This window comes from Streptomyces sp. TLI_053 (assembly GCF_900105395.1).
GTDB lineage: Bacteria > Actinomycetota > Actinomycetes > Streptomycetales > Streptomycetaceae > Kitasatospora.
This window is the reverse complement of record NZ_LT629775.1, coordinates 4175002-4290344: the sequence shown is the minus strand read 5'-3', so window position 1 is coordinate 4290344 and position 115343 is coordinate 4175002. Positions and strand designations below refer to the sequence as shown.

Here is a 115343-nt window from a genome sequence, read left to right as displayed (position 1 = left end):
CGCACCTCTCCTACATCGGCGACGCCACCATCGGCGAGGGCACCAACGTCGGCGCGGCCTCGGTCACCGTCAACTACGACGGCGTCAACAAGCACCGCACGGTGATCGGCGCGCACTGCCGGACCGGCTCCGACAACATGTTCATCGCCCCGGTGACCATCGGCGACGGCGCCTACACCGCGGCCGGTTCGGTGATCACGAACGACGTGCCGGCCGGCGGCCTCGGGGTCGGCCGGGCGCAGCAGCGGAACATCCCCGGCTGGGTGGAGCGCAAGCGCCCCGGCACCACGTCGGCGCAGGCCGCGGCGGCCGCCGCGGAGGTCGTGCCGGAGGTCTGAGCGGGCGGGCGGTGGGCCGGCGGACGGTCCCGGGGCGGACGGTTCGGGCGCGGGCGCGTAACCTTGGGGTCATACGTGCGCCATAGGGCTTACCGCCCGTGTCCCGGCGTACCGACCATTCCCCCGACCCCACTCGCCGGCTGGCGGAAGCCTGCCCGCGGTGCGGACGGGACCGGTGTCAGCAACGCGAGGAGACGGTGGCAGTGAGCGGGATCACGACGTCGGGCGAGAAGAAACTGAAGCTCTTCTCCGGCCGTGCCCACCCGGAGCTGGCGAGGGAGGTGGCCGCGTCGCTGGGGACCGAACTGGTTCCGACCAAGGCCCTGGACTTCGCCAACGGTGAGATCTACGTCCGCTTCCTGGAGTCGGCGCGCGGCGCCGACTGCTTCGTGATGCAGAGTCACACGGCTCCGATCAACCAGTGGATCATGGAGCAGTTGATCATGATCGATGCTCTGAAGCGGGCCTCCGCCCGGAGCATCACCGCGATCCTGCCGTTCTACGGGTACGCCCGTCAGGACAAGAAGCACCTGGGCCGCGAGCCCATCTCGGCCCGGCTGGTGGCCGACCTGCTGCGCCAGGCCGGGGCCGACCGGCTGATGGCCGTGGACCTGCACACCGCGCAGATCCAGGGCTTCTTCGAGGGCCCGGTGGACCACCTGTTCGCGCTGCCGCTGCTGGCCGACTACGTGGGCGAGCGGGTCGACCGCTCCAAGCTCACCGTGGTCTCGCCGGACGCCGGCCGGGTGAAGGTGGCCGACCAGTGGTGCGACCGGCTGGACGCCCCGCTGGCGATCATCCACAAGCGCCGGGACATCACCCAGGCCAACACCATCCTGTCGGCCGAGGTCGTCGGTGACGTCCAGGACCGGGTCTGCGTCCTGGTGGACGACATGATCGACACCGCCGGCACCATCTGCGCCGCCGCCGACGCGCTGTTCGAGAACGGCGCCGCGGACGTCCTGGTCGCCGCCACCCACGGGGTGCTCTCCGGCCCGGCCGCGGACCGGCTGAAGAACTCCCGGGTCAGCGAGTTCGTGTTCACCAACACCCTGCCGACCCCGGCCTCGCTGCAGCTGGACAAGATCACCACGCTGTCGATCGCCCCGTCCATCGCGGCCGCGATCCGCGAGGTGTTCGAGGAGGGTTCGGTCACGAGCCTCTTCGAGGGCGTGCACTGATTCCGGGCGCCAGGGCGGCGCCCCCGGTCCCTCCGGGGCCGGGGGCGCCGCCGATTTCGCGAGAGGCCGCGGTAGCGGTTAGACTCGTGAAACTGCTCGGCGAGGGATGCCGTGTGCCCGCTTCGCGGGTGCCCGATCCGTGATCGACGCGCTGCCGGCTCCGGTCACCCGGGCTTCCGGCAGAGTCGTTGCGCCGCCGAGTGACCCCCGTTATGAGGGTGTGGTCCCGGCGGTTTTTCGCGTTGCCTGCACCCCCGCGCCAGCTTTTACGAGGAGTGCCGTCGTGTCCGAGATCCGCCTTGCCGCCGAGTCCCGCAACGAGTTCGGCAAGGGTGCCGCCCGTCGCGCCCGCCGCGCCGGCTTCGTCCCCGGTGTCGTCTACGGTCACGGCCACGCGCCGGTTCACCTGAACCTGCCCAGCCACGACCTGATGATGGCCCTGAAGACCCCGAACGCCCTGCTGGTCGTGCCGATCGACGGCAAGGACGAGTACGTGCTGCCGAAGGCCGTCCAGCGCGAGGCCATCAAGCGCACCATCGAGCACGTCGACCTCCTGCTGGTGAAGCGCGGCGAGAAGGTCACCGTCGAGATCCCGGTCCACACCGAGGGCGAGCTGGCCCCGGGCGGCAACCTGCTGGAGCACGTCCTGCAGGCCCTCCCGATCGAGGCCGAGGCCACCCACCTGCCCGAGGCCGTCACCGTCTCGGTCGAGGGCCTGGAGGCCGGTGCCGCCATCCACGCCAAGGACATCGTCCTGCCGGCCGGCGTCACCCTGGCCGTCGACGCCGACGCCGTCGTGCTGCAGGTCATCGCCGCCCAGGCCGCCCCGGTCGAGGACGAGGCCGCCGAGGCCGAGGCCGGCGCCGAGGCCTGAGCCTCCCGCACAGCCTGACACCGCTGCCCCGGCCGCTCCTCTGGAGCGGCCGGGGCAGCGGCGTGTCCGGGATGATGACGATGGACATGACCACGAGGAGCGGTGGCCCGGTGTGCGGGCGCGGCGAGCGGACGGTCGAGAGGCGCGCGCGGGCGGATGCCCTCGCCGAGCGGAGCGGGACGGGCACATGAGCGACGAGACGTACGAAGGCCCCTGGCTGGTGGTGGGTCTGGGCAACCCCGGGGAGCAGTACGCCCGGAACCGGCACAACATCGGCTTCATGGTGGTCGACCTGCTGGCCGAGCGGATGGGCGCCAGGTTCAAGGCCCACAAGAGCCGGGCCCAGGTCGCCGAGGGACGACTGGCGGGCCGACGGGTGGTGCTGGCCAAGCCGATGTCGTTCATGAACCTCTCGGGCGGCCCGGTCACCGCGCTGCGCGACTTCTACAAGGTGCCGGCCTCCGCGCTGGTCGCCGTCCACGACGAGCTGGACATCGACTACGCGGCCCTGCGGCTGAAGACCGGCGGCGGTGACAACGGCCACAACGGGCTGAAGTCGATCACCAAGTCGCTCGGCCCCGACTACCACCGGGTGCGGTGCGGGATCGGCCGGCCGCCGGGCCGGATGGAGGTCGCCGACTTCGTGCTCAAGGACTTCTCCAGCACCGAGCGCAAGGAGCTGGACTGGTTCGTGGACCGCTCGGCCGACGCGGTGGAGGCCCTGCTCACCGAGGGGCTGGAGCGGGCCCAGTCCACGTACAACTCCTGATCCACCGTCAAGGATGCGTGCGCCGGGGGGCGGGTGGCGGTCCGGCCGCACAACAGTCGTGCAACTTCTGGCCGTCCAAACCTGAACAGGTGTGAGAATCCGGGACGCATCGGATAGCGTGCGGAACAGTACGCGAACGGGGTCTGGGGAGTTCTCGATGCGGAGTTTGCGGCCGGTCCGGCGGTTTCGGCGGATCCGGGTGGTACGGCTGAGGAAGCTCGGACGGCGGGTGGGCAAGGCCGGTGCGCTGGGCACCGCGGGCGCGCTCGGCGCCGCCGGGGTGCTGCTGGGCGGGGCCGGTCCGGCCCACGCCGACCCGGTGTCCGAACCCGGACCGGGTGTGGTGTCCCCGGAGCCGGTCTCGGCGCAGCTCGACCTCGATCTCGATCTCGGCCCCGTGCTCGGCGGCCCGGTCGGCGGTGACGCGGGCCTGCTGGCCGTCGGCGGCGGGCTGGTCGTGGCGGCGGGCGGTGCGGCCCTGTGGATCCGGCGCCACCGTGCGGGAGACGCCGGGGAGTAGCGCACCGGGGCGCGGGGAGCCGGAAGCGGGACACGGTCCGCGGGGGCCGGGAGCCGGGACGACCGGATCCCGGCCCCCGCGGCATTTTCCGCGCGGCGTGTCACCCGTTTCCGCCCCGCCGTGCGTCCTGTTGGCATGAAGCGGGAATCGATGCGGTCGGGGGGCCTTGCCGAGGGCACCCGGCAGGACGCGTTCGACGAGTTCGTCTCGGCGCGGTACCAGGCCCTGCTCCGCGGCGCGTTCCTGATCACCGGGGACGTCCACGACGCCCGGGACCTGCTGCACGACGCCCTGTCCCGGGTGTACGTGCGGCGCGGGGCGATCCGCGACCCGGGCGCGGCCGAGGGCTACGTCCGCCGGACGATGGTCCGCACCCATGTGTCGCGCTGGCGGCGGACCCGACGGGAAGTGCTGACACCCCTGCTGCCGGACGCCCCGGCGGCCGCGGTGGACCCGCGGGACGAGGAACTCGAGTCCGCGTTGCGGTCGCTGCCGCCCCGTCAGCGCGCGGCGGTGGTGCTCCGGTACTACGCCGACCTGTCGGTGGCCCAGGTGGCCGAGGAGCTCGGCTGCTCCCCGGCGACGGCCAAGACGCATCTGGCTCGGGCGATGAGGACGCTCCGGCAGGAGCTGGCACCGGTGAGGGAGATGGTGGGTCATGACGGCCGATGACACGGGCAGGGAACCGGACGCCGGGGAGCGGTCGGGACGGGACGGGTCGGAACGGGACCGGTTCGAGCACGAGCTGGTCGTCCGGCTCGGGGCACGGGCGGGCGGTGTGGGCGGCCCGGACGGCGGCCCGCCGCTGGCCGAGGTGCGGCGGGCCGGACGGCGCCGGGCCCGGCGCCGGCTGGTGGTGCGGTCGGGGACGGCGGCCGCGGTGCTGGCCCTGGGCACCGGGATGGTGGCGCAGTTCGGCGGCCCGGCCGACGGCGCCGGGGCGGTGGGGCCGGTGGGGCTGCGGCCGACCGGCGGCGGTGCGACGGAGCCGGCGACGGGCGTCGTGTCGCCGTTCCCGTCCCGCCCGTCCCGGCTGCCCACCCTGCCGCCGACGTTCGGCTCGTCCTCGTCCTCGTCCTCGTCCTCGGGGCCGGACTACCGGGGGGTGCCGTCGATCTGTCCGGAGGGTCCGGCCTCGCTGCGGCTGCTCCGCTGGGCGGACATGACGACGACGCCCTCGAACTGGTCGCCGCCGCCTCCCCGGTCCACCCCGCCGACCAGGTCGCCGGACCCCTCGTCGAGCACCAGCGGGGGCCAGACCAACCGCCATGTGGTGGACGTGCAGTCCGAGATCAGGACGCTCATGGCGGCGGACTACCCGGACCAGTACTTCGGGACCTGCGTCGACCTCCTGACGAACGAGCTGTGGGTCCTGCGCGTCCCCGGGGGCGACCTCGACCAGAAGGTGCCGGCCGCCGTGCCGCACCTGGGTGTGGCCCTCCACTTCGCGGACGTGCCGGCCTCGCGCCGGCACTACCTGGAACTGACGACCCGGATCAAGGACACCGATCGGGACTACTGGGCGGCCAGGGGGGTGACCGTCCGGGAGGTCAGGATCTCCGAGGACGGCACCGGGGTGTCCGTGCTCACCGACCAGGCGGACGCCGCGCGGGCCGGGATGCTGGACCGGTACGGCGCCGAGGTCATCGAGGTACGGCCGGTCGGCTGACCGCCGGAACGGGACAGGGCCCCGCGGCGCGTGTGCACGCGCCGCGGGGCCCTGCGGTGTCCCGGGGGACCGGTCAGCCGGTGTTGCGCAGACCGGCGGCGATGCCGTTGACGGTCAGCAGCAGCGCGCGGGCGCGCAGCGGGTCCTCCTGGCGGCCGGTGGCGACCTCCTCGCGCTGCCGGCGCAGCAGCGCGACCTGGAGGTAGGAGATCGGGTCGAGGTAGGCGTCGCGGACCGCGAAGGTCTGCTTGAGCACCGGGTTGTGCTCCAGCAGCTCGCTCTCCCCGGTCAGCCGCAGCACCTCGCGCAGGGTGAGGTCGTGCTCGGCCTGGATCTGCTCGAAGACGTGCTGCAGCTCGGCGGGCACCAGCTGCTCGACGTAGTGGCGGGCGATCCGCAGGTCCGTCTTGGCCAGCGTCATCGCGACGTTGGAGAGGAAGTTGCGGAAGAAGTGCCACTGCCCGTACATCTCGTCCAGCACGTCGCCCAGGCCCGCCTCGCGGGCGGCGGCCAGGCCGGCGCCGACGCCGTACCAGCCGGGGACGATCTGGCGGGACTGGGTCCAGCCGAACACCCACGGGATGGCCCGCAGACCGTCCAGGCCGGCGCCCGAGTCGGGGCGGCGGGACGGGCGGGAGCCCAGGTGCAGCGAGGCGAGCTGGTCGACCGGGGTCGCGGCGAAGAAGTACTTCGGCAGGTCCTCCTGCTCGACCAGGGCCCGGTAGGAGGTGTGCGCGGCCTCGGAGACCCGGTCCATCGCGGCGTCCCAGCGGGCCAGCTCCTCGGGGGCCTGGCGCGGGGCGGTGTGCAGCGCGGAGGCGGCCAGTGTGGCGGAGATGGTGAGTTCGAGGTTCTCCCGGGCCAGCGAGGGCAGCAGGTACTTGTCGGAGATGACCTCGCCCTGCTCGGTCACCTTGATCTCGCCCTCCAGGGTGCCCCAGGGCTGGGCCAGGATGGCCTCGTGCGAGGGGCCGCCGCCGCGGCCGACGGTGCCGCCCCGGCCGTGGAAGAGCCGCAGCCGGATGCCGTACCGGTGGGCGACGTCGCGCAGTCGGCGCTGGGCGCGGTGGATCTCCCACTGGGAGGTGGTGATGCCGCCGAACTTGGAGGAGTCCGAGTAGCCGAGCATGACCTCCTGGACGTCGCCGCGCAGCGAGACGAGCAGCCGGTAGGAGGGGTCGGACAGCATCTCGTCGAGGATCCGGTCGGCCTGCTGGAGCTCGTCGGTGGTCTCCAGCAGCGGCACGATGCCGATCTTGGCGATCCCGGCGTGCAGGTCGATCAGGCCGGCCTCGCGGGCCAGCACGGTGGCGGCGAAGACGTCGTCGGCACCCTGGCACATCGAGATGATGTAGGACTCGACGATCTCGTCGCCGAACCGGTCGAAGCCCTCGCGGATGGTGGTGAAGACACCGAGGGTCTTGGCGCCGGCCGGGTCCAGCGGGGCCGGGGTGGGGGCGAGCGGGCGGCGCGAGCGCAGCTCCTTGGCGAGCAGCCGCTGGCGGTACTCGCGCGGCATGTCGGCGTAGCGCCAGGCCTCCTCGCCGAGCCGGTCGAAGAGCTGGCCGAGCGCGTGGTGGTGCGCCTCGGCGTGCTCGCGGACGTCCATGGTGGCGAGCTGCAGGCCGAACGCCTCGACGGTGCGGATGGCGCGGGCGAGCCGGCCGTCGGCGATCAGCCCGCCGCGGTGGGCGCGCAGCGAGTCCTGGATCAGCCGCAGGTCGGCGACGAGCTCGCGGGTGCCGAGGTAGTCGCGGCCCACGACGTGCGGGGTGCCGCCGGCCAGCCGCTCGCGGGTGTTCTCCAGCTTGAGCCGGATGCAGGTGGCCTTGAGCCGGTACGGCTCCTCGGCGTTCATCCGCTTGTAGCGGGGGCTCAGCTCGGGCAGCAGCGCGAGGTCGGCGTTGAGCGAGGCGAGCAGCTCGGGGGAGGCGCCGGCGAGCCGCTCCGAGGTGGAGAGGGTGCTGCGCAGGTCGTCGACGGCGGCGAGGGCGTCCTTGATGCCGTACTCGTGCTGGAGGTTGAGGACGTCCCAGGTGACCTGCGGGGTGACGTTGGGGTTGCCGTCGCGGTCGCCGCCGATCCAGGTGCCGAAGGTCAGCGGGCGGACGCCCTCGGGCAGCTCCAGGCCGACCCGGGCGAGCTCCTCCTGGAGCTCCTCCAGGACCTGCGGGACGGCGTCGCGGTAGAGCTCGTCCAGGTAGTAGACGGCGTTGCGGGCCTCGTCGGTGGGCTCGGGGCGGGCGATGCGCAGCTCGTCGGTCTGCCACAGCAGGTCGATCACCTCGGCGAGGCGGCGGTCGGCCTGGCGGCGGGCGGAGGAGGTGCGGGCCGGGTCGGCGTGGGAGAGGCCGGCGGCGAGTTCCTCTCGGTGGATGCGGTCGAGCAGCTCGCCGATCCGGCGGAGCTTGTTCAGGACGCTGCGGCGGGCGGCCTCGGTCGGGTGCGCGGTGAAGACCGGGCGGACGGCGAGGTGGGCCAGGGTGTCCCGGAGGTGCTTGGGGTCGGCCTCGGCCAGCTGGTCGGCGGTCTGCGCGAGCAGCGAGCCCTCGCGGGCGCGGCGGGTGGCGAACTCGCGGCCGCGGTGCACCTGCTCGGTGACGTTGGCGAGGTGGAAGTAGGTGGAGAAGGCCCGGACCAGCTTGGCAGCGGTGTCCAGGTCGATGTCGGAGAGCAGTTCGGCAGTGGCCTCGCCGTTGGTGCGGCTGAGCAGTCGGACCTGTTCGACCAGGCCGAGCAGCTGGGGGCCTTCCTGGCGGACCAGGGTCTCGCCGAGCAGGTCGCCGAGGCGACGGATGTCCGCGCGCAGCGCGGCGTTGTCGGCGTCGACGGGGGTCGGGCTGTCCGCCGGGCTGGGGACCGGAGCGGTCACGGCTGGCTCCCTCGGGGTGGTGGGGTGTTCGGCAACGGCTCATCGTCACAGGGCCGTCCCGCGTGTGGCGGGTGTGACGCGTGCGGACCGCGCTGTCCGACGCGACCAGCATAGGTGTCGGGAGGTGCGCTGTCCGCGAAGTGGCCGGATGGCGGACAGCCATGCCCCGGGACCGTATGTGGTCTGGACCACTTGCGGTCGGGGTGGGGGCGCCGGGAGGCGGCGGGGGGCGCGTTCCGGGGGCGGTCGGGCGGGGCGTCGGGGTGCCGCCGCGGGGCGTGTCCGGCCGCGACCCGGTGGGGGCGCGGCGGGGGCGCGCCGTAGTCTGTGGGGCATGAGCAAGTCGCCTGGGGAGCGCGCGCGGGGCCGGTCGTCCTTCTTGTGGTGGCCGAGGCGGCGCAGCGCCCTCCTGGACGCGGGACTCGCCGCGGTGGCGGCGCTGGAGTGCACGGCCAGCTCGGTCGTGTACATCGGCGGCCGGATCCACCTCAACCTGGTGGCCGAGATCGGGATCGCGCTGTTCGGGGCGATGGTGGGCGCCAGCCTGGTGGTCCGCCGGCGCTGGCCCGCGGTGCCGGTGGTGGTGGCGCTGATCGTGATGCCCGGGGTGCCCGGCATGGTGCTGCTGCTGGTGGCGCTGTACACACTGGCCGCGACCTGGGAGTGGCCCTCGCGCCGCCGGCGGGTGGTCGCGCTCTCCGCGCTCGCCTACGCCGAGACCGTCGGGGTGATCCTGCTCTCGATGGTCGACCCCGGCGATCCGACGATCGAGCAGCCGCCGTTCTGGGGCCAGCTGGTGCTGGCGCTGCTGGTGGCCGCCGGTGCGACCGTGGCCCCGGTGGTGACCGGCCTGTACGTCGGGGCGCGGCGGCGGCTGATCGAGTCGCTGAAGGACCGCGCGCACGGCCTGGAGACCGAGCTGGACCTGCTGGCCGAGCAGGCCAGGGAGCGCGCCCGCCGGGCCCGGCTGGAGGAGCGCACCCGGATCGCCCGGGAGATGCACGACGTGGTCGCGCACCGGGTCTCGCTGATGGTGGTGCACGCCGGGGCGCTGGAGCGGATCGTGGCCAAGGACCCGGAGCGGGCGGCGCAGAGCGCCAAGCTGATGGGCGAGGTCGGCCGACAGGCGCTGAACGAGCTGCGGGAGATCCTCGGTGTGCTGAGGATGTCCGAGGAGAGCACGGTCGAACCGGACTCGCTGGCCGCGCTGCCGCGGCTGGTGGACCAGTCCAGGGCGGCCGGCATGGCCGTCACCCTGACGGTCAGCGGCAGCCGGCAGGAGTTCACCGGCGAGGCCGAGCAGACCGCCTACCGGGTGGTGCAGGAGGGCCTGACCAACGCGCACAAGCACGCGGGCGGGGCCGAGGTGTCGGTGCTGCTCGCGTACGCGCCGAACGGCGTGCGGGTCAGCGTGGTGAACGCCTGCCCCGGCGGCGAGCGGAGCGCGGCCGCGCTGCCCAGCGGCGGCAACGGCCTGGTCGGCATGCGCGAGCGGGTGGTGGCGCTCGGGGGCACCTTCTCGGCGGGGCCGGAGCGGGACGGCGGCTTCCGGGTGGAGGCGGTCCTGCCGTCCCGGCTGGCGGTCCGCCAGGACCGCCTGGTCTAGGGATCGGGGGCGTCCCCGCCGGGGCCGGTCGGATCAGCCGGCGTCCTCGGCGGTGCGCAGCCGTTCCGGCGCGGTGCCCAGGACCAGCGCGGAGATCGCCCGGTCGACGCTGTCGCCGAGGAACCACTCGCCGGTGTGGTCCAGGCTGAAGACCCGGCCCTCCTCGTCGATCGCCAGCAGCGCCTGCCCGTACGCCTCCTCGCCCAGCGGGGCGACCCGGGTGTCCAGGGCACGGCCCAGGTCGGCCAGGGTGCGGGGCTGGTGCAGGCCGCACAGCGGGTCGACCAGGAACGGGGTGCGGGCCAGCTGCCGGCCGGGGCCGGCCAGGTCGAAGGCGAGGCCGCCGAACTCGGCCCAGGCCTCCACCGCCGCCGGGAACACCGCGTGCGGGACGTCCGTCGGACCGCCGTGGCCGGCCAGGGTGTCGGCCCACTCCTCGGCCTGGCGGATCTGCCAGCGCCCGGGGTGCCAGCCGGCCGCCTTCAGCTCGGCGGCGACGTCGGCCGGGAAGCGCGGGCGGGTCCGCGGCGCGGGCGCGGCGAGGGTGGCCGGCGGCGGGGGCGGGGGCGGGCTGGGCGGATTCAGGACGGGCTCCGGTGGTTCGGGGACGGGGGACGGTCGGCGCGCCGGGCGGCCGGCGCGGGCCGGGCGCGGGGCCGGCGGGTCAGCCGGTGGCGGACGGGCCGACCGCGACGCTCTGGACGGTGAAGTGCTCCAGCAGCGGTGCGCAGGAGCGGCACGGCGGAGCGTGGGTGCCGTGGGCCGGATCGTGCTCCTCGCGGATCCGGACCGTGGTCAGCCGGGCGCCCTTGAGCGCCTTGCGGGCCTCGTGCAGGCTCATCGGCTTGCGGGCCGCGCGCTTGGAGCGCCGGCCGTCCACCGCGGCCAGGTACTGGGAGAGCAGGACCGCCTCGGGGCAGCGCCCGGTGAAGCGCTCGCGCTGCTCCAGCGGCAGCGCGTCGAGGAACTCGCCGACCAGCGGGTGCAGGGCGGGGCCGCGGTCCGACTTGGCGCCGGCCAGGGTGTGCACCTCGCCGCCCTTCAGCGACAGCGCGGCGGCGACGGCGGGCAGCAGGCTGTCGCGGTGGTGGCGCAGTAGTGGCGGCGCGGCCGGTTGCCCCGTGCTCATGGCGTCGTTCTCCTCCTCGTCTTCCCGCCGGCGTTCCCGTACGTTCTCCCGCTCGCCCTCCGCGTGGTGCAGGGGCCGACAGGGGTCAGCCTGTCAAACGACACTGACAACCGCACAACCGGGGTGCGGGGCACGGCCGGTCGGAGCCGGTCCGGGGGGTCTGGCGGTGGACGGTCACGCAACGTTGGCCGGATCCGCACGGCATCGTCACGACTCGTCCCCGGGTTTCCCGAATCCGCCCCCGGGCGACTGTGACGGCCGGTAGCGTTCCGGCAGGCGGGCCGAGGGGACGGGCGGTCCGGTTGGGGTCGCCGATGGATGTGGCAACTCCTTTGCCTGCCATGGTCGTTGTGGTCGGAGGGGCCTGGGGGGCCCGGGCCGTGCGCCCGTGGGCCGGCGCCCGGCTCCACACAGCAAGGGGGGTCTTGCGATGACTGACACGGAAACCGCCAACGAGGCGCCCGGCGAACACGTACCCACACCCGGCGCGCCGCCGCAGCCCGCGCCGGAACGCCGGATCGGGATCGCGGTGGTCGGGGCCGGCTACTGGGGCCCGAACCTGGTCCGCAACGCGCAGCAGACGCCGGCGCTGCGCCTGCACTGGCTCTGCGACCTGGACCCGGCGAAGTCCCGCCGGGTGCTCGGCGAGTACAGCACCGTCCGGTCCACCACCTCCTTCGAGGAGGTGCTGGCCGACGAGCGGGTCGCCGCGGTCGCGGTCGCCACTCCGGCCGCCGCGCACTACCGGCTGGTCAGGGCGGCGCTGGAGGCCGGCAAGCACGTCCTGGTGGAGAAGCCGATCACCACCTCCGCCGCGGAGGCCGCCGAACTGGTGGCGCTCGCGGAGGAGCGCGGGCTGGTGCTGATGTGCGACCACACCTTCTGCTACACCCCGGTGGTGCGCCGGATCCGCGAGCTCGTGCACGGCGGGGAGATCGGCGACGTCCAGTTCTTCGACTCGGTGCGGATCAACCTCGGGCTGGTCCAGCCGGACGTCGACGTGCTCTGGGACCTCGCCCCGCACGACCTGTCGATCCTGGACTTCGTCCTGCCGCCGGGGGTGGAGCCGGTCGGCGTCTCCGCCCAGGGCGCCGACCCGATCGGCGCCGGCCGGGCCTGCGTCGCCTACCTCACGGTCCGGCTGAGCAACGGCGCGCTGGCGCACTGCCACGTCAACTGGCTCTCGCCGACGAAGGTCCGCACCACCATGATCGGCGGCTCGCGGCGCACCCTGGTCTGGGACGACCTCAACCCGCAGGCCCGGCTGGCGGTCCACGACCGGGGCGTGGACCTCACTCCGCCGGACGAACTGACCGACGCGATCCGCCATCAGGCCCTGATCTCCTACCGGGTCGGCTCGATGGTCGCGCCCGCCCTGGTCGAGCAGGAGGCGCTGCGCAACGTGATGGCCGAGTTCGCCGCCGCCATCACCGAGGGCCGGGCCCCGCTCACCGACGGCCGGTCCGGCCTGCGGGTGCTCCAGCTGCTGGAGGCGGCCTCGCTCAGCCTCGAACTCGGCGGCGCCACCGTCCCGGTCGGCGTCGGCCTCGACCCGGAGCTGTCCGGGCCGCACAAGCCGGCCCCCGGCCACGAGCTGCCCGCCGGCCACGAACCGTCCGCCGGGCAGGGCCTGCCCGGCACGTCCGCCATGTCCGAAGCTCAGGAAAGGGCCGCCACGCGGTGAACGCTGTACAGATCGAGGGCTCCCGCTGCCTGGTGACCGGCGGGGCCGGCACCATCGGCTCCACCGTGGTGGACCAGCTGATCGAGGGCGGCGCCCGCGAGGTGGTCGTGCTCGACAACTTCGTCCGGGGCCGGGAGGCCAACCTCGCGTACGCCCGCGAGATCGCCCGCCCCGGGCAGCTGCGGGTGGTGGACGGCGACATCCGCGACCGCGCGCTGCTGCGCGAACTCCTCGACCCGGGTACCGACCTGCTGTTCCACCTGGCCGCGATCCGGATCACCCAGTGCGCCACCGAGCCCCGGCTCGCCCTGGAGATCATGGTGGACGGCACCTTCGACGTGGTCGAGGCCGCCGCCGAGGTCGGCGTCGGCAAGGTGATCGCCTCGTCCACCGCATCGGTCTACGGCCTCGCCGACGTCTTCCCGACGCCCGAGACCCACCATCCGTACAACAACGACACCCTGTACGGGGCGGCCAAGGTCTTCAACGAGGGCCTGCTGCGCTCCTTCCACGCCATGTCCGGCCTGGACTACGTCGCGCTGCGCTACTTCAACGTGTACGGGCCCCGGATGGACGTGCACGGCCGGTACACCGAGGTGTTCATCCGCTGGATGGAGCGGATCGCCGCCGGACAGCCGCCGCTGATCTTCGGCGACGGGACCCAGACGATGGACTTCGTCTACACCGAGGACATCGCCCGGGCCAACCTGCTGGCCGCCGCGGCCCCCGTCACCGACCGGGTCTACAACATCGCCAGCGCCGGCGAGGTCTCGCTGCGGGGCCTCGCCGACGCCCTGCTCACCGCCATGGACCGGACCGACCTGGACGTCGAGCACGGCCCGGCCCGGGGGACCGCCGGCGGCGTGGTGCGGCGGCTCGCGGACATCGGCGCCGCCGAGCGCGACCTCGGCTGGAAGCCCGAACTGGGCCTCGACGAGGGTCTGCGCCGGCTGGTCGCCTGGTGGCGCGAGCAGTAGCCGTTCCGGTCCCGCCCCGGTCGCCGTCGCGCCGCGCGCGTGGCGGCCTCCCGCCCCGTCCGTGCCCGGTCGAGCGTCCGCGCCCGGCCGGGCGCCCCGTCCCCCGATCACGTCCGCGCCACGTTCGGAGCACGCCTGTGTCCAGCATCCCCGTCATGATCCCCTGGCTCGGCGAGGAGGAGGCCGAGGCCGCCGCCGAGGCGGTCCGCTCCGGCTGGGTGGCCCAGGGCCCCCGGGTCGCCGCCTTCGAGCGGGCCTTCGCCGAGCACCTCGGCGTCGAGCACGCCGTCGCGGTCTCCTCCTGCACCACCGCGCTGCACCTGGCGCTGATCGGTGCGGGCGTCGGCCCGGGGGACGAGGTGGTCGTCCCCTCGCTCTCCTTCGTCGCCACCGCCAACGCCGTCACCTACGCGGGCGCGGTACCGGTGTTCGCGGACGTCGACCCGGCCACCGGGAACCTCACCGCCGCCACCGTCGAACCGCTGCTCACCGGGCGGACCAGGGCGGTGGTCGCGGTCGACCAGGGCGGGGTGCCGGTCGACCTGGACGGCATCCGGGCCGCCGTCGGGCCGCACGGCGTCACCGTCGTCGAGGACGCCGCCTGCGGGGCGGGCTCCGTCTACCGGGGCCGTCCCGTCGGCGCGGGCGCCGAACTCGCCGCCTACTCCTTCCACCCGCGCAAGCTGCTCACCACCGGCGAGGGCGGCATGGTCACCTGCCGGGACGGCGAACTCGCGGCCCGGCTGCGGCGGCTGCGCGAGCACGGGATGAGCGTCTCGGCGGCCGACCGGCACGCGGGGGCCGGCGGCGCGAGCGTGCTGGAGACCTACGACGAGATCGGCTTCAACTACCGGATGACCGACATCCAGGCCGCCATCGGCCTGGTGCAGCTGCGCAAGCTGCCCGCCATGGTCGCCCGCCGGCGCGAACTCGCCGCCCGCTACCGGGAGCTGCTCGCCGGCACCGGTGCGCGGCTGGTCGACGACCCGCCGCACGGCACCACCAACTACCAGTCCTGCTGGGTGCTGCCGCCGGACGGCGCCCCCGACCGGGCCGAGCTGCTGCTCCGGCTCGCCGAGGCCGGCGTCTCCGCCCGGCGCGGCATCATGGCCGCCCATCTGGAGGCCCCGTACAAGGGGACGGCCAGGGTCCCGCTGCCCGCCACCGAACTGCTCACCCGGCGTTCGCTGATCCTGCCGCTGCACCACGCGCTGACCGAGGAGCAGCAGGACCGGGTGGTGGCCGCGCTGCGGTCCGCGCTCGGCTGAGCCCGGCGGTCCTGCGCGCCGTCCGTTGCGCCGCTGCTTCCGTCCGCTGTCCGTCCGTCCGCTGTCCGTCCGTTCGCTCTGTCCGTCCGTCCGTTCGCTCTGCTCGACCGCTCCGCCGCTCGACCGCTCCGCTGCTCGCAGGTTTCGCACAGACAGGTTCCGACCGGCCCAGGGAGACCACAGGATGACCACCGACCAGCCCGTTCCGCTCGTCGACCTCGCCGCCGCGCACGCCGAGATCGAGCCGGAGGTCAGGGCCGGCTTCGACCGGGTGCTCGCGAGCGGCGGCTACGTCAAGGGGCCGGAGGTGGCGGGCTTCGAGGAGGAGTACGCGGCCTTCTCCGGTGCCCGGCACTGCGTCGGCGCGGCCAACGGCACCGACGCCCTCGAACTGGCCCTGCGCGCCCTGGACCTGCCGCCCGGCGGTGGCGTGGTGCTGCCCGCCAACACCTTCGTCGCCACCGCGGAGGCGGTCCAGCGGGCCGGTCTGCGCCCGGTCCTGGTCGACGCCGACCCCGACCACCTGCTGATCGACCCGGCCCGGGTCGCCGAGGTGCTGGCGGACGCGGTCGCGCTGCTGCCGGTCCACCTCAACGGCCAGCTCGCCCCGATGGCCGCGCTGCTCGACCTGGCCGGCGACCGCCCGGTGGTGGAGGACGCCGCGCAGTCCCAGGGCGCCCGGCAGGACGGCCGGGCCCGGCACGGCCGGATCTCCGCCACCAGCTTCTACCCCGGCAAGAACCTCGGCGCCTACGGGGACGCGGGGGCCGTGGTGACCGACGACGACGACCTGGCCGCCGCCGTCCGGCTGATCGGGGACCACGGCTCGGCCCGCAAGTACGTCCACGAGCGGTTCGGCTTCAACTCCCGGATGGACGCGCTCCAGGCCGTCGTGCTGCGCGCCAAACTGCGCCGGCTGCCCGCCTGGAACGAGGCCCGCCGGGCCGCCGCCGCCCGCTACGACGGTCTGCTGGCCGGTCTGGACGGCATCGCCCCGCCGCGCACCGCGCCCGGCAACGAGCACGTCTGGCACCTGTACGCGGTCCGGGTCGGCGCGGGCGGCGCGCGCCGGGACGCGCTGCTCGCGGCGCTGAACGCGGCCGGCATCGGGGCCGGCGTGCACTACCCGGTGCCGGTCCACCTGCAGCCGGCCTTCCGGCACCTCGGCCACGGCGAGGGGGCGTTCCCGGTCGCCGAGCGGGCGGCGGGGGAACTGCTGACGCTGCCGCTGTTCCCGCAGATCACCGCGGGGCAGCAGGAGCGGGTGGTGGAAGTACTGGCCAAGGCACTGGCGGCCTGAGCCCGTTCCGTCCCGTTCCGTTCCGCGGCCGCCCCGTTCCGCGGCCGCCCCGTCGGCCCGTCCCGCGTCCGTTCTCCCGCCCGCCTCCCCGTCCCGGCGGTGACCGCCCCGTGCCCTGCCGGTGGCCGTCCCGTGTCCGGTCGGTGCCGGTCCGGGTCCGGTCCCACCGGGCGGGGGGCCGGGCCGCAGGCGTACCCCCTACGCTGGTTCCCAACAAGCGCACCGAGAGTTTGCAGCAGCCAGTGGGGGCTCCCAGATGACGACAGGTCGGCCCGGCGTCGCCGCCGCACCGAACGCGGCGTACGCAGGTCAGGTGGTGCAGTTCCCGGATCCGGTCCGCGCCGAGCGGCACCCCGCCGGGGTCCGGGTGGACGAGCACGGCCACCCGGACTTCGGCCCGTACGCCGCCGCGGCGGCCGAGGTCGCCGACCCGCCGGCCGGTTTCGGCGTCGACGAGCTTCGGCTGACCGACTACGTCTCGGCCAACGCCGCGCTGTTCACCCAGGGCCACCCGCTCTGGGCCGACCTGGACACCGCCGTCGCCACCCCGCCCGGCTGGACCTGGCACCACGTGGTCGGCCGGGCCGCGCCCGGCTGGCGGCGGATGGAGCTCGTCCCGGTCGAGGTCAAGGCGCTGCTGCGGCACCACGGCGGACTGGCCACCTCCTCCGCCGACCACAGCCGGCGCGGTACCCGCCCGCTGCAGGAGAAGCGGGCGGTGCACTTCCCGCTCGCCCTCGACGGCAGCGACCCGATCGGCGTCCCCGAGGACCTCGTGCAGCGGGCCGAGCAGCGCCTGGGCTACCGCCTGCCCGGCGCCTACCGGACCTTCCTCAAGCTCGGCGGCGGCCGCGTCCCGGCCGGGGTGGCTCTCGACCCGGACCTCGGGCTGCTGGTCGACCAGCCGTTCCTGACGCTCACCGAGGAGTACGGCACCGAGGACGTCGTCTACGCCAACAAGTGCCTGCGGGACCACTTCACCAAGGACTACCTGGGCATCGCCTACGCCCAGGGCGGCATCCTGGCGCTGAAGGTGCGCGGCGACCGGATCGGTTCGGTCTGGCTCTGCCTCTACGACGACGCCCGCGACACCGGCGCCCCGGAGTCCCCCGAGGACCGGGTCGAGCGGCTGCTGCTGCCGTGCGGGGACGACTTCGACGACTTCCTGCTGCGACTGGCCGGGAGCCCGCCGGAGCTGGAGACGGTCGCCGAGCTGATGGTGAACGGCGGGTTCGCCCGGGCCGTTCCGGTGGGCTGACGTGGCGTTCGCGGTGGAACGCAGGACGGGCCGGGAGACGGACCGGCCGGTCGTCGACGGTGTGGAACGAGCGGGGACGATGGGGACAGGGGTGAACCGGGCGTGGTGACGTACGCGCAGGCGCAGGAGCTCGCCGAGGAGTGGATCAACGGCGGGGTGTCCCGGGAGCGGCAGCGCGAGGTGCGGGTCCGGGAGTTCGACCTGGGCTTCGTCTGCTGGGCCGTGCAGTCCGCCGAGGGCGGTACCGGGGCCGAGGGGGAGGCCCGGCTGGTGATCGCCCGGGACTCCGGCGCGAGCACCCTCTGGCCCGCGCTGCCCGTCAACGAGGTGGTCCGGCAGTACGAGGAGACGTACGGGCGGCCGGTCGCGGCCAACCCGGCCGGGGCGGCCCGGCCCGCGCCGGGGCCGGTGGAGGCGACGTCCTTCCTGCTGAGCCCGCCGCAGTGGCTGCAGGAGGCCGGGGAGGCGGCGCTCGCCGCCGAGGCGGAGCGGCTGGGCGCACCCGCGGCGGCCGGGACGCCGGCGTCGGGGGTGCCGGTGGCCGGTGCCGAACCGGCCGCTCCGGCCGGGCCCGCCGTCCTGCCGCCGCCCCCGCCCGCCCCGCCGCTCGATCCGGCACCCGCCGTGCCGCCGACCCCGGGGGTCCGGTTCGGGCGTGCCGACACGCCCGGGCCCGCGGTGCTGACCACGCCGCCGGTCTCCGAGCGCCCCGCCGGGGACGCGCCGACCATGCTCGCCCCGCCGCCCGGTCACGACGAGCCGGCCGGTCCGCCCGCGCACGGCCCGGGCGTCGAGGCGGCGACCGTCCTGCTGCCCGACGGGCTGCGCACCAACGGTGCCGGGCTGTCCGGTGAGCCGCGGGCCGGTTCGGAGGCGGCCACCGTGCTGCTGCCCGAGGGCGCCCGGCCGGGTCTCGCGGGTCTGCCGGGTGCGCCCGGTGGTCCGGGGACGCCGGTGCCGGGGACTCCGGTGCCGCCGTCGCTGCCGCCGATGGTGGAGCCCGCGCCGACGCTGCTGGCGCCGCCGGACGGTCTGCCGGGTCTCGCCGGTCTGCCGGGTGCGCCCGGCGGTCCCGGCACGCCCGCCCCGGGCACGCCCGTCCCGCCGCCCGCCGGCCCGGGGGTCGAGCACGCCGCCACCATGCTGGCCTCGCCCGACGGTCTGCCCGGACTGGCGGGCCTGCCGGGTGCGCCCGGGGCCCCGGTCCCGCCGCCGGTCGGTCCGTCCGCCGAGCCCGCGCCGCCGGGCGCGCTCGGCCGCGCACCGGGCTCCGCCCCGCCGCCGCCCCCGCCCGCCGCACTGCGCGGTGGTGCGGCCGGCCCCGGTGCGGGTCCGGCGCCCGCCGCGCTCGGCCGCAACCCCGGCTCGGCCCCGCCGCCACCCCCGCCGGCCGAGTTGCGCGGTGGCTCCGGCCCGGCGGTCTCCGCCGGTTCCGGCGGCCGCGGTGCCTCCAGCGCTCCGCCGCCCCCGCCGCCGGCCGGTCTGCGTCCCGCGGACGCCCCGGGCGCACCTCCCGCCGCCCCCGCCGCGTCCGGCGGGGTGGCGTACGAGCGCACCCAGCTGGCGGGCGCGATCGACCCGGGCACCCCGCCGTCCGGCGGCCCCGCCGTCCCGCCGCCGCCCGGTGCCGGCGCGCCCGCGGCCGGCTACGGCTACCCGGCCGGGCCCGCTCCCGCCGCACCGGCGCCGGCCCCGGTCGCCGCTCCCGTCCCGCCCGCTCCCGTCCCGCCCGTGCCCGGGCCGCCGCCGGGCGCCCCGGTGCCCCCCGGCGTGCCGGCCGTCGGCCCCGGCTACTTCGCCGCGCTCAGCTACCGGGGCCCGGACGGGTCGGAGCAGAAGCTGCTGCACCGCAGCGAGCCCGGCACCCCGCACCCGGAGTGGAAGATCCTCCAGGACCTGCGGCGGCTGAACGTGCCGCCGGAGCAGGTGCTGGAGCTCTACACCGAGCTGGAGTCCTGCGACCTGCCCGGCGGCTACTGCCACCGGATGATCGCCGCCTCCTGGCCGAACGTGCGGCTCACCCACACCGCCGACTACGGCCGGGAGCACCACTCCCGGCAGGCCGGCATGGCCCAGCTGCTGGACCACCTGGACGAGCTGCACCAGCTGGCCTCCGGTCCCCAGCGGGTCCGGCCGCTCCGGGTGCCGCTGCCCGCCCCGGGCACCGTTCCGGCGCCGCAGCCGGTTCCGCCGCAGCAGCTCGGCCAGGAGCTCGGCCAGGCCTTCGGGGCCAACGTGTTCCGCTTCGAGCAGCGCGCGGTGGCCCGGCAGGGCGTTCCCGAGCCGGTGGCGCAGACACTGATGTGGGCGGGTCTGCCGCGCGAGTTCGGACCGTTCTTCTGGGCACAGGCCCAGGAGGGCCGGCCGATCCCGACGCTCGCCGAGCTGGCGGCCGAGCGGGGTCTGGCGGGCGGCACCGACTTCGGCGGCTACCTGGTGCTGGGCAACGACTACGGCCGGCAGCTGTGCGTGCAGTACGGCACGGCGCACGTGGTCGCGATGGATCTCGAAGGAACCGGGGAGCCGCCCCGGTTCGTCAACACAGGTGTACCGGAGTTCGTCCGCGCGCTGGCCCTGCTGGGCCGGATGTGGCGGCTGCGGTACGGGCTGACCCCGGACCAGGCCGGTCGCTGGACGACCGACTTCCAGGCTCAGCTGGCCGCGATCGACCCGGCTGCGCTCCAGTCCGCGGACACCTGGTGGGCCGTGCTGCTGGAGCAGTTCTGGGACGGCCTGCTCTAGGGACCGCCGGACGGTCCCTGGCGGGCGGTCCCGGATCCACGCACGTGGCCGGGGGGCGTTCCGGTGTCCGGAACGGCCCCTTCGGCGTACCGGTGCGGCGGTGCCTCATTGGGGTTTCGCCATGATCTGCGCAAAATAGGTCAAGAGGATGGTCGCAATCGTCCATCCTCGACATGTTTCGATCCGTTCGACGTTCGACTCCCGACCGGGTTCGTCGACCCGGTTCCCGAGCGGACCGATCCGTCCGATCATGGGCTCCGCAGCCCGCGACACGAGGGGAAGAGCCCATGAGCGACGCCGTCCCCCAGTACGGCTTCACCGTTGCCCGGCGCGGTTACGCGCCCGAGCAGGTCGACCGAGCCCTGACGGCCTACACCGCGCAGCGGGACGAGGCCTGGGAACGGCTGAGCGTGCTCGGGTCCGGGATCCGGGAGATGGAACGCCGGCTGGCCGAGGTCCGGCAGGCCGCCGCCGATGCCCCGGAACCGGACTACGAGGTGCTCAGCGAGCAGGCCGCCGGGCTGGCCCGGACGGCCGAGAACGAGGCCCGCGCCGTCCGTGACAAGGCCGAGCGCGCGGCCGAGGACCTCCGTGACGAGGTCTACGAGGCCGGCCAGGCGGCCGACCGGGCCGCCAAGGAGTACGCGACCGTCACCCGGACCGAGGCCGACGCGGCCGCGCGCCGCACCGACGAGCGCACCCGGGCCGAGGCCGAGACGATCCGGGCCGACACCGACCGCGAGGTCCGGTCCGTCCGGGACGCCGCCACCGCGCACGCGGCCCAGGTCAGGGTCGCGGCCGCGGAGGCCTCCGAGCGGGCCGAGGCCAAGCTGGCCGAGCTGCGCCGCAAGGCCGACGAGACCTTCGCCGAGGCGCAGACCAAGGCCGACACCGAGGACGCGGCGATCTCCTCCACCGCCGAGCGGCGGGTCAAGGAGGCCGAGCAGTTCCGGGAGTCGGTGCTCGGCCGGATCAAGCAGAGCGACGCCGAGGCCCAGGCCAGGGCGGACGAGCTGATCGAGCAGGCCCGGCGCGAGGCCGAGCGGATCAACACGGCGACCGAGCGCGAGCACCGCGAGTTCACGGCCAGGCTGGAGACGGTGCAGCAGCACCTCGACCACATCAAGGCGACCCTGGCCTCGCTCACGGGCGCCGCGGTGGGCGCGATCGAGCCGCTGCCGGCCCCGGTGGCCGAGGCCCTGGCGGCCGAGGAGCGGGCCGACCGGGAGCGGACCGACGACGCCCCGGCGGACGCCGCGCCCGCGGACGCGGCCCCGGTCGACGCGGCCCCCTCGGACGCGGCCCCGGTCGACTCGGAGGCGGACACGGGGGAGATCCCGCTGCCCGTCGGCGTCCCCGCCGCGGTGTCCGTCCCGGTGCCCGCGGCCGCCGACCCGCGGGCCGTGCTCCGCAAGGAGCCCGTCCCGGCCCTGCCCGCCGGTCCGGTTCCCGGCGCGGGCGAGGCGGCCACCGCCATGCTCCGGGTCACCCCCGGGCGGGTCGCCCCGGCCGCCGCCCCCGGCCCGGTGCCGCCGAGGCCGGCCACGCCCCCGGCGGTGCTCCCGTCGACGGACGGCGGCGAGGGGGCGGGCGCCGAGCGCCCGGCCGAGGAGGAGACCAGGATCATCCCGAAGATCGTGATCGTCGACGACGGCGCCGAGTACGGCACGCCGAACACGGTCGCCTACCGCCGCCGGCGCTGACCGCCGGCCGGCAGCCCCGTACGTACCGGGCCCCGAACGCGGGACGCGTTCGGGGCCCGGCGCGTCCGTGGAGCGTCCGTGGAGCGCCCGTGGAGCGTCCGCGGCGCGGGCCGGACGGACGGCAGGTCGGCGGGGGCGGCGGGACAGCAGGGCTGGCGGGTCGGCAGGGACCGGCAGGACGGCAGGGTCGGCGGGCGGCTCAGAGCACCTCGACCGCGGCGCCGCCGGCCAGCCGCCGCCGGCAGTCCAGCACGTACCGGGCGTGGGCGGTGATCGCCCCGTAGTCGAAGTCGTCGTGGTCGGCCAGCAGCACGACCGCGTCCGCCGCCGCCAGCTCCTGCGGGCTCGCCTCCACCCGGTGCACGGCCGCGAAGGGGTCGCCGTGCGGGTCGTGCTCGGCCGCCCGCTGGCCCGGGATCACCGGTTCCGGCACGTGCACCCCGACCACCACGTGGGGATCGGCGGCGCGGACCTCGGCGCCCATCCTGACCAGCAGCTCGGCGACCCGGGCGGCCGGCGTCTCCCGGGCGTCGCCGGTGTTCTTCTTGTACGCCAGCCCCAGCAGCAGCACCCGTGAGCCCTTGACCGAGCGCTGCCGCTCGTTCAGCGCCTCGGCGAGCCTGCGGACCACGTAGTCGGGCATGTGGCTGTTGACGTCGTTGGCCAGCTCGACGAAGCGGAACGACTGGCCGAGCGCCCGCTCCACCCGCCAGGACAGGTAGGACGGGTCGATCGGCAGGCAGTGCCCGCCCACCCCCGGGCCGGGGGTGAAGCGCAGATAGCCGAACGGCTTGGTGGAGGCGGCGTCGATGGCCTCCCAGACGTCGATCCCGAGATCGTGGGCGAACATCGCCAGCTCGTTGACCAGGGCGATGTTCACATGGCGGAAGGTGTTCTCCAGCAGCTTGGTCAGCTCGGCCTCCTTGCAGCTGGAGACCGGGACGGTCCGGTCGATCAGCCCGCCGTAGAAGCCCTCGACCGCCGTCAGGGAGTCCGGGTCGATCCCGGAGACCACCTTCGGGGTGTTCTCCAGCCGCCAGGTCGGGTTGCCCGGGTCGATCCGCTCCGGGCTGTAGCCGAGGTGGAAGTCCCGCCCGGCGGTCAGCCCGGATCCCTGCTCCAGCAGCGGCGCGAGCAGTTCCTCGGTGGTGCCGGGGTAGGTGGTGGACTCCAGGACCACGGTCGCCCCCGGCCGCAGGTGCTGGGCGAGCAGGGCCGCCGAGGCCTCGATGTACGACAGGTCGGGCACCCCGTCGCGCAGCGGCGTCGGCACGGTGATCACCGCGACGTCGAACTCCGCGACGTCGGACGGCTCGGCGGACGGCAGATAGCTCCCGTTCTCCAGCAGCGGCCGCAGCCGCTCGGCCGGGATGTCCTCGACGTAGGACTCGCCGACGGCCAGCCGTTTGATCCGGCGCTCGTCCACGTCGTAGCCGACCACCCGGTGCCCCACCTCGGCCGCGCGGACCGCGAGCGGCAGCCCCACGTAGCCCTGGCCTGCGATGACAACGCGCATGACGAAGAACCCCCTCCATCGCGACGCCCCTGGCCCCTCCGGGCGTCTCCACACGGTCTTCACCACAGGGTAGGGAGCGGGGCCGGACGGCGGGGGCTTTCCCGGGATTGCGCCGAAAAGGGCCGGAAAGGGACGCGGGACCGCGATCGGGGCCGGCAGCCGTCCCCGTCGGGGGAGAAGCCCCCGGGACGGCACGCGATCGTGACCCCGGAGGTGTGGACGGGGAGGGCGGGCGGGGAAAAGAATGAGGCCGAGACCCGTGGCGTCCTCCAGGAAAGGACGCCACGGTTCCCGGCGTGTGGGCGGGCGCCCCCACCCAGGGCCGCCCGGCCTCGCACTCCCGACCCCCATCGGGTGTGCGACCGTGCCCCTCGCAGCCATCCCCCACGGTTGGGTGCGGCGGGCACATTCACCATGGTGCGCGATCTCCATGGACGGGCAGTGACAGGAGTATGTCCAGTTCGTGGCAGAACGCGACGATGGGGAAACGGCCCGGCGGAACACCGGGACCGGCAGCGTGCGGGGGGTGGTTCGTCCGCACCGCATCGCCGGCGGACGGCGTGCGGGTCGTGCGCCGGTCGCGCGCCGCCCCGCCCCCGGCCGTGTGCCGCGTGCGCGTCAGCCTCGCGGCGTAGGCTGGAGACCCCCGGCCGCACGGCGTGCCGGGCCGTTCGCGTTGCCCCGACGGGCCGAGGGCCCCCGGGCAGCACCTTCCTCGGGACGAAGAAGAGACTCCAGATGAGCCTGACCGGACTGCTCGATGTCGTCGCGCGGGACGCGGCCCTCGCCGAGGCGATCGAGGCCGCGACCGCCACCGGTGCGGCGGCCGGGGGCCGCCGCCATCTCGACCTGGTCGGACCGCCCGCCGCCAGGCCGTTCGCCATCGCCGCGCTGGCCCGCGCGCTCGCCGGGCAGGCGGCCGGGGAACGGGGCCGTCCGGTGCTGGCCGTCACCGCCACCGGCCGGGAGGCCGAGGACCTCGCCGCCTCGCTCCGCTCGCTGCTGCCGCCGGACGCGGTCGCCGAGTTCCCGGCCTGGGAGACGCTGCCGCACGAGCGGCTCTCCCCGCGCTCGGACACCGTCGGCCGCCGGCTCGCGGTGCTGCGCAGGATCGTCCACCCGCGCGTCGACGACCGGGCGTCCGGGCCGGTGCAGGTGATCGTCGCACCGGTCCGCTCGGTGCTGCAGCCGCAGGTGAAGGGGCTGGCCGAGCTGGAGCCGGTGGCCGTCCAGCGGGGCGAGTCGCACGATCTGGAGCAGGTCGCCCGGCGGCTCGCCGCAGCCGCCTACTCCCGGGTCGAACTCGTCGAGAAGCGCGGCGAGTTCGCGGTGCGCGGCGGCATCCTGGACGTCTTCCCGCCGACCGAGGAGCACCCGCTGCGGGTGGAGTTCTGGGGCGACGACGTCGAGGAGATCCGGTTCTTCAAGGTGGCCGACCAGCGCTCGCTGGAGATCGCCGAGCACGGTCTGTGGGCGCCGCCCTGTCGCGAGCTGCTGCTGACCGACGAGGTGCGGGCGCGGGCCGCCGAACTGTCCGCCGAGCACCCGGGCCTGGCCGAGATCCTGGACAAGATCGCCGAGGGCATCGCGGTCGAGGGGATGGAGTCGCTGGCCCCCGTCCTGGTCGACGACATGGAGCTGCTGGTCGACGTGCTGCCGCTGGGCTCGGTCGCGGTGGTCTGCGACCCCGAGCGGGTCCGCACCCGTGCCACCGACCTGGTGGCGACCAGCCAGGAGTTCCTGCACGCCTCCTGGGTGGCCGCCGCCTCCGGGGGCGACCGGCCCATCGACCTGGAGACCATCGACGTCTCGGCCGCCTCGCTGCGCTCGCTCGCCGAGGTGCGCGAGCACGCCGCCGAGATCGGCCTGCCGTGGTGGTCGGTCAGCCCGTTCGCGACCAGCGACGCCTCGGTCGGCGGAATGCTGGAGTTCGACACCAACACCCTGACCCTCGGCATGCACGCGGTCGAGGCGTACCGGGGCGACACCGCCCGGGCGATCGCCGACGCCAAGGAGCGGCTGGCCGCCGACTGGCGGGTGGTCATGGTGACCGAGGGCCACGGACCGGCCTCCCGGCTCGCCGAGATGCTCGGCAACGAGGGCATCGCGGCCCGGCTGGTCGCCGACCTGTCCGAGGCCCCCACCCGGGACGTCGTGCACGTCTCCTGCGGCTCGATCGAGCACGGCTTCGTCGACGAGACGCTCAAGCTGACCGTGATCACCGAGACCGACCTGTCCGGCCAGCGGTCCTCCACCAAGGACATGCGGCGGATGCCGTCCCGGCGCCGCAACGCGATCGACCCGCTGGCGCTGGTGCCCGGCGACTACGTGGTGCACGAGGCGCACGGTGTCGGCCGGTACGTGGAGATGGTGCAGCGCACCGTGCAGGGCGCCACCCGCGAGTACCTGGTGCTGGAGTACGCCCCGGCCAAGCGGGGCCACCCCGGCGACCGGCTGTTCGTGCCGACCGACCAGCTCGACCAGGTCACCAAGTACGTCGGCGGCGAGGCCCCGACGCTGCACCGGCTCGGCGGCGCGGACTGGGCGAAGACCAAGCAGCGGGCCAAGAAGGCGGTCAAGGAGATCGCCGCCGACCTGATCAAGCTGTACTCGGCCCGGATGGCGGCCCCCGGCCACACCTTCGGCCCGGACACCCCGTGGCAGCGCGAGCTGGAGGACGCCTTCCCCTACGCGGAGACGCCCGACCAGCTGACCACCATCGCCGAGGTCAAGGCCGACATGGAGAAGTCCGTCCCGATGGACCGGCTGATCTGCGGCGACGTCGGCTACGGCAAGACCGAGATCGCGGTCCGGGCGGCCTTCAAGGCGGTGCAGGACGGCAAGCAGGTCGCGGTGCTGGTGCCCACCACGCTGCTGGTGCAGCAGCACTTCTCGACCTTCGCCGAGCGGTACGCCAACTTCCCGGTGAACGTGAAGGCGCTGTCCAGGTTCCAGAGCGACAGCGAGGCCAAGGCCGTGCTGGAGGGCCTGTTCGAGGGCTCGGTGGACGTCGTCATCGGCACCCACCGGCTGTTCTCCTCGGAGACCCGGTTCAAGGACCTCGGCCTGGTCATCGTCGACGAGGAGCAGCGCTTCGGCGTCGAGCACAAGGAGCAGCTGAAGAAGCTGCGGGCCAACGTCGACGTGCTCACCATGTCCGCGACCCCGATCCCGCGCACCCTGGAGATGGCGGTCACCGGGATCCGCGAGATGTCCACCATCACCACCCCGCCGGAGGAGCGGCACCCGGTGCTGACCTTCGTCGGACCGTACGACGAGAAGCAGATCTCGGCCGCGATCCGGCGTGAACTCCTGCGCGAGGGACAGGTGTTCTACATCCACAACCGGGTCGAGTCGATCGACAAGGCGGCCGCCCGGCTGAAGGACCTGGTGCCGGAGGCACGGATCGCCACCGCGCACGGGCAGATGGGCGAGACCCAGCTGGAGAAGGTGGTCGTCGACTTCTGGGAGAAGGAGTTCGACGTCCTGGTGTCGACCACGATCGTCGAGTCCGGTATCGACATCTCCAACGCCAACACCCTGATCGTCGAGCGCGGCGACACCTTCGGCCTCTCCCAGCTGCACCAGCTGCGCGGCCGGGTGGGCCGGGGCCGGGAGCGCGGGTACGCCTACATGCTGTACCCGCCGGAGAAGCCGCTGACCGAGACGGCGCACGAGCGGCTGGCCACCATCGCCCAGCACACCGAGATGGGCGCCGGCATGTACGTCGCGATGAAGGACCTGGAGATCCGCGGCGCGGGCAACCTGCTCGGCGGCGAGCAGTCCGGGCACATCGCCGGCGTCGGCTTCGACCTCTACATGCGGATGGTCGGCGAGGCGGTGGCCGAGTTCCGGGAGTCGCTGGCGGGCGGCGTCGAGCCGGAGGAGGAGCCGCTGGAGGTGAAGATCGAGCTGCCGGTCGACGCCCATGTGCCGCACGACTACGCGCCGGGGGAGCGGCTGCGGCTGCAGGCCTACCGCTCGATCGCGGCGGTCAACTCGGAGGAGGACATCACCCAGGTCCGGGACGAGCTGGCCGACCGGTACGGCAAGCTGCCCGAACCGGTGGAGAACCTGCTGCTGGTGGCGGCGCTGCGGCTGTACGCGCGGCGGTGCGGCATCGCGGACATCACGCTGCAGGGCTCCAACGTGCGCTTCGGCCCGGTCGAGCTGAGGGAGTCGCAGCAGCTGCGGCTGAACCGCCTCTACCCGCGCAGCCAGGTGAAGGCGGCGACCAACCAGCTGCTGGTGCCGAGGCCGTCCACCGGGCGGATCGGCGGCAAGCCGCTGGTCGGACGGGAGCTGCTGGCCTGGTCCAGGGAGTTCCTGTCGGCGATGTTCGACGACCTGGCGGGGGCGAAGAAGTAGCGGACCCCGCGGCGGTCGGGAGCCCCCGGAGGGGCCCTCGCCGGGTACGGCGGTCTCGGGCGGTGCTGCCCGGGGCCGCCGTCGGCGTTGGTGCGGGCGTTCGCGCACTGGCGCGTGTTCGCGGTCTCGCGTGCGGCCGCGTTCTTGCGGGCGTTCGCGTTCTTGCGTGCGGTCGCGTGCGGGGTGGCGGGAGCGGTGGGCGGGGTGCTGCCACCGGTCAGCCGAGCTTCCACTGGCCGACCTGGTCGGCGAAGCCGTTGTCCAGGGAGAACTGGACCTTGTCGAGCTTGGTGCCGTTGGGCACCTCGAAGACGACGAAGCCCTTGCCCGTCTCGCCGGAGGCGATGTTGGTCGGGGTCTGGAAGGACGGGCCGGCCTTGGTGTCGGCCAGCGTCGGGCCGTACGCCTGGCCCTGGTCGTCGATCACCTTGGCGGCACTCCACGGGGCGTCGCTGTAGGCCTTGGCCCCGGTCGGCTTGATCTGGAACTGCACGGCGACGTAGTGCTTGCCGTCCGCCGCGGTCAGGTACTCGTTGGTGCTCTGGGCCGGGTCGACCACCTTCAGCGCGGTGATGTCGGCGGTGTTGCCCTTCTCCAGGGTGCTCTTGAGGGCGATGGTGTCGCCGACCTTCGCCGGGGCCTTGGCCGCCTCGGCGGGCTTGCTCTCCGCCGGCTTGCTGTCGGCCGGCTTGGCCGGGGCGGAGGTGGCGGCGCCGGCCGCCGGGGCGGAGGCGGCGGCGGTCTGCTTGGCCTCGGTGGAGACGGAGGGGCCGCCGGTCGAGTTGCAGGCCGTCGCGGTGAGGGTGACGAGCGTGGCGCCCAGCAGCAGGGCGGCGGTGCGGCGGGTGCGGCGGGTGGTCGCGGACATCGGGGTCTCCTGTCGTGTCGCCGGGTACGGTCCGGCGGTTCTCGTCCTGTGCGGTGTCGACCTGACGTGCTGTCGACAGGAGAGATCACATCATCTGCTGTGAACGATGTCAACGGCCTTTCATAAAACACCTCTGTTCACGTGTGAACTGCTGGATCGGCGCCGCTGACTATGCTGTGTGGCCACACCTGTGCCGTCGCCGACGAAGGAGCCCCCATGCCGGACCGACCCGAGGTGACCGCGGTCGAGATCGCCCGCCTCGCCGGGGTGGGCCGCGCCGCCGTCAGCAACTGGCGCCGCCGCCACCCCGACTTCCCGCGCCCCGTCGGCGGCACCGACAGCAGCCCGGCCTTCGCGCTCGCCGCGGTCGAGACCTGGCTCCGGTCCCAGGGCAAGATCGCCGAACTGCCCTTGCTGGAGCGGGTCTGGCGGCTCGTCGAGACCCTGCGCGACCCGGACGGCCACCCGGCCGCCCCGCTGGTCCGGGCCGGCGCCGTCCTGCTGCTGCAGCACCGGGAACCGGACCGCTGGGCCGCCCTCGCCGATCAGCCGGACACCAGGCTCGCCACCGCCCTGCCGCGCGCCCTCGCCGACACCGCCCGCGCCGTGTTCGGCACCGGCACCGGTACCGAACACGGCGCGGGGGCCGGTGCCGCGGCTGACGGCTCGGACGCTGCTGCCGGCGGACTCGGCCGACCGGGCCTCTTCGGCTCCACCGAGCTCGACCTCGCCCGGCTGCTCGCCCGGCTGGCCGCCGAGGCCGGTCCGGCCGCCGCCTACGAACAGCTCCTCACCCGGTACGCCGAGGCCAACACCCGCCAGCTCAGCCCCACCCCGCCGGAGGCCGCCGAACTGCTCGCCGCCGTCGCCGGCGTGCCCGCCACCGTGCTCGACCCCGCCACCGGCCTCGGCGCGCTGCTGCTCGCCCTGCCGTCCAGCACCGACCGCTACGGCCAGGACACCGACCCGGTCACCACCGCGCTCGCCCGGCTCAGGCTCGCCCTGCACGCGCCCGCCGCCGACCCCGTCCCGCTCCCGGTCGACCTCCGCCCCGGCGACGCCCTGCGTGCCGACGCCTACACCGGCCACACCTTCGACGCGGTGCTCTGCCAGCCCCCCTACAACGAGCGGGACTGGGGCCACGACGAGCTGCAGTTCGACCGTCGCTGGCCCGGTGGACTCGTCCCGCCGCGCGGCGAGTCCGAACTCGCCTGGGTGCTGCACTGCCTCGCCCACACCAGTCCCGGCGGGCTCACCGCACTGCTGCTCCCGCCGACCGTCGCCGCCCGCCGGGCCGGCCGCCGGGTCCGTGCCGAACTGCTGCGTTCGGGCGCGCTGCGGGCGGTGGTCGCCCTCCCGGCCGGTGCCGCGCCTCCGTACGGGGTGCCGCTCCACCTCTGGGTGCTGCGCGCGCCCCGCTCCGGCGACGACTTCCGCCAGGTGCTGATGATCGACGCCGCCGCCACCTCGCCCGGCTCCGCCGAACCCGCCGAGGGCGGCCGCGACAAGGTCCGCTGGCCCGAGCTGAGCCGTACCGTCCTGGACGCCTGGCGCGCCTTCGACCTCGCCGCCCGGGAGGGTCTCCCGCTGCCCGAGGACCGGCCCGGCCGCCACCGGACCGTGGCGGCGATCGACCTGCTCGACGACGAGACCGACCTCTCGCCCGCCCGGCACGTCCCGCCGGCCGCCCCGCCCGGCGGCGCCGCCGGACTCTCGCACCTCGGCGGCCGGCTGACCGAGCTGCTGGACGGACTCGCCGACCCCGGCACCCTGCTGCCCGGACCGGCACCCGACCCGGTGCCGGGAGCGGGCGTAGGCCCGGTGGTCACCCTGGGGGAGCTGGTCCGCGCCGGACTGCTGGAGGTGCACTCCTCCGGGGCGGGCGCCCCGACCCGGCCGGTCGGCACCGATCCGCTCGGCATCGATCCGCTCGGCACCGATCCGACCGATGCCGATCCGACCGGCATCCCTGTGCTGACGGACCAGGACCTGGTCCTCGGCGCCCCGCCCGCATCCGTCCTGGACCGGGCCGCCGCCGACGGCACTCCGCTGACCCGGCCCGGCGACGTGCTCGTCCCCGCTCTCGGCGGCGGCGTGGCCCGGGTGGTCGGCCCGGACGGCCCACCCGTCGGTGCCGCGCTCGGCCGCCAGCTGCACCTGCTCCGTCCCGACCCGGCCGCCCTCGACCCGGACTTCCTGGCCGGGCATCTGCGCTCCACGGCCGCCGCCCGCCGGGCCGCCAGCCACGCCTCGACGACCACCAGGCTGGACATCCGCCGGGTCGAGCTGCCGCGGCTGCCGATCACCGAACAGCGCCGCCTCGGCGCGGCCTTCGCCCGGCTCGCCGCCTTCGACGCGGCGCTCCAGCAGGCCGCGACCCTCGGCCACGCCCTCGCCCAGGCCGTCACCGACGCCCTGGCCGCCGGCACCGCCGAGCCCCCGTCGGCCTCCTGACGGTCCCCGGCGTCCGGCCCTGCGTCCGGACCCGCGTCCGGCTCCGGACGTCGGACCGGCCGGCTTCCCGCTCCGCTCCGGTGCCGCGGAGCGGTACGGGTACGACGGAAGGACGCCGGCCCGACCGGCGCTGGCGGTACGGTGTGCGGAACCGGTCCCGTGATCCGGACGGCCGTCGTCCTCACCCGCTCAGGAGCGCGCATGTCAGGGCAGTACCCCGGGCAGTTCGGCCCACCGCCCGGTGGCCCGCCCGCCGGTGGCATACCCGGCGCCGTGCCCCCGCCCTACGGCCGGACCCTGGTCGCCCGACCCGCGGGCCCCGGTCGGCCGGCCGGCCCGTACGGCGTGGCCGGTCGGGTCCTGGTGGTCCTCGCACCGCTGCTGACCGTCGGTCTGCTCGGCATGGTGCCGTCGCTGCTGCTGGCGGTCCGCCGTCGCAGGGCGTACGACATCCTGGGGGCGGTGGTGTACGCCGGGCTCTTCCTCACCTTCTTCATCTGCATCGGGGTGGCCGGCAGCTTCGGCAAGGGCGAGGCTCCGGTCGCGGACGCGGTCGGCACCACGATGATGGTGCTGATGTGGTTCACCCCGCCGGTGCACTTCCTGCTGATGGATCGCCAGGTGGTCTGGTCGGCGGGCCGTCCGGCCGCTCCGGCCGGCGTCGTCGGGCACCCGCAGCCGGCCGGGTACGGCTACCCGTCCGCCCAGTCGTCCACCCACCCGTACGGCGCCGCGCAGCCCTACCCGAACCCGGCCGCCCAGCCGTACGGGACGCCGCAGCCGTACACCCCCGCCCCGACCTACGGTGCGGCGCAGCCGTACGGGACGCCGGCCCCGTCCTCCTACCCGGCTCCGGCCCCCGCTCCGGCCCCGTACGCCCAGCCCGGGCAGGCCGCCCAGCCCCCGTACCAGTCCCACCCGCCGACCGGGGCCGTCGGCCAGGGAGCGTCCGGTGCTGGTCCCGCCACCTCCGACGAACTCCGCGAGCTGGGCGAACTGCTGCGCCGTCAGGCTCGTGAGGACCGCCCGTGACCCAGGCCCGGGTGATCGGCGGCCGCTACCACCTCACCGAGAAGATCGGCCACGGCGGCATGGGCCAGGTCTGGGCCGGCCACGACGAACGGCTCGCCCGCCCGGTCGCGGTCAAACTGCTGCGCACCGACCTGCTCCTCGCCGCCGCCGGCGGTACCGACCCGACCACCGCCGACCGGCTCCGGCACGGCGACGACCTGCGCCGCCGGTTCCTCCGCGAGTGCCGCACCACCGCGGCCCTCGACCATCCGGGTCTGGTCACCGTCTTCGACGCCGGTGAGGAGGGTGGCGAACTGTATCTGGTGATGCAGCGCGTCCCCGGTGTCAGTCTGGCCGATCTCATCGCCGAGGACGCGCCGTTCCCGGTCGAGCGCGCGGTCGCCGTGGCCGCCCAGCTCTGTGCCGCGCTGGCCGCCGTGCACGCGGTGCGGGTCGTCCACCGCGACCTCAAGCCGAGCAATGTGATGGTCCGGGAGGACGGCCGGACCGTCCTGCTGGACCTCGGCATCGCCACCGCGCTCGACCCCGAGGCCACCCGGCTCACCCTCACCGGTGTCCCGATCGGCAGCCCGTCCTACATGGCGCCGGAACAGGCGCTGTCCACCGCCGTCGACCCGCGCAGCGACCTGTACGCGCTCGGCTGCCTGCTGCACGAGATGCTGACCGGGGAAGGGCCGTTCCGGGCACCCACCGCGCTGGGACTGCTGCGGCGGCACGTCGACGACCCACCGGTGCCGTTGCGCGACCTGCGGCCCGAGGTGCCGGCCGCGCTGGAGCGGCTCGTGCTCGACCTGCTCGCCAAGCGCCCCGGGGACCGGCCGGCCGACGCCCAGGAGGTGTACGGGCGACTGCTGCCGCTGCTCCCCGTGGCCGTCTCGGTGCCGCAGCCCCGGTTCGGCCCGCTGCCGGACCCGGCCCGGCCCTACCGGTACCCGCTCCAGCCGCAGCCGCGCCCGGAGGGCGTCGCCCCGGCGCCGCCACCGCGGGCCGAACCGCCGCCGTTCCTGCTCGCCGCCGCGCCGAACCCGCCCGCCCCGCTGCCGCAGGCTCCGCCGGTGGCAGCGGCCCCGCCCGCCGCGGCGGAGGACTTCGCGGCGGCCTGCGCCCGGCTCTCCGACCTGGTCGACGCCGGCCGGCGCTCCGAGGTCCTGGACCTCGCCGCCCGGCTGCTGGCCCGCGGTCGCTCCGAACTCGGCGACGGCGCGGGAATGGTCCGCACCGTCCGGACCATCTACGCCCGGACCCTCCTCCAGGAGCGGCGCCACCGCGAGGCGCTGGCCGAGTACCGGGCGCTCGCCGCCACCGCCGAGGGCGGACCGCACGGCCGACGGGCGCTCGAACCGCGTCACCGGGTGGCCGAGTGCCTCGAGCAGCTCGGCCGGGGCGCGGAGGCGCTCGCCGAGTACCAGGCCCTGCTCGCGGTGTGGCCGGAGACCGAACCCGAGCGGGTGCTCGATCTCCGGGAACGGGTCGGCGTGCTCCTGGCCTCGCTCGGCGAGACGGAGGCGGCCTGGTCGTGGCTGCTCCAGTTGCTCTTCGACCGCGAACGCCGCGACGGCCCGCACCATCCGGCGGTCCGCCGTCTGAGGCAGACCCTCGACACCCTCCAGCCGCACCGCACCGACGCCACCCCCTGGCCCCCGCGCGCCTGACCGCCGGCCACGCCGACTGTGCCGACCCGGGACCGGGGCCCGCGACCGGTCGCCGACGGGCATGACTTTCGACAGATCCGCGGCGCCGGTGAGGACCGTAGGGTCGGGCGGATGCGGACGAGAACGTGGTGGGACCGGGGGCTGCTGGTGCTGGCGGCCGGGACGCTCGGGCTGAGTGCGGTGTCCCTCTGGTGGGTGGTGCCCGGCATCGGGGCCGCGTTCGCGGCCGGGGTGCGGACGGAGCGGGTACGGGAGGCGGTCGCCCTGCTCGTGGTGCTGATCACGGCCGGGGCCCTGGTGACGGTGGCCGCCCCGGAGCTGGCCGTGCGGGCGACGTCGGTGGTGTCGGTGCTGGTCTGCGCCGGAATGGCCCCGTGGATGGTGGGCCGGTTCTGGCGGCAGTCGCAGGAGCTGGTGCGGGCGGGCTGGGAGCGGGCCGAACGGGCCGAGCACGAGCAGCGACTGGTGGCCGAGCAGGCTCGCCTGCGCGAACGCGCCCGGATCGCCCAGGACATGCACGACGCGCTGGGCCACGACCTGAGCCTGATCGCCCTGCGGGCCGGTGCGCTCAAGCTCGCGCGCGACCTGGCCCCGCCGCACCGCGAGGCGGCACAGGACATCCGGGCGGGTGCGGCCGCCGCCGTCGAACGCCTCGGTGAGGTGATCGGCGTCCTGCGGGACGACACGGACCCGCACACCGCCCGGGGCCCGGTCGACGCGGGCGTCCCGCAACTGGTGGGGGAAGCGGCCGCGGCCGGGCTGGACGTCCGGCTGACCGTCGACGGTCGGCCGGACGGGCTGCCCCGGGCGGCCGAGCACGCCGTGTACCGCGTCGTTCAGGAGGCGCTGACCAATGCCGCCAAGCACGCCCCGGGGGCGCCCGTCACGGTACTGGTGGCGTACACGGCGGACGGCGCTCGCGTCCGGGTGCTCGACGCTCCCCGAGCGGGGAGCGATCCCCCGGTCCGCGCCGGGGCGGGCCCCGGTCTGCCGGGCACAGGAGGTCACGGTCTGCTCGGACTGGCCGAGCGGGTGCGGCTGGCGGGCGGCACCTTCGGCTACGGGCCCCGGGCCGACGGCCCCGGCTTCGAGGTGAGCGCCCACCTGCCGCGGACGGGCGTTCCGACCCCGGCCCCCGCGGTGCCGGTCACGGTGTCGCCGGCCCGTGAACTGCGCCTGGCCCGCCGCCGGGTGGGCCGCATGGTGGTCGCGATCGTCCTGGTGCCGCTCTCCGTCGCGGTGCTGCTGACCGCCGTGCTCCGGGGCTGGACGATCCACACCGCCGGGCTGTCGGTGCTCGACCCCGCCGACTACGCCGAACTGCGGGTCGGCCAGGACCGGTCCACCGTGCAGCGATTTCTGCCGGAACATCAGTTTCCGTACCATCCGTCCGTAGGCAACCCGCCACCCGGTGGAGAGGGAGTGACGTGCGAGTACTACGCGATGACGGCCGAGGCGTTCAACAACGACCGCTCGGGGGACGCGTACCGGCTCTGCTTCCGGGGCGGCGTGCTGATCTCCCTGGACGCCCTGGTCCAGTGAGTGTCCGATGAGCGACGGGGCACCGGGGAACGGCGCCCCGGCGCGGATCCGGGTACTGGTCGCGGACGACGAACCGATGGTCAGGGCCGGGGTGCGTGCCGTGCTCGCCACCGACCCGGGCATCGAGATCGTCGCGGAGACCGGGGACGGGCGGGAGGCGGTCGAGCTGGTCCGCCGCCACCGACCGGACGTCGCGGTGCTGGACATCCGGATGCCGGGCACGGACGGCATCACCGCCGCGGCCGAGATCCGGCGGGCGGGCGTCACCACCAGGACCGGAGCGGCTCCTGGGATCGTCATGCTGACCACCTTCGGTGAGGACGACTGCATCCTGCGCGCCCTGAGCGGGGGCGCCAACGGATTCCTGATCAAGTCCGGCGAGCCCGAGGAGCTGATCGCCGGGGTGCGTGCGGTGGCCGACGGGGCGGCCTGTCTGTCACCCAAGGTGGCCGCCCGGGTGGTGGCCCACCTCGCCGCCACCCGGTCCGGTGGTCCGGCCGACCGCCGGGCCGCGGCCCAGCGGCAGGTGGCCGGGCTGACAGCCCGTGAGCGCGATGTACTGACTCTGGTCGCCGCCGGGTTGTCCAACGGTCAGATCGCGCGCCGGATCGGTGTGGTGGAAGGCACGGTGAAGGCGCACGTCAGCTCCGTCCTGGCCCGGCTGGGAGTGGCCAACCGGGCTGCCGCCGCCGTTCTCGCCCACGAGGCCGGACTGACGGTGGGCCCGGCCGGCTGAAACCGCGCCCGGGGCCGAAGCCGGGACCGGAGGCGAAGCCGGGACCGGGGCCACGGCGCGTGCGGAGGCCGAGGGAGCCAGCAGCACCGGACCGAGCAGCCGGACCCGGCCCGCCGCGCCGACCACCGCCGTCGCCGAGGGCAGCAGCGCGACCACAGCAGCCGCCGTGACCACCCCGCCCAGTACGGCTCCGGCGGCCACGTCGTGCGGGTAGTGCACGCCCGCCGCCACCCGGAGGGCCGCCGTGCCGAGGCCGGCCGGGACGACCAGCCACGCCCACCGAGGCCGTAGCAGCAGCAGACCGGTGGCCATCGCGACGGCGAGGGTGGCGTGGTTGCTGGGGAACGACCAGTCGCCCGGCGGAGGGCAGTCGGCGAGTGCGGTGGCCGGCAGTCCGGCCAGGGCGCGGCAGGGTCGTTCCTCGTCCAGGACGAGCTTCAAGCCCTCGCTCGCGCCGTACGCGAGTACGGTGCCGAGGGCGGTCAGTACGACACCCGCGACGGTGTCGGCGGCCCGCCGCCCACGCGCCGTCCACCAGACCAGCGCCAGCAGCAGGCCCAGTACCACCAGACCGGCCTCGGTGGCGGGCTCCAGCAGGGCGGCGAGGCGGGGCGGGGCGTCCGTGACGGCCCCGGCGACCCGGCGGTAGCCCGTGCTCGACCAGCCCGGTGCGGGCGGGCCGGCCCCGCCCGCACCGCCGCCGGCCGGAGCGAGCCACCCGACCGCACCGGCGCCGGTACCGACGAGTGCCACCGTGAGGACGGCCCTGTTCCTGATCGTGTTCGTCATGACACGGACGGTAGGAGTCGGAGGCGGGTCCCGACCCGACCCGAAAGGCAGGGGCCGACCTTGACGATCGTCAGGGTTGACCTGAGCCCGGTGCCGCGCCGGCGCCCGGCCCGGATAGGCCGTCCGGGGGACGGTCCGCACCGCCCCGGGCACCCCGCCCTACGCTCGGGGGATCCCTGCCGCCCGCATCCGGAGAGCCGCCATGCACCGTCGCCGGACCACCGGGACCACCGGGACCACCGGGACCACCAAGACCACGGGGACCACCGGGAGCACCGGAATCGCCGGGACCACGGGGACCAGCAGGGCCACCAGGACCGTCGCCGCCGCCATCGGGGCCCTGTGCTTCCTCCCCGCACTGACCGGGTGCGGCGGGGACGGGCTGACGCCGGGCACGGCGGCGGTGCTGGACGGACGGCGGATCCCGGTGGACGCGGTGGAGGCCAGGGTGGCGGCGCTGCGGCACGCCCCGGGCGGGGTGTCGGCGGACGCCCGGTGGCGGACGGAGGCTCCGGCCCGGAGGGCGGTCACCGAGCTGGTGCTCGACGCGGTGGTGGCCCGCGCGGTCGCGGAGCGGGGCCCGGCGGTCGCGGACACCGAGGTGGCGGCCGCCCGGGCGGAGGAGGAACGGCGCCTCGGCGGCGCCGGGCAGCTGGCGCGGGCTCTGGCGGCGCAGGGCGTTCCGGCCGAGGCGATCGACGACCGCCTCGGGCGCGAGCTGGGGATCCGCCGCCTCGCCGCGACCGCCGGGGCGGACGCCGGCACCCCGGCGGGCGACGCGGCCGTCCGCCGGATCCTGGCCGCCACGGCCACCGCCGGCCGTCTGCGGGTGAACCCCCGCTACGGCACCTGGGACCCGGACCGCGCCGCCCTCGCGCCGGTCACCCGCTCCGGGCCCGTCGGCTGAGGACGCCGCCGCCTCGCCCCGGCCCCCGGCCCACCGGAGCACCGGAGCACCGGCCGGCCCACCGGAGCAACCTCACCCGCGTCGTCGGCGCGGAAACCCGGCGGCGGGCCGATCGGGCGGACGGGTAGGTTCGAGGGGTGACGACGAATCCTCCGGGCGCGAAGCTGATCCTCCTCATCACGACCCACCGGGTGGCCCCGGGCCTGCTGTCCTGGCCGGCCTGGGAGGCACTGCGCTCGGCCGGGCGGGTGCTCGCCGGCGACGCCGCTCACCCGCAGCTGCCCGCCCTGCGGCAGGCGGGTGTCGAGGTGGAGGTCGTGGCGCCGGGCTCCGCCCCCGCGCTGGCGCGGCTGCTGACCGGGGCCCCGGCGGACGGCGCGGCCGGCGACGGGGCGACGGTCTGGCTGGGCGGCCCGGACGGCGATCCGGGGCTGACCGACGCGCTGGCGCGGCTCGCGGTCGAGCACGCCGGGGAGGTGCCGGAGATCGAGGTGCTGCCGGGCTCGTACGACCTGCCGGGCTCCCGGCTGCTGGACCTGGTGTCCGTGATGGACCGCCTCCGCTCGCCCGGCGGCTGCCCGTGGGACGCCGAACAGACCCATGCCAGCCTGGTGAAGTACCTGGTCGAGGAGGCCTTCGAACTTGTCGAGGCGATCGAGGAGGGCGACCGCGACACCCTTCGGGAGGAGCTCGGCGACGTGCTGCTCCAGGTCTTCTTCCACTCCCGGATCGCCGAGGAGCACCCCACCGGGGCGTTCTCGATCGACGATGTGGCGGGCGACATCGTCGAGAAGCTGATGTACCGGCACCCGCACGTGTTCGGGGACACCGAGGCGGACGGCGCGGCCGAGGTGGAGGCCAACTGGGAGACGCTCAAGGCGGCCGAGAAGTCGGACCGCGAGTCGGTGCTGGACGGCGTCCCGGCCGGACTGCCCTCGCTGGCGTACGCGGCGAAGCTGGTGTCGCGGGTGCGCCGGTCCGGGTTCGCGGGCGTACCGGACGAGCCGTACGAGCTGCCCGCCGAGCTCACGGCGGAGTCCGCGGGCCGGCTGCTGCTCGCGGTGGCGCAGCGAGCGCACGACGCCGGGTTCGACGTCGACGCCGCGCTGCGGTCGGCGGCGCGGGGTTACCGCGACACGGTGCGCGCCGCCGAGGGTCTGAAGCCCGCCGAGTAGCCCGCCGAGCAGCCGGGCGGCGCCGGGCGAGCGAGCAGTCCGGACCGACGGGCCCCGCCCCGACCCGGCCGACCCCGACCCGAGCGACCCGACCTGGCAGCCCCGTCCGCCCCGGGGCCTCAGGCCGCGGCGACGTCCGCCACCGGACGGCGCTGCGGCGGAACGACCTCGCCGATCGCCTCGCCGACCAGCGCGACGAGTTCGGCGAGCCGCTCCAGGTCGAGGTGGGCGGGCAGGTCGGAGAGGGAGACGATCCGCTCGCCGTCCGGCCCGGCCACGCAGAAGAGGTCGATCGGACCCAGGTGCTTCTCGGCGGTGTCGACCAGCGCGGCGACATCGCTGGGGCGGCGGACGTCGCCGCACACCCCGACGACCGGGCAGCCCGGCCGGTCGAGTTCGGTGGCGAGGTCCTCGGCGACCCCGCTCCGCTGGTCGGCGATCAGCATCCCGGCGGCGCCCGCCGCGGTGAAGCGGCGGGCGAGGCCCGCCCCCGACCCGCCGTCGAGTACCGCGATCACGATGACCGCACCGGTGACCCGCATGGCCCTGCTCCTCCCTGTGGGCGGCTCCGCACCGGCGCCCACGGACATCTTGCGGAGGATCGTAGGCACGACCGGATCCTCCGCAACAGGAATTACCCCTCAGGTGACCAGACTCACGCCTGCTCCGGCCCACCATCACCGGAACGATCACCGGAAGGGGCGGAGCCGACGGGAACAGCGGCCGGAACGGCGGCGGGAACAACGGCCGGAACAACGACGGGAACAACGACGGGAACGGCGCCGCCCACGGTGCGGTGCCGGGGACCCGCCCGGGATACCGTCGACCCATGCCTGCTCAGCCCGCTTCCGCCCGTCCGCCCCTGTTCACCTGGGAGTTCGCCGCAGACCCGTATCCGGCGTACGCGTGGCTGCGCGAGCACGAGCCGGTGCACCGGACCACGCTGCCCAGCGGGGTGGAGGCCTGGTTGGTCACCCGGTACGCGGACGCCCGTCAGGCGCTCGCGGACAGCCGGCTCTCCAAGAACCCGGCGCACCACAGCGAGCAGGCGCACCGCACCGGCCGGGTCGGCATCCCGGGCGAGCGCCAGGCCGACCTGATGACGCACCTCCTGAACATCGACCCGCCGGACCACACCCGGCTGCGCCGTCTGGTGTCCAAGGCCTTCACCCCGCGCCGGGTGGCCGCCTTCGAGCCCCGGGTGCAGCAGCTGACGGACCGGCTGATCGACGGCTTCGCGGCGCGCGGATCCGCCGACCTCATCCACGAGTTCGCCTTCCCGCTCCCCATCTACGCGATCTGCGACCTGCTCGGCGTGCCGGCCGAGGACCAGGACGACTTCCGGGACTGGGCCGGGATGATGATCCGGCACGGCGGCGGCCAACGCGGCGGCGTGGGGCGGGCGGTGAAGCGGATGCGGGCCTACCTCGCGGAGCTGATCCACCGCAAGCGCGCGGACCTCGGGGACGACCTGATCTCGGGGCTGATCCGGGCCAGCGACCACGGTGAGCACCTCACCGAGAACGAGGCCGCGGCGATGGCCTTCATCCTGCTCTTCGCGGGCTTCGAGACGACGGTGAACCTGATCGGCAACGGCGTCTACGCGCTGCTGCGCAACCCGGGGCAGCGGTCGCTGCTCCAGGAGTCGATCGGGCGCGGCGAGAGCGCGCTGCTGGAGACCGGGATCGAGGAACTCCTGCGCTACGACGGCCCGGTGGAGCTGGCCACCTGGCGGTTCGCGACGAGTCCGCTGACCATCGGCGGGGTGGGGATCCCGGTCGGCGACCCGGTGCTGGTGGTGCTCGCCGCGGCGGACCGGGACCCGGCGCGGTTCGCGGACGAGAACACCCTCGACCTGGCCCGGGCGGACAACCCGCACCTGGGCTTCGGGCACGGCATCCACTACTGCATCGGCGCCCCGCTGGCACGCCTGGAGGGGCGGGCCGCGCTGACCACCCTGCTGTCCCGGCTGCCGGACCTCCGGCTCGCCGCGGACCCGGAGGAACTGCGCTGGCGCGGTGGTCTGATCATGCGCGGACTTCGTGAACTTCCGGTGGAATTCACGCCGGGGGCGACATCGGGGGCAACCTCCGCCGACCCCTCGGCAGTTCACTGAGGGGGGCTCACGACACGCCGGCGCGGCCGCTCGACGCGCCGCCCCCGGAGGGTGTGAATCCCCATCAACCCGGACATACATCCTCGGTTGGTGGGCAATCCATCACGTGACGTGATTTCCGTGTGATAGCGGCGATATGAGCTTGTGATTGCTCTGAAGATCTGTCTACTCTCCGGGGAGCCCGCGGAAGCGGGTCCCGTGCGCGGAACGCCGAGTCCTGCCCGCCGCGTCACCGGAAACCGACCAGAACCCTGGGCAGGGGCGGGGGAACCAGGTCTTGCGCCGTCTCCCACGGCTTGGGGTGAAGCCGCCTCCGTGCGGCCGGGCCACCTCCCGGTCCGAACCCGACAGCTCACCTCGCAGGCGTGCGGAGAGGGACTTCCCCATGCTGTTCGTCGGAACCGGCCGTCACCGTCGCCGCACCCAGACCGAGAAGGCCATCGCCGTCGCCGGTGTCGCCGGTGTCGGACTGGCACTGCCGATCCTCAGCGCCACCGGCGCCTCTGCCGCCCCGGCCTCGACCTGGGACGCGGTCGCCCAGTGCGAGAGCGGGGGCAACTGGAGCATCAACACCGGCAACGGCTTCTACGGCGGCCTGCAGTTCACCTCCAGCACCTGGAAGGCGTTCGGCGGCACCTCCTACGCGCCGCAGGCGAACCAGGCCTCGAAGGCGGCGCAGATCACCGTCGCCGAGAAGGTGCTGGCCTCGCAGGGCCCCGGCGCCTGGCCGGTCTGCTCCAAGAAGGCCGGCCTGAGCAAGGGCGGCGCCCCGGCGGCGGTCGACGCCTCGGCGGACGCCGCGCCGGCCGCCCCGGCCGCCCCGAAGCCGCAGGCCCAGCCGCAGCAGGCGCCGAAGGCGCAGGCCCCGCTGGCCGCTGTCGAGCAGCAGGCCCCGAAGGCCGGGCCGAAGCACGCCGCGCCCAAGTCGCAGGCCCAGCAGGCCGAGGCCGAGAAGCAGGTCCCGAAGGCCGCACCGAAGCACGCCGCGCCCAAGTCGCAGGCCCCGCAGTACGCGCCGCAGCAGACTCCGGCGGCCCCGCAGGTCCAGCAGGCCCCGAAGGTCCAGCAGCCGCAGGCCGGCCAGGGCTACACCGTCCGCTCCGGCGACACGCTCGCCGGGATCGCCACCACGCAGGGCGTGCAGGGCGGCTGGCAGGCCCTGTACGACGGCAACCGCGGCACCGTCGGCGGCGACCCGGACCTGATCATCCCCGGCCAGGTCCTCACCCTCGGCTGACGCTCCGGAGCGCGCCCACCGTCCGTCGCGCCGCTGTCCGCCCGTTCGTCCGTCGCGCCGCTGTCCGCCCGTCCGTCCGTCGCGCCGCACGTCCGTCCGTCGCGCCGCCCGCCCGTCCGCCCGTCACCGGACAGGCGGGCGGGCGGGTGGACCGGCGCGCGGGCTCCCGCCCGTTCCATCCGCTTCGTCCGCCCCGGGACGTCCGAGGCCGGGCAACCAGGTGAACTACCGGTGGGTAGCACGGCCACAAGCTGAGACGTGGCCGAGGTCGACGTGGCCCGGACAGCCGGTGCGGTTAGGCTCTGGTCGTAACGACTCCGCAATCGTCCGGCCGACGGCACCCCACTGTCAGCCGCACCTGCTTCCGCTAGGAGATGCCTCGTGCCGTCCATCGATGTCGTCGTAGCCCGTGAGATTCTCGACTCGCGCGGCAACCCCACGGTCGAGGTCGAGGTCGGCCTCGACGACGGCAGCACCGGCCGTGCCGCTGTCCCGTCGGGCGCCTCCACCGGTGCCTTCGAGGCCCTGGAGCTCCGCGACGGCGACAAGAACCGCTACTTCGGCAAGGGCGTGGAGAAGGCCGTCCTGGCCGTCATCGAGCAGATCGGCCCGGAGCTGGTCGGCTACGACGCCACCGAGCAGCGCCTGATCGACCAGGCCATGCTCGACCTGGACGCCACCCCGGACAAGTCCTCGCTCGGCGCCAACGCCATCCTGGGCGTCTCGCTGGCCGTCGCGCACGCCGCCTCCGAGGCCAGCGACCTGCCCCTGTTCCGCTACCTGGGCGGCCCGAACGCGCACGTCCTGCCGGTCCCGATGATGAACATCCTCAACGGCGGCTCGCACGCGGACTCCAACGTCGACATCCAGGAGTTCATGATCGCTCCGATCGGCGCGGAGTCCTTCTCCGAGGCCGTCCGCTGGGGCGTCGAGGTCTACCACACGCTCAAGGGCGTGCTGAAGGAGCGCGGCCTCTCCACCGGCCTGGGCGACGAGGGCGGCTTCGCCCCGAACCTGGACTCCAACCGCGAGGCGCTCGACCTGATCGTCGAGGCCATCCAGAAGGCCGGCTACGTGCCGGGCAAGGACATCGCGCTGGCCCTGGACGTCGCCGCCTCCGAGTTCTACGAGGACGACGCCTACCAGTTCGAGGGCAAGGGGCTCAGCTCCGCCGAGCTCATCGAGTACTACGCCGGTCTGGTCGCCGCCTACCCGCTGGTCTCGATCGAGGACCCGCTGGACGAGTCGGACTGGGACGGCTGGAAGGCCATGACCGAGAAGCTGGGCGACAAGGTCCAGCTGGTCGGCGACGACCTGTTCGTCACCAACCCGGCCCGCCTGGCCCGCGGCATCGAGACCGGCACCGCCAACGCGCTGCTGGTGAAGGTCAACCAGATCGGTTCGCTGACCGAGACCCTGGACGCCGTCGAGCTGGCCCAGCGCAACGGCTACCGCTGCATGATGTCCCACCGCTCCGGCGAGACCGAGGACGTCACCATCGCCGACCTGGCCGTCGCCACCAACTGCGGCCAGATCAAGACCGGTGCCCCGGCCCGCTCCGAGCGCGTCGCCAAGTACAACCAGCTGCTGCGCATCGAGGAGATCCTCGACGACGCCGCCGAGTACGCCGGCCGCGGCGCCTTCCCGCGGTTCAAGCACGAGGGCTGACCCGCCCGGCCGCCCGAGTGGCGCACGCCTGACCGGTGCCCCGCCGTTCACCCCGTAGGGTGGACGGCGGGGCACCGTCGCGACCAGGAGGGGACACCGGAGATGGCAGGCTGGAGGATCCCGGGCTTGGCGGCCCGGCCTCGGTTCACGAGCCGGGCGACCGTTCTGGTCCTCGTGCTCTGCTCGCTGGTGGCGATCCTGGCCTACCCGACCCGGCAGTTCATCTCGCAGCGGTCCGAGATCACGGCGCAGCGCGCCCGGGCCGAGCACGCCCGGCAGCAGGTGGAGCAGCTGCGCCGGGAGAAGGCCCGCTGGCAGGACCCGGAGTACGTCAAGGCGCAGGCCAGGACCCGGCTGCACTACGCGATGCCGGGGGAGACCCCGTACATCGCGGTGGACCCGGCGGCCCAGGACCCGGCGAAGTCCTCGCTGGGCGCGCCGCCGCCCGCGCAGGGCCCGGCCGCCGGGACGGTCAAGGCGGCCCGGCCCTGGTACGCCGGCGTCTGGGACTCCGTGGACGCCGCCGCCGCTCCCGTCGCCCCCACCGCTCCCGTGACCCCCGCCGCCCCGGCGCAGCCCGCCCCTTCCTCACCACCCGCCCCCGTCCCCGCTGGAGACAGCCCCTCCCATGACCACTGAGAACCACCCCACCGTCTCCGACCAGGACGTCGCGGCCATCGCCGCGCAGCTCGGCCGGGTCCCGCGCGGCCTGCGCGGCGTCGCCCACCGCTGCCCGTGCGGCAACCCGGACGTCGTGGAGACGGCCCCCCGACTGCCGGACGGCACGCCGTTCCCGACGCTGTACTACCTGACCTGCCCCAAGGCCGCCTCGCTGATCGGCACCCTGGAGGCGGACGGCGTGATGAAGGAGCAGAGCGCCCGGCTCGCCGAGGACCCGGAGCTGGCTTCGGCCTACCAGAAGGCGCACGAGGACTACATCGCCCGCCGGGACGCCATCGAGGTGCTGGAGGGCTTCCCGAGCGCCGGTGGCATGCCGGACCGGGTCAAGTGCCTGCACGTGCTGGTCGGCCACTCGCTGGCGGCCGGCGAGGGCGTCAACCCGCTGGGCGACGAGGCGATCGGGATGCTGGAGGACTGGTGGGCCAAGGGCCCGTGCGTGTCCCCGGCGGAGGTCGAGGCGGCCGGTGAGCGGGTGCTCCGCAACCGGGCCAAGGAGCAGGACCACCAGGCCGTGATCGCGGCCAAGGAGCAGAAGACCGCGGACCGCGCCGCCAAGCGGGCGGCACAGGAGGCGGACGAGGCAGGGGAGGCCGAGGCATGAGCACGACCAGGGTGGCCGCGATCGACTGCGGGACCAACTCGATCCGGCTGCTGGTCGCGGATCTCGACCCGGAGACCGGGGAGATCACCGACCTGGACCGGCGGATGATCATCAACCGGCTGGGCCAGGGCGTGGACCGCACCGGCCGGCTGCACCCGGACGCGCTGGAGCGCACCTTCGCGGCCTGCCGGGAGTACGCCGAGGTGATCGCCGGCTTCGGTGTCGGCCCGGAGCGGATCCGCTTCGTCGCCACCAGCGCCTCCCGGGACGCCGAGAACAGCGCCGAGTACGTGGACGGCGTGCGGGCGGTCCTGGGGGTCGAGCCCGAGGTGGTCAGCGGCGAGGAGGAGGCGCACCTCTCCTTCGTGGGGGCCACCAAGGAGCTCACCGGTGGCACCTTCGCCACCCCGTACCTGGTCTTCGACCTGGGCGGCGGCTCGACCGAGTTCGTGCTCGGGGCCGAGGACGTCGAGGCGGCCCGCTCGGTGGACATCGGCTGCGTCCGGCTGACCGAGCGGCACTTCGGCGGTGCCGAGCTGCCCTCGGACGAGCAGATCGCCGAGGCACGGGCGCATGTGCGGGCGGAGCTGGACCGGGCCGAGGAGGCCGTCCCGCTGACCGGTGCGGCGACCCTGGTCGGCCTGGCCGGGACGGTCACCACCATCTCGGCGATCGCCCAGGACCTGCCGCGGTACGACTCGGAGGCGATCCACCACTCGCGGATCCCCCGCGAGCGGGTCGCCGAGATCGCCGACCGGCTGCTGGGCGCGACCCACGCGGAGCGGGCGGCCATCCCGTCGATGCACCCGGGCCGGGTGGACGTGATCGCGGCCGGCGCGCTGGAGCTGCTGGAGATCATGGCGCGGACGGGCGCCGCCGAGGTGGTCGTCAGCGAGCACGACATCCTGGACGGCATCGCCTGGAGTATCGCCCGCTGACCAGGCACGAGGCTTACCGCACCGGCCCCGGAGGCCCCTCGGGGGTCCCGGGGCCGGGGCGCGCCCGGGGCCGTGCGGAAAAGTTCGTGAATTTCTTCACATGAGGATCCGCCCGTTCGCGGCGCTGGACGGTCCGGTCCGTCCGATATGTGGGACCGAAGGCTCGCTCGGCGTGATAACCACTGGATCGCAGGTTCCGACCCGTCAGAGGTTTGAAAATCGAAATCCCGCGCGGGAACCAGGCCCTGTCATGGATCGTTGCTGCTCAGCGGGGCCGTCGTCACGGGTGGGTCCGCTGGGGGGCCGGGGTGGCCGCGAAGTGTCGGCCGGGGGGTCGAAACGGGGGCGCGAAGTGTAGCAGAGGGGGTCCGTCCGCTTGTGAGCGGGCTCACGAAGGCTGCTCCGAACGGTGCTGGATACTTTCGGATATGAGCACCACGGAGCGTCCTCGCATCCTCATTGTCGGCGGTGGTTACGTCGGCCTGTATGCCGCGATGCGCATCCTCAAGAAGATGCGCTACGGCGAAGCGACCGTCACGGTCGTGGACCCGCGGTCGTACATGACGTACCTGCCCTTCCTCCCCGAGGCGGCCGGCGGCAACGTCGCGCCCCGCAACCTCGTCGCGCCCCTGCGCACCGCGCTGAAGAACGCGGAGGTGCTCACCGGTGCGGTCACCGGTGTGGACCACGAGCGCAAGATCGCGACCATCCAGCCCTCGGCGGGCGACTCGTACGAGCTGCCCTTCGACTACCTCGTCGTCGCGACCGGGTCGGTCTCCCGCACCTTCCCGATCCCGGGTCTGGCCGAGCACGGCATCGGCATGAAGACCGTGGAGGAGGCCATCGCCCTCCGCAACCACGTCATGGCGCAGCTGGACAAGGCCGAGTCCACCACGGACGAGGCCATCCGCCGCAAGGCGCTGACCTTCGTGATCATCGGCGGCGGCTTCGCCGGCGTCGAGACGATCGCCGAGATCGAGGACATGGCGCGCGACGCCGCCAAGATCTACAAGACGGTCAGCCGCGACGACATGCGCTTCATCGTGGTCGAGGCCGCCAACCGGATCCTCCCGGAGATGGGCCCGGACCTCGGTCTGTGGACCAAGGAGAAGCTCGAAGAGCGCAACATCGAGGTCTACATCGAGACCTCGATGGACTCCTGCGTCGACGGCCACGTCGTGCTGAAGAACGGCATGGAGACGGACGCCTCCACCATCGTGTGGACGGCCGGCGTGAAGCCGAACCCGGTGCTGGCCCAGTTCGGCCTGCCGCTGGGCCCGCGCGGTCACGTCGACACCGCGCCGACCCTCCAGGTCCAGGGCTTCGACTACGTCTGGGCCGCCGGCGACAACGCCCAGGTGCCGGACCTCGCCGCCGGTGAGGGTGCCTGGTGCCCGCCGAACGCGCAGCACGCCGTGCGCCAGGCCGCCGTCCTCGGTGACAACGTGATCTCCGGCATGCGCGGCTTCCCGCAGCAGGAGTACAAGCACAAGAACCTGGGCGCGGTCGCCGGCCTCGGCCTGCACAAGGGTGTCGCGATCCTCTTCGGCAAGTACAAGCTGAAGGGCCGTCCGGCCTGGTGGTTCCACCGCCTGTACCACGGCGCCATGGTCCCCACCTTCAACCGCAAGGTCCGCGTCTTCACCGACTGGACCCTCGCCGTCTTCCTGAAGCGCGAGATGGTCGGCCTCTCCCAGATGGAGAACCCGTACCAGCCGATCCAGGAGGTCACGGCGCCCACCAAGCGTCCCGCCGTCGAGGCCGCGAAGCCGGCCGCCGACAAGGAGCTGGCCACCAGCAAGTAGCGACTACGGCCCGGTGTGGGAGCACCGGGTATGAGTCGGAGGCTCTCCGCCCGGCAGTGTTGCCGGACCACGACCTCCGTGGTGCTCAGCCGGCTGTGCGAGTCGGGCGGAGTACAAGAAGTAGCAGAAGGCCCCTGCCGAAACCCTCCGGCAGGGGCCTTCTCGCGCCGTGCGGCGGTGCGGCGGTGTGCCGCACGGTGCCGCGGTCAGTCGGTCTTGATGCTGCCCAGGATGTCCAGCCCGGCGGCCCGGCGGGCCGGCCAGAAGGCGGCCACCACGCCGACCAGGCCGGCCAGGGCCAGGAAGAGCAGCAGCTGGCCGTACGGCAGCACCGTGGTCAGGCCGGGCAGGCTGGCCTCGAGGGTGCCGTTGATCGCCCAGGCGGTGAAGCAGCCGAGCAGGACACCGATGCCGGCGCCGAACACCGAGATCACCACGGACTCCAGCCGGACCATCCGCTTGATGCCGCGCCGGTCCAGGCCGATCGCCCGCAGCATGCCGATCTCGCGCTTGCGCTCGAAGACCGACATCGCCAGGGTGTTGATCACCCCGAGGATCGCGACCACCACCGACATCGCCAGCAGCCCGTACATCATGTTCAGCGCGAAGGTGATGCTCTGGCTGAAGTTGTCCCGGACGTCCTGGCGCGACTTGACCTCGATCACCGGGTTGGCGCCGGTGGAGTCCTTGAGCGCCTTGCGCAGTGCCTCGGTCTCCCCGGCGGTGCCCTTGACCAGGACGCTCTTCAGGTAGACCTGGGGGTTGTGCTTGAGGATCTCGCTGTTGGCCACCATGGCCCCGCCGAGCAGGTCGCTCGTCTCGTAGACGCCGCCGACGGTCATGGTGCCCTTGGTGTCGCCGGGGTAGCCCACCTCGACGGTGGAGCCGGTGCCGACCCCGAGCTTCTTCGCCACGTCCTCGGCGAGCAGCAGCCCGCCCTGGCCGAACGAGGCCGTGGAACCGCTCTTCATCGTGACCGAGAGCAGCTTGTCCAGGCTGTCCCCGTTCAGGCCGGTGATCTCCCTGGCCTTGCCGTTGAGGTCCCACTCGACCTTCAGCAGCGGTGAGGAGGCCGCCACCCCGGCGGCCTTCGCGGCCTCGGCGGGGACCTTCTCGGACAGGCTCATCCCGTTCGCCGCGGAGATCAGGTAGTCGGCCTTCATCGAGCTGGTGATGGCCCGGTCCACGGTGTCGGAGACCGAGGCGCCGATCACCGTCAGACCGCTGACCAGGGTGAGGCCGATGGTGATCGCGGCCGCGGTGGCGGCGGTGCGGCGCGGGTTGCGCACCGCGTTCTGCCGGGCCAGCCGGCCGGGCATGCCGAACAGCTTGCCGAGGGCCGGTCCGACCAGGGCGATCACCGGGCGGGAGAGCAGCGGCAGCAGGACGAAGACACCGAGGACGGCGAGCACCGCGCCCAGCGCGACCGGCATCCGGCCGTCCGAGTTGCCCTTCGAGGCACCGAAGGTGACCAGGGCGATGCCGGCACCGGCCACCAGCGAGCCGAGCACGTTCCGGACCACCAGGGACTTCTGGGAGGCGGGCTGGTCGCCGCTGCTCATCGCGGCGACCGGGGCGATCCGGGCGGCGCGGACGGCGGGCAGCAGTGCGGAGAGCACCGTCACCAGGACGCCGACCACCAGGGTGACCACCACGGTCACCGGCTTGACCACCAGCGGGCCGGTCGGGAGGCTGTCGTTCAGCGAGGCGATCAGGGACTGCAGGCCCGCACCGATGCCGACGCCGGCGAGCAGACCGGCCGAGGCCGCGACGGTGCCGATGGCGAACGCCTCGATCAGCACCGAGCGGGTCACCTGCTTGCGGCTGGCGCCGATCGCCCGGAGCAGGGCCAGTTCCTTGGTGCGCTGGGCGACCAGCATGGTGAAGGTGTTGGCGATGATGAAGATGCCGACGAAGAGCGAGATGCCGGCGAACGCGAGCAGCATGGTGCGCAGGCTGTCGGTGTCGGCGGTGATCATCCGCTCTTCCTCGGCCTTGAGGTCGGCCCCGGTCCGGGTCTCGATCTGCTGCTCCGGCCGGATCTTCTGGTTCACCTCGGCGAGCAGCGCGTCCTGGCCGGTGCCGGGCTTGGCGGTGAGCACGATGCTGCTGTAGCGGCCGGGCTCCAGCAGGATCTGCTGCGCGGTCGCGCGGTCGAACAGGGTGAGCGTGCCGCCGGTGTTGACCATCGGGTCGTCGGTGGTGAAGACGCCGGTGAGCTTCGCCTCGAGGACCGGGCCGTTGGAGCCGATCCGGACGGTGTCGCCGACCTTGTAACCGCCCTTCTCGGCGGTCTTCCGGTCGAGGGCGATCTCCTTGCCGTTCTTCGGGCCCTGGCCCTCGACCATCGGGTAGCGGGCGTCCTTGCCGTCCGGGCCGGGCGCGAAGTTGGCGCCCTTGGCCGTCCACGACTGGCCGATCAGCTCGCCCTTCTTGTCGGCGACACCGGTGAAGCCGCTGACCACACCGCGGGCGCCGGCGGCGCCGGGCAGCGCGGCGAGCTGCTGGACGGTGGCGTCGGTCAGGGTGACCGCGTTCTTGTCGCTCTTCTCCTGGACGGACGCGGTGGCGCCGGCGGAGTAGTCGACGACCTGGACCGACACGTCGGAGTAGCTCTTGGAGTTGCTCTCCCGCATGGCCTTGCCGAAGGTGTCGGAGAAGACCATGGTGCCGGCCACGAAGGCGGTGCCCAGCATGACGGCCAGCGCCGTCATCAGCAGTCGGCCCTTGTGGGCCAGCACGTTGCGCAGTGCGGTGCGATACATGGGGTTTCCTGGGTCCTGGGGTCTGCGGAGGGACGGGCGGCGGCGCGTGGTGCGTCAGCTGGTGCGGCCCTTGGCGTCGAAGCGGCGCATGCGGTCCAGGACGGTGTCGGCGGTGGGGTTGGTGAGTTCGTCGACGATGCGGCCGTCGGCGAGGAAGACGACGCGGTCGGCGTAGGCGGCGGCGACGGGGTCGTGGGTGACCATGACGACGGTCTGGCCGAGTTCGCGGACGGAGTTGCGCAGGAAGGAGAGGATCTCGGCGCCGGAGCGGGAGTCGAGGTTGCCGGTGGGTTCGTCGGCGAAGACGATGTCGGGCTTGCCGGCGAGGGCGCGGGCGCAGGCGACGCGCTGCTGCTGGCCGCCGGAGAGCTGGCTGGGGCGGTGGGAGAGGCGGCCGGAGAGTCCGACGGTCTCGACGACGCGGTCGAGCCACTGCTTGTCGGCCTTGCGGCCGGCGATGTCCATGGGGAGGGTGATGTTCTCGAGGGCGGTGAGGGTGGGGAGGAGGTTGAAGGCCTGGAAGACGAAGCCGATGTGGTCGCGGCGCAGCTGGGTGAGCTGCTTGTCCTTGAGGCCGACGAGTTCGGTGTCGCCGATGGTGGTGGAGCCGGAGCTGACGGTGTCGAGGCCGGCCATGCAGTGCATGAGGGTGGACTTGCCGGAGCCGGAGGGGCCCATGATCGCGGTGAACTCGCCCTGGGGGAAGGTGACGCTGACGTTGTCGAGGGCGACCACGCGGGTCTCGCCCTCCCCGTAGACCTTGTTCAGGCCGGTGGCGCGGGCGGCCGCCCGGCCGGTGCGGACGGCGGTTGCGGTCGACGTGCTCACGGGGTGCTCCTCGGGTCGGGCGTGGCGGACCGGGCCGTACGGCTCCGGAGGCTGGCCGGCCGGGGCCCTTCCAGGGGCGTCCGGCCGTACCTCCATGCTCCTTCCGGTGATCATGGTTCCTCGTCGCTCCGGCGGACGGTTGGCCCGACCGCCGCTGGGCGTACGCCCAGGTGACGCCCTCCTCCTGCGGTATGACACCGACCCTGAGCGGAAAACCGGTGGCCGGATCGAGCGGGTCGAGTGGCCAAATCACGAACTGTTCGTCAGATGGCAAGGAAACATGACAACTTCCCCGCCTCGGAACATGCGAAAGGGGATGCCGGGCGACTAGGCTCAGGGGTGGCCCGCACGGGGGTGGAGCGCTGCTCCCCGTTCCGCCGCGGGGCGGTCCGCAGAAGCCCAGATGGTGGAACGCAGACACGGGCAGCTTAAAACTGCTTGGCCGAAAGGCCGTGCCGGTTCGAGTCCGGCTCTGGGCACCGACTCGCGGGGACGCCGACCGGCGTCCCCGCCGGACGTCAGCTCCCGAATCCTTCTCGCGGCGGATGCCGATTCCTTTGCCAAGCCATTACCCTTGTGCTGCGGGCGGTGCAGTGCCGCCACGGAGGGAATGAGCAATGAGAAGCAGCAACCCGGTCTTCTCGCGGGAGGGGTCCTTCACCCGCGAGTCCGGCTACGCGGGTTTCGGGAACACCCAGACCCCGCCGGCCGGGAGCCCGTACGCAGGCAACCCCTACGGCAACAATCCGTACGGGAACAACCCGTACGCCAACAACCCCTACGGCCAGCAGCCCCAGGGCGGGGCGCCGCTGACCGACGAGCAGCTCGTCGAGATGTACAACGCGCCCTCCGCGGGTCCCGCGGCGACGGGCCGGATGACGCTGGACGACGTGGTCGCGCGCACCGCGATGACCCTGCTCACCCTGGTGGCGGCCGGCGGTCTCGCCTGGTTCGCACTGCCGGAGCGGAACTTCGGCCTGGCCGGCGGTGCCTCGCTGATCGCGTTCGTGGTCGGCATGGTGATCTCCTTCAAGCGGAGCGTCAGCCCGCCGCTGATCCTGCTCTACGCGGGCCTCCAGGGCTTCGCGCTCGGTGCGATCACCAAGGTGTTCAACACCATCTGGGAGGGCATCGCGATCCAGGCGGTGCTGGGCACCGCGGCGGTGTTCGCGGCGATGCTGATCGCGTACAAGACCGGGCGGATCCGGGTCACCGCGCGCTACACCCGGATCGGCATCGCGATCGCCATGGGCTTCGTGCTGCTGATGCTGGTCAACATGGTCGCCTCGCTGGTCTTCGGTGCCGACATGGGGCTGCGCAGCGGCCCGCTGGGCATCGTGGTCGGCCTGATCGGCATCGGGCTCGGCGCGTTCTTCCTCTCGCTGGACTTCGCGGCGATCGAGGAGGCCATCGCGCAGGGCGCGCCGCAGAAGGAGTCCTGGCGGGCGGCCTTCGGGCTCACCCTGTCGCTGGTCTGGATCTACGTCGAGATGCTGCGGCTGATCGCGATCCTGCGCGGCGACGACTGATCCCGAGCCGTACGACCCGCTGTACCACCACTGCCGCCGGGCCCCGGAGCGACCGCTCCGGGGCCCGGCGGCTTTCGTCCCCGGTGGCCCGTATGCTCGCCGCATGTCCGAGACGCCCGATGAGAAGACCCTGGCCGAGGCCGTCGACGCGCTGGCCGACCGGTTCCGCGCGATGCCGCAGAGCCGGCTGCTCGGCGCCGTGCCCGGGCACCCCTCGCGGGCCGCGGCCGGACTGGCGCTGGCCCGCTGGCTGGCGGCGGCGGCACAGGCCGCGGAGGCGGTCCGGGCCGACGGCGGGGCGGACGGCCCGGACGCGCGCGAGCTGCCGGACGCCGGGGCGTTCGCCGTCGGCGACCAGCTCGCGGTGGTCGGGCACGACCTGGCGGCGGCACTGGCCGCGCTGCCGGAGGGCGCCGCGGTGGCTCTGCCGGACGGCCCGCCGGTGACGGCCGGGGCGGTGCGGGCCCTGGCCGTGCGACGGCTTGCGGAGGCCTCGGCGGCGGTCTGACGACCCCGGCGACCCCGGCGACCCGGGCGATCTGGACGACCCGGACGACCTGGATGGCGCGGACGGTCCCGCGCGGCCCGGTGGCCGTGAACCGGAACCGGCGGAACGCCGAGGGCCGGCCGGATCGGTAACCCCCTCGATCCGGCCGGCCCTCGGCGTCCGCGCGCCGGTCGGCGCGCCCGGGTCAGATGCTGGCCACCACCCGGTCGGCGAGCACGTACACGGCGTCCTCGTCGGTGGAGAAGGTCAGCGAGTAGGAGCCGGAGAACCGGGAGCCGCCGAGCAGCCGGACGTTCTCACCGGCCCGGACGGCGTCGATCAGCCGGTACGCGGCCTCGCGGTCGCCCGGGGCCACACAGAGCGTGGTGCCGTCGGCGAAGGCGTAGACGTCCAGGGTGCCGAGCGGTCCGGGGCGGACGTCGACCAGTGCGGTGCCCTCCTCGGCCAGCGCGGTCAGCCGGGTGTCGGTCCACTCCCGGGACGGCGTCTGGCTGGGCACGAAGTCGGGGTGCGAGGGGTGGCGGCGCGGGTCGGGCGCGGTGGCCGGGGCCTCCTCGACGGTGGCCTCGGCGTCCAGCAGCCCGGCCTCCAGACCGGTGGCCAGCAGGTCGGCCTCGCGGCGGGCCCGGGCGTCCCCGGTGCCCTCGCCGGCCGGGTGGCCGCCGGCGGGGTGGCCGGCCGGGTGGGCGGGGCGCAGCGGGCCGCCGCCCTCGGGGTCGGTCCCGGCGGGCCGGCCGCCGTCGCCGATGAGGTCCTCCAGCGCCGAGCGCAGGGCCTCGCCGAACTCCGGGTCCATGGTGCCCGGGTGGTCGGCGTTGTCGGCGGCCTCGTTCGGCCCGGTGGGGCGGGGGAAGAAGAGCGGCCACTCGTCGGTGGTGCTGAAGACACCGGCGAACGGGGAGTCGAACAGCGGTGCGTCCTCGGCCGCGCGGGCCTCCTGCTCGGCCCAGAACGCCCGGGCCTCGGTGATCTCCCGCTCGCGGTCGGCGGCCAGGGCCTCGGCGACGGCCCGGCGTATCGCGGTCTCGTCGATGGTGGGGGAGACGGCGGCCCGTGCGTCCAACCGGCGGGAGATTCCCCGGAGGTGGACCAGCACGGCGGTCGACACGGCGATCAGGATCAGCAGCAGGACGGTGTAGACGGCGCTCACGGAACGTACTCCTAGGGAGGAGTGGAACGGGGTTACCTCTCCACACTGCCCCATCCGGTGCTGTTACCGCAGTGGCCAATGTCCAATTTGTCGGTGACTTTCGCTCTTGTCCCCAAATTGTTAGGTAGGACCGCTCTACGCAGCGGAGTTGATCCGCTCCGCACCGTCGATTTCCGGTCCGGAAATGACAGAAAAGAGGGCCGGATCGACCTCGCGGTGTGATCCGGCCCTCAATTACGCTGTGTCACTCCAAATGGGTGGTCTGGACCCTTCCGGGTTGACGGCGCGAGGTCAGACGAGGCGCTCCAGGACCATCGCCATGCCCTGGCCGCCGCCGACGCACATGGTCTCCAGACCGAACTGCTTGTCGTGCCACTGCAGCGAGTTGATCAGGGTGGTGGTGATCCGGGCACCGGTCATGCCGAAGGGGTGGCCGACCGCGATCGCGCCGCCGTTGACGTTCAGCCGGTCCAGGTCGACGCCGAGGTCCCGGTAGGAGGGGATCACCTGGGCGGCGAAGGCCTCGTTGATCTCGACCAGGTCGATGTCGCCGATGGACAGGCCCGCCCGCTTCAGTGCCTGCTTCGAGGCCTCGACCGGTCCGTAGCCCATGATCTCGGGGGACAGCGCGCTGACGCCGGTGGAGACCACCCGGGCGAGCGGGGTGATGCCCAGCTCGCGGGCCTTGGTGTCGGACATGATCACCAGCGCGGCGGCGCCGTCGTTCAGCGGGCAGCAGTTACCGGCGGTCACCGTGCCGTCCGGACGGAACACCGGCTTGAGCCCGGAGACGCCCTCCAGCGTGACGCCCGCGCGCGGGCCGTCGTCCGTCGAGACCACGGTGCCGTCGGGGGTGGTGACCGGGGTGATCTCGCGCTCCCAGAAGCCGGCCTTGATGGCGGCCTCGGCGAGGTTCTGCGAGCGCACGCCGAACTCGTCCTGCTCGGCGCGGGTGATGCCCTTGAGCGCGGCGAGGTTCTCGGCGGTCTGGCCCATCGCGATGTAGGCGTCCGGCAGCAGGCCGTCCTCGCGCGGGTCGTGCCACTCGCCGCCACCGGTCTCGGCCCGCAGTGCGGTGCGCGCCTGCGCCTCGTCGAACAGCGGGTTCATGGTGCCCGGCATGCCGTCCGAGGTGCCGTGGACCGACCGGGAGACGGTCTCCACGCCGGCCGAGACGAAGATGTCGCCCTCGCCGGCCTTGATCGCGTGCAGGGCCATCCGGGTGGTCTGCAGCGAGGAGGAGCAGTAGCGGGTGACGGTGGTGCCGGGCAGGTAGTCCATGCCCATCTGCACCGCCACGATCCGGGCCAGGTTGTGGCCCTGCTCGCCGCCGGGCAGGCCGCAGCCGAGCATCAGGTCGTCGATCTCGCGCGGGTCGAGCTCCGGCACCTTGGCCAGCGCGGCCCGGATGACGTGCGCGGTCAGGTCGTCCGGGCGGACGTCCTTCAGGGAGCCCTTGAAGGCCCGGCCGATCGGCGAACGGGTGGCGCTGACGATGACGGCTTCGGGCATGGCGGGCTCCTCGCTGAGTGGCGGCGGACAGGCGTCCGGGAGGAAAGTTACCGTCTGGTAGCTCAGTCGTCACCCGCCCCGGTGTGTGAGCTGGCCGACGTGTTGCCGGGGGTCGGACCGGGGCCCCCGGACAGGCCTCCGGCAACCCCCTCGGACGGCGCGCCCACCGGTTCCCCGGCGGCCCAGGAGCCCGGCAGGCCGACCCGGATCCGGTGGCGCAGCAGCGCCCAGCGTCCGGCCGCGCCGTCCGCGCCGCCGACCGCCTCCACCTCGCTGCCGGCCCGGTCGGCCGCGGCCGCCGCGGCCACCGCCACCGGCAGCACCGCCTCGCCGGGGACCGGCCCGTCGCCCGCCTCCTCCTGCGGCCAGAGGTCCAGTGCGGCGCAGACCGAGGGCAGCACGGCCATCGCGGCTGTCGCGTAGCCCTGGGCGGACGGGTGGTAGCGGTCGGCGGCGAACATCTCCGGCCTGGCGGCGAACTCCGGGCCGAGCAGCGAGCCGAGCGAGACCGTCCGCCCGCCCGCCTCCACCACCGCGATGGTCTGCGCGGCGGCCAGCTGGCGGCTGACCCGGCGGGCCACCCAGCGCAGCGGCGGCCGGACCGGCTTGATGGTCCCGAGGTCCGGACAGGTGCCGACCACCACTTCGCAGCCGGCGGCGCGCAGCGCCGCCACCGTTTCGCCGAGCTGGCGCACCGCGAGCTGGGCCGGGCTGTGCCGGGTGACGTCATTGGCGCCGATCATGATCACGGCGATGTCCGGGCGGCACGACAGGGCCTGCTCCAGCTGGCCGGCCAGATCGGCGGAGCGGCCGCCCGAGAACGCCACGTTCACCAGTCGGACCGGGCGCTCGGCGACCGAGGCGAGGCCCGCGGCGAGCAGTGCTCCCGGGGTCTCCCGGGCCCGCAGCACGCCCAGGCCGGCCGCGGTGGAGTCGCCCAGGAAGGCCAGGACCAACGGCGGCTGCGGCGCGGCCGCGCTGTCGGCGAAGGCCTCGCCGTAGACGCCGTCGGCCCTCGGCGGGTCGCCGTCCAGGATGCCGATGGCCTGGACGGCCAGCTTGCTCTCGGTCAGCAGCAGGCCGACCAGGCCCACCCCCAGGACCCCGAGCCCGCCGCCGCCGTACGCCGCCGCGGTGGCGATCCGCCGGGCCACCCGGGCCCGCGACTGCTGTGTTCCTGGCACCCCGTGCCCCCTTCGCGTCCTCGTGCCACCCCGACGGGTGCCGTTCCCGATGCGTGTACACCCCTAGTACCCGCCCGGGGCGCCGCCTACGACGGCGGTGGGCCGTTCGTGGTGCGCACGGGCCCTCCGGGGCGCCCGGTACGGCCGCAGGGCCTCTCTTTCGGCCCTAGGCTTGCGGTACCGACAGCACTCGTATGCCCACACACCGGGAGGACCCCCGTGCGGTACCACAATTCGATCATCGACCTGGTCGGCAACACGCCGCTGGTCAAGCTGAACAAGGTCGCCGAGGGGATCAGTGCCACCGTGCTCGCCAAGGTCGAGTACTTCAACCCCGGCGGCTCGGTGAAGGACCGCATCGCCATGCGGATGATCGAGGCCGCCGAGGCCTCGGGCGCCCTCAAGCCCGGCGGCACCATCGTCGAGCCGACCTCCGGCAACACCGGTGTCGGTCTGGCGATCGTGGCCCAGCAGAAGGGCTACAAGTGCATCTTCGTCTGTCCGGACAAGGTGTCCACCGACAAGATCAACACGCTGCGCGCCTACGGCGCCGAGGTGGTCGTCTGCCCGACCGCCGTGGCCCCCGAGCACCCGGACTCCTACTACAACGTGTCCGACCGCCTGGTCCGGGAGACCCCGAACGCCTGGAAGCCGGACCAGTACTCCAACCCGGACAACCCGGCCTCGCACTTCCACTCCACCGGTCCGGAGCTGTGGGAGCAGACCGGGGGCCGGATCACCCACTTCGTGGCGGGCGTCGGCACCGGCGGCACCATCTCCGGCACCGGCAACTACCTGAAGGAGGTCTCCGGCGGCAAGGTCAAGGTGATCGGCGCCGACCCGGAGGGCTCGGTCTACTCGGGCGGCACCGGCCGGCCGTACCTGGTCGAGGGCGTCGGTGAGGACTTCTGGCCGACCGCCTACGACCGCGAGGTCGCCGACGGCATCGTCGCCGTCTCCGACAAGGACTCCTTCCAGATGACCCGCCGCCTGGCCAAGGAGGAGGGCCTGCTGGTCGGCGGCTCCTGCGGCATGGCGGTCGTCGCCGCGCTGGAGGTGGCGCGCGGGCTCGGCCCGGACGACGTCGTCGTGGTGCTGCTGCCGGACGGCGGCCGCGGCTACCTCTCGAAGATCTTCAACGACGACTGGATGGCCGACTACGGCTTCCTGCCGTCCGCCACCGACGAGGCGCACATCGGCGAGGTGCTGGCCCGCAAGGACGCCATCGAGCACGAGGGCATCCCGCAGTTCGTCCACATGCACCCCAACGAGACCGTCGCCGAGGCGGTCCGGGTGCTGCGCGAGTACGGCGTCTCGCAGATGCCGGTGGTCTCGCCGGGCGCCGGCCACCCGGACATCATGGCGGGCGAGGTGATCGGCTCGGTGGCGGAGAAGCTGCTGCTGGAGGGCGTCTTCGCGGGCGAGATCCAGCTGACCGACACGCTGGACAAGGTCATGTCCAAGCCGCTGCCGGTGGTCGGCTCGGGCGAGACCGTCACCAACCTGATGACGGTGCTGGAGAAGGCCGACGCCGCGGTGGTGCTGGTGGAGGGCAAGCCGCAGGGCATCGTCACCCGTCAGGACCTGCTCGGCTTCCTGGCCGGCAGCCGCACCGGCCACTGAGCCCGGCCGTGCGCCGGTCCGCGGTCAGCCGCCGCCCCCGACCCGGTGGCTGGTGAACCGTACGGCGCCGGTTCCGTTTCCGGGCGAACCGGTACACCGGCGTCATCTCCGTGCAGCACGGGCTTAACACGACTGCGGCATGGTTGTGCACACGGCAAGACGCCGAACGGGACGACAACGACCGGCCGGGAGCGGCTCCCCGGCGGCACGGTCCGTCCCGGGCACGACGGTCGGTCCTGACCCGGCCGGGTGTCCCTGTCCGCGGAGACGCCGTCGTCCCGCCCCTGCCCGGCCCCGGCCGGCTGCCAGGGTGAGGCGGCTCCCGGACGTCCGCGCCGCTCGGCGCGTCCGCACGGCTCCCGGGTGGGGGAGTCGGGCGGAAGCGGTGGGGCCGGTCCCTCCTTCGAGGAGGGGCCGGCCCCGCTGCTTCTCTCGGGTCCCTTCCGGCGGTCTCCCGGCATTCTCCGGCGCCTCCCGGCTGGCGGGATCCCGTAGTCTCGGCGCATGACCAGCACTGACACGACCGGCCAGGACAGCCCGCGCTACGTCCGGCTCAGCATCGAGCTCATCGCCGAGATCACCGACGAGGGCGCCCTCAAGGCGGCGGCCCTCGAGCAGGTGACCGCGGACGAGTACCTGGACGACGAGGAGCGCGCGCAGTCCGTCGAGGCCATCGAGGTGGACCCGGCGGGTTCGCTCGCCCACTTCATCGACCCGGTGGCGCTGCTCGGCGACGTCCCGGGTGTCGAGCTCGCCTCGGCGACCTGGGAGTCGGCGAACACCGACTTCGACCCCGAGGACGGGGACTGGGACGAGTACGCGGTGGAGGAGGCGGCCGAGTAGGGCACGCCCCCGACGTCCGACGAAAGCCCGGCCTGCCGTCCGCAGGCCGGGCTTTTTGTCCATATTTGGCACTTGGTTTCGTCTTCTCATACGATCGCAAGCCGTTGGTGTTGGAACCGTGAACGTACGGATTGCGTTTTTGTATCCGTAATGCCCGGATGAAGCAGTAGGGAGTGGGCGACGTGACGGCACGGGACGGTCAGGGCCGGTCGGCCGCGAGCAGCTGGAGCCGGCGCGGCGTACTCGCCGGTCTGGTCGGTGCCCCGGTACTGCTGCTGGCGGCCTGCAACGACACCAAGGGCACGGACAGCGGCGCGGGCACCGGAACGACGGGCGCCGGTGGCACCGGCGGTTCCGGCGGTTCCGGTTCCGGCGGCGGACAGCCGACGGCGAGCGCCACCAGCACCCCGAAGACCTCCGTCGCCGTGATCACCGTCACCCCGGCCGACGGCACCACCTCGGCCGGCTTCAGCGATCCGGTCCGGGTCGCCGTCGCGGGCGGCACCCTCACCTCGGTCAAGGTCGCCGACTCCACCGGCAAGGCGCTGACCGGCGCGCTGTCCGACGACGGCACCGTCTGGACCTCCGCCGCCTCCCCGGCCAGCGGCACCAAGTACACGGTGACCGCCGCCGCCGTCGACAAGGACAAGCTGGAGGCGGACGCCAACGCCGTCTTCACCACCGCGACGCCGGCCAACACCTTCGTGGGCTACTTCACCCCCGAGGACGGCTCGGTGGTCGGTGTCGGCATGCCGGTCTCGATCAACTTCAGCAAGCCGGTCACCGACCGCAAGGCCGTCCAGCAGGCCATCACCGTGGTGGCCGAACCGGGCGTCGAGATCGTCGGGCACTGGTTCTCCAGCACCCGCCTCGACTTCCGCCCGCAGGAGTACTGGGCCAAGGGCACCAAGGTCACCGTCAAGCTCCGGCTCAAGGACGTCCAGGGCGCCAAGGGCGTCTACGGCACCCAGTCCAAGGACGTCCGCTTCACCGTCGGCCGGGCCCAGACCAGCGTCGCCGACCTCGCCACCAAGAAGCTCACCGTCACCACCGACGGCCAGGTCAGCGCCGTCTACGCGATCTCCGGCGGCTCGCCCGAGTTCCGCACCTGGGGCGGGAAGATGGTGATCACCGAGCAGTACCAGCAGACCCGGATGAACTCCCAGACCGTCGGCCTGGGCAGCGAGTACGACATCCCGGACGTGCCGCACGCCCAGCGCCTCTCCACCTCCGGCACCTTCATCCACGGCAACTACTGGTCGCCCGCCTCGACCTTCGGCAGCCAGAACACCAGCCACGGCTGCGTCGGCCTGCGCGACGTCAAGGGCGGCCAGGACGCCAACGCGGACGGCTACAAGTTCTTCAAGAGCTCGATGGTCGGCGACGTGGTCGAGGTCACCAACTCCGGGGACAAGACCGTCCTCCCGTCCAACGGCCTCAACGGCTGGAACATGGGCTGGGCCGAGTGGAAGGCCGGCAGCGCGGTCTGACGGCCCGGGCGCCGCGGGCGTCACCTGCGGCACGGGCGTCACCTGCGGCACGGCCGTCACCGGCGCCCCGGGGTGCCCCGGTCGCGCGGGGGCTCCCTCCCGCGCGAATTCCCGCCCGTGCGGACAGAACCCCGCCCGCCCCCCGAGGAGTCAGGGGGGTGTGAAACGCGAGCAGAGGGAGCGCCTGGACGCCGAGTTCAGCGTGTTCGTGGTCGGCATCGGGCCACGGCTGATCAGGCTGGCCGAGCTGCTGACCGGTGATCCGCACCGGGCCGGGGACATCGTGCAGTCCGCGCTGGAACGCGCCTACCTGCACTGGCCCAGGATCACCGCGAACGCCGACGACCCGGCCGCCTACGTGCGGCGGATCGTCGTCAACCAGCACCGCGACTGGTGGCGGCGGACGCGCAACCGCGAGCTGCCCACCGCCCACGCCCCCGACCGGCCGGTGCCGGCGGACTTCGCCGAGCAGCAGGCCCAGCGGGCACTGCTGCGCCAGGCGCTGGCCGCCCTCACCCGGCGCGAGCGGGCGGTCGTGGTGCTGCGGTACTACGGGGACCTGAGTGAGGCCGAGACCGCCGCCGAACTGGGCATCGCGCCCGGGACGGTCAAGTCCACGCTGCACCGGGCGCTGTCGAAGCTGCGCGCACGGCCCGAACTCGCCGACCGCACCGGCGGTCCGGCGGGCCACGACCCGAGCGACATCGAGGTGGCGGTATGAACGGCGGCACGGAATTCGAGGAGCGGCTCGGCGAACTGCTGACCCGCGAGGACACGGCCTGGGGGGCGGGGCGACCCGAACCGGCGGCGGTCATCGCCGGGGCGCGGCGCCGCCGGGCCCGGCGGCGGCTGGGCACCGGGGCGGCCGCGCTGGCGGTCGCCCTGGTCTGCGGGGGGACGGCGCTGACCGTCGGCGACCCCCGGCCGGCCGGCGGCGCGACGGGCGCGGCCGGGGCGGCGGTCACGACGACGGCCGCCGTGCTGCCCGGCGCGGCCCCCGCGGCGTCGGCGGTGCCGGCCGCCACCGGGGCCGGGGCGCAGCCGGACTCCCCGGTCCAGCTGGTGGAGCCCGGCAAGCGGCTCACGATCGCCGAGGGCTACCGGATGGGCGTCACCGCGACCGGATCCTGCGTCGAGAGGTGGGAGCAGGCCACCGGATCGTGGGAGCAGCCGTTCGGCTGCCGCGACACCACCAGCGACAACCTCGACCACAGCCGGCCCACCATCGGGGCGCAGAGCCTCGGGGACGGTGAGCGGACCGTGGTGACCGGCCTGTACCTGGGCCCGGCGGCGGCCCGGGTCATGGTCGAGCTCAACGGTGTCCAGGTCCTCGCCACCCTGGTCACCACCACGGAGCCGAACGGCTGGAGTGCCTACTACGCGGTGGTTCCCGGGGCCGCCCGTTCCTCCTCCGGACCGGCCGGACCCGACGCCGCCCCCTCGGTCGCGGCCTGGGCCGCCGACGGGACGCGGCTCGCGGACCTGATCGCTCCGCGCCGGTCCGACCCCTGGGCCACCGCGGGCGGCGGCACGGGCGCACCGGCGGCAGGCTGACGGGGCCGGCAGGACTGACGGCGCCGACGGGACTGACGGGACTGACGGGGCCGGTGGAACGCGGTCGAACGCGAGGGCCGAAAACCGCCGGACTCCCGGGGGCGGCGGCGGGAGGGTGGAGGCATGACGACCTCCACTCCTCCCGCTCCGCCCGCCCCGTCCGTCCTGACCGTCCGGGCGATCGACCCGGCCGTGCACCGCTCCCTGCTGGTGCGCGACGACGCCGGCCGCCCGCCGGTCCGCTCGGTCGACGTGACCGGCGGAGCCCCGCTGCGCTGCTGCCTGGCCCGGGCCGGGGCCGGGGAGCGGATCGCCCTGCTGAGCTACGCGCCGCTGCGGCGCTGGGCCGCGGAGACCGGGGCCGAGCCCGGCCCGTACGAGGAACTCGGCCCGGTGTTCGTGCACGACGGCCCGTGCGCGGGCCCGGCGACCGGGCAGGGCTGGCCGGAGGGCTTCCACGGCGGGCAGCGGGTGCTGCGGGCCTACGACCGGCGCGGGCACATCCTCGGCGGCGCCGTGGTGCTGCCGGAGGCCGCCGAGGCGGGCGCGGCGGTGCTGCTCGCCGACCCGGAGGTGGCCGTGGTGCACGTCCGGGCGGTGGAGTTCGGGTGCTTCATGCACGAGGTCCGGCGGGGCTGACCATCCCCGCGCGAGGTCCGGCGGGGCTGGCCACCACCCCCGCGCGAGGTCCGGCGGGGCCGACCCCTGCCGGGCCGGGTCGGCCGGGGGCCGTGCCGGCCGGGGTGCTCACGAGCGCTTGGCGTAGTCCCCGTAGCCCTGCCAGTCCAGGACGACCGCCGACTCGTCGCCGACCACCCAGGCGTCGTGGCCGGGCGGGCAGACCATGAAGTCGCCTGGGCCGAACTCGCTCTCCTCGCCGTCGTCCATGACGATCCTCAGCCGCCCCGAGATCATGTAGCCGACGTGCGCGGCCTGGCAGCTGTCCGTCTTCGCGATCGGCTTGACGTGCCGGGACCACTGCCAGCCGGGCCGGAACACCGCCCGCCCGACGCCCCCGGCGTCCAGGTGGACCAGGCGCAGCTCGCCGGTGTCCGCCTCGAACGGGCGGACCTCCTCGGCATCGGTGTCGAAGTTCCTGCGGATGAGACCGGCCATGGGGTGCTCCTCGGGTCTCCTCGGGACAGGAGCGGCCGCACCACCGGGGCGGATGGTGCGGCCGCCCTCCTGGTCCCTCCAGTCTGCGCCCGTCGGGCCCGGGGCGGAACCCCCGGCGGACCAGGGGCGGACCCCGGAGGATCAGCCCTGGGTACCCGTGCTGGCCACCCCGATCGGGCAGCTGGCGCCGGTGCCGCCCAGACCGCAGTAGCCGTTCGGGTTCTTGGCGTCCGAGAGGTACTGCTGGTGGTACGGCTCGGCCGGGAAGAACGGGCCGGCCGGGGCGATCTCGGTGGTGATCGGGCCGAGGCCGAGCGCCGTCAGCGCCGGCTGGAAGGCGTCCCGGGTGGCGGTCGCGGTGGCCGCCTGGGCGGGGGAGTGGGTGTAGACCGCGGAGCGGTACTGGGTGCCCACGTCGTTGCCCTGGCGGTTGCCCTGGGTCGGGTCGTGCGCCTCCCAGAAGGTCTTCAGCAGCCGCTCGTAGGAGATCACCGCCGGGTCGAAGACCACCCGCACCGCCTCGGTGTGCCCGGTCAGGCCGCTGCACACCTCCTCGTACGTCGGGTTCGGGGTGTGGCCGCCCTGGTAGCCGACCAGCGTCGTCCAGACTCCGGGCAGCCGCCAGAACGTCCGCTCGGCGCCCCAGAAGCAGCCCAGTCCCAGGTCCGCGACCTCGAGCCCCTCGGGGTACGGCCCGGTCAGCGGGTGGCCGAGGACGGTGTGCGGATCGCGCAGCGTGAAGCCGGGGGCCGCCCGGCCGGGAAGAGCCTGGTCGGCGGGGACGAGCGAGGTCTTGTGGCGGTTGAACAGCACGGCCTGCTCCAACGGGTTCGACAGGGGTTGCGGAGGTTCCAACACCGTCGCCCGCCCGGGGATTCCGGACAGTCCCCGGCGGCCGGGCGCCTTCCGGGCGGCAGCCGGGCGTTCGCCGACTACGCTCGGAGCATGACCGAGCACCAGCTTCCCCAGGGCTTCGAGACTCTCGCCATCCACGCGGGTCAGGAAGCAGACCCCCAGACCGGGGCCGTCGTCACGCCGATCTACCAGGTGTCCACCTACAAGCAGGACGGGGTGGGCGGCCTGCGGGGCGGCTACGAGTACAGCCGCAGCGCCAACCCGACCCGCACCGCGCTGGAGGAGTGCCTGGCCGCGCTGGAGGGCGGCTCCCGCGGGCTCGCCTTCGCCTCCGGCCTGGCCGCCGAGGACACGCTCCTGCGGACGATCCTCAAGCCGGGCGACCACATCGTGATCCCCAACGACGCCTACGGCGGCACCTTCCGGCTCTTCGCCAAGGTGCTGACCCGCTGGGGCGTCGAGTTCTCCGTGGCCAACACCCAGGACCTGTCCACGGTCCGCGACGCACTGCGCCCCAACACCCGCGCGGTCTGGGTGGAGACCCCGTCCAACCCGCTGCTGGGCATCACCGACCTGGCCGCGCTGGCCGAGATCGCGCACGGCGCCGGCGCGCTGCTGGTCGTCGACAACACCTTCGCCAGCCCGTACCTGCAGCAGCCGATCGCGCTGGGCGCCGACGTGGTCGTGCACTCGACCACCAAGTACATGGGCGGCCACTCCGACGTGGTCGGCGGCGCCCTGGTGATCGCCGAGGCCGGCCTGGCCGAGGAGGTCGCCTACCACCAGAACGCGATGGGCGCGGTCTCCGGCCCGTTCGACGCCTGGCTGGTGCTGCGCGGAATCAAGACCCTGGGCGTCCGGATGGACCGGCACAGCTCGAACGCGGAGAAGGTCGCCGAGCTGCTGGCCGGCCACCCCAAGGTCAGCCAGGTGCTGTACCCGGGCCTGCCCGAGCACCCCGGCCACGACATCGCCGCCAAGCAGATGAAGGCCTTCGGCGGCATGGTGTCGTTCCGGGTGAACGGCGGCGAGGAGGCGGCGGTCGAGGTCTGCAACCGGGCCGAGCTGTTCACCCTCGGTGAGTCGCTGGGCGGTGTGGAGTCGCTGATCGAGCACCCGGGCCGGATGACCCACGCGTCGGTGGCCGGTTCGGCGCTCGAGGTGCCGGCCGACCTGGTGCGGGTCTCCGTCGGCATCGAGTCGATCGACGACCTGCTGGCCGATCTCCAGCAGGCGCTGGGCAAGTAGCGCCTCCCGGTCGCCGGTCGCCGGTCGCCGGTCGTCCGGCCTCGCTAGGCGCCCTGCCGGCCCGCCGAGTACGACTCCATCGAGTGGTTGAAGCGGGCCAGCAGGGCGCAGAAGACCTGCTGCTCCTCGGGCGGCCAGTCGGCGACCAGCTGACGTGTCAACTCCGTCCGCCCCGCCCGGACTTCGGCCAGCCGGTCGGCGCCGAGCGGGGTCAGGGCGAGCCGGACGGCACGTCGGTCGGCCGGGTCCTGCACCCGGCCGACCAGGCCCGCCGCGACCAGCGGGGCGACCTGCCGGGTGACGGTGGAGGAGTCGACCCCCAGCGCGTCGGCCAGGGCCTTGACGTTGGCGGGGCCGAGCCGTTCCAGCCGCTCCAGCAGCAGGTAGGCGGCCCGGACCAGGGCGGCCACTCCGTCGGATCCGCGGACCTGCTCCATTCTGCGGGCGAACAGCGCCAGCTGGTACTGGAGTTGCGTGTGCACGGGGTCGGTGAGGTCGGAGGCCAGGGGCGAGGTCGTCGTCATCGCGGCTCACGATCGTCATGCGGTGAGAGAGGCTCAGAAGCAGCAGCGTACGCGGGCCGGGCGGGCCCGGGAACAGGGCCGACGTCCCCGGACGGGACGCCGGAGAGCCCTAGGCTGCTGTCATGCACAGCTGGCCGATCACCCTCGACGATGTCCGCGGCGCCCAGAAGATGCTCGCCGGGGTGGCCCGGACGACGCCGATGGAGGGCAGTCGCCACCTTTCCGCGCTGGTGGGCGCTCCGGTCCACCTGAAGTGCGAGAACCTCCAGCGCACCGGCTCGTTCAAACTGCGCGGGGCGTACGTCCGGATCGCGGGCCTCTCGCCGGTGCAGCGGGCGGGCGGGGTGGTCGCGGCCAGCGCCGGCAACCACGCCCAGGGGGTGGCGCTGGCGGCCTCGCTGCTCGGCGTGCGCTCCACCGTCTTCATGCCGCTGGCCGCGCCGCTGCCCAAGGTGGCGGCGACCAGGGAGTACGGCGCCGAGGTGCGGCTGCACGGGACGACCGTGGACGAGGCGCTGCACGCCGCGCAGCGGTACGCGGAGGCGAGCGGGTCGGTGTTCATCCACCCGTTCGACCACCGGGACATCGTGATCGGCCAGGCCACGGTCGGACTGGAGATCCTGGAGCAGTGCCCCGAGGTGCGGACCGTGCTGGTCGGGGTGGGCGGCGGCGGTCTGCTGGCCGGGATCGCGGCGGCGGTCAAGCCGCTGCGGCCGGACGTCCGGGTGGTGGGGGTGCAGGCGGCGGCCGCCGCCGCGTACCCGCCCTCGCTGGCGGCGGGCCGTCCGGTCTCGCTGGAGCGGTTCGCCACCATGGCCGACGGGATCATGGTGGGCCGGCCCGGGGACGTGCCGTTCGAGATCGTCAACACCCTGGCGGACGGGGTCCGCACGGTGTCCGAGGACTCGCTGTCCCGGGCGCTGCTGCTCGGTCTCGAGCGGCTGAAGCTGGTGGTGGAGCCGGCCGGGGCGGCGCCGATCGCGGCCCTGCTGGAGCGGCCGGAGTCCTTCGAGGGGCCGGTGGTGGCGGTGCTGTCCGGCGGCAACATCGATCCGCAGCTGATGCAGCGGGTGCTGCGGCACGGCCTGGCGGCCGCAGGCCGGTACCTCTCGCTGCGGGTGCGGCTGGCGGACCGCCCGGGGGCGCTGGCGGGCCTGCTCGGAGTGCTGACCGAGGTCGACGCCAACGTGCTGGACGTGGCGCACGTGCGGGTCGACCCCCGGCTGGGGCTGACCGAGGTGGAGGTGGACCTTCATCTGGAGACCAAGGGCCCGGAGCACTGCGCGGCGGTGCTCGGCGAGCTGCGGGACGCGGGGTTCGTGGTCTCCGCGTAGGAGCGGGGGGCTCCGGAGTCGCTGGCCCACCGGGATCGGGGGCAGAGTGGGACAGACCACATGTTGTCCCGCGCAGTCGTCCCCGCCCTTCCGTCCCTCCCGAGGAGATGAGACAGGCCCATGGCGCCAGCCATCCAAGCCGAGAACCTGGTGAAGACCTTCGGCGACGTACGAGCCCTGGACGGCGTCAGCCTCGACGTCCCCGAGGGCACGGTGCTCGGGCTGCTCGGCCCGAACGGCGCCGGCAAGACCACCACCGTGCGCGTCCTCACCACCCTGCTCCAGCCCGACTCCGGCCGTGCCACGGTGGCCGGCGTCGACGTCCTCAAGCACCCGAACCGGGTCCGCAGCCTGATCGGCCTCTCCGGCCAGTACGCCGCGGTCGACGAGTACCTCACCGGCTTCGAGAACCTCCAGATGGTCGGCGAGCTCTACCAGATGCCGGTCCGCGCGGCGAAGGCCAGGGCGCTGGAACTGCTGGAGTGGTTCAACCTCACCGAGGCCAAGGACCGCATCGCCAAGACCTACTCCGGCGGTATGCGCCGCCGCCTCGACCTGGCCGCCGCCCTGGTGGTCCGGCCGCCGGTGATGTTCCTGGACGAGCCCACCACCGGTCTCGACCCCCGCAACCGGCTCGCCCTGTGGGAGGTCATCGAGACCCTCGTCGAGCAGGGCACCACGCTGCTGCTCACCACCCAGTACCTGGAGGAGGCCGACCGCCTCGCCCACGACATCGCCGTGGTCGACCACGGCCGGGTGATCGCCCGGGGCACTGCCGACCAGCTCAAGGCGCAGATCGGCGGCGAGCGGATCGAGGTCGTGGTGCACCGGGCCGATCTGGTCGGCGAGGCGGTGGCCGCGCTGTCCGGCTACGCGCTGGGCGAGCCGGCGCTGGAGAAGAACACCCGCCGGATCACCGTCCCGGTCAGCGGCGGCGCCCGGGTGCTCGCGGACGTGATCCGCGAGCTGGACGCCCGTTCGATCGAGATCGACGACATCGGCCTGCGCCGGCCGACGCTGGACGACGTCTTCCTCTCGCTCACCGGCCACCACACCGAGGCCGACCAGGAGGAGGGCGGCGGCAAGGGCCGCGCCTCCGGCTCCGGCGCGGACGAACGGGCCGTGCCGGCCGGGAAGGAGCGCTGAGATGACCAGTGCCACCGAGCACGCCATCGGCGGGGCGGTGCCCAAGCAGCGCCGGGGCGTGGCCGCCGTGCTGCACGACTCGTGGGTGGTCGCCAAGCGGAACCTGCGCCGGATGACCCGGATCCCCGAGATCGTGGTGTTCGGGCTGATGCAGCCGGTGATGTTCGTCCTGCTGTTCTCGTACGTCATGGGCGGCGCGATCCAGATCCCCGGGACGGAGTCCAGCTCCTCGACGTACATCCAGTTCCTGATGGCCGGCATCTTCGCCCAGACCGTCACCTTCGCGGTGGCGGGGGCCTCGGCCGGCATCGCCGAGGACATGTCCAAGGGGCTGGTGGACCGGTTCCGCTCACTGCCGATGACCCGCTCGTCGGTGCTGGTCGGCCGCACCCTGGCGGACCTCTGCCAGACCGCCTTCACCCTGGTGGTGCTCGCGGTGGTGGCGCTGCTGGTCGGCTGGCGGATCCACCACGGGTTCTGGTCCGCGCTGGGCGCGTTCGGGCTGCTGCTCCTGCTCGGCTACGCGTTCTCCTGGATCGGGGCGCTGATCGGCCTCTCGGTGCGCAGTCCGGAGGCGGCCACCTCGGCCGGGCTGATCTGGCTGTTCCCGCTGACCTTCATCTCCAACGCCTTCGTACCGGTCAGCTCGATGCCGGGCTGGCTGCAGGCGATCGCCTACTGGAACCCGTTCAGCGCAACCGTGCAGGCCTGCCGCAACCTCTTCGGCAACCAGGTCGGGCCGGTGGACGACGTCTGGCCGATGCAGCACGCGGAGCTGATGTCGGTGCTCTGGTCGCTGGTGATCATCGCGGTGTTCTCCTGGCTCTCGGTGCGCAAGTACCGCTCGGCCGCGGGCTGAGCGGGCCGGGCCGGCAGCGGGGGCGGACGGGCCCGGTGCCGAGGGGCGGGCCGGGCCCGGACACGGACGCGCGAAGGGCGGCCGCGGCAGATGCCGCGGCCGCCCTTCGCATGTCCGCCGGAGCGGCGGAGGGAGGATCAGCCGGTGTAGGGCTTGACCTCGATGATCTTGACCATGGCCTGCTTGCCGTTCGGCAGCTCGTACGTCGCTTCGTCGCCGATGGTCTTGGCGTCGATGGCGCGGCCCAGCGGGGACTGCGGCGAGTAGATCTCCAGGTCGTCGTCGCCGGCGACCTCGCGCGAACCCAGCAGGAACTTCATGGTGTCGTCCACGTCGCCGTCGAAGGCGACCGTGACGACCATGCCCGGCGCGACCACGCCCGAGTCGGCCGGGGCCTCGCCGACCTTGGCGCGCTCCAGGAGCTGGGTGAGCTGGCGGATCCGCAGCTCGTACTTGCCCTGCTCCTCCTTGGCCGCGTGGTAGCCGGCGTTCTCCTTGAGGTCGCCCTCCTCACGCGCGGCCTCGATCTTCTGCGCGATCTCGATCCGCCAGGGGCCGGTCAGGTGATCCAGTTCGGCCTTGAGCTGGTCGTAGCCGGACTGAGTGAGCCAGGTCACGTTCTCGCTGGTCTGGGTCACGGGGGCTCCTCGTAGGTGCTGGGGCTGTGCTGAGGGTGTGAGTCGTCAGCGCGTAGGTGGGTGCTGATAACGGTCTTAACTACAAAGCAACGCCCGCTCCCGTACCAGCTGGTGCGGAAGGGGCGAAACCACGAGCCTAACAACTCCTGCCGACAATCGGGAGGGTCGTTGGCGCGTCATTGACGGCGGCGTTGCGCCGGGATGTACAGGACCGGTGCGCGGGACTCCCCTACGGATGCCCGCCCGCCCGGGTGAATATGCGCCGACCAGCAGGGCGGCCGCCACCGAATTCCCGGGCGGGTGTCACGCGGGCGTGCAGCCCAGCAGCTCGGCGGTGGTGCCGCGGGCGGTGGTCCGCAGGCTGACCACCGCGTCGTAGCCGGTGCCCGCCGCCGGGACGGGGAAGTCGGCGACCCCGACCACCGCGCCGTCCTCGCCCTGCGAGCGGACGGTGCAGCTGCCGGCCGTGCCCTCGCTCTTGCGCACCGCCAGGTGCAACTGGAGCTCGCTGTCCGAGACCGCCTGGAAGGTCGGCACGGTGCCGTTGATCCGGGTCTCCCGGATCAGGTACGAGCTGCCCAGCCAGGCGATCAGGCCCAGCGCCAGCACCCCGCAGACCGCGCCGATCACCTTGAGCCGGCGGTCGGTCTCGCGGTCGCCGCGCCGCCCGTAGCGCCCCTCGGGGAGCTGCGGGGTCCGGGTGCCAGCACTCATGGGGCTCAGTCCTCTCGTGGGGAGGAGGCCGCGCGGGTGGTGCGGGGGAATGCGGGGCTCCTCCAGTCCGTCACTATAGGAGGGGCACGCCCGCGGCCGGTCCGGCGGGGGCGGGGCTCGGCCGTGTCGCGCCGTACGCCGCGGCCGGTCCCGCGGTGACGCGGCCCCGAGAGCGGCTCGGACGACGGGCGGACCGGACAACGCGGGACGCCCGGACATTTGTGGAAGGAACGCACGCGTTGACTGAGCAGTTGCGACTGATGGCGGTGCACGCACACCCGGACGACGAGTCCAGCAAGGGCGCGGCGACCATGGCCATGTACGTCGACCAGGGGGTGGACGTGCTGGTGGCCACCTGCACCGGGGGGGAACGCGGTTCGGTCCTCAACCCGAAGCTGCAGGGCAAGCCGGAGATCGAGGAGAACATCCACGAGGTACGGCGCAAGGAGATGGACGAGGCCCGCGCGATCCTCGGGATCAAGCAGGCCTGGCTGGGCTTCGTCGACTCGGGCCTGCCCGAGGGCGACCCGCTGCCCCCGCTGCCCGAGGGCTGCTTCGGCCTCCAGGACGTCAAGGAGGCGGCCGAACCCCTCGTCCGCCTGATCCGGGAGTTCAAGCCGCAGGTCGTCACGACCTACGACGAGAACGGCGGCTACCCGCACCCCGACCACATCATGACCCACAAGATCACCATGGCGGCCTTCGACGCCGCCGGGGACCCGGACGCCTATCCCGAGGCCGGCGAGCCCTGGCAGCCGCTGAAGCTCTACTACAACCACGGCTTCCCGATGGGCCGGATCCGCGCCCTGCACAAGTACCTCAGCGAGAACGGCCACGAGTCCCCCTACGGCGAGTGGATCGCCGGCTGGGAGAAGAGCGGCCGCAAGGAGCGCGAGATCACCACCCGGGTCCGCTGCGACGACTGGTTCGAGACCCGGGACCGCGCGCTGATCGCGCACGCCACCCAGATCGACCCGGACGGCCCGTGGTTCCGGGTGCCGCTGGAGGTCCAGCGCGAGGTGTGGCCCACCGAGGACTACGAGCTCGCCCGTACCCTGGTCGACGTGGACCTGCCGGAGGACGACCTGTTCGCCGGTCTGCGTACCCCCAGCCTGACGGCCGAGTCGGCCGACACGCGGGACTGAAGCACCCCCCGACGGCCCGGCTCCCCGTGAGCCGGGCCACCATAGAGATATGAGTGCCCCCGTGAACCTCACCCACCTCGCCGCCGAGCTCGCCGTCGACGACGCCAAGGTCACCCCCGGCCTGCTGGGCTTCGTCGTCTTCGCCGCCCTCGGCGTGGCCACCTGGTTCCTGGCCAAGTCGATGAACCGCCAGTTCAAGAAGGTCGACTTCGCCGAGGAGCCGGAGGCCCCGAAGGAGTGAGGTCCTGCCCCCTTCCCGGGCGCCGATGCGCAAGGATGGGGGCATGCCGAACCGCCTCGCCGACGCCACCTCGCCGTACCTGCAGCAGCACGCCGACAACCCGGTCGACTGGTGGCCGTGGGGACCGGAGGCCTTCGCCGAGGCGGAGCGCCGCGGCGTACCGGTCCTGCTGAGCGTCGGGTACGCCGCCTGCCACTGGTGCCATGTGATGGCCCACGAGTCCTTCGAGGACGACGGCACGGCGGCGTACCTCAACGAGCGCTTCGTCGCCGTCAAGGTCGACCGGGAGGAGCGGCCGGACGTCGACGCCGTCTACATGGAGGCGGTCCAGGCGGCGACCGGGCAGGGCGGCTGGCCGATGACCGTCTTCCTGACGCCCGAGAAGGAGCCGTTCTACTTCGGCACCTACTTCCCGCCGGAGCCCAGGCACGGCATGCCCTCGTTCCGGCAGGTGCTGGAGGGCGTGCACGCGGCCTGGCGGGACCGGCGGGACGAGGTCGGCGAGGTCGCCGGGCGGATCCGGGCCGACCTGGCCGAGCGGGCCTCCGTCTACGCGGTCGGCAGCGGGGTGCACACGCCGCCCGGGGAGGCCGGGCTGCACGAGGCGCTGGTCGGGCTCGGCCGTGACTTCGACGAGCGGCACGGCGGCTTCGGCGGGGCGCCGAAGTTCCCGCCGGCCATGGTGATCGAGTACCTGCTGCGCCACCACGCCAGGACCGGGTCCGCGGCGGCGCTGGAGATGGCCGTCCGCACCGGCGAGGCGATGGCCCGCGGCGGCATCCACGACCAGCTCGGCGGCGGTTTCTCCCGGTACGCGGTGGACGCCCGCTGGGTGGTACCGCACTTCGAGAAGATGCTCTACGACAACGCGCTGCTGCTCCGCGCGTACCTGCACCTGTGGCGGGCCACCGGCTCCCCGCTGGCCTGCCGGACGGCGCTCTCCACCGCGGACTTCCTGCTGCGCGAACTGCGCACCCCCGAGGGCGCGTTCGCCTCCGCGCTGGACGCCGACAGCCTCGACGAGGAGACCGGCGCCAGCAGCGAGGGCGCCTACTACGTCTGGGAGCCGGGCCAGTTGGTCGACCTGCTCGGTCCGGCCGACGCGGCCACCGCCGCCCGGCTGTTCTCCGTCACCGCCGAGGGCACCTTCGAGCACGGCACCTCCGTGCTCCAGCTCCTCGCCGACCCCGAGGACCACGCCGAGTACGAGGCGATCCGGGCGCGCCTGCTGGCGGCCCGCGCGGAGCGACCGGCGCCCGCCCGGGACGACAAGGTGGTCGCCGCCTGGAACGGCCTGGCGATCGCCGCCCTCGCCGAGACCGGCGCCCTGCTGGACCGGCCCGACCTCGTCGCCGCCGCCGAACGCGCCGCCGATCTGCTGCTCGCCGTCCACCTCACCCCCGACGGCCGGCTGCTGCGCACCTCCCGCGACGGCCGACCCGGCGCCAACGCGGGTGTGCTGGAGGACTACGCCGACACCGCCGAGGGCTTCCTCGCGCTGTACGCCGTCACCGGCGAGGCGGAGTGGCTCCAGCTGGCCGGCGGGCTGCTCGACACCGTGCTCAAGCACTTCGCCGACGAGTCGACCGGCGCCCTCTACGACACCGCCGACGACGCCGAGGAGCTGATCCGGCGTCCGCAGGACCCGACCGACAACGCGACCCCGTCCGGCTGGACCGCCGCCGCCAACGCGCTGCTCGGCTACGCCGCCTACACCGGCTCGGAGCGCCACCGGACCGCCGCCGAGCGGGCGCTCGGCATCGTCGGGGCGCTGGCCCCGCGCGCGCCCCGGTTCGTCGGCTGGGGCCTGGCCGCCGCCGAGGCACTGGCCGACGGGCCGCGCGAGGTCGCGGTGATCGGCCCGGCCGGCGACCCGGCGACGGTCGCGCTGCACCGGACCGCGCTGCTGGGCACCGCTCCCGGAGCGGTGGTCGCGTTCGGGGAACCGGGCGCGGGCAGCGACGACGTCCCGCTGCTGGCCGGCCGGCCGCTGGTCGACGGCGCGCCCGCCGCGTACGTCTGCCGCCACTTCACCTGCGACGCCCCCACCACCGACCCGGCCGTCCTCGCGGACCGGCTGGGCGTGCTTCAGGACGTGCCCGGCGAGTAGGGGAGCGGCCGCGTACGAGCGGCAGCGGAAATGCGGTGGTGGGAGGCGCGGGAGCCGGGGGAGGATGGGACATGCCCTGGACCATCAGCAGCTCCCTCGACGACTTCCGCGCCCGGGCCGGCGGGTTCCTCGCCGCGCACCCGGCCGAGAACACCGTCCTGCTCACGATCACCGACCGGCTGACGGCGCGCGGCCCGCACTACTACGGCGACGGCGTGCCGGTGTTCGGCTGGTGGAGCGCCGAGCCGGCCGGGCCGGTCGCCGGTGCCTTCCTGCGGACGCCGCCGTTCACCCCGCGGCTGGGGCTGATGCCGGAATCTGCCGCAGCCGAACTGGCCGCCGAGCTGGCCGCCGAGCCGGCCGCCGGGCCGGCCCGGTCCGCGGCGCTCACCGGAGTGGCCGGCGGTGCGCGCGCGACGCTGGCCTTCGGGGCCGCCTGGGCCGGGGCCACCGGCGCCACGAGCACCGTCAGGACGAACGAACGGCTCTACCGGCTGGGCGAGTTGACCGATCCGCCGCGTCCGCCGTCCGGCCGGGCCCGGCTCGCCGGAGCGGACGACCGTGAGCTGCTGATCCGCTGGTTCGGCGAGTTCGCCGACGAGGTGGACATCCGGATTCCCAACCTCGCGACGGTGGTGGACGACCGGACCGCCGCCGGCCAGCTGCACCTCTGGGAGGACGGCGGGCGGCCGGTCGCGGTGGCGGGGGCCAGCGCGGTGATCGCCGGGATGTCGCGGATCGGCCCCGTCTACACCCCGGCCGACGCCCGGGGCCGGGGCTACGCCAGCGGCGTCACGGCGGCCGCCTCGGCCGCCGCCCTCGCCCGGGGGGCGGCCGAGGTGCTGCTCTACACCGACCTCGCCAATCCGACCAGCAACTCGATCTACCAGCAGATCGGTTACCGGCCGGTGGAGGACTGCGTGGAGCTGGCCTTCGGCGACTGAGGCCCGCCGGTGGGCGGCGGGCGGAGGCCGGTCGCGGGGTCCGGTCGCGGGGTCCGGGAACCACCGGTGCCGGGGAGGCGTCGGACCGGTGGGGGCAGGGCGGGCGGAGGGGGCGCGACGGTGGACGCGGTACTGGCACGGGCGGCCCGGCTGGGGCCGCTGGAGGTGGCGGTCGGAGCGCTGGCCGGCAACCTCGCGCTGTTCGCGGTGGCGCTGCTGGCCGGGGGCTGGCTGGTCCGCCGCTTCGGCGACCGGCGGCTGACCCCGGCCCCCGCGCCTCCGGACCGCCGGGAACGGCTGCTGACGGTGGTCGCCGTGCTGCTCAACTCGGCCCTGGGGCTAGCTGGCTGGCTACTGTGGCGGGCCGACCTGATCCGGCTCACCGCGGACACCGGACCGCGGGCGCTGGCCGATCTGCTGCTGTTCTCGCTGGTGATGGACGCGCTGATGTACGGCGGCCACTGGCTGGCCCACCGCCGCCGGCTCTACCGGCTGGCGCACGAACTCCACCACGCCTACCCGGACCCGCGCCCGGCCACCCTCTTCGTGCTGCACCCGTTGGAGGTGCTGGGCTTCGGCGGGGCGTGGATCGCGGTGCTCTGCCTCTGGCCGGGGATGTCGGCGGCGGCGCTGGCGGGCTACATCGGCGTCAATCTGGTCTTCGGCCTGCTCGGGCACCTGGGGGTGGAGCCGTTCCCGGTCCGGGTCCGGCGGCTGGCGGTGTTCCGCTGGGTGGCGCTGCCGATGTTCCATGTCGGCCACCACCGGGACCCCTCGGTCAACCTGGGCTTCTACACCACGGTCTGGGACCGGGTGTTCGGTACCGTCGACCCCGGCTACGACGCCCGCCGGCTGGCGGCGGACCCCGGGCGGTACGACCGGTAGCCGGCCGGACTGTCGGCCGGAACGGCCGCGGCCGGCGCCACACGCCCTACTCCCAGTCCCAGCTGATGCCCAGGATGCAGGGCCGCAGGGCGGTCGCGACCAGGTGGACGCAGTGGTGGCCGTCGAGGGTCAGCTCCTCGGTCTCGTAGGGCCGTTCGGCGGGGGAGCGGCGGGCGAAGCGGTGGCAGCGGACCGGCAGCGCCGCCGGGTGGAAGGTGACCTGGAGGACGTACTGGCCGGCGCCCGAGTTGAAGCCCCGGACGTACTCGCAGCTGGGGGTGGGGGACAGGGCGTCGTCGAAGCCGTAGCCGAGCAGATGGGTGTCGCCCGCGCGCAGTCGCCGGTCCAGCAGGAGTTCGGCGACCAGCAGGTCGTGCGCCTGGTCGCGGCGGATGCGGCCGGGGCGGCAGTTCTCCTCGGCGCGCACCCCGACCCGGGTGATGTCGCTGCCGGGGTCGCCCTGGTGGATGGCGAGGTAGCGGTCGATCCCGTCGCGGTGGGCGCGCAGGGCGTGCTGGGAGTCGCGGCGCAGCAGTTGGCGGTCGGGGCCGATCCGGATCCGCTCGATGTGGGTGATGGTGTGCAGGCCGGTGTCGCGCGGGCTGGACAGCTCGGTGAGCAGGTCGTCGACGGCGGTGGCCGGGCTGATGAGGTCGCGGTAGGGGCGGACGGGCGGGCCGGCCGGCTCGGCGGGTGCGCCGCGCCGGGGGCCCAGCAGTCTGGTGAGGGAGTGCGCGGGGAGGTCCAGGACCCGCTCCAACTCTCTTACGGCACGCAGCGACTCCGGCCGCTCGGGGCGGCGGTGGCCCTGCTGCCAGTAGCTGAGGCTGGTGACCCCGATGTGGACGCCGCGCAGCGCGAGGTGGTCGCGGACCCGGTGCAGGGCGAGGCCCCGGACGGCGATGGCGGTGCGCAGGGCGAGGTGGAACGGGCCGGTCCGCAGCGCGGTGGCGAGGTCGGGGTGGTCGGTCCGCTGCATGCGGCCTCCTCGGGTGGCGGACGGGGCGGGCCCGGTCGGTCGTGAATATTCACATGTGGAGGGGGGTTTGTCACCGGTCGGGGCGTGACTGGCAGGGGTTCCCGGGCCGGCGTTCACAACGGGGCGGGTGCGTTCACACCCGGCGGACGGGGCGCCGAGAGGCGTTGACCGGCCATGTCAACAGCGCGATGCTCGGTGGCGCGATCCGGACCGCACCCCCACACCTCTCGACTCCTCTGCCTGTCGCAAGGAGGAAATCCCCCATGTCAGTCGCACGGACACGCCTGCGCCGCACCGTCTCGGTGCTCGCACTCGGCGTCCTCGGCCCGGCGCTCAGCGTCGCGGCCGTCACCCCGGCCCAGGCCACCCCCACGGCCTCGTCCGCCTCCGTCCAGAACCGGGCCCAGCGGGTGCAGCCCGCCGCCACGGGTGCCACGGCCGATCTGGCCGGCACCTTCAAGAAGCTCAACATCACCATGCAGCAGCAACAGCAGAGCAACTGGTGCTGGGCGGCGAGCGGCAACACCATCGCCACCTGGTACGGCTACACCTACAGCCAGAACCAGTTCTGCAACGCCGCGTTCGGCCGTTCGACCAACTCGAGCTGCCCCAACAGCCAGGCCACGCTGGGCGATGTGCAGAACGGCCTGAGCTGGGTCGGCATCAACCCGGGCTCCTACGTCACCGGCTATCTGCGCTACAGCACGGTGCAGACCGAGGTGAACGCCAACCGGCCGATCGAGACCAGGATCCAGTGGAGTTCCGGCGGCGGCCACATGCACGTGGTCTACGGGTTCGACACCTCCAACAACTGGGTCTACTGGGGCGACCCGTGGCCGTCCAACACCCGTTACAACTGGGCGGACTACAACTACTACGTGTCGAACGGCACGTTCTCCTGGACCCACTCCCTGTACCGGATCGGCGCGTGAGGGGCGACATGAGCAGCATGCGTGATGCCGCGGCCGTCCGCGGCGCGACGGTCGTCCTGCTGGCCGCCGGCCTCGGCCTGGCCCTCGCCCCGGCCGCCTCCGCGGCCGGACCCGGCGGGGTGCCCGAGCCGGTGCCCGCGGCGGAGCTGGCCCAGGCCCGCGGCACGGTGCAGAGTCCGGCGGTGCTGGACCAGGTGGGCCGGTTCTTCGCCCGCAAGGGTGCCCCGTCGACCGGGCAGCTCACGGTCGGGGCGGCCGAGGAGGCGTCGGGCGCGGTCGCGGCCGCGCCCAGGCTGGCCGGTGACACCGTGCCGGTCTACCTGCTGGACGCGGACTTCGTGTCCGGCTCGCCGGGCGCCCCGGTGGCCCGGGCCGAGTTCACCGCGAGCAAGGTGGTCGCGGCGGACGGCCAGGTCGCCTCGGTCTGGACGGTCAAGCAGAACGGCGGCTGGCGGGTCGTCAACATCGCCACCGGCGGCGACGAGAGCGACTACGCGGCGCGGGCGGCGGCCGGCGGTGGCGGTACGGCCTTCCGCGAGCCGCAGATCAACGCCTGGTACGTGCTGCGGGACGGCCGGGTGCTGCCGCTGGACGACGAGGCGCGCCGCTCGGTGGGCGAGGCCGGGGTGAGCCTGGCCGCGTACCAGGGGCTGGTCCGGCAGCGGTACGGCGACAAGCTGCCCGGCTCGGCCTACGACCGGGCGGGCAAGGGCGGCGGCTACGAGCCCGGCGCCCAGCGGGCCGCCGGTACGTCGGTGAACGGCGGCAGCGCGTTGCCGGCCGTGACGGCGGTCGCGGCCCTGGGCGTCACCGCGCTCGCGGGCGCGGGCCTGGCGCTGCGGCGGCGGGCGGTGGTGCGCCCGGCGGATCCGCGCGGGTAGCGGATCGGCCCGGACGGCGGACCGGTGGCGGGGCATCGAGCCCGGCCACCGGTCCTGCCGTGCGTCACGCCTCGGTGAACCCGTGCTCCAGGACCGCGAAGGCGTGGTCGACGAGCTCGGCGATGTCCGCGGTGCCGCCGCCCTCGGCCCACTGCAGCACGGTCTCCGTGGTGGCGGCGCCGATCGCGGCGGCGGTGATCCGCATCGCGAAGGTGGGCTCCCGCAGTCCGGCCCGCCGGGTCAGCGCGGTGAGGTAGAGCCGCTGCGGTTCGTTGCCGGTGTCGATCATCCGGGCGCGCAGCGCGGGGACGTCCTTGGTCAGCCGCATCCGGACGAGCAGTTCCTCGCGCTCGTGCTCCAGCAGCTGCCGCAGCAGCCCGATCAGGGCCTCCCGGCAGGACCGCAGGAACGGTTCGTCGGCGGGGCGGGCGAGCAGGGCGTCGATCATCGCCGGGTCGTACTCGTCGGTGAGGACGAGGTCCTCCTTGGTGGCGAAGTACCGGAAGAAGGTGGACGGGGAGACCTCGGCGGCGGCCGCGATCTGGTCGACCGTGGTGTTCTCGTAGCCCTGTTCGGCGATCAGCCGGTACGCCTCGCGCCGGATGGTCTGGCGGGTCTTCAGCTTCTTCCGCTCGCGCAGCGACAGCGGCGCCTCCAGCATCGCCTGGATCGGATTGTCCGGTCCGGCCGGAGGTGCCGTTGCCGACTGCGGTGCGCTCATGTCTTCGATTATCCGCGATCGGTCGCGGGTGCGACGGCCTCGCCCGGCCCGCCGGGTTCCCGGGCGGGCCCGGCCGGTCCGGCGGCCCCGGAATCCTCGGCGGCGGCCCCGGCCTGTCCGACGGCGGCCCCGGTCGGCTCGGTGGCGGCCCCGGTCGGTTCGGCGGCCGGCATCCGCAGCGCCACCAGGACGGCCGACAGCGCCGCGATCACCCCCGAGACCAGCAGCACGACCGTCATCCCGTGCACATAGGCGCCGTGCGCCGAGGCGGCCAGGGCGGAGTCGCCGGTCGAGGCGGCGACCGTGTCGGCGGCGACCACCGAGCGCCCGGCCAGCTCGGCGAGGTGGTCCCCGAGCCCGCCGGTGTCCAGTGCCCCCCGGTAGGAGTCCGCCAGCAGGCTGCCGAAGACGGCCACCCCGATCGCGCCGCCGACCTGCCGGAAGGTCTGCAGCAGCCCGGAGCCGACGCCGGCCCGGGCGGGCGGCAGTGTGAGCAGGGCGGTGGCCTGCGCGGTGATCAGGGAGAGGCCCATGCCGACCCCGAGCAGGGTGAGCCAGACCGCGGCGAGGCCGTAGCCGTCCGCGACCTCGGTGCGGCTGCCGAGGAGCAGCGCGCCGGCCAGCAGGGCCAGCCCGAGGACGATCACCGACCGGGGGCCGGTCCTGGCGACGAGCCGGTCGCTGAGCCGGGCGGCCACCATCAGGCCGAGCATCATCGGCATCAGCCGCAGGCCGGTACCGAAGGCGTCGGCGCCCAGCACGCTCTGGAAGTACAGCGGGAGGACGAAGAAGGCGCCGAACAGCACCAGCGACACCAGCGTCGCGGCCACCGTCGACCAGCGGAAGCCGCCGTCGGCGAGCAGGGTCAGATCGAGCATCGGGTCCCGCTGCCGCCGGCTGCGCAGCACCAGCGCGGTGAGGGCGACCAGCGCCCCGCCGACCGTGCCCAGCACCAGCGGGTCGCTCCAGCCGCGTTCGGGGCTCTCGATGATGCCGTAGGTGAGCGAGGCCAGGCCGCCCGCGCCGAGCAGGGTGGCGGGCAGGTCGATCCGGGGCGCGGCCGGATTGCGGGTCTCCGGCAGCAGCAGGGTGCAGGCGGTGATGCCGATGACGACCAGCGGCAGGTTGATCGCGAAGATCGCGCCCCACCAGAAGTGCTGGAGCAGGAAGCCGCCGATCAGCGGGCCGAGCGGGGTGCCGACGGCCAGCGCGGCGGCCAGGATCGCGGTGGCCCGGCGCTGCTCGGCGGGCGGGAAGAGGCCGGGGATCACCGCCATGGACATCGGCATGACGAGCGCGCCGGCCAGGCCCATCGCGGCCCGGGCGGCGATCAGCGTGCCCGGGCTGTCGGCCAGCATGCCGACGGCGGAGGCGAGGCCGAACAGGGCGAGGCCCAGGGTGAGGGTGAAGCGGCGGCCGAAGCGGTCGCCGACCAGCCCGGCCGGGAGCATCACGGCGGCGAAGACCACGGTGTAGGAGTCGACGATCCACTGCTGCTGCCCGGTGGTGGCCCGGAGCTGCGAGGCGAGCGTGGGCAGGGCCACGTTCAGGACCGTCATGTCGAAGCTGATCACCAGGACGCTGAGCGCGACCGCGACGAGGGCGAGCCAGCGCCGTGGGTCCGGCCCGGGCGGGGCGGCCTGGTCGGTGGGCGGGGTGGACACGGGAACCTCCGGGGCCTGCGAAGAGGAGTCACTGTCAAATGAAAGTAACTCTCAAAAGATGGCTGCCGTCAATGCCCGACCGACCTTCCGAGTCGACTACTCTCCGTGATGTGTCCTGGAAGTGCGCGTTCCGCACGGGGAATTGACGCAACGTTGATCTGTCGTTCGCCGCCTTTGGGCGGTTACGGGTGACTGTCGGTAGATACCATGTGGCCGTCGGTCAGTGCGGGCCGGTGCGTGCCGAGAGCGGAGAAGGGGTGGGGCGGCACGGGCCGACCACGAGCCCGGCGCAGGAAGGGGAAGCCGAAATGGCCGATCGGGAGTCGGGCGCCCAGATCTGGGGCGCCGCAGTGGTGGTTGCCTCGGCGCTGGCCGTGGTCGCGGCCTATCTGATCAACGGCGCCGCGCTGGTGCTGCTGGTCGCCGGGGTCGAGGTGCTGCTGTTGATGGTCTACGTGGGCCGCCGCTGGCGGCTGCTCCGCCAGCTGCCCGAGCCGGACCGAAGGGCGGCGCCCAAGGGTCATCGGACGGCGGGCGGCACGGTGGACGCCGCGCACTGCGAGCGCTGCCGCCGGGCCCGCGAGGCGATCGACGCGCGGCAGGCGGGGCGCCAGTCGCGGACCCCTTACGCGCACGACCGTCACGACCACCACGACCGGTCGCGCGAGCGCCGTCGCGAGGGCTCGTACGAGCGCGGGCCGCGCGAACGCGGGTCCCACGACCGGGCGCCGCACGAGCGCCCGGTGCGGGAGTGGACGGCGGAACGGGCGGCCGTCCGGTCGCACGACCGGTCGACCGCCCGTCACGGGGCGCCGGGATCAGCCGGCCGCGCTGTAGGCCACCAGTGAGACGCCGACGTACTGGGTGATGAAGGCCCCGAGGGTGAAGGCGTGGAACACCTCGTGGAAGCCGAACCAGCGCGGTGACGGGTCGGGCCGCTTGAGTCCGTACACCACGCCGCCGATGCTGTAGAGCACCCCGCCGACGATCATCAGCACGATCACCGCGACCCCGCCCGTGTGCAGGAAGTCCGGCAGGAAGAACACGGCGGCCCAGCCCAGCGCGATGTACACCGGCGTGTACAGCCAGCGCGGCGCGCCGACCCAGAAGACCCGGAACGCGATCCCCGCCAGCGCACCGCCCCAGACCGCCCAGAGCAGCACCTGCCGGGCGGCGCCGTCCAGCAGCAGGATGGTGAACGGCGTGTAGGTGCCGGCGATGATCAGGAAGATGTTCGCGTGGTCGAGCCGGCGCAGGACCGCGTCGCCGCGCGGGCCCCAGGTGAACCGGTGGTAGACCGCGCTGACCCCGAAGAGCAGCCAGGCGCTGGCCGAGTAGATCGCGCACGCGACTCTCGCGGGCCCGGGTTCGGCCAGGCAGATCAGCACGATCCCGGCGGCCACGGTGGCGGGGAACATCCCGGCGTGCAGCCAGCCGCGCCACTTCGGCTTGAGCGGCGCGCGCTCCGCGCCCTGCAGGAGCTCAGCAGTCATGAGCCGCATGCTACCCGCTACCTACGGATCCGTAGGTTACCCAGTCGTAGGAAGTGGCGCTCATCACGACTTGGACGTTTTGGAGTATTGGCGCAGGGGTCGGCGGGGGGTCGAAGGCTCCCGGGAGGCCGTGCTACTGGCTGGTAATCATCCTTACTGTAGTAAAAGATGCGTCAATTTTGCCTTCTCGCCGCGTTCCGGCCCAAGGCGCGGAGCTACGCTGCAAGCACCCTCAACCCCCGCTACGCCGTCTCCCCGCCGGGATGGCGTGAAACGGAGCGATCGTGTCGAACGAGAACTCGGCTGCTCTCAGCGCCGCGCCGACCCGCCACCAGCGTCTGCTGGCGTGGGTGCGCGAGATTGCGGAGATCACCCAGCCGGACCGCGTCGAATGGTGCGACGGTTCCGAGGAGGAGTACCAGCGCCTCGCGGACCTGCTCGTCGCCCAGGGCACTTTCAAGAAGCTCAACGAGGACAAGCGACCCAACTCCTACTACGCCGCGTCCGACCCCACGGACGTGGCGCGGGTCGAGGACCGCACCTTCATCTGCTCCGAGCAGGAGAAGGACGCCGGCCCGACCAACCACTGGAAGGCCCCCGCCGAGATGCGGGAGATCTTCAGCGGCGAGCAGGGCCTCTTCCGCGGTGCCATGAAGGGCCGCACCATGTACGTCGTCCCGTTCTCGATGGGCCCGGTCGGCTCCCCGCTGGCCGCGTACGGCGTCGAGATCACCGACTCCGCCTACGTCGCGGTGTCGATGCGCGTGATGACCCGCATGGGCCGCGCGGTGCTGGACCAGCTCGGCGAGGACGGCGACTTCGTCAAGGCCGTGCACACCGTCGGTGCCCCGCTGGCCGAGGGCCAGGCGGACGTGCCGTGGCCGTGCAGCAGCACCAAGTACATCTCGCACTTCCCGGAGAGCCGCGAGATCTGGTCCTTCGGTTCCGGCTACGGCGGCAACGCCCTGCTGGGCAAGAAGTGCTACGCGCTGCGCATCGCCTCGACCATGGCCCGTGACGAGGGCTGGCTGGCCGAGCACATGCTCATCCTGAAGCTCACCCCGCCGTCGGGCGAGGTCAAGTACGCGGCCGCCGCCTTCCCGTCGGCCTGCGGCAAGACCAACCTCGCGATGCTCCAGCCCACCATCCCGGGCTGGAAGGTCGAGACGATCGGCGACGACATCGCCTGGATGCGCTTCGGCGCCGACGGCCGCCTGTACGCCATCAACCCCGAGGCCGGCTTCTTCGGCGTCGCGCCGGGCACCGGTGTCGACACCAACGCCAACGCGATCGACACCCTCTGGGGCAACACCGTCTTCACCAACGTCGCGCTCACCGACGACGGTGACGTGTGGTGGGAGGGCCTCACCGACGAGAAGCCGGCCCACCTGATCGACTGGCGGGGCGACGACTGGACGCCGGAGTCCGGCACCCCGGCGGCCCACCCGAACGCCCGCTTCGCCGTCCCGGCCGCGCAGTGCCCGACCATCGCCCCCGAGTGGGAGGACCCGGCGGGTGTGCCGATCTCGGCGATCCTGTTCGGCGGCCGCCGGGCCACCGCCGTCCCGCTGGTGACCGAGTCCCGCGACTGGCAGCACGGAGTCTTCCTGGGCGCCAACATCGCCTCCGAGAAGACCGCCGCCGCCGAGGGCACCGTCGGTGAGCTGCGTCGCGACCCGTTCGCGATGCTCCCGTTCTGCGGTTACAACATGGGCGACTACTTCGCCCACTGGCTGAAGATCGGCGCCTCGGCCGACGCCGCCAAGCTGCCGAAGATCTACTACGTGAACTGGTTCCGCAAGAACGCCGACGGTCAGTTCGTCTGGCCGGGCTACGGCGAGAACAGCCGCGTGCTCAAGTGGATCGTCGAGCGCCTGGAGGGCAAGGGCGAGGGTGTCGAGACCCCGATCGGCGTGCTGCCGACCGTCGAGGGCTTCGACCTGGACGGCCTGGAGCTGTCGAAGGAGGACCTCGACCTGCTCTTCACCGTCGACGCCGACATCTGGCGTCAGGAGGCCGCGCTCGTCCCGGCCCACCTGGAGATGTTCGGTGAGCACACGCCCACCGAGCTGTGGGACGAGTACCGAGACCTGGTCGCCCGCCTCGGCTGAGCCTGAGCCTCAGCAGGAGCGGTAGAGAGGCCGGTGCGCCGCACGAAACGAGCGCACCGGTCAGCGACAGGACGGCCGGAGACCCGACGGACGATCTTTCCCCGACCAAGGAGATCGCCCGACCGGGGCTCCGGCCGTAGCGCTTTTTCCGGATGTTCCGACCAGCCCGCTCCCGGGCGCGCTACGGCTGGGTGTAGCCGCTCAGGAAGGCGCCGATCCGGGTCACCGCGTCGGTGATCTCCTCCGCGCGCGGCAGGGTGACCAGCCGGAAGTGGTCCGGTTCGGGCCAGTTGAAGCCGGAGCCCTGGACCAGCAGGATCCGCTCGGCCCGCAGCAGGTCGAGCACCATCCGGGCATCGTCCTTGATCTTGAAGACCTTCGGGTCCAGCCGGGGGAAGGCGTAGAGCGCGCCCCTCGGCTTCACACAGCTGACTCCGGGGATCTCGTTGAGCAGCCGGTACGCGGCGTCCCGGGACTCCAGCAGTCGTCCGCCGGGCAGCACCAGGTCCTTGATCGACTGCCGCCCGCCGAGCGCCGCGGCCACCGCGTGCTGGGCCGGCATGTTGGCGCACAGCCGCATCGAGGCCAGCACGGTCAGGCCCTCGACGTAACTGCGGGCCCGGGTGCGGTCCCCGGACAGCACCATCCAGCCCGAGCGGAAGCCCGCCACCCGGTAGGACTTGGACATGCCGTTGAAGGTGACGCAGAACAGGTCGGGGGCCAGGGTGGCCAGCGGGACGTGCTCGGCGTCGTCGTAGAGGATCTTGTCGTAGATCTCGTCCGCGTAGACCACCAGCTGGTGCCGGCGGGCGATCTCCACCAGCCCCTCCAGCACCTCGCGCGGGTAGACCGCGCCGGTGGGGTTGTTCGGGTTGATCACCACCATCGCCCTGGTGCGGTCGGTGATCCTGGCCTCGACGTCGGCGAGGTCCGGGTACCAGTCGGACTGCTCGTCGCAGCGGTAGTGGACGGCGGTGCCGCCGGCCAGCGAGACGGAGGCCGTCCACAGCGGGTAGTCCGGAGCGGGGACGAGCACCTCGTCGCCGTCGTCCAGCAGCGCGGTCATCGCCAGCTGGATCAGCTCGGAGACGCCGTTGCCGAGGAAGACGTCCTCGACCGTCAGGCCGTGCAGCCCGCGCTCCTCGTAGTTCATCACCACGGCACGGCGGGCGGAGAGCAGACCCTTGGAGTCGCCGTACCCGTGCGCGGAGGAGAGGTTGCGCAGAATGTCCTGGAGGATCTCCGGCGGCGCGTCGAAGCCGAACAACGCCGGATTGCCGGTGTTGAGCTTCAGGATGCGGTGGCCCTGTTCCTCCAGCCGCATGGCCTCTTCGAGCACCGGACCGCGGATGTCGTAGCAGACATTGGCGAGCTTGCTGGACTGGATGACCTGCATGCCTGCCTACTTTAGGGGCACGAACGGGCGGCCCGGCGCATGTCGTGGGACACCCGCCGGACCGCCCGGACGTTACTGTTCCGCTACCCCTTCGATCGGGAGGCGGAGGCCTCAGCCGGCCTTCCAGATCAGCGGCTGGGTGTCCAGAACGCTACCGAAGACGAGGAACTGCGGCGGGGTGCCGTCCGGAACGAGATAGACGGCACACTGCTGCTGGGTCTCGCCGTCGGCCAGGGTGCCCGGCTTCTTGCCGGAGTCGCACTGCGGGATCGACCGCAGGACGGTGGGGGCGGACAGGATGCCGGTGCCCTTGGGCTCGGTCTGCACCTTGAACCGCATCATGAAGTACTCGTCCTGCAGCGGGGCACCGGTCCGGTTGGTGAAGTTGACCGTCACGTAGTACGGCGTCTTCCCCGCGGTGTCGGCCGGCTTCCAGTTGTACGGCGCGATCTCGGCCGCGGTGCCCTTGACCACCGAGACCGGGGTGACGTCGGCCTTGGTCTTGCCGAGGTAGCTGCCGGTGGCGGTGGGCGCGAGCGGGTTGTCGAAGGTGATCTTGCTGCCGCCGCCGCTCGCCCCGCCGATCGGGTTGCCGCTGGTCGCGGCCGAGGGCAGGCCGCCCGCGGTCGGGCTGCCGCCGCCGGCCGCGCCGCCCGCCGCACCGGCCGCGGGGGCCGAGGTCGGGGCGGCGGCGGTCGGGGCCGCGGTGATCCCGCCCGTCGGGGCGCTCGTCGGGGCGCCCGCCGGGGCGTTCGCCGCAGCCGAGGTGGGCGCGGCGCCGGTCGGGGCGGCGGTGACGGCCGGGTCGTCGTTCTCCGGACCGCAGGCGGTCAGCGCGAGTGCGAGCGCGGCCACCGGAGCGGCCGCGCGCAGAGTGTTCCGAAGCTTCGTCAAGGTGTCTCTCCCCCGTGGATGATGTGGTCGGTGCGGCGCCGGGGATCCGGGGATCGGCGGCGCCGTCATTGTCGGACGCGGACGGTGTCCGGTCGGTTCCGGAGCGGAACCCGCCGGATCGTACCGCCACCGGAGGAGGAGGGGGCAAGCCGTGATCGCGATCGTGCTGGGGGCGGTCCTGGCGGGGCTGCTGGTGGCACCGGCCCTGCGCGGGCTGGTGGTGCGCTACGCCGTGCCCGAGGAGCAGCCGTGGTGCCTGGCCTGTCCGGCCTGCGGGCGCGCCCTGCGCGGCCTGCCGCCGACCGGCGGCTGTCCGGGCTGCCGGACCGGCCTCGGCCCGGGCCCGTGGCGGGTGGAGGCGGTCACCGCCGCCGCGGCCGCCGCCGCGCTCACCGCCGCCCGCCCGGCGGACGCGGTGCTGCTGCTCTGGCTGGCCGGCCCCGGTGTGGTGCTCGGCTTCACCGACGCCCGGGTGCACCGGCTGCCCTACCCGCTCACCTGGACGCTGGCGGCGGGCCTGGCGCTGCTGCTGACGGTGCTGGAAGTGGTGGACGGCAGTCCGGGGACGCTGCTGCGCTGCCTGCTGGTGGCGCTCTCGGCCGGGGTGCTGTTCGAAGTCCCGGTCCAGCTGGGGCGGATGGGCCCGGGGGACACCGTGCTGGCGCTCGGCCTGGGGGCGCTGCTCGGCCGGTACGGCTGGTCCGCCGCGCTGTCCGGCCTGGTCGCCTTCGTGCTGCTGGCCGGGCTCTGGTCGGTCGGCGTCCTGCTGGTCGCCCTGGTGCGGCGCCGGCCGGTGCGCGGCCGGGAGGTGCCGCTGGGTCCGTTCATGCTGCTCGGCACCCTGGTGGCGGTGCTCGGGCACTCCGGCTGAGGCGCGGCGGCCCGTCCGCCGCCGCGGGGAACGCGGACGGGCCCGCCGTACCGGTCCGGTACGGCGGGCCCGTCGTCGGCGCGCCGGCCCCACCCTCAAGGGGAGGCGCGCCGTGGGGGTGCGGTCCTCGGTTACGGCATCTGGTGGACGAACGGGCCGACCGTGTTGGAGAACGAGTTCCCGTTGACGGAGTCCCAGTTGGTGGACCAGGTCATCGCGCCGCGGATGGTGGGCCACTTGGCCGGCGGGACGAAGCTGCCGCAGTTCTTGCCGGTGGCCAGGCAGTCCAGCGCGTTGTTGACGACGCTCGGCGCGACGTAGCCGCCGCCCGCCGCCTTGGTGGAGGCCGGGACGCCGATGCCGACCTGGTCGGGCCGCAGGCCGCCCTGGATCTGGGTGCAGATCTGCGAGGTGATGAAGTCGATGGTGCCCTGGGTGTAGACCTTGCCGTCGCAGCCGTTCATGCCGCCCGAGTTGTAGAACTGGGTGTTGACGACGGTCAGGATGTCCTTGGTGTTCAGCGCCAGCTGGAAGTAGGCGCCCGCGGTGGAGTACATCCCGATGGTCTCGGGGGCCATCGTCAGGACGAAGCCGGAGCCGACCTTGGACTGGAGGCTGTGCAGGGCGTTGCCCATGTGGGTCGCGTTGACCCCGTTCTCCAGGTCGATGTCGATGCCGTCGAAGCCGTAGTCCTTGATGACGGCGTAGGCGCTGTCGGTGAAGGCCTGGGCGGCGGCCGCGTCGTTGACCGAGATCGCGCCGTTCTGGCCGCCGATGGAGAGGATGACCTTCTTGCCGGCCGCCTGCTTGGCCTTCACATCGGCGCGGAACTGGGCGTCGGAGTAGCCGCCGAGACCGGCCGAGAGCTCGGCGTCCAGCTTGAAGGTGATGGCGCCGGGGCGGTTGGCGACGGCGTCGGCGAAGGACACCGCGATGATGTCGTACGCGCTCTGGACGTCGCTCAGCTTCTGGAGGTTGTTGCCCTTGTTGTCGAAGTTGTGCCAGTAGCCGGTGACGACGTGCTTGGGCAGGCCGGTGGTGGGGTTGCCGGTGCTGGTGGCCGTGGGGGTCGGCGTCGCGGTCTGGGTCGGCGTGGCGGTCGCCGTGGGGGTGGCGGTCGCGGTCGGCGTCGTGGTCGCCGTGGGGGTGGCGGTCGCCGTGGGCGTCGGCGTGGGGGTGACCGTCGGGGTGGCGGTCGGGCTCGGGGTGCCTCCCGGGCCGCTCAGCACCACGTCGTCGGCGAGGTAGGCGCTCTGGCCGTACCAGCCGTGCAGGTAGACGGTGACGCTGCGGGCGTTCGCGCCCGTGGTGAAGGTGGAGGAGAGCTGGTTCCAGCTGCTCTGGTTGGACCAGCTGCTCGGGTCGGTGCCACCGGTGCCGCGCGCACCGAGGTAGACGTACGGGCCCTGGACCCAGGCGCTCAGGGTGTAGCTGGTGTTGGGCAGCACGCTGATGGTCTGCGTGCACTCGGCGGTGTCCGCCGAGCCCGGGGCGGCCTGCAGCGCGCCCGAGCCGGAGTGGACCGGAGTGGTGACCGCGCTCGCGGAGCCGGTACAGGTCCAGCCGCCCAGCGAGCCGTCGAAGCCGCCGTTGGCGACGAGGTTCCCGGCGGCCGCGTTGGCGCCCCCGGCGAAGAGGGCGAGGCCGGTGCCGGCCAGGGCCAGGGCGGTGGCGCCGGCCGCGAGGGCCGGGACGGGGCCGCGGCGGCGCTTGTGCGACGCGGGCCGGTTCAGCGTACGGGCCATGGAGGTGCGCTCCTGTGGGGGAGGAGCGGCCGCCGCGGTGGGGGGCGCGGCGGCCGCGTGTGGGGGAGGGGAGGTCCGCAGTACTGCCTCGAGAGGGGCGGTTCCGGTACGCCGTTCCGCCCTGGCACAAAAGCTGGACTAGACCATTGGGGGTCGTCAAGCATTGAACCGTCGGCTTACGGATTCCTTAAGGAAGCAGAGACCGTTCCGTATCCGGCCGCCGGGCGTTCCCCCGGCCGCCCCCGGGGCGCCGCGCGGGTGTCTTCCGGCCACCCGGGCCCGGCCCGCGGCGACAGAGTCCGCACAGGACCGTGACCCTCCCGCGACCTGCGGCTTTCCCTGCCGCCACAGCGCGGGAGTAGGCTGCGCCGGGGGTTCTGAAGCACCCGCTGAAGTGAGCACGGAGGGGCCGAAAACCATGGGTCTGCGCGATGTCGTCGAACGCACGCCGGGTCTGCGCGTCCTGCTGGACGGGATGTACGGCCTCTACGGTCGCCGGGTCGAGGTGCACCTCGCCCGCACCCCGCACCACATCGGAGTGATCCTCGACGGCAACCGCCGCTGGGCCAAGGCGACCGGCGGCTCCACCGCGTACGGCCACCAGCGCGGCGCCGACAAGATCAGCGAATTCCTCGGCTGGTGCGACGAGACCCACGTCAAGGTCGTCACGCTGTGGATGCTCTCCACCGACAACCTCTCGCGCCCGGCCGACGAACTGGTCCCGCTGCTCGGCATCATCGAGGACGCCGTCACCGGTCTGGCCGCCGCCCGCCGCTGGCGGGTCCACCCGGTCGGCGCGCTGGACCTGCTGCCGCAGCACACCGCCGACGTCCTGAAGCGCGCCGCCGACGAGACCGCGGGCATCGAGGGCATCACGGTCAACGTGGCGGTCGGTTACGGGGGGCGGCACGAGATCGCCGACGCCGTCCGCTCGCTGCTCCAGGAGCACGCCGGCCGGGGCACCTCGATCGAGGAGCTGGCCGAGGTCCTGGACGTCGAGCACATCGCCGAGCACCTGTACACCAAGGGGCAGCCCGACCCGGACCTGGTCATCCGCACCTCGGGCGAGCAGCGGCTGTCCGGCTTCCTGCTCTGGCAGAGCGCGCACAGCGAGTTCTACTTCTGCGAGGCGTACTGGCCGGCCTTCCGCAAGGTGGACTTCCTGCGGGCGCTGCGCGCCTTCGAGCAGCGCAACCGGCGGCTGGGGCTCTGACGGGAGCGGCGTCCGCCGGGGTGCGGTCGGCCGCGCCCGCCGGGGCGGCGGGGCGCCGTCCGCCGGGGACCCGGGAGCGCTGCCCGCCGGGCGTCGGGATTGACCGCCGTAAGAGCTGGCCTACCCGGTGGCAGGGCGAGGCCAAACGTTCATCCGCAATGATCCGTCAGTTCTCCGGGGGCGCGAATGCACCGCCCCCCGCCTGGGAATACTCCGATCAGACCGGCTCCGAGGCCACCGGGGCAGCGGGGCCGGCTTGCCGCGGATGACGCAGGGTCATCCGCCCTGGAGGCCTAGTGGTCAGTTCCAAGAGCCGCCGGACACCAGACCGGCGCACGTACGTTCTCGACACCAGTGTGCTGCTGGCGGACCCGCTGGCGATGACCCGTTTCGAGGAGCACGAGGTCGTCCTCCCCGTGGTCGTGGTCACCGAGCTCGAGGCCAAGCGGCACCACCCGGAGCTGGGCTATTTCGCCCGCCAGGCGCTGCGGCTGCTCGACGACTTCCGGATCCGGTTCGGGCGTCTGGACGAGCCGATCCCGGTCGGCGAGCTCGGCGGCTCCATCCGGGTCGAGCTCAACCACTCGGACACCTCGATACTGCCGGTCGGCTACCGGGCCGGCGGCGGCGAGGCCGACACCCGGATCCTGGCGGTGGCACGCAACCTGCAGGCCGAGGGCTACGACGTCACCGTCGTGTCCAAGGACCTCCCGCTGCGCATCAAGGCGTCCTCGGTGGGCCTGCTCGCCGAGGAGTACCGCGCCGAACTCGCGATCACCTCCGGCTGGACCGGCATGGCCGAGCTCCACGCCGCCGCCGACGATGTGGACGCGCTGTTCGCGGCCGGCCACGACGCCGGCGTCGACGTCCCCGGCGCCGACGAGCTGCCCGTGCACACCGGGCTCGTGCTCACCTCCGAGCGCGGCAAGGCCCTCGGCCGGGTCACCGGCGACGGCCGGGTCCGCCTGGTGCGCGGCGAGCGCGAGGCCTTCGGCCTGCGCGGGCGCAGCGCCGAGCAGCGGGTCGCGCTGGACCTGTTGCTGGACCCGGAGGTCGGGATCGTTTCGCTGGGCGGCCGGGCCGGTACCGGCAAGTCGGCGCTGGCGCTGTGCGCGGGGCTGGAGGCGGTCCTGGAGCGCCAGCAGCACCGCAAGGTGATGGTGTTCCGGCCGCTGTACGCGGTCGGCGGGCAGGAGCTCGGCTATCTGCCGGGTTCCGAGTCGGAGAAGATGAGCCCCTGGGCGCAGGCGGTCTTCGACACCCTGTCGGCCGTCACCACGCCGGACGTGATCGAGGAGGTCATCTCCCGGGGGATGCTGGAGGTCCTGCCGCTGACCCACATCCGGGGGCGTTCCCTGCACGACGCCTTCGTGATCGTGGACGAGGCGCAGTCGCTGGAGCGCAACGTCCTGCTGACGGTGCTGTCCCGGATCGGCCAGGGCTCGCGGGTGGTCCTCACCCACGACGTCGCCCAGCGCGACAACCTCCGTGTCGGCCGCTACGACGGCGTGGTGGCCGTGGTCGAGAAGCTCAAGGGCCACCCGCTGTTCGCCCACATCACCCTCACCCGCTCCGAGCGCTCGCCGATCGCGGCGCTGGTGACCGAGATGCTGGAGGACGTTCAGCCCTGATCCGGACTTTCCGGACTTACCGGAATCCAATGGGCAGTTAGGGACAAAACAGTCAATTCCCGGTATAGGGCCCGCTCTTGAGGGAGCGGGCCCTTGTCCCTTTCATCACATCGCGTGCTTTCTGTCCGGTGAACGCCAGTACGGTGAATGTGACATCCGCCACGCAACAGGGAATTGCGTCGACAGTGCCCGGTGCGGCATGGTGAGGGTTCTGTCAGGCCCCGCGTACGGCATGGCAGGGCTTCCGGGAGACCGGGAGTCCGGCCCGGACGGTCCACCAACTCCGGTCAGTGGACGCACAATTGAAGACCTGAGCCGTACGCCGCCCGATCACAACGCCCGGTCGCCTCACCTCGACCGGACGCCGGGTCAGTACCTCCCGTGACCAGCACCGTACGGAGGGCAGCGCCAAGGGGCATGTTGCGCCTGTACGGTCACGCGTGGGCGATGCTGGAAGGAATCCATGTGACTCGGATCTCGGTCCGGGGAGTCGCCGTCGCCTCCGCCACCGCCGTCACCGCTGTCGGTGCCGTGGTCGGTATGGGCGCGGGCAGCGAGGCGAAGACGACGCAGACGGTCGACGTCGCCGGCGCGACGCTGCTTGCCGAAGTCCCCTCCGGCGCCCAGGCGCAGACCATCAGCGACAACATCGGCTCGCAGGCGTCCGCCCAGCAGGCCGCCGCCGACGCCGCGGCCAAGGCCGCCGCCGAGCAGAAGGCCGCCGAGGAGGCAGCGCGCCAGCAGGCCGCCGCCGAGGCGCAGGCCAAGGCCGACGCCGCCGCCAAGGAGGCCGCCGACGCTGCCGCCAAGGCCGAGGCGGAGAAGGCCGCGAAGGCCGCCGAGGAGAAGCGGAAGGCCGACGAGGCCGCCGCCAACCGCTCCAAGGCGCGTTCGGCGATGGCCGCCACCGACAGTGCCCCGTCGACTCCGCCGGTCTCGGTCAGCCCCGGTTCGGTGCAGGAGCTGGCCCAGCAGATCATCGGCAGCGACTCGCAGTTCCAGTGCTTCAGCCAGATCGTGAAGCGCGAGAGCGGCTGGAACTACACCGCCACCAACAAGAGCTCCGGCGCGTACGGCCTGGTCCAGGCGCTGCCCGGCTCCAAGATGGCTTCGGCCGGTGCCGACTGGCGCACCAACCCGGCCACCCAGATCCAGTGGGGTCTCGGCTACATGAACAGCCGCTACGGCAGCCCCTGTGGCGCCTGGTCGTTCTGGCAGTCGCACCACTGGTACTAGGAACGCCCGCCGCGGCCTCCCCGATCACGATCGGGGAGGCCGCGGCGTTCCGCTTTTCCGGGACCCGTGGGTCTGCCGGCCCGGTTGCTCCGGTTGCCCGGTCGGGCCGGGGAGCGGGCCGCGCCGCCCGGGTGGCGCTGACCATGGCGCCACGGGCGGTGCGGTCCTGGTGCGGACGCGGGGACGGGGAGGGGTCCTGGTGACTCTCCGCCCGGCCGGTCCGCCGACAGTCGGCTCCTGGTTCCCGCCCGACTCCTCCCCGCTGTCCCGTGCCTGAAACCACCGGGGACATGATGGTTTGCCCCGGAATCGTCCCCCGTCCGAGCGGCTCCCGCCGCAAGAACCCGGGCGGATCGCGCTCGCCGGGCGGACTCACCGCACCGCGGCCGGGTAGCGTCTATCCCTGACGGCCGTGGCGGGACCCACGGCGTGCCGCCGCACCGGGCGGCTCCGGCGGGGAGAAGTGGTAGCGAGCATGGCGCGGGGCGGAAAGGCCTTCAAGGCCGTGGCCAAGGGCATGGCCGTGGTGGCGAGCGCGGCCGCCGTCATCGAACGGCGCCGACGGGCCGCGATGGCGGCCGACTTCCACGAGACCCTCCACCCGGTGGATCCGGTGGCGGCTCCGGCCGTCCGTCCGCTGCCCGGTCCGCGGGAGGCCGCTGTGCCCGCGGCGGCGGCGGCCGTCGTACCGGCCGGGCCGTCCGGTACGCCCGCCGCGGCCGTCCCGGTGGCAGCACCGCCCGCCGCCGCCGCGGCCCCCGCGCCTGCCCCCGCCGCCCCGCTGCCCCCGCACGGCCACTTCGGCCGGCCCGCCACCCCCGCCGAGGCGGTGCCCTGGGGCCTGCGGGTCGCCGCCGAGTCCACCTGGCGGCTGCTGCTGCTCGGCGCCGCGCTCTACGTCGTCTTCTACATCGTCGACATGCTGCGACTGGTCGCCTTCGCGGTGCTCGCCTCGCTGCTGATCTCCGCGCTGCTGGAGCCCACCGTCTCCTGGCTGCGCCGGCACGGGGTCCCGCGCTCACTGGCCGCCGGCGGGGTGTTCATGAGCGGACTGGCCGGCATCGGCCTGGTCGGCTGGTTCGTGGTCTGGCAGGTGACCACCAATCTCGAGACCGTCACCAGCAAGGTCAAGGCCGGTGTCGACCAGTTGCGGGACTGGCTGATCACCGGGCCGCTGCACCTGACCGAGCAGCAGATCACCGACTTCGCCAACCAGATCACCAAGGCGATCAGCACCAACAGCGAGCAGATCACTTCGGCCAGCATCACCGGCGCGCAGATCGCGGTCGAGGTGCTGACCGCCGTGCTGCTGGCGTTCTTCACCACCTTCTTCCTGCTCTACGACGGCGAGCGGATCTGGAACTGGGCGCTGCGCGGCCTGCCCAGGCACTCCCGCTACGCGATGGCCGGCGCCGGCCCCAAGGCCTGGGCCACGCTCACCGCCTACGTCCGCGGCACCGTCTGCGTCGCGTTCATCGACGCGGTCTGCATCGGCGTCGGGATCCAGCTGCTCGGTGTGCCGATGGCGCTGCCGCTCGCCGTGATCATCTTCCTCGGCGCCTTCGTCCCGCTGGTCGGTGCGCTGGTCACCGGCACCGTCGCGGTCCTGATCGCGCTCGTCACCACGACACCGTGGACGGCGCTGATGGTGCTGGTGGTCCTGATCGCCGTCCAGCAGATCGAGGGCCACGTCCTCCAGCCGCTGATCCTCGGCCGGGCCGTCCGGGTCCACCCGCTCGGCGTCGTCCTCGGGGTGGCGGCGGGATCGATCATCGGCGGCATCGGCGGCGCCATCGTCGCCGTCCCCCTGATCGCGGTCACCAACACCGTGGTCACCCACCTCCGCCGCCGCAACGAGGCCGGCCAGGCGGTCTTCACCGCCATCGAAGCCGCCCGCGAAGCCGCCACCCGCCCCCATCCCCCCACCCCCTGACCGACCACGAAACGGGCCCCTCGCGCCGCGGACCGGAGTCCGCGGGCGAGGGGCCCGTTTCGTGGTGGTGCCGGGTCAGGCGTCGATGCCCGCCAGGGCGGCCTCGGAGTCGAGGACGCCGGCGACGGCCTGGAGCACGGCGGCGATCTTCATCGAGGCCTGGACGACCTCGCGGTCGACGCCGGCCTTGCGGAGGACGGCCTCGTGCGAGTCGAGGCACTGGCCGCAGCCGTTGATCGCGGAGACCGCGAAGCACCAGAGCTCGAAGTCGACCTTCTCGACGCCGGGAGTGCCGATGATGTTCATCCGCAGACCGGCCCGCATGCTGCTGTACTCCTTGTCGGAGAGCAGGTGCAGCGTCCGGTAGTAGACGTTGTTCATCCCCATGACCGCGGCCGCGCCCTTGGCGGCGTTGTACGCCTCCGGGGAGAGGTTGGCCTTGGCCTCGGGCTCCAGCTCGCGCAGCACGGCGGGGCTGCGGGTGGCCATCGCGCAGGAGAGCACGGTGCCCCACAGCTGCTGGGCCGGGAGGTCGGAGTTGCCGATGACCGAGCCCAGGTTGAGCTTGAGGTCCTTGGCGTAGTCCGGGAGGGCGGACTTCAGGTCGTCGAGGGCCATGGGTCAGCCGGCCAGCAGGGCCTGGGCGTCGAGGGTGTCCTCGCCCTTGGTCCAGTTGCAGGGGCACAGCTCGTCGGTCTGCAGGGCGTCCAGCACCCGCAGGACCTCCTTGGGGTTACGGCCGACGGAGCCGGCGGTCACCATGACGAACTGGATCTCGTTGTTCGGGTCGACGATGAAGACGGCGCGCTGGGCGGTGCCGTCCGCGGCCTCGACGCCGCAGGCGCGCATCAGGTCGTGCTTGACGTCGGCCAGCATCGGGAACGGCAGGTCGCGGAGGTCCTTGTGGTCCTTGCGCCAGGCGTGGTGCACGAACTCGGAGTCGCCGGAGACGCCGAGGATCTGGGCGTCGCGGTCGGCGAACTCGTCGTTCAGCTTGCCGAACGCGGCGATCTCGGTCGGGCAGACGAAGGTGAAGTCCATCGGCCAGAAGAAGACGATCTTCCACTTGCCCTCGTAGGACTTGTGGTTGATCTCGGCGAAGGCGTTCGCGGCGTCCAGGTCGACGCAGGCGTTGAGTTCGAACTCGGGGAACTTGTCACCGATCGTGAGCACGTTCGCTTCTCCTGAAGTTGAGACGAGGGGAGTTTGTCCGTTTTGCGGAACGGTCTCCACCATTCCACATCGTGGACTGATCAGGGAAATAGCTACACTCGATGTGACTGATCGGAGAGAGTTATCAACAGTCCCACACCCCCCTCCCGCCCCGTCCGTCGCGGGGCCCCCACCCGTAAACCCGACGCCACTGTGGGGAACGCCACCTCGCGCGGCCCCCGCTCGCCGACGGTCGCCCAGCTCAGGGCCTTCGTCGCGGTGGCCGAGCACCGGCACTTCCGGGAGGCCGCGGCGGCCACCGGTACGAGCCAGCCGGCGCTCTCCGGGGCGGTCGCGGCGCTGGAGGAGTCACTGGGCGCGCAGCTCGTCGAGCGTACGACGCGCCGAGTCATGATCACTCCACTGGGTGAGCGCGTACTGGAGCACGCGCGCCGGGTGCTCGCCTCCGTGCAGGCGCTCACCGAAGAGGTGGACGCCGCCCGCCGGCCCTTCACCGGGCCGCTGCACCTGGGCGTCATCCCGACCGTCGCCCCGTACCTGCTGCCGACCGTGCTGCGACTGGTCCGCGACCGCTACCCGGAACTGGAACTGCACGTCCACGAGGAGCGGACGCCCTCGCTGCTGGAGGGCCTGGCCGCGGGGCGGCTGGACGTCCTGCTGCTCGCGCTGCCGGCCGGCGGCGCCTCGCCGACCCGGGACATCCCGCTGTTCGACGAGGACTTCGTCCTGGTCACCCCGCCCGAGCACGAGCTCGCCGGCCGGGTGGACGTGGCCCGGGACGTCCTGCTCGACCTGGACGTGCTGCTGCTGGAGGAGGGCCACTGCCTGCGGGACCAGGCCCTCGACATCTGCCGGGAGGTCGGCGTCGACCCCGGCGGCTCGACCACCAGGGCGGCCGGTCTGTCCACCCTGGTGCAGCTGGTGGCCGGCGGCCTCGGGGTGACCCTGCTGCCCGCCACTGCGCTGGACGTCGAGGCGGGGCGCGCCGACCGGCTGGCCGCCGTCCGCTTCGCCGCGCCCGCGCCGGGCCGCCGGATCGGGCTCGCCGCCCGGCCGGGCTCGGCCCGCAGCGGCGAGTACGACCGCTTCGCGGCCTCGTTGCGGGAGGTGCTGGCCGAACTGCCGGTCCGGATCGTCCAGTCCTGACGGAGCCGGGGTCGGGGCCGGGGTCGCGAGGGCGCGCCGCGATTCAGGGCCGCGGGGACGCTCAGGGCCGCGAGGATGCTCAGGACCGCGCGGGCGCGCCGAGGCAGAGGCCGACGGTGGTGGCGACGAGCAGGTCGAGCGCCCGGCGCGACTCCGCCTCGGGGTCCTCGCCGGCGGCCTTGAGGACGAGGTAGCGGTCGCTCAGGCCGTTGAAGCCGGCCAGGAAGTACACCGCGACCTCCCGGGCGGGCACCGGCAGCGCCAGCCCGTGCGCGGCGGCGAGCGCGGTGAGCAGCGCGGCGGCGGTGTCCTCGATCTCGTGCTGGAGCGCCCGCATGGTCTCCTGCAGGTCCGGGTCGCGCAGTGCCATCGCGGAGAACTCGGTGATCAGCGCGCACTTGCCGTCCTCGCCGACGGCGCTGTCCCAGAGGGCGTGGACCATCGTCCTGACCTGCTCGCCGAACGGGCCCTGCTCGGGTGCCGAGGCCCGGACCTGGCCGATGAACTCGGCGGTCAGCTGCTCGACCACGGCCCGGTAGAGGTCCTTCTTGGTGCCGAAGGTGTAGTGCACCGTCGCCTGTGCCACGCCCAGCTCCGCCGCGATCGCGCGGGTGCTGCCCGCGGCGATCCCCTCGCGGGCCATCAGGTCGATCGCGGCCTGGATCAGTTGGGGGCGCCGCTCGGCGGCCGGGACATGAGCCATTGGGCCAGGGTATCGCCATGTTCGGACAACCGGATCGAATGATCTCGTCGCATGTTCGCGTCGGTCGACTTTGTCATGCGACAAAGTTGCGCGTACGGTGAGCGGGACGACCGAGCACCGCACTCCCGCCTGCCCGCACGATCCGATCGAAGGTGCACGCATGGCCACGTACCTGTACCGCCTGGGCCGCCTCTGCTTCCGCCGGAGGCGAACCGTCCTCGCCGTCTGGCTCGCCCTGCTGATCGCGATCGGCGGCGGCGCCGCGGCCTTCGGCGGCAGCACCACCGAGGAGTTCAAGGTCCCCGGGACCGAGGCCCAGGCCACTCTGGACCGGATCAAGGACACCTTCCCGGCGCAGGGCCACGGCTCCGCCCAGGTGGTCTTCCGCAGCGACGCGGCCGGCGGCATCGCCGCCCCCGGGAACGCCCGGGCCGTGGGCGAGGCGGTCGCCCGGATCGCCGCCGTGCCAGGTGTCGCGGGCATCCCCGACCCGTACGCCACCGGCGCGATCTCCCCGGACGGCACGGTCGCGCTCGGCCTGGTCTCCTTCGACAGCAAGCTCGGCGACATCACCGACCAGCAGCGCGACGCCGTCAGGGCGGCGGCCGACCCGGCGCGCGCGGCGGGCGTCACGGTGGCCTTCGGCGGCGACGCCTACAACAAGATGGCTCAGGTCGACGGCGGCGAGGTGATCGGCCTGATCGTGGCCGGGCTGGTGCTGGTGGTCACCCTGGGGTCGCTGGTCGCGGCCGGGCTCCCGCTGGTCACCGCGCTGGTCGGGGTCGGGATCGCGATGGCCGGGGTGTTCACCGTGGCCGGCTCCTTCGAGGTCATCTCGACCGCGCCCGTGCTGGCGCTGATGGTCGGCCTGGCGGTCGGCATCGACTACGCCCTGTTCATCGTGTCCCGGCACCGGCGCCACCTCGCCGAGGGCCTGGAGCCGGAGGAGGCCGCCGCCCGCGCCAACGCGACCGCCGGCAGCGCGGTGGTGTTCGCCGGTCTCACCGTCGTCGCCGCGCTGGCCGGGCTGGCCGTCGCCGGGGTGCCGTTCCTGACCGTGATGGGCCTGGCCGCCTCGGCTGCCGTGGTGGTCGCGGTGCTGGTGGCGATCACGCTGCTGCCCGCCGTGCTCGGTTTCGCCGGCCGGGGCATCGACCGGCTGCCGGTCCGGCGGCGCCGGACCACCGGGCGCACGACGCTCGGCGAGCGCTGGGCGGGCTTCGTGGTGCGCCGTCCGCTCGCCGTACTGCTGGTGGGTCTCACCGCCCTGCTCGCGCTGGCCGTGCCCGCCGCGAGCCTCACCCTCGGCCTTCCGGGCGGCGGTTCGCAGGCCAAGGGCACCGACGCCCGAACCGCGTACGACCTCGTGGACCACAGCTTCGGCCCCGGCTTCAACGCGCCGCTGGTCGTGGTGGTCGACGCCGCCGGGGTGGCGCAGCCGGAGCAGGCGGTCCAGGACGTGGCCGGGCGGCTCGGCGCGCTGCCCGGTGTCCGGACACTGCTCCCGCCGCAGATGGACGGGCCGAGCCGCACCGCGCTCGTCCCGGTCATCCCGAACACCGGCCCGGACCACGCCGACACCCGGCAGCTGGTCACCGACATCCGCGACCAGCGCGACGCCCTCCGGGCGGAGACCGGCGCGCGGATCGACGTCACCGGCACCACGGCGGCCAACATCGACGTCTCCGCGAAGCTGAGCGACGCGCTGCCGCCGTTCGTCGCGGTGATCGTGGGCATCGCGCTGGTGCTGCTGGCGCTGGCCTTCCGTTCGATCCTGGTGCCGCTGAAGGCGGTGGCCGGCTTCCTGCTCTCCATCACGGCCTCGCTCGGCGCCGTCGTCGCGGTCTACCAGTGGGGCTGGCTGGACGGGCTGATCGACGTGCCGAAGGTCGGCCCGGTGGTCAGCTTCGTGCCGATCCTGCTGATCGGTGTGCTGTTCGGGCTCGCGATGGACTACGAGCTGTTCCTGGTCTCGGGGATGAAGGAGCACCACGTGCACGGCACGGAGCCGCGCGAGGCGGTGGTGGCCGGGGTGCGGAACGGCGCCAGGGTGGTCACGGCGGCCGCGCTGATCATGGTCGCGGTGTTCGGCTCGTTCGTCTTCGGCCACGACCCGATCGTGCAGCCGATCGGGTTCGCGCTCGCGGTGGGGGTGCTGGTGGACGCCTTCGTGGTCCGGATGGCCCTGGTGCCGGCCGCGATGACGCTGTTCGGGCGGGCCGCCTGGTGGTTCCCGAAGAGTCTGGACCGAGTGGTGCCGCGGGTGGACATGGAGGGCGAACAGCTGATGGCCCGGCTGGAGCCGGCGGCCGGCGCGGCCGCCGCCGACCCGGGGGCGAAGCAGCCCGAGCGGGTCTGAGCGTCCGACGGACCGGGGGCCGCCACGGCAGGGTGCTGCCGGGGCGGCCCCCGTCCGTCACGGCAGCCGCTGCTCGAACCAGACCACCTTGCCGGTGCCCAGCCGGGTCGCTCCCCAGCGTTCGGCGCACCGGGCCACGATCTGCAGGCCCCGTCCGCGCTCGTCCTCCGGCCCGGTCCGGCGCGGCCGGGGCAGCAGCGGGCTGTCGTCCCCGACCTCGCAGCGCAGCCGGGTGGTGCGGACCAGGCTCAGCGTCACCGGGCGGGTGGCGTGCTGGACGGCGTTGGTGACCAGCTCGCTGACCATCAGCTCGGTCGCCTCGGTGAGTTCCTCCAGCCCCCAGCGGCGCAGGGTGTGCGCGGCGAGCCTGCGTGCCCGCCCCGGCGTCTCGTTGCGCGGCTGGAGGTACCAGTGCGCGACGTCCCCGGCCGGGATGCCGTCGAAGCAGGCGGCCAGCAGGGCGATGTCGTCGCCGCGGTCCCCCGGCGGCAGGATCCGCAGCGCCTCCTGGCAGAGGTGCTCGGGTGCGTGCCGCAGGGTGCCCGACAGCCGGGCGCGGAGCAGTTCCAGACCGTCGCTGAGCGGCCGGCTGCGGGTCTCCACCAGACCGTCGGTGAACAGCAGCAGGGCCGAACCCGGCGGCGCGGGCAGTTCGACGGAGGAGAAGTCCACCCCGCCGACGCCGATCGGCGCCCCGGCCTCCAGGTCGAGCAGTTCGGCCGTGCCGTCCGGCTGGACGAGCACCGGTGGCACGTGGCCGGCGTTGGCGAGCACCACCCGGTTGGCGATCGGGTCGTAGACGGCGTAGACGCAGGTCGCCAGGTGCTGTTCCCGGCCGAGCCGCTGGGCCTGCTCGTCCAGGTGGTAGAGCACCTCGTGCGGCGGCAGGTCGAGCGCGGCCAGGGTCTGCGCGCTGGTGCGCAGCTGGCCCATGATGGCGGCCGAGGTGAGCGAGTGGCCCATCACGTCGCCGACGATCAGCGCCACCCGGTTGCCGGGCAGCGGTACCGCGTCGTACCAGTCGCCGCCGACCTGGGCGCCGCGCTCCCCGGGCAGGTAGCGCTGGGCGAGCCGGACGCCGTGCGGCTGGGGCAGGCGCAGCGGCAGCATGCTGCGCTGGAGCTCGTTGGCTATCTCCCACTCGCGGGCGTACCGCAGCGCGGTGTCCACGGCCAGCCCGGCCTGGGTGGCGAGGTGGGTGGCGGTGGCGGTGTCGGCGGCGTCGAAGCCCGGCCGGCCGCTCTTGTCCTGCGGGCGCCGGATCAGCACCAGCAGGCCGAGCACGGCCTTGCGGCCGCGCAGCGGCAGGGCGAGCACCGAGGTGCCGGGGCTGAGCCTGGCCAGGCCCCGGGCGCCGTACAGCTCGCGCAGCAGCTCGGTGGTGCGGGCGCTGCCGCTGTCCTCGGCGGATCCGAGCACGAACGGTTCGGCGGGGCGCCGGCTGAGCAGGGTGTGCGCGAGCGCGCCGCCGCGGGTGACCGGGGTGGCCGGGCCGGGGTCGGCGGTGGAACGCGCGCCGTACCGGCTGCCGTAGCGGTCCCCGTAGCGGTCGCGCTGGTCGTCGCCTGCCGGGCGGCCGCGTCGGCCCAGCCGGGTGCCCTGGCTGTGGTGGATCCGCAGTTGCTCGGGGAAGCCGGGCTCGCGTTCGACGTTGGGCAGCGGGTCGCGCAGATGGACGACGGCGGCGTCGGCGAGGGCGGGGACCAGGACCCGACCGACGTTGCGCAGGGTGGCGGCCAGGTCGAGCGCGCTGTTGATCCGCCGGGTCGCGGAGTCGAGGTAGGCGAGGCGCTCGGCGACCCGGTCCGGCGGCCCGGGCAACTGCTCCGGCTGCCGGCCGCCGGCCGGGGCCGGTGGTGGCGGGGGTGACGGCGGTCGGCGCGGGATGGGCAGGGCAGGCGGCTGTCCGGCCTCGGGTTTGAGCTGGTCGCGCACGGGTGCCTGTCCTGGGATCGGTACGGTCTGGGGCCTGTTGCTGCTCTGTGGTGTGCGGTCGTGCTCCGGTCCGCCGGCGCCGCCGGGGTCCGGCGGGTGCCGACCGGCCGTCAGCCGACCCGCCGACAGCGGAGGAAGAGCTGCTCCTCCGGCGGCAGGGTGGTGCTGGCCGGCGCGTACGGACGCCCCTCCTGCTCCTCGATCACGAACCCGGCGTCCAGCAGGACCCGTTCGAGATCCTCCCGCAGGTACCCGCTGATCCGCAGCTCCCGCCCGAGGAAGGGCAGCGGAACGTGGTCCAGGTCCGCCTCGACCATACCCAGCGCCAGCAGTCCGCCGGGACGCAGCAGGGCGCGCAGCCGGGCCAGCACGGTCGGGATCTCGTCCTGGGGAGGAGGATCAGGGAGAAGAACGCGGTGACGGCGTCGAAGGTGCCCCGCCCGGCGGGCCCGAGCTCCGGCAGGTTCCAGGCCGAGTCGGCGCGTTCGGTCGCGAGGTCGTACATGTCGATCCGGTGCAGGGCCGGGGGGTGCGGGCCGGGGTGGTGGGCCTCCCGGGCCAGGGTCAGCATGACGTCCGACAGGTCGACGGCGGTGACCCGTGTCCCGGCCGCGACCAGCTGGCGGACGGTCGGTTCGCCGCTGCCGCAGCCGACGTCCAGCACCCGGGCACCCGGCTCCAGCCGGGCCAGCAGCCGGCGCCCGCAGGCCAGCTGACCGTGCTTGGAGGGGAACGCCTCCGCGTAACCGGTGCCGATCGTGTCGAAGGCGACCGCCTGCAGGGCGCGTGCGGCCCGGCGGCGCAGGACGTCGGGACCGCCGCCCGCGTCCTCGTCGATGGGGAACGGATCCGATATCTGTCCGGTCGTCACGATTGAGAGGCACCTTTCGGCCGGGCCTCCGGTCGGCCGGTCGAGGCGCGAGGCAGGACCGCCGTCTCCTCCCGGCGCCCGCGCTGCCCCGCCGGCCCGCTGCCGGTGGCGGTACGTCACGCTCCCCGCGTCACACTGACTGCATTGCCACGCTGACTGCACTCTGACACTTTGCACAGACTCTTTGCACAGGGACACTCTGCACTGCGGGAGCGCCGCCGCGCTGCCTTTTGCCGGATGCTCCACCGGAGAAGTGCACTTGTGTGTGTACTGGAATCCGAGAATATGCGTGATCACTCCGCCGTGGGGTCCGTTTTCGGCCAACTCGTGGCGGTTGGCCGACAGGACCCCCCTCCCCGGAAGCACGCGGCGCGGGCGGAGGGGGTGCGTCCGGGGCGCGCACGCCGCGCGGCGGGCCGATGCGACCCCGCTGACCTGCGAGAACGTCGGCCCGAGGGCCGGCAATCCGACGTTTATCGAACGTCAATCGGCCCAGTGCACAGTGGAGTCCAGCGCCGGGGAAGCGTTGAAGGTGCTCCCGCAGCCGGGGGGCTGCGGGAGCACCGAACGCTCACGGGGAGGACCCCAGGGGGGAAGTACGGGGGAACGGGGCCCTACGGCGCGGGGGGAGGGAAGGGCTCGGTGTGCTGCTGGGAGATGAGGTCCGCCACGGGGGAGGCCTCGGGCACACCGAGCCGCGTGAAGACGGCGTGCGCCTCGCGCAGGCACGCCAGTCCGCGTGCCGGCTGGGCGAGGCCGAGCAGCGCCTCGCCCAGTGCGGCGTTCGCCAGGCCCTGGCAGTAGGCGGAGTCCATCTCCAGCCCGATCGCCAGCGACTCCTCGGCCGTCTCCGCCGCCTCGGCCTGCTGGCCGGCGGAGAGCAGGGAGGAGGACAGCCGGGCGAGGGTGTAGCCCTCCCAGAGCGGGTTCTGCTGGGCCTGGTACAGCTTGTGCGCTTCCCGCAGATGGTCGACCGCCTCGCCGGACGCGAGGACGACACCGAGCTGGTACAGCGTGTCGGCCAGGCACGGGCCGTTCTTGGAGGCCCGCGCGGCCGCCACCGCCTCACTGGCGGAGCTGACGGCGACGTCGGTCATCCCCAGCCGCTGCTGGACGCGGGCGATGTTGCTGATGAGTCTGGCCTCGCCGATCGGCGCGCCGACCACCCGGCTGATCGCGAGCGCCTGCTCGAAGAACGGCAGCGCCTCGGCGGGGCGGTTGCCGATGCTCAGGATGATGCCGAGGGTGTTGGTGGCGGCGGAACGGAGGACCGTCATGTCGCCGCTGGTCTGGAACTCCAGGCTCCGCCGCAGCGAACGCTCCGCGCCCTGGAAGTCGTTGGTGACGGACTGCAGGGTGCCGATCGCGAAGTGCACCCGCGCGAGTCCGGCGGTGTCCTCGGTCGCCTGGGCGTTGCGGTCCGCCACTTCCAGGATCGAGCGGACCCGGGGCCCCTGGGTGGGGTCGGCACCGAGGCTGTACAGCAGGATCAACAGGTCCACCGCGGGCCGTCGCAGCTCGCTCGGCCCGCAGACCGCGGTCTCCACCGAGCTGAGCAGGACGGCGTTCTCGGTCCGGAGCCACTCCCGGGCGGCGTCGCTGGTCGGCAGGGGCAGTCCGGGACCGTCCGGCGGACTCAGCGGCTCGGGCAGCTGGTCGTCGGGTTCGATCGCCCGGGCGGCGTTGTACATGGTGGGCAGCAGCAGGTTCAGCAGCCGCCGCACCGCGGCGTGCTGCTGCTCCGTGTCGCCGGCCCGTTCGTTCCGGCGCTGCGCGTAGAGCCGCAGCAGGTCGTGGTACCGGTAGCGGCCCGGGGTGAAGCACTCCAGCATGTTGGCCTCGACGAGCGCCTCGGCGACGTCCTCGGCCGTCCGCTCGTCGGTGCCCAGCAGCGCGGCGGCCGCGGCCAGCGGGAAGTCGGGCGAATCGATCAGCGCGAGCAGGCGGAAGGCCCGGGCCTCGGTGGGGGACAGCTGTCCGTACCCGAGCCCGATGGTGGTCTCCACGGCGAGGTTGCCGAGCTGCAGCTCGTCCAGGCGCCGCCGTTGATCGGCTAACCGACGGGCCAGGTCCGAGACGCTCCACCGGGGGCGGCTGGCGAGCCGGGCGGCGGCGATGCGGACGGCCAGCGGCAGGAAGCCGCAGGCCGTCACCACGGCCATGGCGGCCTCGGGCTCGGCGGCGATCCGCTGCTCGCCGACGATCGTGGAGAAGAGGGCCAGCGCCTCCTCCGGGGTCAGCTCCTCGACGTCCACCAGGTGTGCGCCGGGGATGCCGGCCAGCCGGGAGCGGCTGGTGGCGAGCACCGCGCAACTGGAGACCCCGGGGATCAGCGGACGGATCTGCTCGGCGTCCTGGGCGTTGTCGAGCAGGATCAGCATCCGCCGGCTGGCGAGCAGCGACCGGTAGAGGGCGGCGCGCTGCTCCAGCGAGTCGGGGTTCTCGGTGACGCCGAGCGCGTGCAGGAAGTCGCCGAGCACCACGGCCGGGTCGGCCGGTGAGGCGCCCGCGCCGCGGAGGTCGACGTAGAGCTGCCCGTCCGGGAACTCCGTGCGGACCCGGTGGGCGACGTGCACGGCGAGGGTCGTCTTGCCGACGCCACCGATGCCGGCCAGCGAAGTGACCACCACGGCCTGGCCGGTGGCGCTCATCAGGACGGCCGACAGGTCGGCCACCATCTCCGCCCGGCCGCTGAAGTCGGAGACGTCGGCCGGGAGTTGGGCCGGTGCCGGCGGGGGCGCCGGGTTCTCCTCCCGGGCGGTGGGCGTCGGCGCGGGGGCTGCCGGGAGCACCAGCGCCGGGTCCGCGGCGAGGATCCGGGAGTGCATCGCGGAGAGGCCGGTGCCCGGTTCGACGCCCAGCTCGTCGATCAGCAGCTTCCGGGTGTCGGTGTAGACGCCGAGCGCCTCCGCCTGCCGGCCGCAGCGGTACAGCGCGAGCATCAGCAGTTCGCGCAGCCGCTCGCGCAGCGGGTGTTCGGCGGTGAGCGCGTTCAGCTCGCCGACCACCTCGGCGTGCAGGCCGATGTCGAGCGCGACCGCGCAGCGCTCCTCGGCCACCGAGACCTGGCGCTCGGCGAGCCGCAGCCGCTGGGAGTCCGCGTACGGGCCGGGGACACCGGTGAGCGGCCGGCCGGCGAACAGCGCCAGCGAGCGCACCAGCAACTGGTGGGCGTTGTCGAGGTCCCCTGCGCCGCGGGCGGTCGCGGCCTCGACGGCGAGGTTCTCGAAGACGATGACGTCGAGGGCCTCGGCCGGGATGTGCAGGGCGTAGCCGTCGGCGACCGAGACCAGGAACTCGGCGGGCCGGCGCACCTCGCGGCGGGGCTCGATGACCGTGCGCAGCCGGGAGACGTAGGTCCGCAGTGCGGCGACGGCCTGGGTGGGCGGCCGGTCGCCCCAGAGCCCGTCGACGAGGTCCTGGGTGGTGACCGGGCGGCCGGCGTGCAGCAGGAGCATGGTCAGGACGGCCTGCTGCTGCGGGGAGCCGAGGGCGAGTTGCCTGCCGTCGAGCCAGGCCTGGACCGGACCGAGTACCTGGAAGCGCAGCGCCGGAGCAGGCGGCGTCTCCCGAAACTCCATGTAGTCCCCCGATGGCCTGGTGTCGATTTCCCGGTAGGGCGCTCGGCGGTTCCGCCGTTGTGGTGGCTTCAGCTTAGGCGGGGGGCCGACTCTGCCGGACGGCACGGTCAGCCGCACGATGTTTATCGGACATTTAATCAACCCTACGATACTGACTCCGTGCCCGCGCCGAACCGGTGGGGCACACGACATTTGATGACCGAAAGGCGGCCCGCCCATGGCCAACAACGAGAGCGCGACCCCCGTGTCGACCGAGCCGGCCGTCGAGGCCGTCGCCGGCCAGGCCGTCGAGGGCGCGATCGCGGCGACCCCGGACCCGGCCGAGTACGCCGAGCCCAGCGCCGACCACAAGGCCGACCTGCTGGACGACGAGTTCGGCGACGAAGGCCAGTACATCGTGGAGGCCGCGAAGGCCGACGGTGCCGAGCCCGGCCAGAAGCGCGAGCCGCAGGGCATCATCGCCGCGCACCCGTAAGCGCGTCGATCAGCAGTTCCGGGGGGAACATCCGTGAAGCACTTCCGTCGCCTCGCGGTCGTCGCCGTCTCGACGATCGTGGTGACCACCGGCTACCTCGTGACCGCCACCGGCGCTTCCGCCGGAATCATCGCCGGTCACCCGTAGTCCCACAGGCCACCCGAGCGCCCCGCGTCCCGCCACCGGCGGTGCGGGGCGTTCGCGCGTCGGGCCACCGGCGGCCCCTCGCTCCGCGGGGCGGGATTCCCGGGGGCAATTCGGTACTGATACCGGCGGAAACCGCCCATGTGTATACGAGTCGATCCGGGTGTTGTCGCGTTCACGAGTTGTACCGCTGCGGCCGCCGGAGCCTTTGCCGAGAATGTCGGCAATTGCCGCCGGCACATGTCCGCACGACCCTCCCCGAGGGCCGGCCGCCACGGCGGCGAGCGGTCCGCGCGCGGACCCGGTGGCCGGAATTCGCCGCCGGGGTTGCCCCGCCGGGCGAAGGGTCAGGCCGCGTGGGCGGGGGCGGTCGCCGTCGGGTCGGCGCGCCCGGCGGGTCTGCTCGGGTCGACGGGGTCGGCGTCGGCGGCGCCGGCGCTCCCGGCCCCGGCCGGACCGGCCGGGCCGACGTGTTCGGGGCGGGCGGTCCACTCGCAACCGCCCTCGGGCGGGCGGAGGTAGTGCTCCCCGCCGATGGTGTCCATGTAGATGCCGGTGCGTCCGGTCCTGCTGTCGAGGACGGATTCCCCCACGCGCGGCCGGTAGGCCGCGGCGGCGCGCTTTCGGATGCTCACCGCGCTGCTCCTTGCTGCTCCGGTGCGGGCGCGGCGACGGTGGTGGCCGGCCCTGGTCGCTGTCGTGGCTTGGCTTCTGGTTCGGCTCTGCTCGGCGACTACCCAGCATCTCTAGAGAAGCTAATATCTCTAGAGATGTCAACGGTCCAGCCGGTCCTATCGGCTTACCGGCGGCCGCGGGCGCGCCTACGATTTCCGAGAGGGACGAGGGAGAAGGCGATGGTCGGCAGCAGCAGCGGCGAGAAGCAGCCCAAGTACCAACGGATCGCCGACACGCTGAAGGCGGCCATCGACGCCGGCGAGTACCGGGCGGGCGACCGGCTGCCCGGCGAGAACGACCTCATGGACGTCTACGGCGTGGCCAGGATGACCGCCCGTCAGGCACTCGGCGTGCTGCAGAGCGAGGGCATCGCCGAGGCCCGCCGCGGGGCCGGGGTGTTCGTGCGGGACTTCCGGCCGCTGCGCCGGCGCGGGATCCAGCGGCTCGCCCAGGGCCAGTGGGGCTCGGGCCGGTCGATATGGTCGGCCGACATCGACAACCGCACCCTGGTCGTCGACCAGGTGTCGGTCACCGAGCGGGGCGCGCCGGAGCACGTGGCCCGGGTGCTCGGCGTCGACCCGGGAGAGCCGATGTGCGTGCGGCACCGGCGCTTCGTCCTGGACGGCAAACCGGTGCTGCTGTCGACCTCGTACCTGCCCGCGGGACTCGTGGCCGGTACCGCGATCACCCGTGAGGACACCGGCCCGGGCGGGACCTACGCCCGGCTGGCCGAGATCGGCGCCAAGCCGGTGCACTTCCGCGAGGAGGTCCGCTCCCGGATGCCGGCCGCCGAGGAGACCGTCCGGCTGGAGCTCTCCGCCGGCACCCCGGTGATCCTCATCTGCCGGACCGCCTTCGCCGACGAGGGCCAGGTCGTCGAGCTGAACGAGATGATCCTGGACGCGGCTTCCTACGTCCTGGAGTACGACTTCGACGCCTGATGCCTGACGCCTGACGTCTGATGCCTGACGCGCGATGTCGAGCCGGACGCGGACGCGCCACCGCCCCGGGCGCGGCGCGGGCGGCGGCCGGGGCGGTGGGTCGGGCGGGAGCGTCGGGGGCCGGCGGGCCCGCCCCCGGCGGGCGCTACTCCTTGGAGCGGACCCGCAGGCTGGTGATCAGCGGGCCCTCGGTGGTCTCGCGGAAGAAGTCGTTGCCCTTGTCGTCGACCACGATGAAGGCCGGGAAGTCCTCGACCTCGATCCGCCAGACCGCCTCCATGCCCAGCTCGGCGTACTCCAGGACCTCGACCTTCTTGATGCAGTCCTGGGCGAGGCGGGCCGCCGGGCCGCCGATGGAGCCGAGGTAGAAGCCGCCGTGCGCGGCGCAGGCGTCGGTGACCTGCTTGGAGCGGTTGCCCTTGGCGAGCATGACCATGGAGCCGCCGGCGGCCTGGAACTGGTCGACGTAGGAGTCCATCCGGCCGGCCGTGGTGGGGCCGAAGGAGCCGGAGGCGAAGCCCTCGGGGGTCTTGGCCGGGCCGGCGTAGTAGACCGGGTGGTCCTGGAGGTACTTGGGCATGCCCTCGCCGGCGTCCAGGCGCTCCTTGATCTTGGCGTGCGCGATGTCGCGCGCGACGACCAGGGTGCCGGTGAGCGAGAGCCGGGTCTTCACCGGGTACTTGGAGAGCTCGGCGCGGATCGCGGACATCGGCTGGTCGAGGTCGATCCGCACCACGTCGTCGTCGAGGTGGTCGTCGGTGGTGTCCGGCAGGTACTTGGCCGGGTCGGTCTCCAGCTGCTCCAGGAAGACGCCCTCGGCGGTGATCTTGCCCAGGGCCTGGCGGTCGGCGGAGCAGGAGACGGCCATCGCGACGGGCAGCGAGGCGCCGTGGCGGGGCAGCCGGACCACGCGCACGTCGTGGCAGAAGTACTTGCCGCCGAACTGGGCGCCGATGCCGATCTTCTGGGTCAGCTCGGTGACCTTGGCCTCCAGTTCGAGGTCCCGGAAGCCGTGGCCGGTCTTCGCGTCGCCGGAGGTCGGCAGCTGGTCCAGGTAGTGCGCGGACGCGTACTTGGCGGTCTTCAGCGCGAACTCCGCGCTGGTGCCGCCGATCACGATGGCCAGGTGGTACGGCGGGCAGGCGGCGGTGCCCAGCGAGCGGATCTTCTGCTCCAGGAACGAGAGCATGCTGGCCTCGTTCAGGATGGCCTTGGTCTCCTGGTACAGGTACGACTTGTTGGCCGAGCCGCCGCCCTTGGCCATGAAGAGGAACTTGTAGGCGTCGCGGTCGGTGGCGTACAGCTCGATCTGGGCCGGCAGGTTGTTGCCGGTGTTCTTCTCGTCCCACATGGTCACCGGGGCCATCTGGGAGTACCGCAGGTTGAGCTTCGTGTAGGCGTCGAAGACGCCGCGGGCGATCGCGGACTCGTCGCCGCCGGACGTCAGCACGTTCTGGCCGCGCTTGCCCATGACGATCGCGGTGCCGGTGTCCTGGCACATCGGCAGGATGCCGCCGGCCGAGATGTTGACGTTCTTCAGCAGGTCCAGCGCGACGAAGCGGTCGTTGGGGCTGGCCTCCGGGTCGTCCAGGATGCGGCGCAGCTGGGCGAGGTGGGCCGGCCGGAGGTAGTGCGAGATGTCGTGCATCGCCTCGGCGGTGAGCAGCCGCAGGGCCTCCGGCTCGACCTGGAGGAAGGTCCGGCCGCCGGCCTCGAAGGTGGAGACACCCTCGGACGTGAGCTTGCGGTAGGGGGTCGGGTCAGCGCCCAGGGGAAGAAGGTCGCTGTACTCGAAGTCCGGCGTGGGAGCCATGGGGGCGGTCCTTAGATGTCCAGTGTTGCCAGTGTTCCGGCTGCGTCGGCGAAGCACCCTGGAGGGCGAAAGCACCCTCAAGGGTAGGACGCGCGGGAATCGCCCACGAGGGAAGGTCAGCCTGCGTGACCGGGGTCACCCGCCGGTGGGGGAGGGGCTTGCCCGGTTGACTAGGCTGGGCCCGTGGAGAACTCGCCGTCGAAGGACCCGCAGGACCAGCGGATGGACGATCAGGGCCGGGGGGCCGTACCGATGACCAAGTCCGGGGCGACGCCGCCCGCCCGAGCCGAGCACGCCCCGGTGGCGGAGGCCGAGATCCGCGCCTCGGACGCCGACCGCGAACGAGTGGCGGAGCTGCTGCGCGACGCCTACGCCGAGGGGCGCCTGGACGTCGAGGAGCACGCCGAGCGGATCGAGGCGGCGTACGCGGCCAAGACCCTGGGGGACCTCGTGCCGCTGACCCGGGACCTCCCGGTGCACCGCGGGATCTCCTTCGAGAAGTCGCCGTCGGGCGATCCGGCGGCGACCCCGCGGCCGGACGGCCCGGTGCGGCTGCCGGCCCGCAACGAGGCGCCGACCATGCTGGCGGTCTTCGGCGGCTCGTCCCGCAAGGGCCGCTGGCGGGTGGGGTCGAACCTGCGCGCGGTGGCGATCTTCGGCGGGGTCGAGATCGACCTGACGGACGCCGTGTTCGAGTCGCCCGAGGTGGTGATCGACGTGGTGGCGATCTTCGGCGGAGTGGAGATCAAGGTGCCGGAGAACGTCAGCCTGCACGGCGGCGGTGTCGGCATCTTCGGCGGTTTCGACGTCAAGGAGCAGACCGCGGCGGACCCGTACGCGCCGGTGGTGCGGGTCAAGGGCACCGCGGTGTTCGGCGGTTGCGAGGCCAAGCCGCGCCGGGGCAAGAAGCTCAAGGAGTGGGTGCGCAAGCAGCTCGGCGCCGACTGAGCCCGCGGGCCCGGCGGCCGGACGGAACGGTCCGGCGGTCCGCCGCGGCGCATTCGGAACGGGGGACTCCGCCGCTCGGCGGCCGGTCCGGTGCCCGGCCGGGGACAACTCCCGGCCGGGCACTCGTCGTTGTGTCGGGTGCACGCTGTAGTCGGTTGCGTGCAGTGTGCATGAATCCCGGCGCCGTGGGGTAGTTCCTCTGGCACATCGCTTCTTGTACGGCTGCGTACCGGAGGCGGCCTGAGGCCGGCCCGGGTGTGAACGGGGACCCCGCAGCCGGGCAGGGGAGCGAGCTTCCCCGTGTCCGAGAGCCTCGTCAGGAGTACGGCCGTGCTGCATCCGATCGAGCCCCGCACCACCTCGTCCGCCGTCCCGTCGCCGGCCGCCCCGTCGCCGGTCGCGCGGCCGTCCGTCGCCGCCTCGCCCGCGGCCGCGGCGCAGTTGCTGGAGCGGCCCCCGGCGCAGCCGGCGGGCGAGGACAGCCCGTGGCACACCGCCGCGGCCTGCCGGCGGGACGAGGTGGGCCTGTTCTTCGCGCCCTCCAAGGAGCCGACCGCGGCCCGGTTGTCGCGCGAGGAGCAGGCGAAGCAGGTCTGTGCCCGCTGCCCGGTGCTGCTGGCCTGCCGCGAGCACGCGTTGGCGCAGCCGGAGCCCTACGGGGTCTGGGGCGGGCTGACGGCGGCCGAGCGCCGGGTGGTGCTGGCGCGCCGCCGCCGGCGGGACGTCGAGCTGTGCGAGCCGGTCCGGGTGCCGGGGGCGAGGGGCCGGATCGCGGGGTGATCCCCGGCACCGGGCCGGGGGCTCCGGCGCCCGGACCGGCACCCGCCCGGCAGGCGCCCGGTCACGCCCGCGGCCTCGGCGAAGGGGGATTTCGCCGAGGCCGCGGGTTCGTCGTGTGCTGCGGTGGTGCCGCCGTGGTCCGCGCCGCCGATGGGCGGCCCGGTCACGGGGTGGTTCAGTTGGCGCGGTCGAAGTCGATCGCGCTGTAGGCCCGCAGCTTGGACAGCCGGTGGGTGGCGTGCACCTCGCGGATGGTGCCGCTCTTGGAGCGCATGACCAGCGAGCTGGTGGTGGCGGTCTCCTGGCGGTAGTGCACACCGCGCAGCAGTTCGCCGTCGGTGATGCCGGTGGCGACGAAGAACACGTTCTCGCCGCTGACCAGGTCGTCGGTGCTGAGCACCCGGTCGAGGTCGTGCCCGGCGTCGACGGCCTTCTGCCGCTCGGCGTCGTCCTTGGGCCAGAGCCGGCCCTGGATCACGCCGCCCATGCACTTCATCGCGCAGGCGGCGATGATGCCCTCGGGGGTGCCGCCGATGCCCATGAGCAGGTCGACGCCGGTGCCTTCGCGGGCGGCCATGATGGCTCCGGCGACGTCGCCGTCGGAGATGTACTTGATCCGGGCGCCGGCCTCGCGGATGTCCCGGATCAGGCCCTCGTGGCGCGGGCGGTCCAGGACGACGACGGTGACGTCCTCGACGGCGATGCCCTTGGCCTTGGCGACCCGGCGGATGTTGACGGCCGGCGGGGCGGTGATGTCGACGAAGTCGGCGGCCTCCGGCCCGGTGACCAGCTTGTCCATGTAGAACACGGCGCTCGGGTCGAACATGGTGCCGCGGTCGGCGACCGCCAGGACGGCCACCGCGTTGTTCATGCCCTTGGCCGTGAGGGTGGTGCCGTCGACGGGGTCCACCGCGACGTCGCACTCGGCGCCGGTGCCGTCGCCGACCCGTTCGCCGTTGTAGAGCATCGGAGCCTCGTCCTTCTCCCCTTCGCCGATGACGACGACGCCGTTCATCGAGACGGTGGAGACGAGGGTGCGCATGGCCCGGACGGCGGCGCCGTCGGCGCCGTTCTTGTCGCCACGGCCGACCCAGCGGCCGGCGGCGAGCGCCGCGGCCTCGGTCACCCGGACGAGTTCGAGCGCGAGGTTCCGGTCGGGAGCCTCGGGCGCGACCTCCAGGGAGCTGGGGAGGTTGTGCGGGTACTGCGTGGTCATCGTCGTTACCTCTCTGTACGCGACGGCCAGTGAGCGCCCGACTACTGCCTGGTCGAACGCCGTGGTGAGGGTGTTGCGATCGTATCTGCCCACGACATGACTGTCTGTGGCGCGGGTCCCTCCACGGGCCGACGGGGGCGGCTTTCGCCCTCCGCGCGCCGAC

At 73.6% G+C, this 115343-nt stretch carries 93 protein-coding genes, 1 tRNA gene, 2 pseudogenes and 1 riboswitch (1 of these 97 running past the window's edge); of the genes and pseudogenes, 63 read left to right on the top strand and 33 right to left on the bottom strand.

Annotated features, from left to right (window positions below):
* From glmU to BLU95_RS17085, 7 genes are all read left to right on the top strand, one after another.
* A protein-coding gene (gene glmU, locus BLU95_RS17115; RefSeq protein WP_093860788.1) for a bifunctional UDP-N-acetylglucosamine diphosphorylase/glucosamine-1-phosphate N-acetyltransferase GlmU crosses the window boundary here: on the top strand, window positions 1-338 show its final stretch. Its footprint begins 1120 nt before the window's first position; 338 of the gene's 1458 nt are visible here — the last part of the coding sequence; its start codon lies beyond the left edge, outside the window; its stop codon occupies window positions 336-338.
* Between the two features lie 203 nt (window positions 339-541).
* Window positions 542-1519 carry a ribose-phosphate diphosphokinase gene (locus BLU95_RS17110; RefSeq protein WP_030398038.1) on the top strand — a complete coding sequence of 326 codons (978 nt, stop codon included), beginning with the start codon at window positions 542-544 and terminating at the stop codon, window positions 1517-1519.
* 283 nt (window positions 1520-1802) lie between these two features.
* Window positions 1803-2393 (top strand): 50S ribosomal protein L25/general stress protein Ctc, encoded by a 591-nt coding sequence (locus tag BLU95_RS17105; protein WP_093860787.1) that lies wholly within the window; start codon window positions 1803-1805, stop codon window positions 2391-2393.
* A 187-nt stretch (window positions 2394-2580) separates the two neighbouring features.
* Window positions 2581-3162, top strand: a complete 582-nt coding sequence (gene pth, locus BLU95_RS17100; RefSeq protein WP_093860786.1) for an aminoacyl-tRNA hydrolase — start codon at window positions 2581-2583, stop codon at window positions 3160-3162.
* 229 nt (window positions 3163-3391) lie between these two features.
* Window positions 3392-3682: a hypothetical protein gene (locus BLU95_RS17095; protein ID WP_093860785.1), complete on the top strand. Its 291-nt coding sequence runs from the start codon at window positions 3392-3394 to the stop codon at window positions 3680-3682.
* 135 nt (window positions 3683-3817) lie between these two features.
* Window positions 3818-4354 (top strand): SigE family RNA polymerase sigma factor, encoded by a 537-nt coding sequence (locus tag BLU95_RS17090; RefSeq protein ID WP_093860784.1) that lies wholly within the window; start codon window positions 3818-3820, stop codon window positions 4352-4354.
* Window positions 4341-5351 carry a hypothetical protein gene (locus BLU95_RS17085; RefSeq protein ID WP_093860783.1) on the top strand — a complete coding sequence of 337 codons (1011 nt, stop codon included), beginning with the start codon at window positions 4341-4343 and terminating at the stop codon, window positions 5349-5351. The genes BLU95_RS17090 and BLU95_RS17085 overlap by 14 nt, the downstream gene beginning before the upstream one ends.
* Window positions 5352-5424: 73 nt before the next feature.
* Here the strand turns inward: BLU95_RS17085 and ppc are convergent, their stop codons facing one another.
* Window positions 5425-8223 carry a phosphoenolpyruvate carboxylase gene (ppc, locus tag BLU95_RS17080; protein ID WP_093860782.1) on the bottom strand — a complete coding sequence of 933 codons (2799 nt, stop codon included), beginning with the start codon at window positions 8221-8223 and terminating at the stop codon, window positions 5425-5427.
* Between the two features lie 334 nt (window positions 8224-8557).
* On the opposite strand from ppc, the gene BLU95_RS17075 reads away from it, so the two are divergent.
* Complete coding sequence (locus tag BLU95_RS17075) at window positions 8558-9829, top strand: histidine kinase (RefSeq protein ID WP_093860781.1); 1272 nt, start codon at window positions 8558-8560, stop codon at window positions 9827-9829.
* A gap of 33 nt (window positions 9830-9862) precedes the next feature.
* Here BLU95_RS17075 and BLU95_RS17070 read toward each other — a convergent pair whose 3' ends face one another.
* Together BLU95_RS17070 and BLU95_RS17065 are read right to left on the bottom strand one after the other, a co-directional pair.
* Entirely contained in the window at window positions 9863-10414 is a 552-nt protein-coding gene (locus BLU95_RS17070; protein ID WP_093860780.1) for an SUKH-3 domain-containing protein, read from the bottom strand.
* A gap of 79 nt (window positions 10415-10493) precedes the next feature.
* The gene (locus BLU95_RS17065; RefSeq protein WP_093860779.1) at window positions 10494-10958 is read right to left on the bottom strand and encodes a YwqJ-related putative deaminase; all 465 of its coding nucleotides are present in this window, start codon (window positions 10956-10958) and stop codon (window positions 10494-10496) included.
* Between the two features lie 430 nt (window positions 10959-11388).
* Between BLU95_RS17065 and BLU95_RS17060 the strand changes: the two genes are divergently transcribed.
* From BLU95_RS17060 to BLU95_RS42310, 7 genes are all read left to right on the top strand, one after another.
* Window positions 11389-12642, top strand: coding sequence for a Gfo/Idh/MocA family protein (locus BLU95_RS17060; protein WP_093860778.1), 1254 nt, complete (start codon window positions 11389-11391; stop codon window positions 12640-12642).
* Window positions 12639-13619: an NAD-dependent epimerase/dehydratase family protein gene (locus BLU95_RS17055; RefSeq protein WP_093860777.1), complete on the top strand. Its 981-nt coding sequence runs from the start codon at window positions 12639-12641 to the stop codon at window positions 13617-13619. Before BLU95_RS17060 ends, BLU95_RS17055 begins: the two co-directional genes overlap by 4 nt.
* Before the next feature lie 155 nt (window positions 13620-13774).
* Complete coding sequence (locus BLU95_RS17050; RefSeq protein ID WP_093864931.1) at window positions 13775-14887, top strand: DegT/DnrJ/EryC1/StrS family aminotransferase; 1113 nt, start codon at window positions 13775-13777, stop codon at window positions 14885-14887.
* A 184-nt stretch (window positions 14888-15071) separates the two neighbouring features.
* A complete protein-coding gene (locus tag BLU95_RS17045; protein WP_093860776.1) occupies window positions 15072-16187 on the top strand; it encodes a DegT/DnrJ/EryC1/StrS family aminotransferase in 1116 nt (371 codons plus the stop codon).
* A 256-nt stretch (window positions 16188-16443) separates the two neighbouring features.
* Window positions 16444-17445: an HNH endonuclease gene (locus tag BLU95_RS17040; protein ID WP_093860775.1), complete on the top strand. Its 1002-nt coding sequence runs from the start codon at window positions 16444-16446 to the stop codon at window positions 17443-17445.
* 102 nt (window positions 17446-17547) lie between these two features.
* On the top strand, window positions 17548-20187 hold the full coding sequence (locus BLU95_RS17035) for an SUKH-4 family immunity protein (RefSeq protein WP_093860774.1): 2640 nt from the start codon (window positions 17548-17550) through the stop codon (window positions 20185-20187).
* Between the two features lie 287 nt (window positions 20188-20474).
* Complete coding sequence (locus tag BLU95_RS42310; RefSeq protein WP_159424909.1) at window positions 20475-21890, top strand: coiled-coil domain-containing protein; 1416 nt, start codon at window positions 20475-20477, stop codon at window positions 21888-21890.
* A gap of 199 nt (window positions 21891-22089) precedes the next feature.
* On the opposite strand, the gene BLU95_RS17025 is transcribed toward BLU95_RS42310, so the two are convergent.
* The gene (locus tag BLU95_RS17025; protein ID WP_093860773.1) at window positions 22090-23406 is read right to left on the bottom strand and encodes a nucleotide sugar dehydrogenase; all 1317 of its coding nucleotides are present in this window, start codon (window positions 23404-23406) and stop codon (window positions 22090-22092) included.
* Between the two features lie 738 nt (window positions 23407-24144).
* Here BLU95_RS17025 and mfd point away from each other — a divergent pair.
* On the top strand, window positions 24145-27774 hold the full coding sequence (gene mfd, locus BLU95_RS17020) for a transcription-repair coupling factor (RefSeq protein WP_093860772.1): 3630 nt from the start codon (window positions 24145-24147) through the stop codon (window positions 27772-27774).
* A 217-nt stretch (window positions 27775-27991) separates the two neighbouring features.
* On the opposite strand, the gene BLU95_RS17015 is transcribed toward mfd, so the two are convergent.
* Window positions 27992-28642 carry a DUF4352 domain-containing protein gene (locus BLU95_RS17015; protein ID WP_093860771.1) on the bottom strand — a complete coding sequence of 217 codons (651 nt, stop codon included), beginning with the start codon at window positions 28640-28642 and terminating at the stop codon, window positions 27992-27994.
* A gap of 216 nt (window positions 28643-28858) precedes the next feature.
* On the opposite strand from BLU95_RS17015, the gene BLU95_RS17010 reads away from it, so the two are divergent.
* The 5 genes from BLU95_RS17010 (at window position 28859) to BLU95_RS16990 (ending at window position 36058) form a co-directional block, all read left to right on the top strand.
* Window positions 28859-31096, top strand: a complete 2238-nt coding sequence (locus tag BLU95_RS17010) for an N-6 DNA methylase (RefSeq protein WP_173862064.1) — start codon at window positions 28859-28861, stop codon at window positions 31094-31096.
* 201 nt (window positions 31097-31297) lie between these two features.
* Window positions 31298-32128: a TMEM8 family protein gene (locus BLU95_RS41515; protein ID WP_107452567.1), complete on the top strand. Its 831-nt coding sequence runs from the start codon at window positions 31298-31300 to the stop codon at window positions 32126-32128.
* Window positions 32125-33780 (top strand): protein kinase domain-containing protein, encoded by a 1656-nt coding sequence (locus BLU95_RS17000; protein WP_286158636.1) that lies wholly within the window; start codon window positions 32125-32127, stop codon window positions 33778-33780. The genes BLU95_RS41515 and BLU95_RS17000 overlap by 4 nt, the downstream gene beginning before the upstream one ends.
* A gap of 111 nt (window positions 33781-33891) precedes the next feature.
* The gene (locus BLU95_RS16995; RefSeq protein ID WP_093860770.1) at window positions 33892-35322 is read left to right on the top strand and encodes a sensor histidine kinase; all 1431 of its coding nucleotides are present in this window, start codon (window positions 33892-33894) and stop codon (window positions 35320-35322) included.
* Window positions 35323-35329: 7 nt separating this feature from the next.
* Window positions 35330-36058, top strand: a complete 729-nt coding sequence (locus BLU95_RS16990) for a response regulator (protein ID WP_093860769.1) — start codon at window positions 35330-35332, stop codon at window positions 36056-36058.
* A gap of 162 nt (window positions 36059-36220) precedes the next feature.
* Here BLU95_RS16990 and BLU95_RS16985 read toward each other — a convergent pair.
* Window positions 36221-36847: pseudogene (locus BLU95_RS16985) on the bottom strand (phosphatase PAP2 family protein); the annotation flags it as partial.
* Between the two features lie 202 nt (window positions 36848-37049).
* On the opposite strand from BLU95_RS16985, the gene BLU95_RS16980 reads away from it, so the two are divergent.
* Window positions 37050-37754 (top strand): hypothetical protein, encoded by a 705-nt coding sequence (locus BLU95_RS16980; RefSeq protein ID WP_093860768.1) that lies wholly within the window; start codon window positions 37050-37052, stop codon window positions 37752-37754.
* A 137-nt stretch (window positions 37755-37891) separates the two neighbouring features.
* Window positions 37892-38929, top strand: a complete 1038-nt coding sequence (locus tag BLU95_RS16975) for a nucleoside triphosphate pyrophosphohydrolase (protein ID WP_093860767.1) — start codon at window positions 37892-37894, stop codon at window positions 38927-38929.
* Between the two features lie 119 nt (window positions 38930-39048).
* Here BLU95_RS16975 and BLU95_RS16970 read toward each other — a convergent pair whose 3' ends face one another.
* Window positions 39049-39540, bottom strand: coding sequence for an SDR family NAD(P)-dependent oxidoreductase (locus BLU95_RS16970; protein WP_082558545.1), 492 nt, complete (start codon window positions 39538-39540; stop codon window positions 39049-39051).
* A 218-nt stretch (window positions 39541-39758) separates the two neighbouring features.
* Between BLU95_RS16970 and BLU95_RS16965 the strand changes: the two genes are divergently transcribed.
* The 7 genes from BLU95_RS16965 (at window position 39759) to BLU95_RS16935 (ending at window position 47975) form a co-directional block, all read left to right on the top strand.
* Window positions 39759-41045 (top strand): cytochrome P450 family protein, encoded by a 1287-nt coding sequence (locus BLU95_RS16965; protein WP_093860766.1) that lies wholly within the window; start codon window positions 39759-39761, stop codon window positions 41043-41045.
* Window positions 41046-41276: 231 nt separating this feature from the next.
* Window positions 41277-41425, top strand: a riboswitch (cyclic di-AMP (ydaO/yuaA leader).
* A 5-nt stretch (window positions 41426-41430) separates the two neighbouring features.
* Entirely contained in the window at window positions 41431-42282 is an 852-nt protein-coding gene (locus BLU95_RS16960; protein WP_093860765.1) for a transglycosylase family protein, read from the top strand.
* Between the two features lie 381 nt (window positions 42283-42663).
* Entirely contained in the window at window positions 42664-43950 is a 1287-nt protein-coding gene (gene eno, locus BLU95_RS16955) for a phosphopyruvate hydratase (protein WP_093860764.1), read from the top strand.
* Window positions 43951-44076: 126 nt separating this feature from the next.
* Complete coding sequence (locus BLU95_RS16950) at window positions 44077-44589, top strand: FtsB family cell division protein (protein ID WP_231978606.1); 513 nt, start codon at window positions 44077-44079, stop codon at window positions 44587-44589.
* Window positions 44561-45232: a DUF501 domain-containing protein gene (locus BLU95_RS16945; protein WP_231978781.1), complete on the top strand. Its 672-nt coding sequence runs from the start codon at window positions 44561-44563 to the stop codon at window positions 45230-45232. The genes BLU95_RS16950 and BLU95_RS16945 overlap by 29 nt, the downstream gene beginning before the upstream one ends.
* Window positions 45229-46170: a Ppx/GppA phosphatase family protein gene (locus tag BLU95_RS16940; RefSeq protein ID WP_093860761.1), complete on the top strand. Its 942-nt coding sequence runs from the start codon at window positions 45229-45231 to the stop codon at window positions 46168-46170. Before BLU95_RS16945 ends, BLU95_RS16940 begins: the two co-directional genes overlap by 4 nt.
* A 428-nt stretch (window positions 46171-46598) precedes the next feature.
* Window positions 46599-47975, top strand: coding sequence for an NAD(P)/FAD-dependent oxidoreductase (locus tag BLU95_RS16935; RefSeq protein WP_030398003.1), 1377 nt, complete (start codon window positions 46599-46601; stop codon window positions 47973-47975).
* A gap of 206 nt (window positions 47976-48181) precedes the next feature.
* On the opposite strand, the gene BLU95_RS16930 is transcribed toward BLU95_RS16935, so the two are convergent.
* Both BLU95_RS16930 and BLU95_RS16925 read right to left on the bottom strand, forming a co-directional pair.
* Window positions 48182-50740, bottom strand: a complete 2559-nt coding sequence (locus BLU95_RS16930; protein ID WP_093860760.1) for an ABC transporter permease — start codon at window positions 50738-50740, stop codon at window positions 48182-48184.
* Window positions 50741-50794: 54 nt separating this feature from the next.
* Window positions 50795-51664: an ABC transporter ATP-binding protein gene (locus BLU95_RS16925; protein WP_093860759.1), complete on the bottom strand. Its 870-nt coding sequence runs from the start codon at window positions 51662-51664 to the stop codon at window positions 50795-50797.
* A gap of 301 nt (window positions 51665-51965) precedes the next feature.
* On the opposite strand from BLU95_RS16925, the gene BLU95_RS16920 reads away from it, so the two are divergent.
* From BLU95_RS16920 to BLU95_RS16910, 3 genes are all read left to right on the top strand, one after another.
* Window positions 51966-52047, top strand: a tRNA-Leu gene (locus BLU95_RS16920).
* A gap of 138 nt (window positions 52048-52185) precedes the next feature.
* Window positions 52186-53097, top strand: coding sequence for a Bax inhibitor-1/YccA family protein (locus BLU95_RS16915; RefSeq protein ID WP_093860758.1), 912 nt, complete (start codon window positions 52186-52188; stop codon window positions 53095-53097).
* Window positions 53098-53200: 103 nt separating this feature from the next.
* Window positions 53201-53605: a hypothetical protein gene (locus BLU95_RS16910; protein ID WP_093860757.1), complete on the top strand. Its 405-nt coding sequence runs from the start codon at window positions 53201-53203 to the stop codon at window positions 53603-53605.
* A 184-nt stretch (window positions 53606-53789) separates the two neighbouring features.
* Here the strand turns inward: BLU95_RS16910 and BLU95_RS16905 are convergent, their stop codons facing one another.
* The 3 genes from BLU95_RS16905 to BLU95_RS16895 all read right to left on the bottom strand — a co-directional run bounded on the left by BLU95_RS16905 (window position 53790) and on the right by BLU95_RS16895 (window position 57451).
* On the bottom strand, window positions 53790-54755 hold the full coding sequence (locus BLU95_RS16905) for a hypothetical protein (protein WP_093860756.1): 966 nt from the start codon (window positions 54753-54755) through the stop codon (window positions 53790-53792).
* 291 nt (window positions 54756-55046) lie between these two features.
* Window positions 55047-56267: an acetyl-CoA C-acetyltransferase gene (locus tag BLU95_RS16900; protein WP_093860755.1), complete on the bottom strand. Its 1221-nt coding sequence runs from the start codon at window positions 56265-56267 to the stop codon at window positions 55047-55049.
* A gap of 62 nt (window positions 56268-56329) precedes the next feature.
* On the bottom strand, window positions 56330-57451 hold the full coding sequence (locus tag BLU95_RS16895; protein ID WP_093860754.1) for an SGNH/GDSL hydrolase family protein: 1122 nt from the start codon (window positions 57449-57451) through the stop codon (window positions 56330-56332).
* 219 nt (window positions 57452-57670) lie between these two features.
* On the opposite strand from BLU95_RS16895, the gene BLU95_RS16890 reads away from it, so the two are divergent.
* From BLU95_RS16890 to BLU95_RS16865, 6 genes are all read left to right on the top strand, one after another.
* Window positions 57671-59074 (top strand): cystathionine beta-synthase, encoded by a 1404-nt coding sequence (locus BLU95_RS16890; protein ID WP_093860753.1) that lies wholly within the window; start codon window positions 57671-57673, stop codon window positions 59072-59074.
* A gap of 504 nt (window positions 59075-59578) precedes the next feature.
* Window positions 59579-59917, top strand: a complete 339-nt coding sequence (locus BLU95_RS16885; protein WP_093860752.1) for a hypothetical protein — start codon at window positions 59579-59581, stop codon at window positions 59915-59917.
* A gap of 173 nt (window positions 59918-60090) precedes the next feature.
* On the top strand, window positions 60091-61407 hold the full coding sequence (locus tag BLU95_RS16880; protein WP_400753929.1) for a L,D-transpeptidase: 1317 nt from the start codon (window positions 60091-60093) through the stop codon (window positions 61405-61407).
* A 160-nt stretch (window positions 61408-61567) separates the two neighbouring features.
* On the top strand, window positions 61568-62128 hold the full coding sequence (locus tag BLU95_RS16875; RefSeq protein WP_231978603.1) for a SigE family RNA polymerase sigma factor: 561 nt from the start codon (window positions 61568-61570) through the stop codon (window positions 62126-62128).
* Window positions 62125-62961: a hypothetical protein gene (locus tag BLU95_RS42305; RefSeq protein ID WP_093860751.1), complete on the top strand. Its 837-nt coding sequence runs from the start codon at window positions 62125-62127 to the stop codon at window positions 62959-62961. The genes BLU95_RS16875 and BLU95_RS42305 overlap by 4 nt, the downstream gene beginning before the upstream one ends.
* 123 nt (window positions 62962-63084) lie before the next feature.
* Entirely contained in the window at window positions 63085-63600 is a 516-nt protein-coding gene (locus BLU95_RS16865) for a DUF1203 domain-containing protein (RefSeq protein WP_093860750.1), read from the top strand.
* A 108-nt stretch (window positions 63601-63708) separates the two neighbouring features.
* Here the strand turns inward: BLU95_RS16865 and BLU95_RS16860 are convergent, their stop codons facing one another.
* Window positions 63709-64077 (bottom strand): cupin domain-containing protein, encoded by a 369-nt coding sequence (locus BLU95_RS16860; protein WP_093860749.1) that lies wholly within the window; start codon window positions 64075-64077, stop codon window positions 63709-63711.
* 141 nt (window positions 64078-64218) lie between these two features.
* On the bottom strand, window positions 64219-64890 hold the full coding sequence (msrA, locus tag BLU95_RS16855) for a peptide-methionine (S)-S-oxide reductase MsrA (RefSeq protein ID WP_093864926.1): 672 nt from the start codon (window positions 64888-64890) through the stop codon (window positions 64219-64221).
* Window positions 64891-65022: 132 nt separating this feature from the next.
* On the opposite strand from msrA, the gene BLU95_RS16850 reads away from it, so the two are divergent.
* Window positions 65023-66180 (top strand): cystathionine gamma-synthase, encoded by a 1158-nt coding sequence (locus BLU95_RS16850; protein ID WP_093860748.1) that lies wholly within the window; start codon window positions 65023-65025, stop codon window positions 66178-66180.
* A 44-nt stretch (window positions 66181-66224) separates the two neighbouring features.
* Here the strand turns inward: BLU95_RS16850 and BLU95_RS16845 are convergent, their stop codons facing one another.
* The gene (locus BLU95_RS16845; protein WP_093860747.1) at window positions 66225-66704 is read right to left on the bottom strand and encodes a MarR family winged helix-turn-helix transcriptional regulator; all 480 of its coding nucleotides are present in this window, start codon (window positions 66702-66704) and stop codon (window positions 66225-66227) included.
* 122 nt (window positions 66705-66826) lie between these two features.
* On the opposite strand from BLU95_RS16845, the gene ilvA reads away from it, so the two are divergent.
* The 3 genes from ilvA to BLU95_RS16830 all read left to right on the top strand — a co-directional run bounded on the left by ilvA (window position 66827) and on the right by BLU95_RS16830 (window position 70043).
* On the top strand, window positions 66827-68038 hold the full coding sequence (gene ilvA / locus BLU95_RS16840) for a threonine ammonia-lyase (protein WP_093860746.1): 1212 nt from the start codon (window positions 66827-66829) through the stop codon (window positions 68036-68038).
* Window positions 68039-68158: 120 nt separating this feature from the next.
* Complete coding sequence (locus BLU95_RS16835) at window positions 68159-69184, top strand: ATP-binding cassette domain-containing protein (protein ID WP_231978602.1); 1026 nt, start codon at window positions 68159-68161, stop codon at window positions 69182-69184.
* 1 nt (window position 69185) lies between these two features.
* Window positions 69186-70043 (top strand): ABC transporter permease, encoded by an 858-nt coding sequence (locus BLU95_RS16830; protein WP_093860745.1) that lies wholly within the window; start codon window positions 69186-69188, stop codon window positions 70041-70043.
* Window positions 70044-70180: 137 nt separating this feature from the next.
* Here the strand turns inward: BLU95_RS16830 and greA are convergent, their stop codons facing one another.
* Both greA and BLU95_RS16820 read right to left on the bottom strand, forming a co-directional pair.
* Window positions 70181-70681, bottom strand: coding sequence for a transcription elongation factor GreA (gene greA / locus BLU95_RS16825; RefSeq protein WP_093860744.1), 501 nt, complete (start codon window positions 70679-70681; stop codon window positions 70181-70183).
* Between the two features lie 303 nt (window positions 70682-70984).
* A complete protein-coding gene (locus BLU95_RS16820) occupies window positions 70985-71395 on the bottom strand; it encodes a DUF4307 domain-containing protein (RefSeq protein WP_093860743.1) in 411 nt (136 codons plus the stop codon).
* Between the two features lie 239 nt (window positions 71396-71634).
* On the opposite strand from BLU95_RS16820, the gene mca reads away from it, so the two are divergent.
* The 5 genes from mca (at window position 71635) to BLU95_RS16795 (ending at window position 76720) form a co-directional block, all read left to right on the top strand.
* On the top strand, window positions 71635-72540 hold the full coding sequence (gene mca / locus BLU95_RS16815) for a mycothiol conjugate amidase Mca (protein ID WP_093860742.1): 906 nt from the start codon (window positions 71635-71637) through the stop codon (window positions 72538-72540).
* 49 nt (window positions 72541-72589) lie between these two features.
* Window positions 72590-72781: a hypothetical protein gene (locus tag BLU95_RS16810; protein ID WP_030307612.1), complete on the top strand. Its 192-nt coding sequence runs from the start codon at window positions 72590-72592 to the stop codon at window positions 72779-72781.
* A gap of 43 nt (window positions 72782-72824) precedes the next feature.
* Window positions 72825-74891: a thioredoxin domain-containing protein gene (locus BLU95_RS16805; RefSeq protein ID WP_162497192.1), complete on the top strand. Its 2067-nt coding sequence runs from the start codon at window positions 72825-72827 to the stop codon at window positions 74889-74891.
* Between the two features lie 71 nt (window positions 74892-74962).
* Window positions 74963-75835, top strand: coding sequence for a GNAT family N-acetyltransferase (locus tag BLU95_RS16800; RefSeq protein ID WP_093860740.1), 873 nt, complete (start codon window positions 74963-74965; stop codon window positions 75833-75835).
* A 120-nt stretch (window positions 75836-75955) separates the two neighbouring features.
* Complete coding sequence (locus BLU95_RS16795; protein WP_197698766.1) at window positions 75956-76720, top strand: sterol desaturase family protein; 765 nt, start codon at window positions 75956-75958, stop codon at window positions 76718-76720.
* A gap of 46 nt (window positions 76721-76766) precedes the next feature.
* Here the strand turns inward: BLU95_RS16795 and BLU95_RS16790 are convergent, their stop codons facing one another.
* Window positions 76767-77699 carry a hypothetical protein gene (locus tag BLU95_RS16790; RefSeq protein WP_093860739.1) on the bottom strand — a complete coding sequence of 311 codons (933 nt, stop codon included), beginning with the start codon at window positions 77697-77699 and terminating at the stop codon, window positions 76767-76769.
* 263 nt (window positions 77700-77962) lie between these two features.
* Here BLU95_RS16790 and BLU95_RS16785 point away from each other — a divergent pair, with 263 nt between their 5' ends.
* A complete protein-coding gene (locus tag BLU95_RS16785) occupies window positions 77963-78631 on the top strand; it encodes a papain-like cysteine protease family protein (RefSeq protein ID WP_093860738.1) in 669 nt (222 codons plus the stop codon).
* Between the two features lie 8 nt (window positions 78632-78639).
* Window positions 78640-79512, top strand: coding sequence for a hypothetical protein (locus tag BLU95_RS16780; protein WP_093860737.1), 873 nt, complete (start codon window positions 78640-78642; stop codon window positions 79510-79512).
* Between the two features lie 64 nt (window positions 79513-79576).
* Here BLU95_RS16780 and BLU95_RS16775 read toward each other — a convergent pair whose 3' ends face one another.
* Together BLU95_RS16775 and BLU95_RS16770 are read right to left on the bottom strand one after the other, a co-directional pair.
* Window positions 79577-80233, bottom strand: a complete 657-nt coding sequence (locus tag BLU95_RS16775) for a TetR family transcriptional regulator (protein WP_197698765.1) — start codon at window positions 80231-80233, stop codon at window positions 79577-79579.
* Window positions 80234-80241: 8 nt separating this feature from the next.
* Window positions 80242-81897 carry an MFS transporter gene (locus tag BLU95_RS16770; protein WP_231978601.1) on the bottom strand — a complete coding sequence of 552 codons (1656 nt, stop codon included), beginning with the start codon at window positions 81895-81897 and terminating at the stop codon, window positions 80242-80244.
* Window positions 81898-82205: 308 nt separating this feature from the next.
* On the opposite strand from BLU95_RS16770, the gene BLU95_RS16765 reads away from it, so the two are divergent.
* A complete protein-coding gene (locus BLU95_RS16765) occupies window positions 82206-82745 on the top strand; it encodes a hypothetical protein (protein ID WP_093860735.1) in 540 nt (179 codons plus the stop codon).
* Here BLU95_RS16765 and trhA read toward each other — a convergent pair.
* Window positions 82716-83390: a PAQR family membrane homeostasis protein TrhA gene (gene trhA / locus BLU95_RS16760; protein WP_400753973.1), complete on the bottom strand. Its 675-nt coding sequence runs from the start codon at window positions 83388-83390 to the stop codon at window positions 82716-82718. The genes BLU95_RS16765 and trhA overlap by 30 nt on opposite strands.
* 284 nt (window positions 83391-83674) lie before the next feature.
* Between trhA and BLU95_RS16755 the strand changes: the two genes are divergently transcribed.
* The gene (locus BLU95_RS16755) at window positions 83675-85501 is read left to right on the top strand and encodes a phosphoenolpyruvate carboxykinase (GTP) (protein ID WP_093860733.1); all 1827 of its coding nucleotides are present in this window, start codon (window positions 83675-83677) and stop codon (window positions 85499-85501) included.
* 181 nt (window positions 85502-85682) lie between these two features.
* On the opposite strand, the gene BLU95_RS16750 is transcribed toward BLU95_RS16755, so the two are convergent.
* Window positions 85683-86897 carry a pyridoxal phosphate-dependent aminotransferase gene (locus tag BLU95_RS16750; protein WP_093860732.1) on the bottom strand — a complete coding sequence of 405 codons (1215 nt, stop codon included), beginning with the start codon at window positions 86895-86897 and terminating at the stop codon, window positions 85683-85685.
* Between the two features lie 111 nt (window positions 86898-87008).
* Window positions 87009-87791 carry a hypothetical protein gene (locus tag BLU95_RS16745; RefSeq protein ID WP_159424908.1) on the bottom strand — a complete coding sequence of 261 codons (783 nt, stop codon included), beginning with the start codon at window positions 87789-87791 and terminating at the stop codon, window positions 87009-87011.
* A 151-nt stretch (window positions 87792-87942) separates the two neighbouring features.
* Between BLU95_RS16745 and BLU95_RS16740 the strand changes: the two genes are divergently transcribed.
* Window positions 87943-88662, top strand: coding sequence for a prepilin peptidase (locus BLU95_RS16740; RefSeq protein ID WP_093860730.1), 720 nt, complete (start codon window positions 87943-87945; stop codon window positions 88660-88662).
* 131 nt (window positions 88663-88793) lie between these two features.
* Here the strand turns inward: BLU95_RS16740 and BLU95_RS16735 are convergent, their stop codons facing one another.
* The gene (locus BLU95_RS16735; protein WP_093860729.1) at window positions 88794-90407 is read right to left on the bottom strand and encodes a chitinase; all 1614 of its coding nucleotides are present in this window, start codon (window positions 90405-90407) and stop codon (window positions 88794-88796) included.
* 418 nt (window positions 90408-90825) lie between these two features.
* Between BLU95_RS16735 and BLU95_RS16730 the strand changes: the two genes are divergently transcribed.
* From BLU95_RS16730 to BLU95_RS16715, 4 genes are all read left to right on the top strand, one after another.
* Window positions 90826-91620, top strand: coding sequence for an isoprenyl transferase (locus tag BLU95_RS16730; RefSeq protein WP_078880489.1), 795 nt, complete (start codon window positions 90826-90828; stop codon window positions 91618-91620).
* 296 nt (window positions 91621-91916) lie between these two features.
* Window positions 91917-93251, top strand: coding sequence for an RNA 5'-3' helicase PhoH2 (phoH2, locus tag BLU95_RS16725; RefSeq protein ID WP_093860728.1), 1335 nt, complete (start codon window positions 91917-91919; stop codon window positions 93249-93251).
* 465 nt (window positions 93252-93716) lie between these two features.
* On the top strand, window positions 93717-94487 hold the full coding sequence (locus tag BLU95_RS16720; RefSeq protein WP_093860727.1) for an aggregation-promoting factor C-terminal-like domain-containing protein: 771 nt from the start codon (window positions 93717-93719) through the stop codon (window positions 94485-94487).
* A 475-nt stretch (window positions 94488-94962) separates the two neighbouring features.
* Complete coding sequence (locus BLU95_RS16715) at window positions 94963-96420, top strand: AI-2E family transporter (protein WP_093860726.1); 1458 nt, start codon at window positions 94963-94965, stop codon at window positions 96418-96420.
* A gap of 75 nt (window positions 96421-96495) precedes the next feature.
* Here the strand turns inward: BLU95_RS16715 and BLU95_RS16710 are convergent, their stop codons facing one another.
* Window positions 96496-97038: an alkyl hydroperoxide reductase gene (locus BLU95_RS16710; RefSeq protein WP_093860725.1), complete on the bottom strand. Its 543-nt coding sequence runs from the start codon at window positions 97036-97038 to the stop codon at window positions 96496-96498.
* Window positions 97039-97041: 3 nt separating this feature from the next.
* Entirely contained in the window at window positions 97042-97593 is a 552-nt protein-coding gene (locus BLU95_RS16705) for a peroxiredoxin (protein WP_030397082.1), read from the bottom strand.
* Window positions 97594-97785: 192 nt separating this feature from the next.
* Here BLU95_RS16705 and BLU95_RS16700 point away from each other — a divergent pair, with 192 nt between their 5' ends.
* Entirely contained in the window at window positions 97786-98739 is a 954-nt protein-coding gene (locus tag BLU95_RS16700) for a LysR substrate-binding domain-containing protein (protein ID WP_093860724.1), read from the top strand.
* 79 nt (window positions 98740-98818) lie between these two features.
* On the opposite strand, the gene BLU95_RS16695 is transcribed toward BLU95_RS16700, so the two are convergent.
* Complete coding sequence (locus BLU95_RS16695) at window positions 98819-99442, bottom strand: TetR/AcrR family transcriptional regulator (RefSeq protein ID WP_093860723.1); 624 nt, start codon at window positions 99440-99442, stop codon at window positions 98819-98821.
* A gap of 160 nt (window positions 99443-99602) precedes the next feature.
* Between BLU95_RS16695 and BLU95_RS16690 the strand changes: the two genes are divergently transcribed.
* A complete protein-coding gene (locus BLU95_RS16690; RefSeq protein ID WP_093860722.1) occupies window positions 99603-101801 on the top strand; it encodes an MMPL family transporter in 2199 nt (732 codons plus the stop codon).
* A gap of 57 nt (window positions 101802-101858) precedes the next feature.
* Here the strand turns inward: BLU95_RS16690 and BLU95_RS16685 are convergent, their stop codons facing one another.
* The 3 genes and pseudogenes from BLU95_RS16685 to BLU95_RS16675 form a co-directional block, all read right to left on the bottom strand.
* Entirely contained in the window at window positions 101859-103736 is a 1878-nt protein-coding gene (locus tag BLU95_RS16685) for a SpoIIE family protein phosphatase (protein ID WP_093860721.1), read from the bottom strand.
* A 110-nt stretch (window positions 103737-103846) separates the two neighbouring features.
* A pseudogene (locus BLU95_RS16680) lies at window positions 103847-104574 on the bottom strand (class I SAM-dependent methyltransferase).
* Window positions 104575-105221: 647 nt separating this feature from the next.
* Window positions 105222-108188 (bottom strand): AfsR/SARP family transcriptional regulator, encoded by a 2967-nt coding sequence (locus BLU95_RS16675; RefSeq protein WP_159424907.1) that lies wholly within the window; start codon window positions 108186-108188, stop codon window positions 105222-105224.
* Between the two features lie 217 nt (window positions 108189-108405).
* Here BLU95_RS16675 and BLU95_RS42300 point away from each other — a divergent pair, with 217 nt between their 5' ends.
* Window positions 108406-108663, top strand: coding sequence for a hypothetical protein (locus tag BLU95_RS42300; protein WP_159424906.1), 258 nt, complete (start codon window positions 108406-108408; stop codon window positions 108661-108663).
* A 491-nt stretch (window positions 108664-109154) separates the two neighbouring features.
* On the opposite strand, the gene BLU95_RS16670 is transcribed toward BLU95_RS42300, so the two are convergent.
* Entirely contained in the window at window positions 109155-109442 is a 288-nt protein-coding gene (locus BLU95_RS16670; protein ID WP_093860719.1) for a hypothetical protein, read from the bottom strand.
* Between the two features lie 219 nt (window positions 109443-109661).
* Here BLU95_RS16670 and BLU95_RS16665 point away from each other — a divergent pair, with 219 nt between their 5' ends.
* Window positions 109662-110423 (top strand): GntR family transcriptional regulator, encoded by a 762-nt coding sequence (locus BLU95_RS16665; RefSeq protein ID WP_093860718.1) that lies wholly within the window; start codon window positions 109662-109664, stop codon window positions 110421-110423.
* A 145-nt stretch (window positions 110424-110568) separates the two neighbouring features.
* On the opposite strand, the gene BLU95_RS16660 is transcribed toward BLU95_RS16665, so the two are convergent.
* Window positions 110569-112236, bottom strand: a complete 1668-nt coding sequence (locus BLU95_RS16660; RefSeq protein WP_093860717.1) for a fumarate hydratase — start codon at window positions 112234-112236, stop codon at window positions 110569-110571.
* A gap of 252 nt (window positions 112237-112488) precedes the next feature.
* On the opposite strand from BLU95_RS16660, the gene BLU95_RS16655 reads away from it, so the two are divergent.
* Together BLU95_RS16655 and BLU95_RS16650 are read left to right on the top strand one after the other, a co-directional pair.
* The gene (locus BLU95_RS16655; protein WP_231978779.1) at window positions 112489-113184 is read left to right on the top strand and encodes a DUF1707 SHOCT-like domain-containing protein; all 696 of its coding nucleotides are present in this window, start codon (window positions 112489-112491) and stop codon (window positions 113182-113184) included.
* A 441-nt stretch (window positions 113185-113625) separates the two neighbouring features.
* A complete protein-coding gene (locus BLU95_RS16650; protein ID WP_093864922.1) occupies window positions 113626-113964 on the top strand; it encodes a WhiB family transcriptional regulator in 339 nt (112 codons plus the stop codon).
* A 175-nt stretch (window positions 113965-114139) separates the two neighbouring features.
* On the opposite strand, the gene glpX is transcribed toward BLU95_RS16650, so the two are convergent.
* Window positions 114140-115180 (bottom strand): class II fructose-bisphosphatase, encoded by a 1041-nt coding sequence (glpX, locus tag BLU95_RS16645; protein ID WP_093860716.1) that lies wholly within the window; start codon window positions 115178-115180, stop codon window positions 114140-114142.
* Window positions 115181-115343 lie beyond the last annotated feature (163 nt).

What these genes read in the sequence shown, in the direction of transcription:
- pth (WP_093860786.1), top strand. Translation starts at nt 2,581, where the DNA reads ATGAGCGACGAGACGTACGAAGGCCCCTGGCTGGTGGTGGGTCTGGGC.
- BLU95_RS17090 (WP_093860784.1), top strand. Translation starts at nt 3,818, where the DNA reads ATGAAGCGGGAATCGATGCGGTCGGGGGGCCTTGCCGAGGGCACCCGG.
- BLU95_RS17085 (WP_093860783.1), top strand. Translation starts at nt 4,341, where the DNA reads ATGACGGCCGATGACACGGGCAGGGAACCGGACGCCGGGGAGCGGTCG.
- BLU95_RS17075 (WP_093860781.1), top strand. Translation starts at nt 8,558, where the DNA reads ATGAGCAAGTCGCCTGGGGAGCGCGCGCGGGGCCGGTCGTCCTTCTTG.
- BLU95_RS17065 (WP_093860779.1), bottom strand. Translation starts at nt 10,958, where the DNA reads ATGAGCACGGGGCAACCGGCCGCGCCGCCACTACTGCGCCACCACCGC.
- BLU95_RS17060 (WP_093860778.1), top strand. Translation starts at nt 11,389, where the DNA reads ATGACTGACACGGAAACCGCCAACGAGGCGCCCGGCGAACACGTACCC.
- BLU95_RS17050 (WP_093864931.1), top strand. Translation starts at nt 13,775, where the DNA reads ATGATCCCCTGGCTCGGCGAGGAGGAGGCCGAGGCCGCCGCCGAGGCG.
- BLU95_RS17045 (WP_093860776.1), top strand. Translation starts at nt 15,072, where the DNA reads ATGACCACCGACCAGCCCGTTCCGCTCGTCGACCTCGCCGCCGCGCAC.
- BLU95_RS17040 (WP_093860775.1), top strand. Translation starts at nt 16,444, where the DNA reads ATGACGACAGGTCGGCCCGGCGTCGCCGCCGCACCGAACGCGGCGTAC.
- BLU95_RS42310 (WP_159424909.1), top strand. Translation starts at nt 20,475, where the DNA reads ATGAGCGACGCCGTCCCCCAGTACGGCTTCACCGTTGCCCGGCGCGGT.
- BLU95_RS17025 (WP_093860773.1), bottom strand. Translation starts at nt 23,406, where the DNA reads ATGCGCGTTGTCATCGCAGGCCAGGGCTACGTGGGGCTGCCGCTCGCG.
- mfd (WP_093860772.1), top strand. Translation starts at nt 24,145, where the DNA reads ATGAGCCTGACCGGACTGCTCGATGTCGTCGCGCGGGACGCGGCCCTC.
- BLU95_RS17015 (WP_093860771.1), bottom strand. Translation starts at nt 28,642, where the DNA reads ATGTCCGCGACCACCCGCCGCACCCGCCGCACCGCCGCCCTGCTGCTG.
- BLU95_RS17010 (WP_173862064.1), top strand. Translation starts at nt 28,859, where the DNA reads ATGCCGGACCGACCCGAGGTGACCGCGGTCGAGATCGCCCGCCTCGCC.
- BLU95_RS41515 (WP_107452567.1), top strand. Translation starts at nt 31,298, where the DNA reads ATGTCAGGGCAGTACCCCGGGCAGTTCGGCCCACCGCCCGGTGGCCCG.
- BLU95_RS16995 (WP_093860770.1), top strand. Translation starts at nt 33,892, where the DNA reads ATGCGGACGAGAACGTGGTGGGACCGGGGGCTGCTGGTGCTGGCGGCC.
- BLU95_RS16990 (WP_093860769.1), top strand. Translation starts at nt 35,330, where the DNA reads ATGAGCGACGGGGCACCGGGGAACGGCGCCCCGGCGCGGATCCGGGTA.
- BLU95_RS16980 (WP_093860768.1), top strand. Translation starts at nt 37,050, where the DNA reads ATGCACCGTCGCCGGACCACCGGGACCACCGGGACCACCGGGACCACC.
- BLU95_RS16965 (WP_093860766.1), top strand. Translation starts at nt 39,759, where the DNA reads ATGCCTGCTCAGCCCGCTTCCGCCCGTCCGCCCCTGTTCACCTGGGAG.
- BLU95_RS16960 (WP_093860765.1), top strand. Translation starts at nt 41,431, where the DNA reads ATGCTGTTCGTCGGAACCGGCCGTCACCGTCGCCGCACCCAGACCGAG.
- BLU95_RS16940 (WP_093860761.1), top strand. Translation starts at nt 45,229, where the DNA reads ATGAGCACGACCAGGGTGGCCGCGATCGACTGCGGGACCAACTCGATC.
- BLU95_RS16935 (WP_030398003.1), top strand. Translation starts at nt 46,599, where the DNA reads ATGAGCACCACGGAGCGTCCTCGCATCCTCATTGTCGGCGGTGGTTAC.
- BLU95_RS16930 (WP_093860760.1), bottom strand. Translation starts at nt 50,740, where the DNA reads ATGTATCGCACCGCACTGCGCAACGTGCTGGCCCACAAGGGCCGACTG.
- BLU95_RS16925 (WP_093860759.1), bottom strand. Translation starts at nt 51,664, where the DNA reads ATGGAGGTACGGCCGGACGCCCCTGGAAGGGCCCCGGCCGGCCAGCCT.
- BLU95_RS16915 (WP_093860758.1), top strand. Translation starts at nt 52,186, where the DNA reads ATGAGAAGCAGCAACCCGGTCTTCTCGCGGGAGGGGTCCTTCACCCGC.
- BLU95_RS16910 (WP_093860757.1), top strand. Translation starts at nt 53,201, where the DNA reads ATGTCCGAGACGCCCGATGAGAAGACCCTGGCCGAGGCCGTCGACGCG.
- BLU95_RS16900 (WP_093860755.1), bottom strand. Translation starts at nt 56,267, where the DNA reads ATGCCCGAAGCCGTCATCGTCAGCGCCACCCGTTCGCCGATCGGCCGG.
- BLU95_RS16885 (WP_093860752.1), top strand. Translation starts at nt 59,579, where the DNA reads ATGACCAGCACTGACACGACCGGCCAGGACAGCCCGCGCTACGTCCGG.
- BLU95_RS42305 (WP_093860751.1), top strand. Translation starts at nt 62,125, where the DNA reads ATGAACGGCGGCACGGAATTCGAGGAGCGGCTCGGCGAACTGCTGACC.
- BLU95_RS16865 (WP_093860750.1), top strand. Translation starts at nt 63,085, where the DNA reads ATGACGACCTCCACTCCTCCCGCTCCGCCCGCCCCGTCCGTCCTGACC.
- BLU95_RS16860 (WP_093860749.1), bottom strand. Translation starts at nt 64,077, where the DNA reads ATGGCCGGTCTCATCCGCAGGAACTTCGACACCGATGCCGAGGAGGTC.
- BLU95_RS16850 (WP_093860748.1), top strand. Translation starts at nt 65,023, where the DNA reads ATGACCGAGCACCAGCTTCCCCAGGGCTTCGAGACTCTCGCCATCCAC.
- BLU95_RS16845 (WP_093860747.1), bottom strand. Translation starts at nt 66,704, where the DNA reads ATGACGACGACCTCGCCCCTGGCCTCCGACCTCACCGACCCCGTGCAC.
- ilvA (WP_093860746.1), top strand. Translation starts at nt 66,827, where the DNA reads ATGCACAGCTGGCCGATCACCCTCGACGATGTCCGCGGCGCCCAGAAG.
- BLU95_RS16835 (WP_231978602.1), top strand. Translation starts at nt 68,159, where the DNA reads ATGGCGCCAGCCATCCAAGCCGAGAACCTGGTGAAGACCTTCGGCGAC.
- BLU95_RS16830 (WP_093860745.1), top strand. Translation starts at nt 69,186, where the DNA reads ATGACCAGTGCCACCGAGCACGCCATCGGCGGGGCGGTGCCCAAGCAG.
- BLU95_RS16820 (WP_093860743.1), bottom strand. Translation starts at nt 71,395, where the DNA reads ATGAGTGCTGGCACCCGGACCCCGCAGCTCCCCGAGGGGCGCTACGGG.
- BLU95_RS16810 (WP_030307612.1), top strand. Translation starts at nt 72,590, where the DNA reads ATGAGTGCCCCCGTGAACCTCACCCACCTCGCCGCCGAGCTCGCCGTC.
- BLU95_RS16805 (WP_162497192.1), top strand. Translation starts at nt 72,825, where the DNA reads ATGCCGAACCGCCTCGCCGACGCCACCTCGCCGTACCTGCAGCAGCAC.
- BLU95_RS16800 (WP_093860740.1), top strand. Translation starts at nt 74,963, where the DNA reads ATGCCCTGGACCATCAGCAGCTCCCTCGACGACTTCCGCGCCCGGGCC.
- BLU95_RS16790 (WP_093860739.1), bottom strand. Translation starts at nt 77,699, where the DNA reads ATGCAGCGGACCGACCACCCCGACCTCGCCACCGCGCTGCGGACCGGC.
- BLU95_RS16785 (WP_093860738.1), top strand. Translation starts at nt 77,963, where the DNA reads ATGTCAGTCGCACGGACACGCCTGCGCCGCACCGTCTCGGTGCTCGCA.
- BLU95_RS16780 (WP_093860737.1), top strand. Translation starts at nt 78,640, where the DNA reads ATGAGCAGCATGCGTGATGCCGCGGCCGTCCGCGGCGCGACGGTCGTC.
- BLU95_RS16775 (WP_197698765.1), bottom strand. Translation starts at nt 80,233, where the DNA reads ATGAGCGCACCGCAGTCGGCAACGGCACCTCCGGCCGGACCGGACAAT.
- BLU95_RS16765 (WP_093860735.1), top strand. Translation starts at nt 82,206, where the DNA reads ATGGCCGATCGGGAGTCGGGCGCCCAGATCTGGGGCGCCGCAGTGGTG.
- trhA (WP_400753973.1), bottom strand. Translation starts at nt 83,390, where the DNA reads ATGACTGCTGAGCTCCTGCAGGGCGCGGAGCGCGCGCCGCTCAAGCCG.
- BLU95_RS16750 (WP_093860732.1), bottom strand. Translation starts at nt 86,897, where the DNA reads ATGCAGGTCATCCAGTCCAGCAAGCTCGCCAATGTCTGCTACGACATC.
- BLU95_RS16735 (WP_093860729.1), bottom strand. Translation starts at nt 90,407, where the DNA reads ATGGCCCGTACGCTGAACCGGCCCGCGTCGCACAAGCGCCGCCGCGGC.
- BLU95_RS16730 (WP_078880489.1), top strand. Translation starts at nt 90,826, where the DNA reads ATGGGTCTGCGCGATGTCGTCGAACGCACGCCGGGTCTGCGCGTCCTG.
- BLU95_RS16715 (WP_093860726.1), top strand. Translation starts at nt 94,963, where the DNA reads ATGGCGCGGGGCGGAAAGGCCTTCAAGGCCGTGGCCAAGGGCATGGCC.
- BLU95_RS16710 (WP_093860725.1), bottom strand. Translation starts at nt 97,038, where the DNA reads ATGGCCCTCGACGACCTGAAGTCCGCCCTCCCGGACTACGCCAAGGAC.
- BLU95_RS16695 (WP_093860723.1), bottom strand. Translation starts at nt 99,442, where the DNA reads ATGGCTCATGTCCCGGCCGCCGAGCGGCGCCCCCAACTGATCCAGGCC.
- BLU95_RS16690 (WP_093860722.1), top strand. Translation starts at nt 99,603, where the DNA reads ATGGCCACGTACCTGTACCGCCTGGGCCGCCTCTGCTTCCGCCGGAGG.
- BLU95_RS16675 (WP_159424907.1), bottom strand. Translation starts at nt 108,188, where the DNA reads ATGGAGTTTCGGGAGACGCCGCCTGCTCCGGCGCTGCGCTTCCAGGTA.
- BLU95_RS42300 (WP_159424906.1), top strand. Translation starts at nt 108,406, where the DNA reads ATGGCCAACAACGAGAGCGCGACCCCCGTGTCGACCGAGCCGGCCGTC.
- BLU95_RS16665 (WP_093860718.1), top strand. Translation starts at nt 109,662, where the DNA reads ATGGTCGGCAGCAGCAGCGGCGAGAAGCAGCCCAAGTACCAACGGATC.
- BLU95_RS16660 (WP_093860717.1), bottom strand. Translation starts at nt 112,236, where the DNA reads ATGGCTCCCACGCCGGACTTCGAGTACAGCGACCTTCTTCCCCTGGGC.
- BLU95_RS16655 (WP_231978779.1), top strand. Translation starts at nt 112,489, where the DNA reads ATGACCAAGTCCGGGGCGACGCCGCCCGCCCGAGCCGAGCACGCCCCG.
- glpX (WP_093860716.1), bottom strand. Translation starts at nt 115,180, where the DNA reads ATGACCACGCAGTACCCGCACAACCTCCCCAGCTCCCTGGAGGTCGCG.